104 protein-coding genes, 1 tRNA gene and 6 pseudogenes (1 of these 111 only partly in view) are annotated in these 115,343 nt (G+C 65.7%); 43 read left to right on the forward strand and 68 right to left on the reverse strand.

The window, feature by feature from the left end:
- Positions 1-257: 257 nt before the first annotated feature.
- The 3 genes from ACFXI3_RS02980 to ACFXI3_RS02990 all read left to right on the forward strand — a co-directional run bounded on the left by ACFXI3_RS02980 (position 258) and on the right by ACFXI3_RS02990 (position 4,044).
- Positions 258-1,622, forward strand: a complete 1,365-nt coding sequence (locus tag ACFXI3_RS02980) for an amino acid permease (RefSeq protein WP_378397668.1) — start codon at positions 258-260, stop codon at positions 1,620-1,622.
- A 708-nt stretch (positions 1,623-2,330) separates the two neighbouring features.
- A complete protein-coding gene (locus ACFXI3_RS02985) occupies positions 2,331-3,077 on the forward strand; it encodes a sulfite exporter TauE/SafE family protein (RefSeq protein WP_378397669.1) in 747 nt (248 codons plus the stop codon).
- A gap of 250 nt (positions 3,078-3,327) precedes the next feature.
- The gene (locus tag ACFXI3_RS02990; RefSeq protein ID WP_344273786.1) at positions 3,328-4,044 is read left to right on the forward strand and encodes a sulfite exporter TauE/SafE family protein; all 717 of its coding nucleotides are present in this window, start codon (positions 3,328-3,330) and stop codon (positions 4,042-4,044) included.
- 234 nt (positions 4,045-4,278) lie between these two features.
- Here the strand turns inward: ACFXI3_RS02990 and ACFXI3_RS02995 are convergent, their stop codons facing one another.
- The gene (locus tag ACFXI3_RS02995) at positions 4,279-4,539 is read right to left on the reverse strand and encodes a hypothetical protein (protein ID WP_378397670.1); all 261 of its coding nucleotides are present in this window, start codon (positions 4,537-4,539) and stop codon (positions 4,279-4,281) included.
- A gap of 1,007 nt (positions 4,540-5,546) precedes the next feature.
- Here ACFXI3_RS02995 and ACFXI3_RS03000 point away from each other — a divergent pair.
- On the forward strand, positions 5,547-6,218 hold the full coding sequence (locus ACFXI3_RS03000) for a response regulator transcription factor (RefSeq protein ID WP_378397671.1): 672 nt from the start codon (positions 5,547-5,549) through the stop codon (positions 6,216-6,218).
- A gap of 62 nt (positions 6,219-6,280) precedes the next feature.
- Here the strand turns inward: ACFXI3_RS03000 and ACFXI3_RS03005 are convergent, their stop codons facing one another.
- The 8 genes and pseudogenes from ACFXI3_RS03005 to ACFXI3_RS03040 form a co-directional block, all read right to left on the reverse strand.
- Positions 6,281-7,231: an NAD-dependent epimerase/dehydratase family protein gene (locus ACFXI3_RS03005; RefSeq protein ID WP_378397672.1), complete on the reverse strand. Its 951-nt coding sequence runs from the start codon at positions 7,229-7,231 to the stop codon at positions 6,281-6,283.
- Positions 7,228-7,887, reverse strand: coding sequence for a dTDP-4-dehydrorhamnose 3,5-epimerase family protein (locus ACFXI3_RS03010; RefSeq protein WP_378397673.1), 660 nt, complete (start codon positions 7,885-7,887; stop codon positions 7,228-7,230). The genes ACFXI3_RS03005 and ACFXI3_RS03010 overlap by 4 nt, the downstream gene beginning before the upstream one ends.
- Positions 7,888-7,900: 13 nt before the next feature.
- On the reverse strand, positions 7,901-9,235 hold the full coding sequence (locus ACFXI3_RS03015) for an NDP-hexose 2,3-dehydratase family protein (protein ID WP_378397674.1): 1,335 nt from the start codon (positions 9,233-9,235) through the stop codon (positions 7,901-7,903).
- A gap of 19 nt (positions 9,236-9,254) precedes the next feature.
- Positions 9,255-10,667 (reverse strand): aldo/keto reductase, encoded by a 1,413-nt coding sequence (locus tag ACFXI3_RS03020; protein ID WP_378397675.1) that lies wholly within the window; start codon positions 10,665-10,667, stop codon positions 9,255-9,257.
- A 766-nt stretch (positions 10,668-11,433) separates the two neighbouring features.
- The gene (locus ACFXI3_RS03025) at positions 11,434-12,690 is read right to left on the reverse strand and encodes a nucleotide disphospho-sugar-binding domain-containing protein (protein WP_378397676.1); all 1,257 of its coding nucleotides are present in this window, start codon (positions 12,688-12,690) and stop codon (positions 11,434-11,436) included.
- Entirely contained in the window at positions 12,690-13,592 is a 903-nt protein-coding gene (locus ACFXI3_RS03030; RefSeq protein ID WP_378397677.1) for a dTDP-glucose 4,6-dehydratase, read from the reverse strand. The genes ACFXI3_RS03025 and ACFXI3_RS03030 overlap by 1 nt, the downstream gene beginning before the upstream one ends.
- 236 nt (positions 13,593-13,828) lie before the next feature.
- Positions 13,829-14,053 (reverse strand): annotated as a pseudogene (locus ACFXI3_RS03035) (dNTP-hexose glycosyl transferase); the annotation flags it as partial.
- A gap of 13 nt (positions 14,054-14,066) precedes the next feature.
- Positions 14,067-14,624 (reverse strand): annotated as a pseudogene (locus ACFXI3_RS03040) (FAD-dependent monooxygenase); the annotation flags it as partial.
- Positions 14,625-15,007: 383 nt separating this feature from the next.
- Between ACFXI3_RS03040 and rfbA the strand changes: the two are divergent.
- Together rfbA and ACFXI3_RS03050 are read left to right on the forward strand one after the other, a co-directional pair.
- The gene (gene rfbA, locus ACFXI3_RS03045) at positions 15,008-15,907 is read left to right on the forward strand and encodes a glucose-1-phosphate thymidylyltransferase RfbA (protein ID WP_378397678.1); all 900 of its coding nucleotides are present in this window, start codon (positions 15,008-15,010) and stop codon (positions 15,905-15,907) included.
- A 217-nt stretch (positions 15,908-16,124) separates the two neighbouring features.
- Positions 16,125-16,418: pseudogene (locus ACFXI3_RS03050) on the forward strand (LLM class flavin-dependent oxidoreductase); the annotation flags it as partial.
- A 752-nt stretch (positions 16,419-17,170) separates the two neighbouring features.
- Here the strand turns inward: ACFXI3_RS03050 and ACFXI3_RS03055 are convergent.
- From ACFXI3_RS03055 to ACFXI3_RS03065, 3 genes are all read right to left on the reverse strand, one after another.
- Entirely contained in the window at positions 17,171-17,665 is a 495-nt protein-coding gene (locus ACFXI3_RS03055; RefSeq protein ID WP_378397825.1) for a hypothetical protein, read from the reverse strand.
- Positions 17,634-18,446, reverse strand: a complete 813-nt coding sequence (locus ACFXI3_RS03060; protein ID WP_378397680.1) for a hypothetical protein — start codon at positions 18,444-18,446, stop codon at positions 17,634-17,636. Before ACFXI3_RS03060 ends, ACFXI3_RS03055 begins: the two co-directional genes overlap by 32 nt.
- A gap of 346 nt (positions 18,447-18,792) precedes the next feature.
- Positions 18,793-19,200 carry a hypothetical protein gene (locus ACFXI3_RS03065; RefSeq protein ID WP_378397682.1) on the reverse strand — a complete coding sequence of 136 codons (408 nt, stop codon included), beginning with the start codon at positions 19,198-19,200 and terminating at the stop codon, positions 18,793-18,795.
- Between the two features lie 92 nt (positions 19,201-19,292).
- Between ACFXI3_RS03065 and ACFXI3_RS03070 the strand changes: the two genes are divergently transcribed.
- Positions 19,293-19,850: a TetR/AcrR family transcriptional regulator gene (locus tag ACFXI3_RS03070; protein ID WP_378397683.1), complete on the forward strand. Its 558-nt coding sequence runs from the start codon at positions 19,293-19,295 to the stop codon at positions 19,848-19,850.
- Between the two features lie 883 nt (positions 19,851-20,733).
- On the opposite strand, the gene ACFXI3_RS03075 is transcribed toward ACFXI3_RS03070, so the two are convergent.
- The 5 genes from ACFXI3_RS03075 to ACFXI3_RS03095 are packed head-to-tail and all read right to left on the reverse strand — an operon-like array spanning position 20,734 to position 25,637.
- On the reverse strand, positions 20,734-21,675 hold the full coding sequence (locus tag ACFXI3_RS03075; protein WP_378397684.1) for a phytanoyl-CoA dioxygenase family protein: 942 nt from the start codon (positions 21,673-21,675) through the stop codon (positions 20,734-20,736).
- A 21-nt stretch (positions 21,676-21,696) separates the two neighbouring features.
- Positions 21,697-22,836, reverse strand: coding sequence for an acyl-CoA dehydrogenase family protein (locus tag ACFXI3_RS03080; protein ID WP_378397685.1), 1,140 nt, complete (start codon positions 22,834-22,836; stop codon positions 21,697-21,699).
- The gene (locus ACFXI3_RS03085) at positions 22,833-23,306 is read right to left on the reverse strand and encodes a type II toxin-antitoxin system RatA family toxin (protein ID WP_378397686.1); all 474 of its coding nucleotides are present in this window, start codon (positions 23,304-23,306) and stop codon (positions 22,833-22,835) included. The genes ACFXI3_RS03080 and ACFXI3_RS03085 overlap by 4 nt, the downstream gene beginning before the upstream one ends.
- Before the next feature lie 25 nt (positions 23,307-23,331).
- Positions 23,332-24,582 (reverse strand): aspartate aminotransferase family protein, encoded by a 1,251-nt coding sequence (locus tag ACFXI3_RS03090; RefSeq protein WP_378397687.1) that lies wholly within the window; start codon positions 24,580-24,582, stop codon positions 23,332-23,334.
- On the reverse strand, positions 24,579-25,637 hold the full coding sequence (locus tag ACFXI3_RS03095) for an SDR family oxidoreductase (RefSeq protein WP_378397688.1): 1,059 nt from the start codon (positions 25,635-25,637) through the stop codon (positions 24,579-24,581). Before ACFXI3_RS03095 ends, ACFXI3_RS03090 begins: the two co-directional genes overlap by 4 nt.
- 193 nt (positions 25,638-25,830) lie before the next feature.
- On the opposite strand from ACFXI3_RS03095, the gene ACFXI3_RS03100 reads away from it, so the two are divergent.
- The 5 genes from ACFXI3_RS03100 to ACFXI3_RS03120 all read left to right on the forward strand — a co-directional run bounded on the left by ACFXI3_RS03100 (position 25,831) and on the right by ACFXI3_RS03120 (position 32,556).
- Entirely contained in the window at positions 25,831-27,246 is a 1,416-nt protein-coding gene (locus tag ACFXI3_RS03100; protein ID WP_378397690.1) for a flavin monoamine oxidase family protein, read from the forward strand.
- 27 nt (positions 27,247-27,273) lie between these two features.
- Positions 27,274-28,401, forward strand: a complete 1,128-nt coding sequence (locus ACFXI3_RS03105) for a Glu/Leu/Phe/Val dehydrogenase dimerization domain-containing protein (protein WP_378397691.1) — start codon at positions 27,274-27,276, stop codon at positions 28,399-28,401.
- A 21-nt stretch (positions 28,402-28,422) separates the two neighbouring features.
- Complete coding sequence (locus tag ACFXI3_RS03110; protein WP_378397692.1) at positions 28,423-29,595, forward strand: DUF3419 family protein; 1,173 nt, start codon at positions 28,423-28,425, stop codon at positions 29,593-29,595.
- A 4-nt stretch (positions 29,596-29,599) separates the two neighbouring features.
- Positions 29,600-30,853: a cytochrome P450 gene (locus tag ACFXI3_RS03115; RefSeq protein ID WP_378397694.1), complete on the forward strand. Its 1,254-nt coding sequence runs from the start codon at positions 29,600-29,602 to the stop codon at positions 30,851-30,853.
- A gap of 74 nt (positions 30,854-30,927) precedes the next feature.
- Positions 30,928-32,556, forward strand: a complete 1,629-nt coding sequence (locus ACFXI3_RS03120; RefSeq protein WP_378397695.1) for an FAD-binding dehydrogenase — start codon at positions 30,928-30,930, stop codon at positions 32,554-32,556.
- Here ACFXI3_RS03120 and ACFXI3_RS03125 read toward each other — a convergent pair.
- The 9 genes from ACFXI3_RS03125 to aroA all read right to left on the reverse strand — a co-directional run bounded on the left by ACFXI3_RS03125 (position 32,553) and on the right by aroA (position 46,697).
- A complete protein-coding gene (locus tag ACFXI3_RS03125) occupies positions 32,553-33,821 on the reverse strand; it encodes an activator-dependent family glycosyltransferase (protein ID WP_378397696.1) in 1,269 nt (422 codons plus the stop codon). The genes ACFXI3_RS03120 and ACFXI3_RS03125 overlap by 4 nt on opposite strands.
- A gap of 28 nt (positions 33,822-33,849) precedes the next feature.
- Positions 33,850-35,010 (reverse strand): P450-derived glycosyltransferase activator, encoded by a 1,161-nt coding sequence (locus ACFXI3_RS03130; protein WP_378397697.1) that lies wholly within the window; start codon positions 35,008-35,010, stop codon positions 33,850-33,852.
- 88 nt (positions 35,011-35,098) lie between these two features.
- Entirely contained in the window at positions 35,099-36,316 is a 1,218-nt protein-coding gene (locus tag ACFXI3_RS03135; protein WP_378397699.1) for a methyltransferase domain-containing protein, read from the reverse strand.
- 727 nt (positions 36,317-37,043) lie between these two features.
- The gene (locus ACFXI3_RS03140; protein WP_378397701.1) at positions 37,044-38,276 is read right to left on the reverse strand and encodes a beta-ketoacyl-[acyl-carrier-protein] synthase family protein; all 1,233 of its coding nucleotides are present in this window, start codon (positions 38,274-38,276) and stop codon (positions 37,044-37,046) included.
- On the reverse strand, positions 38,273-39,538 hold the full coding sequence (locus tag ACFXI3_RS03145; protein WP_378397702.1) for a 3-deoxy-7-phosphoheptulonate synthase: 1,266 nt from the start codon (positions 39,536-39,538) through the stop codon (positions 38,273-38,275). The genes ACFXI3_RS03140 and ACFXI3_RS03145 overlap by 4 nt, the downstream gene beginning before the upstream one ends.
- Positions 39,539-39,554: 16 nt before the next feature.
- Entirely contained in the window at positions 39,555-41,600 is a 2,046-nt protein-coding gene (locus tag ACFXI3_RS03150) for an FAD-dependent oxidoreductase (RefSeq protein WP_378397704.1), read from the reverse strand.
- Entirely contained in the window at positions 41,594-42,424 is an 831-nt protein-coding gene (locus ACFXI3_RS03155) for an SDR family oxidoreductase (RefSeq protein WP_378397706.1), read from the reverse strand. Before ACFXI3_RS03155 ends, ACFXI3_RS03150 begins: the two co-directional genes overlap by 7 nt.
- Positions 42,421-43,581, reverse strand: a complete 1,161-nt coding sequence (locus tag ACFXI3_RS03160) for an acyl-CoA dehydrogenase family protein (RefSeq protein WP_378397708.1) — start codon at positions 43,579-43,581, stop codon at positions 42,421-42,423. The genes ACFXI3_RS03155 and ACFXI3_RS03160 overlap by 4 nt, the downstream gene beginning before the upstream one ends.
- Positions 43,578-46,697, reverse strand: coding sequence for a 3-phosphoshikimate 1-carboxyvinyltransferase (gene aroA, locus ACFXI3_RS03165; protein ID WP_378397709.1), 3,120 nt, complete (start codon positions 46,695-46,697; stop codon positions 43,578-43,580). Before aroA ends, ACFXI3_RS03160 begins: the two co-directional genes overlap by 4 nt.
- A 48-nt stretch (positions 46,698-46,745) precedes the next feature.
- Here aroA and ACFXI3_RS03170 point away from each other — a divergent pair, with 48 nt between their 5' ends.
- Positions 46,746-47,675 (forward strand): TIGR03621 family F420-dependent LLM class oxidoreductase, encoded by a 930-nt coding sequence (locus ACFXI3_RS03170; RefSeq protein ID WP_378397711.1) that lies wholly within the window; start codon positions 46,746-46,748, stop codon positions 47,673-47,675.
- A gap of 21 nt (positions 47,676-47,696) precedes the next feature.
- On the opposite strand, the gene ACFXI3_RS03175 is transcribed toward ACFXI3_RS03170, so the two are convergent.
- Genes ACFXI3_RS03175 through ACFXI3_RS03200 form a run of 6 tightly spaced genes read right to left on the reverse strand, consistent with a single transcriptional unit; the run spans position 47,697 to position 55,068 of the window.
- Positions 47,697-49,025 (reverse strand): glycosyltransferase, encoded by a 1,329-nt coding sequence (locus tag ACFXI3_RS03175; protein ID WP_378397712.1) that lies wholly within the window; start codon positions 49,023-49,025, stop codon positions 47,697-47,699.
- A complete protein-coding gene (locus ACFXI3_RS03180; RefSeq protein ID WP_378397713.1) occupies positions 49,022-50,587 on the reverse strand; it encodes an aldehyde dehydrogenase family protein in 1,566 nt (521 codons plus the stop codon). The genes ACFXI3_RS03175 and ACFXI3_RS03180 overlap by 4 nt, the downstream gene beginning before the upstream one ends.
- Positions 50,584-51,936 (reverse strand): TrpB-like pyridoxal phosphate-dependent enzyme, encoded by a 1,353-nt coding sequence (locus tag ACFXI3_RS03185; protein ID WP_378397714.1) that lies wholly within the window; start codon positions 51,934-51,936, stop codon positions 50,584-50,586. The genes ACFXI3_RS03180 and ACFXI3_RS03185 overlap by 4 nt, the downstream gene beginning before the upstream one ends.
- Positions 51,933-52,439 carry a PaaI family thioesterase gene (locus tag ACFXI3_RS03190; protein ID WP_378397715.1) on the reverse strand — a complete coding sequence of 169 codons (507 nt, stop codon included), beginning with the start codon at positions 52,437-52,439 and terminating at the stop codon, positions 51,933-51,935. Before ACFXI3_RS03190 ends, ACFXI3_RS03185 begins: the two co-directional genes overlap by 4 nt.
- On the reverse strand, positions 52,436-52,921 hold the full coding sequence (locus ACFXI3_RS03195; protein WP_378397716.1) for a PPOX class F420-dependent oxidoreductase: 486 nt from the start codon (positions 52,919-52,921) through the stop codon (positions 52,436-52,438). The genes ACFXI3_RS03190 and ACFXI3_RS03195 overlap by 4 nt, the downstream gene beginning before the upstream one ends.
- On the reverse strand, positions 52,909-55,068 hold the full coding sequence (locus tag ACFXI3_RS03200) for a BTAD domain-containing putative transcriptional regulator (RefSeq protein WP_378397717.1): 2,160 nt from the start codon (positions 55,066-55,068) through the stop codon (positions 52,909-52,911). The genes ACFXI3_RS03195 and ACFXI3_RS03200 overlap by 13 nt, the downstream gene beginning before the upstream one ends.
- An 861-nt stretch (positions 55,069-55,929) precedes the next feature.
- On the opposite strand from ACFXI3_RS03200, the gene ACFXI3_RS03205 reads away from it, so the two are divergent.
- The 13 genes from ACFXI3_RS03205 (at position 55,930) to ACFXI3_RS03265 (ending at position 69,994) form a co-directional block, all read left to right on the forward strand.
- Entirely contained in the window at positions 55,930-58,827 is a 2,898-nt protein-coding gene (locus ACFXI3_RS03205) for a BTAD domain-containing putative transcriptional regulator (protein WP_378397719.1), read from the forward strand.
- Between the two features lie 745 nt (positions 58,828-59,572).
- Complete coding sequence (gene tvaA / locus ACFXI3_RS03210) at positions 59,573-59,815, forward strand: thioviridamide family RiPP peptide (RefSeq protein WP_378397720.1); 243 nt, start codon at positions 59,573-59,575, stop codon at positions 59,813-59,815.
- A 13-nt stretch (positions 59,816-59,828) separates the two neighbouring features.
- Complete coding sequence (locus tag ACFXI3_RS03215) at positions 59,829-60,935, forward strand: phosphotransferase family protein (protein WP_378397722.1); 1,107 nt, start codon at positions 59,829-59,831, stop codon at positions 60,933-60,935.
- Complete coding sequence (locus tag ACFXI3_RS03220) at positions 60,932-61,921, forward strand: T3SS effector HopA1 family protein (RefSeq protein WP_378397723.1); 990 nt, start codon at positions 60,932-60,934, stop codon at positions 61,919-61,921. Before ACFXI3_RS03215 ends, ACFXI3_RS03220 begins: the two co-directional genes overlap by 4 nt.
- 20 nt (positions 61,922-61,941) lie before the next feature.
- The gene (locus ACFXI3_RS03225) at positions 61,942-62,796 is read left to right on the forward strand and encodes a phosphotransferase (protein ID WP_378397724.1); all 855 of its coding nucleotides are present in this window, start codon (positions 61,942-61,944) and stop codon (positions 62,794-62,796) included.
- Positions 62,793-63,401 carry a flavoprotein gene (locus ACFXI3_RS03230; protein ID WP_378397725.1) on the forward strand — a complete coding sequence of 203 codons (609 nt, stop codon included), beginning with the start codon at positions 62,793-62,795 and terminating at the stop codon, positions 63,399-63,401. The genes ACFXI3_RS03225 and ACFXI3_RS03230 overlap by 4 nt, the downstream gene beginning before the upstream one ends.
- Positions 63,385-64,617, forward strand: coding sequence for a 50S ribosomal protein L11 methyltransferase (locus ACFXI3_RS03235; RefSeq protein ID WP_378397726.1), 1,233 nt, complete (start codon positions 63,385-63,387; stop codon positions 64,615-64,617). Before ACFXI3_RS03230 ends, ACFXI3_RS03235 begins: the two co-directional genes overlap by 17 nt.
- Positions 64,614-65,969 carry a YcaO-like family protein gene (locus ACFXI3_RS03240; protein WP_378397727.1) on the forward strand — a complete coding sequence of 452 codons (1,356 nt, stop codon included), beginning with the start codon at positions 64,614-64,616 and terminating at the stop codon, positions 65,967-65,969. The genes ACFXI3_RS03235 and ACFXI3_RS03240 overlap by 4 nt, the downstream gene beginning before the upstream one ends.
- A 1-nt stretch (position 65,970) precedes the next feature.
- Positions 65,971-66,630, forward strand: coding sequence for a TfuA-like protein (locus tag ACFXI3_RS03245; RefSeq protein WP_378397729.1), 660 nt, complete (start codon positions 65,971-65,973; stop codon positions 66,628-66,630).
- Positions 66,627-67,454 carry a phytanoyl-CoA dioxygenase family protein gene (locus ACFXI3_RS03250; protein ID WP_378397730.1) on the forward strand — a complete coding sequence of 276 codons (828 nt, stop codon included), beginning with the start codon at positions 66,627-66,629 and terminating at the stop codon, positions 67,452-67,454. The genes ACFXI3_RS03245 and ACFXI3_RS03250 overlap by 4 nt, the downstream gene beginning before the upstream one ends.
- On the forward strand, positions 67,451-68,197 hold the full coding sequence (locus ACFXI3_RS03255; protein WP_378397732.1) for a C1 family peptidase: 747 nt from the start codon (positions 67,451-67,453) through the stop codon (positions 68,195-68,197). Before ACFXI3_RS03250 ends, ACFXI3_RS03255 begins: the two co-directional genes overlap by 4 nt.
- The gene (locus ACFXI3_RS03260) at positions 68,194-69,039 is read left to right on the forward strand and encodes an SDR family NAD(P)-dependent oxidoreductase (protein ID WP_378397733.1); all 846 of its coding nucleotides are present in this window, start codon (positions 68,194-68,196) and stop codon (positions 69,037-69,039) included. Before ACFXI3_RS03255 ends, ACFXI3_RS03260 begins: the two co-directional genes overlap by 4 nt.
- A gap of 172 nt (positions 69,040-69,211) precedes the next feature.
- Entirely contained in the window at positions 69,212-69,994 is a 783-nt protein-coding gene (locus ACFXI3_RS03265) for a hypothetical protein (RefSeq protein ID WP_378397734.1), read from the forward strand.
- 47 nt (positions 69,995-70,041) lie between these two features.
- Here the strand turns inward: ACFXI3_RS03265 and ACFXI3_RS03270 are convergent, their stop codons facing one another.
- From ACFXI3_RS03270 to ACFXI3_RS03280, 3 genes are read right to left on the reverse strand one after another with little or no spacing between them, the layout of a single operon-like run.
- On the reverse strand, positions 70,042-70,371 hold the full coding sequence (locus ACFXI3_RS03270) for a transposase (protein WP_378397819.1): 330 nt from the start codon (positions 70,369-70,371) through the stop codon (positions 70,042-70,044).
- 21 nt (positions 70,372-70,392) lie between these two features.
- On the reverse strand, positions 70,393-70,896 hold the full coding sequence (locus ACFXI3_RS03275) for a transposase (RefSeq protein ID WP_378397735.1): 504 nt from the start codon (positions 70,894-70,896) through the stop codon (positions 70,393-70,395).
- Positions 70,897-70,904: 8 nt separating this feature from the next.
- On the reverse strand, positions 70,905-71,237 hold the full coding sequence (locus tag ACFXI3_RS03280; protein WP_378397736.1) for a hypothetical protein: 333 nt from the start codon (positions 71,235-71,237) through the stop codon (positions 70,905-70,907).
- A 66-nt stretch (positions 71,238-71,303) separates the two neighbouring features.
- Between ACFXI3_RS03280 and ACFXI3_RS03285 the strand changes: the two genes are divergently transcribed.
- Positions 71,304-72,509, forward strand: a complete 1,206-nt coding sequence (locus ACFXI3_RS03285) for a cytochrome P450 (protein ID WP_378397737.1) — start codon at positions 71,304-71,306, stop codon at positions 72,507-72,509.
- 246 nt (positions 72,510-72,755) lie between these two features.
- On the opposite strand, the gene ACFXI3_RS03290 is transcribed toward ACFXI3_RS03285, so the two are convergent.
- The 8 genes from ACFXI3_RS03290 to ACFXI3_RS03325 all read right to left on the reverse strand — a co-directional run bounded on the left by ACFXI3_RS03290 (position 72,756) and on the right by ACFXI3_RS03325 (position 79,964).
- Complete coding sequence (locus ACFXI3_RS03290; RefSeq protein ID WP_378397738.1) at positions 72,756-73,295, reverse strand: NUDIX hydrolase; 540 nt, start codon at positions 73,293-73,295, stop codon at positions 72,756-72,758.
- Positions 73,292-73,702 carry a dTDP-4-dehydrorhamnose 3,5-epimerase family protein gene (locus ACFXI3_RS03295; protein ID WP_378397739.1) on the reverse strand — a complete coding sequence of 137 codons (411 nt, stop codon included), beginning with the start codon at positions 73,700-73,702 and terminating at the stop codon, positions 73,292-73,294. The genes ACFXI3_RS03290 and ACFXI3_RS03295 overlap by 4 nt, the downstream gene beginning before the upstream one ends.
- A 62-nt stretch (positions 73,703-73,764) precedes the next feature.
- Positions 73,765-75,162, reverse strand: a complete 1,398-nt coding sequence (locus tag ACFXI3_RS03300) for an NDP-hexose 2,3-dehydratase family protein (RefSeq protein WP_378397820.1) — start codon at positions 75,160-75,162, stop codon at positions 73,765-73,767.
- On the reverse strand, positions 75,150-75,917 hold the full coding sequence (locus ACFXI3_RS03305; protein ID WP_378397740.1) for a class I SAM-dependent methyltransferase: 768 nt from the start codon (positions 75,915-75,917) through the stop codon (positions 75,150-75,152). Before ACFXI3_RS03305 ends, ACFXI3_RS03300 begins: the two co-directional genes overlap by 13 nt.
- A gap of 21 nt (positions 75,918-75,938) precedes the next feature.
- Positions 75,939-76,958 (reverse strand): aldo/keto reductase, encoded by a 1,020-nt coding sequence (locus ACFXI3_RS03310; RefSeq protein WP_378397741.1) that lies wholly within the window; start codon positions 76,956-76,958, stop codon positions 75,939-75,941.
- Positions 76,955-78,142 carry a macrolide family glycosyltransferase gene (locus ACFXI3_RS03315; protein ID WP_378397742.1) on the reverse strand — a complete coding sequence of 396 codons (1,188 nt, stop codon included), beginning with the start codon at positions 78,140-78,142 and terminating at the stop codon, positions 76,955-76,957. The genes ACFXI3_RS03310 and ACFXI3_RS03315 overlap by 4 nt, the downstream gene beginning before the upstream one ends.
- A 20-nt stretch (positions 78,143-78,162) precedes the next feature.
- Positions 78,163-79,530, reverse strand: a complete 1,368-nt coding sequence (locus tag ACFXI3_RS03320) for an aminotransferase class V-fold PLP-dependent enzyme (protein ID WP_378397744.1) — start codon at positions 79,528-79,530, stop codon at positions 78,163-78,165.
- Between the two features lie 38 nt (positions 79,531-79,568).
- On the reverse strand, positions 79,569-79,964 hold the full coding sequence (locus ACFXI3_RS03325) for a winged helix-turn-helix transcriptional regulator (protein WP_378397821.1): 396 nt from the start codon (positions 79,962-79,964) through the stop codon (positions 79,569-79,571).
- Between the two features lie 603 nt (positions 79,965-80,567).
- Here ACFXI3_RS03325 and ACFXI3_RS03330 point away from each other — a divergent pair.
- On the forward strand, positions 80,568-81,032 hold the full coding sequence (locus tag ACFXI3_RS03330) for a hypothetical protein (protein ID WP_378397746.1): 465 nt from the start codon (positions 80,568-80,570) through the stop codon (positions 81,030-81,032).
- Between the two features lie 7 nt (positions 81,033-81,039).
- Here the strand turns inward: ACFXI3_RS03330 and ACFXI3_RS03335 are convergent, their stop codons facing one another.
- Positions 81,040-82,149 carry an MAB_1171c family putative transporter gene (locus tag ACFXI3_RS03335; RefSeq protein ID WP_378397747.1) on the reverse strand — a complete coding sequence of 370 codons (1,110 nt, stop codon included), beginning with the start codon at positions 82,147-82,149 and terminating at the stop codon, positions 81,040-81,042.
- Positions 82,146-82,661, reverse strand: a complete 516-nt coding sequence (locus ACFXI3_RS03340) for a hypothetical protein (RefSeq protein ID WP_378397749.1) — start codon at positions 82,659-82,661, stop codon at positions 82,146-82,148. The genes ACFXI3_RS03335 and ACFXI3_RS03340 overlap by 4 nt, the downstream gene beginning before the upstream one ends.
- A 246-nt stretch (positions 82,662-82,907) precedes the next feature.
- On the opposite strand from ACFXI3_RS03340, the gene ACFXI3_RS03345 reads away from it, so the two are divergent.
- From ACFXI3_RS03345 to ACFXI3_RS03375, 7 genes and pseudogenes are all read left to right on the forward strand, one after another.
- Entirely contained in the window at positions 82,908-83,888 is a 981-nt protein-coding gene (locus ACFXI3_RS03345; protein WP_378397751.1) for an AMP-binding protein, read from the forward strand.
- Positions 83,804-84,523 carry a class I adenylate-forming enzyme family protein gene (locus ACFXI3_RS03350; RefSeq protein ID WP_378397823.1) on the forward strand — a complete coding sequence of 240 codons (720 nt, stop codon included), beginning with the start codon at positions 83,804-83,806 and terminating at the stop codon, positions 84,521-84,523. Before ACFXI3_RS03345 ends, ACFXI3_RS03350 begins: the two co-directional genes overlap by 85 nt.
- Positions 84,524-85,503: 980 nt before the next feature.
- Positions 85,504-85,848: a WD40 repeat domain-containing protein gene (locus ACFXI3_RS03355; RefSeq protein ID WP_378397753.1), complete on the forward strand. Its 345-nt coding sequence runs from the start codon at positions 85,504-85,506 to the stop codon at positions 85,846-85,848.
- Positions 85,773-86,036 (forward strand): hypothetical protein, encoded by a 264-nt coding sequence (locus ACFXI3_RS03360; protein WP_378397755.1) that lies wholly within the window; start codon positions 85,773-85,775, stop codon positions 86,034-86,036. Before ACFXI3_RS03355 ends, ACFXI3_RS03360 begins: the two co-directional genes overlap by 76 nt.
- Positions 86,000-86,959 carry a WD40 repeat domain-containing protein gene (locus ACFXI3_RS03365; protein WP_378397756.1) on the forward strand — a complete coding sequence of 320 codons (960 nt, stop codon included), beginning with the start codon at positions 86,000-86,002 and terminating at the stop codon, positions 86,957-86,959. Before ACFXI3_RS03360 ends, ACFXI3_RS03365 begins: the two co-directional genes overlap by 37 nt.
- 274 nt (positions 86,960-87,233) lie before the next feature.
- Positions 87,234-87,728: pseudogene (locus ACFXI3_RS03370) on the forward strand (cutinase family protein); the annotation flags it as partial.
- Positions 87,729-87,855: 127 nt separating this feature from the next.
- Positions 87,856-87,957, forward strand: a pseudogene (locus ACFXI3_RS03375) (hypothetical protein); the annotation flags it as partial.
- Here ACFXI3_RS03375 and ACFXI3_RS03380 read toward each other — a convergent pair.
- The 3 genes from ACFXI3_RS03380 to ACFXI3_RS03390 all read right to left on the reverse strand — a co-directional run bounded on the left by ACFXI3_RS03380 (position 87,941) and on the right by ACFXI3_RS03390 (position 88,726).
- The gene (locus ACFXI3_RS03380) at positions 87,941-88,075 is read right to left on the reverse strand and encodes a hypothetical protein (RefSeq protein WP_378397826.1); all 135 of its coding nucleotides are present in this window, start codon (positions 88,073-88,075) and stop codon (positions 87,941-87,943) included. The pseudogene ACFXI3_RS03375 and the gene ACFXI3_RS03380 sit on opposite strands and share 17 nt — an antisense overlap.
- Positions 88,065-88,445: a hypothetical protein gene (locus ACFXI3_RS03385; protein ID WP_378397827.1), complete on the reverse strand. Its 381-nt coding sequence runs from the start codon at positions 88,443-88,445 to the stop codon at positions 88,065-88,067. Before ACFXI3_RS03385 ends, ACFXI3_RS03380 begins: the two co-directional genes overlap by 11 nt.
- 194 nt (positions 88,446-88,639) lie before the next feature.
- A tRNA-Leu gene (locus ACFXI3_RS03390) sits at positions 88,640-88,726 on the reverse strand.
- Positions 88,727-89,144: 418 nt separating this feature from the next.
- On the opposite strand from ACFXI3_RS03390, the gene ACFXI3_RS03395 reads away from it, so the two are divergent.
- Complete coding sequence (locus ACFXI3_RS03395) at positions 89,145-89,525, forward strand: helix-turn-helix transcriptional regulator (protein WP_378397757.1); 381 nt, start codon at positions 89,145-89,147, stop codon at positions 89,523-89,525.
- Between the two features lie 417 nt (positions 89,526-89,942).
- Here ACFXI3_RS03395 and shbA read toward each other — a convergent pair whose 3' ends face one another.
- From shbA to ACFXI3_RS03410, 3 genes are all read right to left on the reverse strand, one after another.
- Positions 89,943-90,581: an RNA polymerase sigma factor ShbA gene (shbA, locus tag ACFXI3_RS03400; RefSeq protein ID WP_378397758.1), complete on the reverse strand. Its 639-nt coding sequence runs from the start codon at positions 90,579-90,581 to the stop codon at positions 89,943-89,945.
- Positions 90,582-90,719: 138 nt separating this feature from the next.
- Positions 90,720-91,571 (reverse strand): hypothetical protein, encoded by an 852-nt coding sequence (locus ACFXI3_RS03405; protein WP_378397759.1) that lies wholly within the window; start codon positions 91,569-91,571, stop codon positions 90,720-90,722.
- A gap of 134 nt (positions 91,572-91,705) precedes the next feature.
- On the reverse strand, positions 91,706-93,343 hold the full coding sequence (locus ACFXI3_RS03410) for a BTAD domain-containing putative transcriptional regulator (protein WP_378397824.1): 1,638 nt from the start codon (positions 93,341-93,343) through the stop codon (positions 91,706-91,708).
- A gap of 5 nt (positions 93,344-93,348) precedes the next feature.
- Here ACFXI3_RS03410 and ACFXI3_RS03415 point away from each other — a divergent pair, with 5 nt between their 5' ends.
- The 3 genes from ACFXI3_RS03415 (at position 93,349) to ACFXI3_RS03425 (ending at position 94,964) form a co-directional block, all read left to right on the forward strand.
- Positions 93,349-94,014: a WD40 repeat domain-containing protein gene (locus ACFXI3_RS03415; protein ID WP_378397760.1), complete on the forward strand. Its 666-nt coding sequence runs from the start codon at positions 93,349-93,351 to the stop codon at positions 94,012-94,014.
- Positions 94,011-94,337, forward strand: coding sequence for a WD40 repeat domain-containing protein (locus ACFXI3_RS03420; RefSeq protein WP_378397761.1), 327 nt, complete (start codon positions 94,011-94,013; stop codon positions 94,335-94,337). Before ACFXI3_RS03415 ends, ACFXI3_RS03420 begins: the two co-directional genes overlap by 4 nt.
- 90 nt (positions 94,338-94,427) lie before the next feature.
- The gene (locus tag ACFXI3_RS03425; protein ID WP_378397762.1) at positions 94,428-94,964 is read left to right on the forward strand and encodes a DUF2165 domain-containing protein; all 537 of its coding nucleotides are present in this window, start codon (positions 94,428-94,430) and stop codon (positions 94,962-94,964) included.
- Between the two features lie 59 nt (positions 94,965-95,023).
- On the opposite strand, the gene ACFXI3_RS03430 is transcribed toward ACFXI3_RS03425, so the two are convergent.
- From ACFXI3_RS03430 to ACFXI3_RS03440, 3 genes are all read right to left on the reverse strand, one after another.
- Positions 95,024-95,593 (reverse strand): glycosyltransferase family 2 protein, encoded by a 570-nt coding sequence (locus ACFXI3_RS03430; RefSeq protein ID WP_378397763.1) that lies wholly within the window; start codon positions 95,591-95,593, stop codon positions 95,024-95,026.
- A 29-nt stretch (positions 95,594-95,622) separates the two neighbouring features.
- The gene (locus ACFXI3_RS03435) at positions 95,623-95,886 is read right to left on the reverse strand and encodes a hypothetical protein (protein WP_378397764.1); all 264 of its coding nucleotides are present in this window, start codon (positions 95,884-95,886) and stop codon (positions 95,623-95,625) included.
- A gap of 915 nt (positions 95,887-96,801) precedes the next feature.
- Positions 96,802-97,098 (reverse strand): hypothetical protein, encoded by a 297-nt coding sequence (locus tag ACFXI3_RS03440; protein ID WP_378397765.1) that lies wholly within the window; start codon positions 97,096-97,098, stop codon positions 96,802-96,804.
- A gap of 747 nt (positions 97,099-97,845) precedes the next feature.
- On the opposite strand from ACFXI3_RS03440, the gene ACFXI3_RS03445 reads away from it, so the two are divergent.
- The gene (locus ACFXI3_RS03445; protein ID WP_378397767.1) at positions 97,846-99,045 is read left to right on the forward strand and encodes a hypothetical protein; all 1,200 of its coding nucleotides are present in this window, start codon (positions 97,846-97,848) and stop codon (positions 99,043-99,045) included.
- Between the two features lie 24 nt (positions 99,046-99,069).
- Here the strand turns inward: ACFXI3_RS03445 and ACFXI3_RS03450 are convergent.
- Positions 99,070-99,237, reverse strand: a pseudogene (locus ACFXI3_RS03450) (sigma factor-like helix-turn-helix DNA-binding protein); the annotation flags it as partial.
- Position 99,238: 1 nt separating this feature from the next.
- A complete protein-coding gene (locus tag ACFXI3_RS03455) occupies positions 99,239-99,769 on the reverse strand; it encodes an SLATT domain-containing protein (protein ID WP_378397768.1) in 531 nt (176 codons plus the stop codon).
- 151 nt (positions 99,770-99,920) lie between these two features.
- Between ACFXI3_RS03455 and ACFXI3_RS03460 the strand changes: the two genes are divergently transcribed.
- Entirely contained in the window at positions 99,921-100,223 is a 303-nt protein-coding gene (locus tag ACFXI3_RS03460) for an aldehyde dehydrogenase family protein (RefSeq protein WP_378397769.1), read from the forward strand.
- Positions 100,224-100,254: 31 nt separating this feature from the next.
- Here the strand turns inward: ACFXI3_RS03460 and ACFXI3_RS03465 are convergent, their stop codons facing one another.
- The 4 genes from ACFXI3_RS03465 to ACFXI3_RS03480 all read right to left on the reverse strand — a co-directional run bounded on the left by ACFXI3_RS03465 (position 100,255) and on the right by ACFXI3_RS03480 (position 103,392).
- Positions 100,255-100,866 (reverse strand): hypothetical protein, encoded by a 612-nt coding sequence (locus ACFXI3_RS03465; protein WP_378397770.1) that lies wholly within the window; start codon positions 100,864-100,866, stop codon positions 100,255-100,257.
- Positions 100,867-101,087: 221 nt separating this feature from the next.
- Entirely contained in the window at positions 101,088-101,726 is a 639-nt protein-coding gene (locus ACFXI3_RS03470) for a VanZ family protein (RefSeq protein ID WP_378397771.1), read from the reverse strand.
- A 747-nt stretch (positions 101,727-102,473) separates the two neighbouring features.
- Positions 102,474-102,818 carry a hypothetical protein gene (locus ACFXI3_RS03475; RefSeq protein WP_378397772.1) on the reverse strand — a complete coding sequence of 115 codons (345 nt, stop codon included), beginning with the start codon at positions 102,816-102,818 and terminating at the stop codon, positions 102,474-102,476.
- A gap of 130 nt (positions 102,819-102,948) precedes the next feature.
- Positions 102,949-103,392, reverse strand: coding sequence for a MarR family transcriptional regulator (locus tag ACFXI3_RS03480; protein WP_344273504.1), 444 nt, complete (start codon positions 103,390-103,392; stop codon positions 102,949-102,951).
- Positions 103,393-103,521: 129 nt separating this feature from the next.
- Between ACFXI3_RS03480 and ACFXI3_RS03485 the strand changes: the two genes are divergently transcribed.
- Positions 103,522-104,742: an MFS transporter gene (locus ACFXI3_RS03485; RefSeq protein ID WP_378397774.1), complete on the forward strand. Its 1,221-nt coding sequence runs from the start codon at positions 103,522-103,524 to the stop codon at positions 104,740-104,742.
- Between the two features lie 378 nt (positions 104,743-105,120).
- On the opposite strand, the gene ACFXI3_RS03490 is transcribed toward ACFXI3_RS03485, so the two are convergent.
- A complete protein-coding gene (locus ACFXI3_RS03490) occupies positions 105,121-105,534 on the reverse strand; it encodes a nuclear transport factor 2 family protein (RefSeq protein WP_378397776.1) in 414 nt (137 codons plus the stop codon).
- Between the two features lie 189 nt (positions 105,535-105,723).
- On the opposite strand from ACFXI3_RS03490, the gene ACFXI3_RS03495 reads away from it, so the two are divergent.
- Positions 105,724-106,950, forward strand: a complete 1,227-nt coding sequence (locus ACFXI3_RS03495) for a PucR family transcriptional regulator (RefSeq protein WP_378397778.1) — start codon at positions 105,724-105,726, stop codon at positions 106,948-106,950.
- Here ACFXI3_RS03495 and ACFXI3_RS03500 read toward each other — a convergent pair.
- The 7 genes from ACFXI3_RS03500 to ACFXI3_RS03530 all read right to left on the reverse strand — a co-directional run.
- Entirely contained in the window at positions 106,947-107,810 is an 864-nt protein-coding gene (locus ACFXI3_RS03500; RefSeq protein WP_378397780.1) for an NAD(P)-dependent oxidoreductase, read from the reverse strand. The two genes, ACFXI3_RS03495 and ACFXI3_RS03500, sit on opposite strands and share 4 nt — an antisense overlap.
- Positions 107,807-109,351: a long-chain fatty acid--CoA ligase gene (locus ACFXI3_RS03505; RefSeq protein ID WP_378397782.1), complete on the reverse strand. Its 1,545-nt coding sequence runs from the start codon at positions 109,349-109,351 to the stop codon at positions 107,807-107,809. The genes ACFXI3_RS03500 and ACFXI3_RS03505 overlap by 4 nt, the downstream gene beginning before the upstream one ends.
- Positions 109,352-109,433: 82 nt before the next feature.
- On the reverse strand, positions 109,434-110,471 hold the full coding sequence (locus tag ACFXI3_RS03510) for an alpha/beta hydrolase (protein WP_378397783.1): 1,038 nt from the start codon (positions 110,469-110,471) through the stop codon (positions 109,434-109,436).
- The gene (locus ACFXI3_RS03515) at positions 110,468-112,006 is read right to left on the reverse strand and encodes a flavin-containing monooxygenase (RefSeq protein WP_378397785.1); all 1,539 of its coding nucleotides are present in this window, start codon (positions 112,004-112,006) and stop codon (positions 110,468-110,470) included. Before ACFXI3_RS03515 ends, ACFXI3_RS03510 begins: the two co-directional genes overlap by 4 nt.
- Before the next feature lie 147 nt (positions 112,007-112,153).
- A complete protein-coding gene (locus ACFXI3_RS03520; protein WP_378397786.1) occupies positions 112,154-113,644 on the reverse strand; it encodes an aminobutyraldehyde dehydrogenase in 1,491 nt (496 codons plus the stop codon).
- Positions 113,641-114,084 carry a hypothetical protein gene (locus tag ACFXI3_RS03525; RefSeq protein WP_378397788.1) on the reverse strand — a complete coding sequence of 148 codons (444 nt, stop codon included), beginning with the start codon at positions 114,082-114,084 and terminating at the stop codon, positions 113,641-113,643. The genes ACFXI3_RS03520 and ACFXI3_RS03525 overlap by 4 nt, the downstream gene beginning before the upstream one ends.
- Positions 114,081-115,343, reverse strand: partial view of a GMC family oxidoreductase gene (locus ACFXI3_RS03530; RefSeq protein WP_378397790.1) — the 3' portion only. The gene runs 375 nt beyond the window's last position; the window shows 1,263 of its 1,638 coding nt (coding positions 376-1,638); the start codon falls outside the window, past its right edge; it ends in the stop codon at positions 114,081-114,083. Before ACFXI3_RS03530 ends, ACFXI3_RS03525 begins: the two co-directional genes overlap by 4 nt.

A 115,343-nucleotide genomic window follows, 5' to 3' on the forward strand; every position in this document is an offset into this window, starting at 1 on the left:
GAGGGTGCCCGGCGCCCGTCCTGCTGTCCGGGATCAGGCCGTTCTGGTACCGGAGCATGGCTAGCATCTGGCTCTCGCGGAGGGGCCTGTTCCTTCCTACGGTGACGGGAACCACACAGCAGCTCTCAGCGACATCGCGGCGGCAGTCGGCGCGGGGACATCGAGGTCCCCCGGCGCCGCCGGAAGGAGGAGACGTGGGTTCTGCACCGGAAACAGCCGCCCAGAGCGGTCTCAAACCGGGCCTCAAGCAACGCCACATGAATCTGATCGCACTGGGCGGCGTGATCGGCGCCGGCCTGTTCGTCGGAAGCGGCGTGGTCATCCAGTCGGCCGGGCCCGCGGCGGTGGTCTCGTTCTTCATCGCCGGCCTGATCACCGTGCTCATCATGCGGATGCTGGCCGAAATGACCGTCGCGCGGCCCGCGCTCGGCTCGTTCTACGTGTACGCCAGGGAGGCGATGGGCAACCGGGCGGGCTTCACCGTCGGCTGGATGTACTGGTACTTCTTCGTGATCGTGGTCGCCGTGGAAGCGGTGGCCGGCGGCCGGATCCTGCAGCTGTGGCTGCCGAATGTGCCCCTGTGGGTGCTGAGCCTGGGTCTGCTCCTGCTGCTGACCGCGACTAACCTGGTGTCGGCGCGGTCCTACGGCGAATTCGAGTACTGGTTCTCCTCCATCAAGGTCATCGCGATCCTGGTGTTCCTGGTGGTCGGAGCCCTGTACCTGTTCGGCGTCTGGCCCGGTTCCCACGGAGGCGTCAGCAATCTGGTCTCCCACGGCGGCTTCGCCCCGATGGGCATCGGCGCGGTGCTGGCGGCGGTCGTCCCCTGCGTCGGCTTCTACACCGGCGCCGAAATCGTCACCATCGCCGCCGCCGAATCCGCCGAACCGCGCCGCGCGATCGCGAAAGCCATGCGCTCCATCGTGTTCCGCGTCGTGCTGTTCTACGTCGGCTCGGTCTTCGTCGTGGTCGCGGTGAAGGCCTGGAACGCCCCCGACACCGCAGTGAGTCCGTACGCCGCGGTCCTGGACGTCCTGGGCATCCCCGCGGTGGCGACGATCATGAACGCGATTGTCCTGACGGCCGTGCTCTCCTGCCTGAACTCGGCCCTGTACACGTCCTCGCGGATGCTGTTCGCCCTGACCCGCAACGGCGACGCCCCGAAGATGTTCACGAAACTGTCCCGCAGCGGCGTCCCCCGCCGGGCCATCATCGCCGGCACGGTCATCGGCTACGTCTCGGTCATCGCGGCCTACACCTCGCCGAACCTGATCTTCCAGTTCCTGGTGAACTCTTACGGAGCGGTGGCGCTATTCGTGTACCTGGCCATCGCCCTGGCCGAGGTCCGGCTGCGGAAACGCCTGCAGAACACCGATCCGGGCGCACTCTCGCTGAAAATGTGGCTCTTCCCGTGGCTGAGCTACGCGACAATCGCCCTGATGGCGGCGGTCATTCTGGCCATGGCGTTCCTCCCGTCGACCCGCTCGCAGTTCTGGCTGAGCGCGGTGACCCTGGTGCTGATCCTGATCGCGTACCAGGTCCGCAAACGCCGCCCGGCCGGCCCCGCGGCGACGGCCGAGACCGATGCCTCACGCGGCGAGGCCGGGGTGGCTTCCACCTGAGCCGGCCAGCACCAGCCGGGCGTCTCGGTCTGCCGGTTCCCGGCTGGTGCCGCCTGCCGGACTCGGGGAGTCGGTCACGGGCGGTCCCAGGTCCGGGAGCCAGCGGTTCTCGCCTGGGTCGGACCAGGTTCTTCCGACCGCACCAGCCAGGTCCGGGCGGCCTCCACCCGCTCAACCCAGCTCCCCTGGCCTCGCCGGGCACGGGCCGCCGGAAAGCTGGCTCGAACACGGGTCCCCGGCGTCGCCGAGCGCATCCGGAGAACTAGTTCCGGGCATTCTTCCCCTGACCTCACCGACCAAGCCCTGGCCTGGTCGGTGAGGTCCGTTCCGGCGGCCCTCGCCCGGGTCAAACCTGGGCCTCGACCAGTTCGACGAACTGATTCCGAGCGCCCCGGCCGAACCAGACCTCTGACCGCACCGACCACGGGCCGCCCGGCAAGCCAGTTCCGGGCGGCCTGACCCCGCTCAACCCGGTTCCCCTTGCCCCGCTCAAACCAGCTCCCCCGACCTCGCCGGGTCCAGGCCGCGCGGCTTGGTCCCGACCCACCCTCACCCGATCAGCCCAGCCCGTCACTCGCTGGCGCCCCGCGATGCCACGATTCTGGACCTACCGCCACGACCAGGCGTGCCGCAAGGTAAACCGATCCGCCCGCGCCGTGGAGGTCTGATGCCGCACCCGTCCAGTGCCCTCGCTCCCCCGGCCCGCCGATGACGTTCTGGCAGCTGCCCCCGGCGGCGATGGCTTTCGCCGTAGCCGCTTTGCTGGCCGGAGGCCTGATCCGCGGCTACTCCGGCTTCGGCGCGTCCTTGGTCTGGGTGAGCTGCCTCTGCCTGGTGCTCCCGCCGTCCGCCGTCGTCCCGAGCACTCTCCTGCTCGAAATAGCCTCCAGCGTGACCCTGCTGCCGAAGGCTTGGCCCGACGCCCACCGCCCGTCCATCCGCTGGCTTCTCGCCGGCGCACTCGTCGGACTGCCGACCGGCATCTGGTTCCTCGCGGCGCTGCCCGAACGCGCGACAAGACTGACCGTCGGACTGGTAGTCGGAATCTCCGCGCTAGCCCTGGCTTTCAGCCACCGAACCCGACGCCTGCCCGGCCGCGCCGCGTGCGCCGGCATGGGAACAGCGTTCGGCGTCCTCAACGGAGCATGCGGAATGGGCGGCCCGCCAGTCGTCCTGATGTACCTGGCGTCCCCGCTGCCGATGGCAGTGAACCGCGCGAGCCTGGTCGTGTTCTTCCTGGCCGCCGACTCGATGACAGTCACCACCGCCGGCGCCGGCGGCCTGCTCACCGGCGACGTCCTCCTGCAAACCGCCCTCTTCCTCCCCATCGCCCTGGCCGGAATCGCCGCCGGAACCTGGCTGTACCACCACGGACGCGGCGATGTCCGCCGGATCGTGCTCGGAATCCTCGCCGTACTGTCCCTGGCTTTGGTAGGCCAAGCGGTGGTCACGTGACCCTGTCCCACACCCGCCAAGCGACATCCCTCGCCCCTCACCCCGCATCCTTACCCCTCACCTCTCCCCGACGCCCCGGCACCCACGGGACGGCGTCTCGCGCCCCTCACCGCTTTCCCTTATGCCCCAACGCAACCACCCGCCCTGCGGCAACCCCCTTCACTCGCCCAGCAACGTCCCCCGATCCTCACCCCGCCTCCCTCCCGGACACGACAGCCCCGCCCACTCACCGCGACCCCCAGGCGGCCCCATGATCCTCGGCGCACTGGCCGTCGCCTTCGCCGGCTTCATCGGCGGCCTGACCGGTTTCGGCGCGTCCTTGGTCGGCACTCCCCTGCTGCTGCTCATCGGACTCCCGCTGCCGCAGGTAGTCGTGATCAACCTGATCACCACCATGATCACCCGGCTAGCGGTGCTCCACCGAGAACGAGACCACATCGCCTGGCGCCGCGTAGCAATCCTCGGCGCAGCAAGCCTCCCCGGCGCCGCCGCCGGCGCCCTCACCCTGCACCTGCTGCCGCCCCACGCCCTCCGCATCCTGGCCGGCACCGTCGTCGTGCTCTCCGGCCTGCGCCTGCTGCTCCGCCCGACCCAAGAAGCCCACCCCGCAACCCCAATAAAGCAAACCGTCGCCGGCCTGCTGGGCGGCTACCTCTCCACGACGACTTCCCTGAACGGCGCACCCCCAGCCGTCCTGCTCGCCTCCGCGAAAGTCCCGCCAAGAACCTTCGTAGGCGACCTCGCTGGCTACTTCGTAGTGACCAACTGCCTGTCCCTGCTGCTCCTGGTCACCGCAGGCCAGTTCGACACCACCAACCTGGGTTGGCTGCCACCCCTAGTCCTGGCCGCCCTAGCCGGAAACCTCCTCGGCGGCCGCCTCATCGGCCGCGTCCCGCGCACAGTGTTCGACCGAGCCATCGTCGGCCTGATCGTGACGTCCGGCTTGGTGACAATGATCAGCGCCTGAACCAGGCTGCCTGTGTTTGGAGCCGGATACCCCGCCTAGGCGCGGTGGCTGTGAGCCAAGCGCGGCAGCACGCTCCCGACGTTGAAGCACCGACAGAACAGCTGAGCCACGCGAACGAAGACGCGATGCGGCGTCAGAAGGGCTAGCGAGGCCTTCATCGCTGGTGAACGCGGGCCGAAGCACCGGTCGACTCACTGGAGGACCCGGCGCGGCAAGTGACCAGCACGAAGCCCGCTAGTTGCACGACAAGATACACCTGAAATTGCCGTCTACCGGAAGCCCGCGGAGGCGGCCGGCTGCTTCGACGAACACCGCAGCGGCGAGCTGTAGCCACGCGGCGACCCCAGCGAACGCAAGCAGGGTCAGGAAAACCTGGCTGCTATCGCGCACGAGGAGCGCAGCCACCACCTCCGCGAAGGTGTCCACGCGGCTCGGGAGCAAGACGTCGCGGAAGGTCCAGAAGGCGATCGGCGGCCCGGCGAGAATCGCCGTCAAGGCGAGCAGCCCGCCCAGGAACCGGACGATGCTGGTGACGGGACGCCTGATCGACTCCTTCGTGGTCAGTCGGCGGAAATCAGATCCGCCGTGCCATCTCCGTGGACGGCGAGTTCGGAAACTCCGACAGCGCCGAGGAAAGCGGTGCGAAGGGTGCAGTTCGATGCGCCGGCAGCCGCCGGCATTGCTCGGAGCCTGTGCCCAGCAGTCATACGGTCGGTCTTCTGTATTTCGTTCACTGCTTCAGCCGTAACCCGCTGGGCAGCGTGCGTGTCACGACCAGCCTTCAGCCTCTTGTTGCGCGGCATCCTCGTCGAGTTGAAGCTTGGTCTCTGGCTCGTCTTCGACAGCACTGCATGGAGGAGGCGGGCGCTCTGGTAGATCGCTTCGGGTTCGCCGGACGTCAACGCAGCCGGACTGCTGGGTTCGCAGAGTTCGACCGTCGTCGAGCGTGTTCAGTGCCGAGTCGACGATGAGGGTTCTGACGCTGCCGCCACGCCCTGCCTACGCAGGATCCAGCCGTCTCGCTCATCCTGCAGTTCACTATTAGTCGGCAGCCTTTGCTCGATTCGCATTTTCAGATAATTCTCGACCGAAGAAGATCACCTTCTCCGAAAAAGGTCTGGATAAGGTTCAGCAGCGGACACCGCGAGCAACCTGAAACCATCCTGAAACCCCTATTTCATCCAAGACGACGCAGCCTCGGTCGACGGACGGGCTCACTGGCCCGGCAGCGAGCCCGACGATGTCCGCTCGTGTTAATCGCCTGATATCAGGCCACGCAGAGACCGCTCACCTCCCCTTGCAGACATCAACCCGTCCGGCATCACCCCGCTCCGACTCGATGCCAGCCCACAAGAAAGCAATACCGCATTCACATCCAGAAAACGACCTTGGTCAGTCGTGACCTATATCACACTCACTTGGTTTTCGCGAAATAGTCGAATACGCTAAAATGTTGCCAAGATCACTGGGCGGAAATCTCGAGTCAAAACCGGGGGGAGATTATGAATGTTTTGATTGTAGAAAACGACGCCACCGCCGCAGAGTCAGCAAAATTGCACCTGGAAAAGCACGGACACAGCGTACACAAGGTGAGCAGCGGACTCGCCGCACTGAAATTCCACCACGCCGCTAATCTCATTCTTACCGAGTTGGACCTGCACGATATCGACGGTATCGAACTATGCCGCCGGATACGAGCGACAAGCAACGCCCCGATCATCGTGATCACGAACCGGATGACCGAACTCGATCGCGTGCTCGGCTACTCTTCGGGGATCGACGACTACATCGGCAAGCCTTACGGACTCATCGAACTGATGGCGCGCATTAACGCGCTAATGCGCCGGGTCCACCCGATCCGAGCGGACAAGACTCCGATCGACTGCGGCGACCTGCGGATCGACCCCACCGCCCGCCTGGTGCAGGTCGCCAAGAAGCAGGTCGATCTCACCCGGAAAGAGTTCGATCTCCTCCAGTTGCTCGCCTCCCATTCCAACGAGGTAGTCTCCCGGGAAAATATCCTGCAATCAGTCTGGGGTCACAAACCTGTCGCCCCGGTTTCCACGCGAACTGTCGACACCCATATCAACAGTCTGCGAAGAAAGCTCGGCAGAAAATCGTGGATCGCCACGGTGCGCGGCGTGGGTTTTCGATTCAGCGCAACTGCGGAATAGATTTCCGCGGGCTGCCCTTCCTGACGTCAGACCGCTCGTACGGACGCCAGGCTACATAGCAGTCAGCTCACAGCCAGCACTGCTGATTCCTCTGAATTCCACATGTCCCGGAGCGAATCCATCACGTCGAATCGGGGTGACCAGCCGAATAGTTCGCCGGCAAGACCGATGTCGGCGGCCGTCCAGTTTCCTCCCTTGCTGTCCACTTCTTGTACCAGCATGCGTACCAGATCCGGCGGGAAGCCGACCGCGTCCACCAGGCTTCGGACCAGATGACTCATCTCAAGCGCAGCGCCGCGGCCGATGTTGATCACTCGTCCGGGGGCAGGCCGTTCGGCCGCACGGACCACGACCTCTGCGGCGTCGCGGACGTCGACGTAGTCCCGTGCCGCCTTGGCCACCGTCACGTCGACCTGCTCGCCTGGCTTGGCCAGCTTAAGTCGCTGGACCAACGAGCCGAGGAAGCTCTGCGCCGTCGTCGACGGGCCGTACACGTTCACCACCCGAAGCACGGTGCCGTCCACGATCCCGGTCCGGCAGGCCTCGAGCACCTCCTGCGAGCCGGCGAGTTTTGTCTTCCCGTACACTGTGTCCGGAGCGGGCTCCCACGATTCGGACACCCGGGTCCCCCAGGGAAGCGGACCGTACTCGTGTATCGAACCAATATGGACGAGGCGAACGGGTTTCGGCAGCAGCCCCAGCGCGGCAATCAGGTTGTGCACCAGCCCTACGTGGCTTCGGGCCAGCACTTCTTCGGTACGGCCCCAACCACCGGTGGCGTTCACGACGACGTCGGCACGGGCACCGAGGAGCACCCCCGCGATCCGTTCCGGATTCGCGCCCGCCACATCGAGAGCCACGAAACCGTGCCGGGCCGCCGGCACCGGGCCTGTGCGCGCGACAGCGAGCACCTGGTGCCCTGCGGCAGCGAACCCAGCGCACACTTGACGGCCGACCCCACCGGTGCCGCCGAGCACGACGACCCGCAGTCCGTTCTCCTCCATCGTGTTCATCCTTTGCTCGTCGGCGCGGTTTCGGAACGCCCAAGATCTTGCCGGAAACTCACTGAGCCACCACGGGACCGTTCGATCTCGCGGCACGCTCCGTAGGCAGGAAGCACTCCTCGGGCCTTCGCCTCCGCCAGCGTGGGCGCTGTGGCGTCGCGTGCCGACAAAATCATCTCGATGTCGCCGGGGATCGGCAGCCCGAGTTCGGGGTCGCGGATCGCGATCGCCAGTTCCTTCGCCGGGTCGTACCGCGCGGACAGCATGTACGACATGGTCGTGTCATCCTCCAGCGCCAGGAACGCGTGGCCGACTCCGACCGGGAAGTACATTGAGTTCGAATTCTCCTCGTCCAGCACAACAGCGTCCCAGGCTCCGAAAGTCGGCGAGCCGACCCTGATGTCGACGACGATGTCCAGGGCCCGCCCCCGGGCACAATAGACGTACTTCTCGTTTCCGTCCGGCACGACGGTGAAATGTATGCCGCGGCCGGTGTTGCGGCGCGAGACGCTGTGGTTGGTCTGCGCCACCGGGAACAGCTCGCGGCCGACCGCGTCGAGGAAAACCTGCTCCTGATAGGGCGAACAGAACACCCCCCGGCAGTCCGGATGGGTGTCCGGAATGAACTGGACGGCACCGGAAACCACGAGTTCCTTGAATTTCATCGCTGCCGCCCCCTCATGCCCTGGCCACGGCCAGCCTCGACAACGCACCCGGCAGACAGCTCAGCAGGCAGCGCGCAGCGACGTTCACGTAATTGCCGTACCGCACAAAGGCGGTGAGCTGCTCCACTGTCATCCAGCAGTAGTCGCGCGGGGTGTCGATGCCGAAATCCTCGCCGACGTCGATCACCGTGTAGCGGTCCTCCGCATGATAGAACCGGCCGCCTTCCTCGGAATGGACCACGTCGAACAGCACGCTCGACGGGTCAGCGTCCAGCACGGTGTCGAGGTACAGCGGCCACTGTTGTCTGGCCACGCCATCGTAGTTCCGCGGAATACAGCTGACAGTCGGCGCCATCTCGACGACATCGTGTGTTCCCGCCTCTGTGCGAGCGTGCACGAGAACGTGAAACGTGTCGTTGATGTGCTTGCCGAGGAACGCGATGACACCCCGGCCCACCGGCTGGAGCATCGGCTGCGACCACCGGGACACCTCCCGGTTGCTGGCTTCGATGTCGACGCCGAGCACGGTGAAGTACCGGCCGCTCTCGTGCTCGATCCTGCCGCTCAGCAGATGCCAGTCGGGCACCTCGTTCAGCGGCACCAGCCTGCGATCAAGGTAGTAGCGGGATTTGACGTCGGTGAACCAGCTGAGCAGATTCTCGAAAGTGTGCAGCGGGTCCTGCCGCACGGAGTGCCCCTCGCCCTCGGTGTAGGACTCCTGAACGAATGGCATTCCGGAAAGCACCGTCCGGGAATCCATGTTCACCAGGTTCGGCACCGCGAGCAGCTCGTTGAGCTGATTCAGCGTCAGCCAACAGAAATCGTCCAGCAGTGGCAGGTCCTCGGTCACCTCGACGATCATGTTCCGGTTGCGCTTGTTCAGGAACCATGAGCCTTGCTCGGACTGAAGCGCGTCGAACAGCGCGTTGTGCGGATCGACGAAGTGCTCCAGGTAGGGAACCGATCCGCCCTGGTGCACCCGGGTGTAGTTGCTCTTGGTCGCCTGTACCGTCGGGGACAGCTGCAGTGTATTGATGTTGCCCGGCTCCATTTTTGCCTGCATCAGGCATTGCACAACACCGTCGACCGCCCGCACGACGATGCCGAGAACTCCGATCTCGGGCTGCACGATGATGGGCTGCGACCACTGCTGTCGCGCCCGGTGGTCGGTGGTGATCCGCAAGCCCTGCACCGAAAAGAACTTCCCGGTGCGGTGGACGATGTTCTCAGTGCCCGGCTCGATGCGCCAGCCGTCCAGATCCGTGAGCGGACTCGGCGTCACCCGGTAGTCGTTGGCCTGGGACCGTTCCTCGTACCAAGCGTGGAATTCGTTGATGTGCTGAAACATGACAACCTCCCGGATCGGCTCAGCGAGCCCAGGCTTCGGGCGCGGGCTTCCCGTTCCCCGCCGGCGGAAAGATCTCCTCGAGGATCTTGCCGACGTCGGCAGGCAGCGGCGTTTCCCAGGCACGGAACGCTCCGGCCAGATGATCCGACGTACGTGGGCCGATCACAATCCCGGTTATGTGCGGACGGCCGAGTACCCACGACAACGCCACCTCCGCGGGCGCGACACCGTTCTCGCGGCAGCAGGTCTCGAACTCAGCGATCGCCTGCCGTTGCTCTTCCACGGCCGCTGCCGCCCTGCCTTGCGCGGACTTCACCGCCGTGCCCTCGGCCAGCTTGCGCAGCACACCGCCCAGCAGTCCGCCGTGCAGCGGCGACCAGGCGAACACGCCGATCCCATACGCGGCCGCGGCGGGCAGCAGCTCCAGTTCCACATGTCTGGCCACCAAGTTATAGACGCACTGCTCGGCCACGATCCCGAGCGAATTGCGGCGGCGGGCGGCTTCCTGGGCAGCGACCAGGTGCCATCCGGCGAAGTTCGACGTGCCGACGTACCGGATCTTGCCCTGGGCGACGAGCACGTCCATCGCCTGCCACACCTCGTCCCAGTGCGCGGACCGGTCGATGTGGTGCATCTGGAACAGGTCGATCCATCCGGGGCTCAGGCGAAGCCGGACCACCGAGGAGCAGCCGGGGGAAAGCGGCAGCGAACCCAGCGCGGCCGAGGTGAAAGGGCCGTTGGGCGGCGGCTGAGGGGAATCTCCCGTGGCGTCGAAGTACGCCTGCAGATCAGCCTCGGTGGCCCCAGGCTTCAGCTGCACGAACAGCATCTCGTTGCGCTGACCCGGCAGCAGGTTCGTGAACCGGACCGGCCGGTCGGCCAGCAGCGGATCCTCGACCGAGTAGCGTGGCCTGGCACCGGGCATCGACGGCGACGTGACGTGCACGTCGGCGGCGGGCTCAGTTCCGCAGGCCGGACCCCCTACCTGCACGCTGTGCCACTGCGGCTGCGGGCTGTGCAGCGAGAACGCGTCGAAAAGCTGGTACTCGCCGGGCTCGAGGCGCTGGGTGAACGTCGCGGGCTGGCCCGGGTGGATCACTACGCCGCCGAGCAAGTATGCGACGGCGTTCAGGTCAGAGCCGTCGACCAGAGTTCTGCGGAACTCGTCCTGGGACACCCCCGTACGCAGTTTGGCGAGCACGATCCGGCCCTTGCCTTCGACGGTCGCGCTGGCCCGGAAGGCGGCGAACCCGGTCCGCGCGGAGTCCGGAGTGGACAGCTGGTCGGCTGTCGAGCCGATCTCCAGCACCTTCGCGCGGCTTGTCGCTGCGGCAGCGGTTGCCGGCACGGCAACGGCCGGTGCGAGCGGCACGGTCGCGACGACTGCGATCAGAATCGCCGCGCTGGCCCGCATTCTGCGGAATCCGTTCATCTTCATTGTCCGCCCCAGTCGTCCATAGTCGATTCCGAACAAGAGTCCGCATAGGCATCAAGCGCTCTCCAGCAGCAGGCCTCGCCGACCCGATTTCGGTGATTTCCGGCACCAGTTTTCCCAGCTTCTCGATCGAAATGTCGTGCCCGCCTTTGCTCGGGTAGTGGTCGCGGGTGAAGTCCGGCCCCAGCAGGTCGCAGAGATGGTCGACGACGCGCTCGACCGGCACTGCCGTTCCGGAGGCGACGTTGACGGTCTCCCCGCTGCCTCTGCTCCGAGCAGCAGGTCGATGATGCCCACCACGTCCGCGACATCGATCAGGTCCCGCGCCGCGCCGAGATGGATGCGCACAGCACCCGCGCGGATCTGCCGTACGAGGGTGGGGACCACCTGATGCGCCGGCTGCCAGCGTCCCCCAGAGGCCCGAGCCGGAGGATGAGGCAATCGGCCACCGGACAAGATGTCCGAGGCCGAACTTGTGTTCCCCGGACGGGGTGCGGGAGCTGATCGGGCTGTCCTCTCTGCCCGGACCTTCGAGGAGGCCGTACACGCCGGTCGATGCGGTCGCGAAGATGACGTGCCGGTCGCCGGTCCTGGTGCAGTCCGCCGAAGTGCGCTCGACCAGCTCGGCTTCCCTGGCGAAATCCGACGCCGAAGTGCCGCTGGCCCACGACACCCCGGCCGTGAGCACTACTGTCCCGGTGCGCAGCTCGGAGATGGGAGCAAGGTTGGCCGGCAGAAAGCCTTTCCCGGTGATCTTCATGCCTCAGCCCGCAACGCATTTCTCGACGCCGCCGGCGGCAATGCCTTCCAATGTCGACGCCAGCTCGAAATGCGACGGATTGGTCTCCAATTCCGCCGCGAGCCGGACGGCAGCCGACGTGGCGGCAGGGTCGCCCATCAACGCTGCGTAGCCCGAGCGGATCGATTCGACGGTCGCGGTGGCGTTGGCGACGGCGATCCCTGCCTCGGTTCTTGCCAGCCGGCCCGACATGATTTCCTGGTCGAACCCGTTGTAGAGCACCAGCTGAGGTACCCCGGCGGCCACTGCGGTCATCACGCATCCGGCACCGCCGTGATGAATGATCGCGCTGGCACCGGAAAGAAGTGTCCGCAGCGGAACGTAGTCGACAAGCCGGGTGCTGGAAGGCAGCGGACCGATCCGCTGCCTGTCCGGCCCGCCTACTGCGAGCACGACTTCGGCTCCGGTGCCAGCGAGCGCGTCGACGATCTTCGGCACCGTGAAGCTCGCCGGACCGAACAGCGAACTCACTTCGGAGCCCCAGATGAGCACCACGCGAGGCCGTCCGGGCAGCGGGGCCGGAAGCTCGGTGGTGAGCTGGGCACAACCGTTGTAGGCCTGGTACCGGACCCGCAACCGCTCCTGCTGCAATGGCGGAGCCATGCTTGGCGGGCAGGGGTCGATGACGTACCGGTAAATGTCCGCGGTCATCTCCCCGACGCCGAACCGGGCGAAGGCGTTGCTGTGGTCGACCGGCAACATTCGGCCGAAGATCCGGGACACCTTGTCGTCCGGGCCGGACGGGCCCCAGAGATGCAGCACCGCGGGCACGTCCAGCACCCTGCCGACCAACGGCCCCTCTATGCTCAGCTGATCGTGCACCACCAGATCGGGATGCCAGCGCCGGGCATAGGCAGCCGCGGCGTCAGTGCTGACGGTGGCGGCGGCCACTACCCGTTCCCGCTGACCGAAATACCACTCGAGCGGGTCGAAGTCCTCGATGTCTTCCACCGGCTGGCCGGTAGTAGGATGCGGAGGCAGGTCGGAGAACGGCCAATGCCCTTCCTTCGCCATCATGTGGTGATGCATCCGCGCGAAGGCTCGCAGGTTCATGTCCGGCAGAACGGGGACCGGCAGCGCCCCTGAGCGGGCCACCACGTCGCCCTGCACCGGGGAGCAGAGCACTTGTACCTCATGCCCGAGGCTTTGCATCGTCCAGGCCAGCGGAGCCAGCGGGTACCAATGCGTCGACCAGCTCGACAGGGCGAAGAGCACGCGCATCACGAACCTCCTGACAGGTGCTTGACCGGAGCCGACCACGCGGCGTCGCACCGGTGCCGCCCGACAGGCTCGGCGAGCCCTCGTTCGAACGGCACCAGCGGCTCGCAGCCGAGTTCACTGCGGATCTTCGTATCGTCGAACGCGTACCGCGGATCGTGGCCCTTACGGTCGGCGCCGCCTCCGACGTTGCAGACCTCCCCCGCCAGTCCTTTCGCCAGCACCAGCCGGATCGCCCTGCAGTAGTCGGAGACATGCAGCCATTCCCGCACGCTCCGGCCTTCGCCGTACAGCGGGACCTTCTTGTCTTCCGTCAGGTTCATCACGAATAGCGGGATCAACTTCTCCGGGTGCTGGCGGGGCCTGTAATTGTTCGAGCACCGGGTGCTCGAGACCGACAGCCCGTGCGTGCGCCAACAGGCGCGGCCGATCAGGTCGGAACCAGCTTCCGACGCGGCATACGAGGAGTTCGGGGCAAGCGACCAGGTTTCAGTCCGCCCACCCCCGCCGAGCGAGCCGTACACCTCGTCGGTCGATACGTGCACAAAGCGTTGCACACCGGTCGTCGCGCAGGCATCCAGAAGCATCTGCGTACCGAGGACATTCGTCCGCACGAAGGCGCCCGCGCCCTGCACGGATCGGTCCACATGGGACTCTGCGGCGAAATGCACCACGGCGTCATGGCCGGGCAGCACTTTCCGCAGCAGTGCCGGATCGCGGATGTCCCCCTTGACGAACCTCAGTCGCGGGTATTCAGCGGGCAGGTTGTCGACGTTCCGGACATAGGTCAGGTTGTCGAGCACGGTCACCTGCGACTGTTCGGCTCCCGGAAATTCGCCGGACAGCACCGTCCGGACGTAATGGGATCCGATGAAACCCGCACCGCCGGTTACGAGCAATCGCACAGGGCCACCTCGCTGTCGGACATCGCACTCTCCTTCTCTTCCAACGAAAACGGACGTTCCTGCGCGAGGATCAGATGTTCTCCAGAACAGTCACCAGCTCGGCGGGCGCGGGCATGCCGCTGATCTCCTCGGCGATCTTCAGCGCGGCGCGGGCATAGGACCGGTCGGCGAGGATCTCGGGCACAGGCTGGCGCGATCACGTCAGGCGATTCGGCGCCGACGGGCAGGACGATCGCCGCGCCCGCTCCCGCGAGCCGTTCAGCCGCGGGCATCAGCAAAGATCCCTTGGGCGTGAGCACTTGCGGCATGCCCGCGTTCACGCCGGAGAGTGTGGTGACCCCGCCGTAGTAGCGCACCAGCAGGGCACAGCTCAGCGCCAGCACGTCCAGCGGGAACCGGCCCGCCCGGAGGCCGTCGAAGCGCGACCGGATTCCTTCGGCGACCGGTTCCGACGCGGCCACTACTGACCGCCGCGGCGAGCTTCCATCCGAGGTTCACCGCGTCCTGGATTCCGGTGTTCATGCCCTGCCCGCCGGCGGGCAGGTGGCTGTGCGCGGCGTCTCCGGCAAGGAGCACATTGGCCCGCTGGTATTCGGTCACCTGGCGGGTCGCGTCGCCGTGCGACCAGACTTCGGTGTTTACTCGGTCCCAGCGGTCGGCGAGCTCCCATCCGAGCCGGACGTCAACGCCAAGGTCAGTCACCCATTCAGCGAGCATCCGCTCGGTACGAGCCTGCGGGATGCTCTTCCCGCCGAAATGCGCGCCGGGCAGCAAGCCGAACTGCCCCTCGTTGCTGGTTTCGGACGGCTCGATCCGGTCCAGGAGGCCACTCCGGTCCAGCACCTCCATCGTACGGGCGGGGAAACCAAGCCCGCGCGATTCGCCCGCAGGCTCGGTCAATCGCTCCAGCAAGATGACGTCCACGCCAGCCATGCGCAATTCCCACGCCAGCATGAGGCCAGCGCCTATCACAATGAGCGAGGCGTCCATATACCGCTCCTCAAGAATTAAAAGGGAACCAGGACTCACCATGACCGCAAACGATCCGACGTCCGCTGAAGCTTATTTCACCGACCGCGGCAGCCTCAAGAGCGCGAAGGACAAATCCCAGTCAGGGATCGGTGAAAAATGTTGGTCGATCCCAGCCCGGAAGAGACAAGAGGTGACGCGGGACGCAGCTGCGGCGCGCAGCGCAAGCCGGAACTCCGGCGAATGTCAAATCAGCGCGCAACCCCTCCCGTCGATCTTGTCCGCCGTCCTAGCCCCCTCTAATATCCTGCCCGGCAACGGTGGTCAGCCCTGGGGACGAACGCCTGCCGGCGTTCCGCACCAGCCGGGAGCTGGCCGCTGCTCGAATCAGCTCGGCTCTCGCAGGTCTCTCCGCGAGCGGTCAGTGTTACCGGGAGAAGGAGCTTATGAAAGGCATCATCCTGGCCGGCGGAAACGGGACCCGGCTGCACCCGATCACCATCGGGGTTTCGAAGCAGTTGCTGCCCGTCTACGACAAGCCGATGATCTACTACCCGCTGTCCGTGCTGATGCTGGCCGGAATCCAGGAGGTGCTGGTCATCGCGACTCCTGAGCACATGGACGGATTCCGCAGCCTCCTCGGCGACGGCGCCGATCTCGGCCTGACGATCAGTTACGCCGCCCAGGACGCGCCGCGCGGGCTGGCGGACGCGTTCCTCGTCGGTGCCGAACACGTTGGCACCGACGACGTGGCGCTGGCGCTCGGGGACAACATCTTCCACGGGTTCGGGTTCTCGGCTTTGCTCCAGCGCAGCGCGGAAAACCTCGACGGATGCGTCCTGTTCGGATACCAGGTCCCGGATCCCGAGCGCTACGGCGTCGGCGAAGTCGACCAGCGAGGACGGCTCATCTCGCTCGAGGAAAAGCCGGCCGTTCCCCGGTCCGATCTGGCCATCACCGGCCTCTATCTGTACGACAACGACGTCGTCGAGATCGCGGCGGGCTTGCGGCCGTCGCCGCGAGGCGAGCTGGAGATCACCGACGTGAACAAGGTGTATCTCGAACGCGGCAAGGCAAAGCTGGTCAACCTGGGCCGCGGGTTCGCCTGGCTGGACACCGGGACGCACGATTCGCTGACCGAAGCGAGTCAGTACGTGCAGGTTTTGGAACACCGACAGGGCGTGCGCATCGCCTGCATCGAGGAGATCGCACTGCGAATGGGGTTCATCGGCCCGGAACAATGCTTCCGGCTCGGCGAGAAACTGGCCAAATCGCAGTACGGCCGCTACGTGATGGGTGTGGCGACGCGAGCCGCCGGCACACCGCTTGCCCTCGCTGCGCTCTGATCAGAAGAAATCGCCGGCGTGGTCGTTGGCCCGCTGTTGTTGTCATGTGTCGTTCCCTCCCCTGTTCCGGTGGACCATCGTCCCGTGATCACGGGAGAACTTGAACCTCTGTTGAGGTCAACCGCTGACACGCGTTGACCTCAACAGAGGTTCAAGTTTCAGGCTGGCGCACGGATCGGCGCGGACAGTGCCGGCGTGGACGAGCGAGGAGCCGAGCATGAACCTGGACGTGGGCATCTACTTGTCGCAAGCGAGCGCGGACAGAGCGGCCAGGACCGAAGCCGCCGGGTTGGACGCGGTCTGGGTGGGAGATCACCTCACCGGCGGACAGTTCCTCGACGCGGGTATGGCGCTGGCCAGCGCAGCTGCCGCAACCAGCTCCATCGCGGCCGGGTTCGGTGTTTTCCTCCCGGCGCTGCGCCCGCTGGCGTGGTCGGCGAAGCAGGTGGCGACCCTGCAACTGTTGTCTGCGGGCTGGCCGCAACTCGACATTGGAATCGGCGGCGCGTGCCCGGACGAATGGCGCGCGGCCCGACGCCCCGTTCGAGTCGAGGGCAGCCCGCACCGACGAGTTCCTCGAAGCCTTGCCGTCGCTGTTGTCCGGCGATACGACCGAATTGGCATATGGAGCGGGCGGCACGGTCGTCAAGCTCGAGCCGCCGGCAGCCGTTCCCGAGATCTGGGTCGGCGGCGGTCGCGCCGCGCTGGCAGGCACGGTGACTGCTGGTTCACGGGGCCGCTGGCGCTCTCCGTGCGGGTGCCGCCGAGTACGCTGAGGCCTGTGGCCGGCCTGCTCCCGGTCAACACGAAGGGAACGCACGAGAACTGGCCGCGAAATACCACCTGGACATCGATCTTGCCCGGCGGTCAGTCGTCACCGGCACGCCCCGGGAGTTCGCCGAGCGGCCGACCGAACACGTCGAGGCTGGGGTGCACAGCTTCGCCGTTATTCCCAAGCAGGATCGGAACCGCACGTGCGACCTGCTGGCGGAGGTGCGCTCGCTGCTGGTTGCGGATCATTGGCTGTTTCGTTCCCGGCGGTCGACACCTCGGCGGAGGGTCTCGGCCGGGTTCGCAGGCGCCTGGTTCCGCGCGCTCGATCTCTTCGGACCACAAGAATCGCGTCCCGGTAAGCTGTGCCGGTGTTCGAATCGGCGGGAATAGAGGCTTTGACCGCAGACTCCGAACCCGAGCCGTCCTGCCGAAAGCTTTGTCCGGATCCGCTCGCACGGTCGGTGCCGCTACCCGCGGGGGGGCGTCGGCTCACGTCCTCGGCCGGGTGCCGTCGGCCGCGGCAAGCGCACGCGGCGCAGCCGACATCACCATTGTCGGCAGCGATGCGACCGACGATTCGGCTGCGTATCCACTGCCCGCACAGGTAGGCCAGCTCAGCTCAACACCCTGCGCACCCGCGACGCCCTCGGCCGCGTCAGGCATCCGGCTGGTCGTCGAACAATCGTTGTGCCGGATCGCCAGCGGACGGGGCGCGTAATTCTTGGCCGGTCGACGAAGTCCGCGCTTTCGTCCGAAAGCCGTGTTCCAGACATCGGACGTGCCGTTGCCCGGACACTCGACGTCCTCGCGCCGACGCACGGAATACCGCAGGCAGCCGCGAAACTTGCACACACTGGCCTGGGCGCGGCCAGTTTCGATCTCAGGCCTGACTGCTTCGCCCACCACGTTCCGCCCGGGGATGTGCTGGCGCACGCCGGCCCCATGATGCACATCAGAAAGATGGAATGCGATCGAAAAACCCATAGACCCTGCTGATTCTACCGCCTTGAACAACAATTACGGTCGACCCGGTGGCCACCAATTCAACAGATAGCGGCTCACCAATTCCCCAGCAAAAACGCGCGGTATCATGATGTGAATCAATACCACTGGTCAGACCGAAATTCATGCCGCCGAAGTTGCCCTGCACGCGGCATATCATTTCGTCAATCGCGCTCCAGCCTGTCGCGGATCCAAGCGGATCACGAACCAGCGCATCAGCCGAGTAAAGCTCCTTGATCAACGCGCGCCGCGACGCAGCCGACCTCTCATTGCACACACTCAGGTATCGCGATACAATTTCCTCAAATTCCGAACCGGCAGGCATCTCACCGAAATTTTCCACAAAAGAGTAAAACGCGGTGTCCAAAACCAGGGAAGCGGTTGCCGTGGCATAAATTTTGCCAGCATCGTCGGCGATCGCCGCCCTCGCAGCGACGATCGGCTGACCCTTGTGCGAAATATCGGCATAAACACGGTAAGACTTGCCAGCGAGAAGCCGCTCGACAAACTCCACGTCGAGCTTCAAGCAGTTCGCCGGAAAGTAGCGAGTGCCGGAGATCGCTGCCGCACTCTTGCACGCATGACCTAGAACAAGAGCCGCGAACCCTTCGTCGACACCCCCGGTCGAGACACTTACCGCACCCGCCGGATCCCAGGAAAGTTCAACAAAATCAGGCCGGACCTCGACAAAACGCATCCCGGCCTGGTTGATGATACGCGGATGATGAATTCTGCCGTCGACCACCGCGCGCATAATTTCCACAGCCGTTTCCTTACCCCAAAGCAATTTTACCGCTGCGCAGAAGTCAGCAGAAGTTTTTACCATACTTCGACTCCGACAATTTGAACGGTTTATGATTCAAGATTCAGCAACCACCGTGCGAGCAATATTTCCAAGAGAGAAACCGAATAATAGAGCCGATCCGGCACACCGCCCCGCCGTCCACGCACACGCCAAACATTGACGAACACCGCACGGCAACTCTGGCAACCCGGAAATATCAGAGATAGCGGCAATACCGCGCGCGCCCAGCCCAACGTCGCCAACTAGCGAAAGTTAACCAAGATGCCCCTCCCAGCCGACGGTTAGGCACAACGCAGCATTCACCTCACGCCTTTTTGATACCAGCCCATTCAAGCACTGCGAATACCGCACACCCGGCCCCGGCAACCCCCAGCAGCAATGCCCATCCGGAGCCGAGGGTGCCCACCAGTGCCAACAGAACAATGACAGCGACGACCGCCGCCGTGTTTGCGATCGCGGCCGCCCGGCAGACCTCGGCCGTGCCGGTTCCCAGCGCGCCGCGGACCAGCAGTCCGGAGAAGGCGAAACTGCCAACGCCAAGGACCACGAACACGGGCCACGGCCGTGCCGCAGACAACCCGAGAAGGTTGGCGAGAGAGCGCCAGGGTGACAGCACGAGCACCACGCCGAGCAGCACGTCCCAAATCGCATCCGCGAGCAGGATCCTCGGCAGATACGTGCGGATCCCCCGCCCGGCGGAATACGCGTCCACAGCACTTCCCCTCGTCACCGAGTTTATGACACACTCGTATCATAAACAGTGACACACATCGGAGCGAATGTCGACCGCGAAAGCGAGGCAAGGTGGGCAGACCGCCGGAGACCGGTCGACGGGCGAAGACGCTGGAGTCCGCCACTGACTACGTCCTCGAACACGGCATGGCGAACTTGAGCCTTCGCCCCTTGGCCGCCGCGCTCGGCACCAGCACCCGGATGCTGCTCTACGATTTCGGCAGCAAGGAACAACTGGTCGCCGCGGTTCTGGCAGAAGTCCGCCTGCGGGAAGCTTCTTTGCTCGCCGACGCACTTCGCGACGCACTCTCCTCTCCCGCAGATCTGATCAGGGGGATCTGGGCCTGGATCAGCGACGGCGAACGCAAGCCGTTCCTCCGCCTGTTCTTCGAGGTGTACATGGACGCCATGACTCACCCTGATGCGTACGAGGACGGCGGGAGGGCCATGGTGTCCGACTGGCTCGAGCGTTTCAGCGCCGCCTTCCGCGTCGTCGCGGCCGGTCATGACGACATCGACGTCACCCTGGTCATCGCGGCCGTGCGAGGACTGCTCCTCGACCGGCTCGTCACCGGAGACTTCCAGCGCACAGACAAAGCGCTCGAGCATTTCGCCGCGCTCTTCGAGTAGCTCTGGTACAAGGCGGCATGCAAGCGCTGACGAAGCGGCGGCCGTTTCGACACCTCCGCGCAGATGCCAGACCCCAGCGAGTCGACCGTCGCCACATCCCCACGCACTCGGCGATCTTCACAAGATCCCCGAATCCGTTCGTCTTGAAAGTTCGGCGGCCGCACCTGCGGCGCCGACGTGCAACCAGAAGACAAGGAGCGGCGACGCTGATTGACCAAGCAGGCACCGAAGCCACACCCCCGGGCAGGCCATCCGCGTCCGAACGAGGCCGGGACCGAGCGATGTCGCGATGGTCCCAGGCAACGTCGGCAAATGTGACGACGGCGGGAAGGCCGGTCGAACAGTCGAATACCGTGCGCCTGCTCAGCCGCGGCCGGAGGCGTGCGGCGACAAGGGCACCGCCGAAGCCCGAGCCGGACCAGCCGATCATCCGGGCATCGGCTCTGCATACGCCCCCTCCGGGACCCCGACTCGCCGCACCGCCTCCGCTGCCGGGGCGGCCAGGAGCACCCGGGCTACCGCTCGTCGCGCCGGACGGGCGCCGGTGCGGCGAGCAACGACCGCAACCGGCCCCTGAACCGGGCCAGAATTGACCCCGGGCATCCGTTGAGCAGAGGCTGGCGGCCGCTCCAGCGGACGACCATCCGCACCGCGCCCGATGTACACCGCGGTCGCGCCAGCGCCTGTCGCACGACCACAAGCCCATCGGGTCGCAAGCAGGGCGCGTCGATTGCCACGACGCCGGCATTTCACAGACCGCAGACCACGTCGGCGAACGTCGGGCCCTTGCCGCCGCAACCACTCCTGACTTGCCGATCCGCCTGCCGCCGCGAGAGCCGTGAACTTCACGGACACATTCACACGGCTCGTCACCGGTCAGCTTTCAGTCGCGAGAGCCCGACCGACGCAGCTCACCGATCCGGGGAAATTGAACTTCTCCGATATTGGCACGTCCAAGAGCAGGGTCAATGCGTCCGATGTCGCCGAAACCGAAACCGACCAGCATTTTGATTTTCTCCGACATCGCAGCATACGCATCGTCGTTGATGCTCATGCAAAACTGGTCCAGCTGACGAATCGTGCGCAGGCAGAACGCCATGGACACGGCGACCCTTTCCTGTCCGGATATATTCGCGCCACCAGCGTGGATTGTCCGCGCATCGAACAGAAGTGCCGTACCGGCCGGCGCTTCGGGCGACACCCACTCAAAGGTCCGATCCTCCACCATGTCAGCGGCGCCTTGCTCGTTTTTAACCACCTGATAGGTCATCTGGTAGTCCCATAAATGACTGCCGGGAACAAACCTGGTGCCACCGCGCCCCTCATCGAAATCACTGATCATGAAAAAAGCATTGGCTATCAGGGGAATCGGCGTGGTGAAGGGGAACATAATCTGATCGCTGTGCATCTGCTGCGCCTGACTCCCTTGGCGCATGATGATCGCAGATAAGGTATAAAGAATGAACCCTGACCCGAGAAGATGCTCCATTACCTCCAGCACACCGTCGTGCCCAACAAGCTCCTGGAACACCGCACCCTTGTTGAGCAGACTGCGAATCCCCTGCCACGGCTCATCGCCCTTGGCATGGACGTTGTACTTCCTGCTGAGAAACCGGCCGTCCCCGATTATCGCATAGCCGAGCTCACCCTCCATCTCGGCCTGCTCCTTGAGCCGGTCCTTGACACGAAGCACCTGATTCCGGGAAAGCGCGTCTCGCAGCAAGGCGTAACCGTGTTCAGCGAGGTCGCTCTTGACCCGGTCGAGATCGCGCGTCGGCTCCGGCAGGCGCGCGCTCTCGACCCGATGGTCGTTTTCAGTCGGCACGTTTGTCTCCTTTCTTCGTCGTCAGGGCACTTCCAGTTGCTTGCCGCGCAGGTAGCTGATGAGCGGGGCCGCCATCGACGACCTACTCGGCGGATGGAACGCCAATGCTCGGATCGCCGTGCTCAGATACCCCACCCTCGAGTCCTTGATGAACGCACCGCCGCCGAGCAGCTCGGTCGCCGTCTGGACGGCTTGACAGATACTGTCCTGGATCGCGTAGCGTGCCATCAGTGCTGCCGCCAGACCGCGTTCCAGCTCAGGCTCGTCTGCACCGGCACCCGAGTCGTACCAGCCTGCTACTCCGGCAAGGCTGAGCGCGGCCGCTTCGACGGCGCATGCCGCGCTGCCGATCTCCCCGGCGCCGCCCCTGTTCTGCTCGACGCACAGGTCGACCAGGCGAGTCGCCATCCCGAGGTAGGCGGCCGAAATCAGAGTCTCGAACCAGATAAAGCCCACTTTCTGGGTGAAATCGAGGTTCTTGCTGTCCAGCTCAACCACCAGGTTCTCAGGAACTCGGACCGATTCCAGCACGACTTCCTCGCTCTGAGCTCCCGCCAGCACCGGCGCTCTCCAGAATTTCCGCACAGACACGCCTGGCGAGTCGGCGGGGACGAGCACGACCGCCAAACCCGTCTGGCGGCCGCCGGAGTCGACCGTCCGGGCGCTCGCGCTCAGCATGCTCATCGATTTCGCCAGACTGCACGGCTTCTTCGATCCTGTGACCAGGTAGTCGGTGCCATCGCGCGTCGCTGTCACGGTTGCGCTGAGAATGCTTGCTCCCGTTCGGCCTTCGGCAAATCCAGATGCCATCAACAGCCGGTCGGTAGCGATCGCCTGCAGCAGCAGGTTCTCCAACCCCTGTCCCCGCGCCGCCAGGGCATTCAATGTCGCGATCGAAAAGTGGTGCATCGTCGAGGCAACCGCCAACGACGGGCAGAGCGCGCCGATAGCGCGCTGGACCCGGACGCCGGTCGCGAGGGTGGCGCCGCGCCCGCCGAGCCCTCGCTCGATGAACAAACCCGCACCACCAGCCGCCCGGAATGCCTCGATAGCGCCCGAGCCGGCATTCTCCGCATCGTCCCAAGAAGACTCTGCCAGTTGCTTCGCCAGCCCCGGAAGCACGGCTTCGAGCTCGGCCAATTCCTTCCGCAGGAGAATCATGCCGTCGGCTCCGCGGTGGACGTCGTCCGTGCGGCCAGACGACCAGGCTGGACAAGCTGCTCGATGATCGTCCTGGTGTTCTCCATCAACGTGCGCTCGGCGATCGGATCGACGATCGATGCGATGGTCGGCATTCCCAAATCGAACCGCGCGTCGAAGGTTACGGTGACTCCGCCGGAGGGCCGCGGGACGACGCGCCAGTGACCTGAGAACGAGGTGAGATCGCCCTCGGTCTGCACGAACGAGATCACGCGCTCGTCGAGATCGAAGTCGTCACGTTCGACCCACTTCAGGATACCCTTCCGGAAATTCACCTCCCAGGAAGAGATCGGCCCGCCGTCCGCCTCCCCGATCGTCACCGCACGGACCGCATCAGTCGCCTGAGGGTACGCGCTGAAGTCGGACAATACGCCGAATACCTCAAGATCGCCGACGCCCGGAACATCGACCGAGACCTTCACATCACCCATGACCTGACACCATTCTTGATTCGCGTCAACTGTGCACTTCCTTCGCGGTCGCGGCCACCGCTTCGATCAGCCAATCCTCGTCGGCGGCATCGATGATCGCGGGTGGAGTCAGCCGGACCACGCTGCCGGCATTCATGGAGTGGCAGCTGATGACACCGTGTTCGAGAAGTCCGAACATGAATTCCCCTGCTTGATCAGCGTTGGCAAACTCGATCGCCAGCAGCAAGCCCAGACCACGGATCTCCCGCACGCTCGGCGTGAACGGTTCCACGAGCAGCGTTCCCCGCAGGCGGCTCAAGAGCCGCTCGCCCAGCACGCCCGCCTTGGGCACCAGATTGTCACGCTCGATCACGCGCAATGCCGCGCAAGCGGCCGCCATGGCGAGCTGATTGCCGCCGAACGTGGACGAATGCAGGTAGGGATCCCGGCTGAGGGCAGCAAAAATGTGTTCGCTGGTCACGACAGCGCCGATCGGGAGGACACCGCCGCCGAGTGCCTTGCCCGCCAGCAAGACGTCTGGAACGACCCCCTCCCGCTCAATGCCCCACCAGGTCCCCAGCCTGCCCAGCCCGGTCTGGATCTCGTCGACAATCAGCATCGCATCGTGAACCGCGCACAACCGGGCCACGTCAGCGAGGTAACCGTCAGGCGGGACGATCACGCCGTTCTCGGCTTGCACCGGCTCCAGGATGACCGCGCAGCTGCCCGGCTCGTGACGGGCAAGTTCTGCCGCCAACGCACCCGAGTTGCCGTATTCGGCAAAGACGACACCGCCCAGCAATGGTTCGAACGGAGTCCGGTACACAGCACGTCCGGTGACGCTGAGCGCACCCGTTGTCTTGCCGTGAAAGCCACCGGCCATCGACACAACGGTTCGGCGGCCCCGCCCGCGCGCGAGCTTCAGCGCCAGCTCCACAGCCTCGCTGCCGGAATTGGTGAAGTACACCGATTTCAACGGTTTCGGGCAAACAGCCGCGAGCTCGGCGGCGGCGTCCGCCAACCGGTCGTTGACAAGGAACTTCGTCGCCAGCGGATGCCGGTCCAGCTGGTCCCGCACGGCCCTGATTACCTCGGGATGCCTGTGCCCAAGGGTGAACACGCCGTAACCACCGCAGTTGAGGAACGTTCGGCCGGTGTCGTCGACTACGTGCGCACCGTCCGACTGTCGCTCGATGCCCATGCCGGCGACCTCGGCAAGGTTGGCGAGGCCACTGCTCAGATGCGCACGGTAGGTATCCAGCACCCAGCGGCGCCGGGCCTCCGGCGCGGGCGTCATCGGGTCTCCCGCGCCGCGGACGCGAGCTCGCGAGCCTGTTTCCAGGCCAGGTCGGCAGACGCCAGCTTGCTGCGGACCGCCCAGTAAGCGGCGTTGCTGAGCAAAATGTCCGCAGCAAGGGGCCGCGCCGGAAGCAGCGAGGACACCGTGTGCGGAAACGCCTCGTCAAGAGTCATCAGCCCAGCGATCTGCAGCGCGCCCTCGAAGGTGCGCGCCATGCTCGGCGGAAGTTCGTCGAGCATCAGCGGCCGGATGAGCCGATCCACCATCTCCGGGTCCACCACGCGGAGCCCTTCCACTGCCATGCCGATGCTCCGTCCGAAGGCGAACCAGACGTCGAGCACGCGGCTCACCGACGTCACTTCGGGGCCCGCGGTGAGCCACACGATGTCCGGCGTCGACGGCCCCCGGGCATCAACCAATAACCAGATGGCGTCAGCTACCCAGTCTCCGGCGACGAAATCGATCACTCCGTCCGGATCCGCCGGCAGCATCGGGATACGTCCGCGCAGGATCGCCGCCATCATCTGATGGAAGACCTGGTATCGCCGGATATAGCCGGTTTTCGAGTGGCCCAGCATGACCGAAGGGCGCAGCACCGTGCTGTCGACCTCGGACGACAGCACCAGCTCCTCCGCGCGTTTCTTGCTTTGAACATACGTCGAATGAACTGTCCCGTCCGCACGCCGTCCGAGCGCGGTGAAGGCGGTGCTGACGTACAGCAGCGGCACGCCGGCATCCCGGGCGAGTTGCAGCGCAGTCACGGTGCCATCGACGTTGACCCGCTCTATTTCTTCCGCTGGTTCGGAAAAACCCGTGAGCGCAGCCGAGTGCACGACGGCGCTGATGCCGTCGCACAATGCGTGGTAATCGGCAGTGGACATGCCGAGACACTTCCTCGTCACGTCACCCCGAGCAGTCGCCACGGCGACACCTGGCCGGGTCCGGCGTACGAGACCTAGCACGTCGTCGCCTGGCCGGCGGTCAAGCAGTGCCTCTCCCACCACTCCGCTGCACCCCGTCAACAGAACTCTCTTCGAGTCGCCTGCACACATTCTCAAACTCCTAGCCGACGAATAACGCCGACCTTATCAGCAAATCTCAGAACCACACGGACAGCACGCAAACGATTTACTGACAACTTTCTTTCAGTGCGCTTTCAAACAGCTTTCACATATCTTCATTGACAATTACTTCCGCGACTAGCGAAACTACGTTCATCGTTTCCGGGTCACGAAGGGAAGAGCCGTGTCGCAAAGATCCGGTGCCGCGGTCCGAGCCGACGTCGTAGTGATCGGCGCCGGGCTCGCCGGGCTGGCCGCAGCACGCACCCTGGAAACCGCGGGCTGCCGGGTCTGCGTGGTGGAGGCCCGCCATCGGGTCGGTGGCCGGACGCTGAGCGCCCGGTTCGGCGACGGTGCCGTAGCCGAACTGGGCGGGCAGTTCGTCGGTCCCGGGCAGGAAGCGATCCTTTCGCTTTCCGCCGAACTCGGGTTAAGAACCTTCCGCACCTTTGATTCCGGTCAGCATCTGGTCGAACTGGTCCGAGGAAACGGGAAGCCGAAGCTGGGGGTTTTTCCCGGAGTGTTCGCGACGGCAGGTTTCCTGCGCGCGCAGGCGGCACTGGACCGGATGGCCCGCACGGTCCCGCTTGGCCAGCCGTGGCTCGCCGCGCGCGCGAAAACATGGGACGGCATCACGATGCAGACCTGGATCCGCCGCAGCGCGCTGTCCCGCCGTGCGCGGGCTCTTGTCACCGTCGCCGTGCGGGGAGTCCTGGCGACCGAGCCCGCAGAGATCTCGCTGCTGCACATGCTGGAGCAAATCCGCAGCGCGGGCGGGCTTCGGCGGCTGGTGACAACGTCCGGCGGCGCGCAACAAGACCGGTTCTCAGGCGGCGCCTACGAGCTGGCCGAAGCGGTGGCGGCGGCGCTGACCGACTCGCCGATGCTCGGCCACCCCGTCCGGAAAGTCACGCAGGACGACCAAGGCGTGCAGGTGATGGCGGACGGGCTGACCGTGCACGCAGATCAGGCGATTGTCGCGGTCCCCGCCATGCCCGCGGCGCGGATCGAGTACTCGCCGCGCTTGCCCGCAGGACGCGAACAGCTTCTCGCTCGGTTGCCGCACGGCACCGCGATCAAATGTCTCGCCAGGTATGATGCGCCGTTCTGGCGGGCAGCCGGGCTGTCGGGGCAAGTCGCGAGCGCCATCGGCCCGGTGACATCCACGTTCGACTCCTCGCCGCCTGAGGGAAGCAGCGGCGTCCTGCTCGGTTTCGTGGTAGGTGACAGCGCCCGTGCGCTGTGGGAACTCGACAAGGACACAGCACGAGACCGAGTCTTGGACTGTTTCGTTCGGTGGTTCGGCGATCGCGCCCGCACGCCACGCGAGTTCATCCTGCAGTCATGGACCGCAGAGGAGTGGACTGGCGGCTGCTATGGGCCGCACCCGACGCCCGGGGCATTGACTTCGTTCGGCCGCTGGCTGCGCGAGCCCCACGGCCGGATCTCCTGGGCAGGATCGGAAACAGCGGAGAAATGGGTCGGCTGCATGGACGGCGCGGTCACCAGTGGTTATCGCGCTGCGCGAGAGGTGCTCGCTCGACAAGCTGGAACGAACCAGGCCAGGCGACCGCCGGACAGCAGCGACAAGCGAGCCTGAAGCCCGATCGGATTCCGAGGAGGACTCATGTTCCGGTATACGTTCCGTTCCGACGAGGTCGACGTGCATCTCGCAGGGGAATCGGTGATCGACGGGCTGTGCCTGGGCGGTATCCGCGTGGCATCTGGCATTTCGGAAGCAACGCTGACCACCCTGGCTCGGCTGATGTCGCTCAAGTTCGCCGTCGCGGGCATTCCGCTCGGCGGTGCCAAATCCGCCGTCGTGGTCCGTCCGGGTTTCAGCCGCAAGGTCGCGATCGAGCGGGCAGCTCGAGCGCTCGAACCGTTTCTGCGCAGCCAATACCTAGTCGGCGTCGACAGCGGGAGCAGTCCGGACGACGTGATATCGATCTACCGGACGGCCGGGGTGGACCCAACCGAGTTGGTGGCCGAAAAGACCCGTGCGCGCGGTAAAACACTCGCGTTGCCCGACGGGCTCCGGTTCGAGCAGCTGATGGACAACGACTTCTCCGGGGCGCTCACCGGCGTGGGACTCTCCCACGCGCTCGACACCGCCGCGTCCCTCGTCCAGTACACGCTCGCGGGTCGCCGGGCCAGTGTCCAGGGCTTCGGCAATGTCGGTCACGCGGCCGCAGTAGCACTCACCGCCAAGGGAATCAAGGTAGTCGCCCTGTCCGACGTGCACGGAGTCGTCTACCGTCCGAAGGGTTTTTCCGCCGAGTTCCTCGCTGGCGCTCGCGCGGGCCAGGGGGATATCGACCGAACCGCACTGCCCGAAGGCACCCGGCTGCTGCCCTCCCAGTCCTGGTGCGAACTGCCCGCGGAGATCCTGGTCCCGGCTGCCACCGCGAGGTGCCTCACCGAGCGCAACGCCAAGACGGTGCATCAGGACGTACGGTTCGTGGTCGAAGGAGCGAACGATCCGGTTACCGTCGGCGCGGAACGTCTCTTCGAAGGCCGCGGCATCACCGTGCTCCCCGACTTCGTCGCCAACTCTGGCCTGGCGATTGCCTTCGGTCTCCTCGTCACCGGCGAATCCACTGTAGAGAGCGTCGGGGACGAGTATCTCCGGCGCATCGAGACCTCGGTCCGTGCCTGCGTCCCGAGTGAGGCCACCGCGGCGACTTACGTCCGTGACCGAGCAGAGTCGCACGCGCGCCGATACCTCGCGTCGATCCGCGACCGGACTTTCTGAAGCGACGGGAGCACATCGAAGATGACCATCCGTTTCTCTTGGAATCCGCTCATGCTCGGCGAGTACCGGGTCCGGCCTGACGAACGGCACTGGCTTGCCCGGGGCGCCATCCTGTACAGCACTTGCGACGAAGACTCGTGGTCGGAGATCACCGGCCTTGAGCTGAGTTCCGACGACATCGTGCTGTCGGTGACCGGGAGCGGATGCCGCACGCTCAACTTGCTGATCGGCAATCCGGGAGCCGTCGTGTCGGTCGACGCCAACCCGCTGCAGAACCATCTGCTGGAGCTGAAGATCGCGGCTATCCGACAACTCGACCGGCTCGAGTTCACCGGGTTCATAGGACTGCGGCCGAGAGAAGATCGCCCCGCGACCTATCAGCGGATCCGCTCGACACTGAGCGAGGACGCCCGCGAATTCTGGGACCGGAACGTGCATGTGATCGATCGCGGCGTCCTCTACAGCGGTGCCCACGAGCAGTTCTACGCACGCTACATCGGTCCGCTGATCCGCGTCCTGCGTCCAGGAAAAAGGCGACGGATGTTCGAATTCACCTCGATCGACGAACAAATGCGGTTCTTCGACCGCGAGTGGGACACGCCGCGCTGGCGTGCCGCGCTGCGCCTGCTGGCCCGGCCCTCGCTGGTCAGAAGGCTCCTGCCCGACCCGAGCTACTACGCCTTCATCGAACGGGAGAGTTCGGTGGCCGACTACCTCAACAGCCGTCTGCGCGACGCACTCGGCCGGCATCTCGCGGCCGACAACCACTTGCTCGCACTCCTGCTGCTTGGCCGGTACCGCGACGATCGGGCCGTCCCGCCCTACCTTTCGCCCGAGCACTATGAAACGGTCCGCAAGAACCTCGACGCGATCCGAACGGTCACCCGGAGGCTAGACGCCGAACTGGCAGAGACTCCGGCAGGGACGTACTCGAAATTCTCCCTCTCCGACATCGCGGGGTGGACGACGCCGGACGACTTCGACCGCATCCTCGAAGAAGTAGTCCGGACAGCGAAACCCGGCGGGCGGCTCTGCTACCGGAATTTCCTCAGTGACCGCCGTATCCCTGCCCGGATCAAGGATCTCGCGGTAGAACGCGCCGACATCGCGGAGCGGCTTCGCCGTTCGGACATCTCCATCGCGTTCTCGTTCGTCGTAGCCGACCTGCCGCACATCGTCGGAACCAGGAGCTGACACAATGGCCGACCCCTTCGAGCAGACAGACTTCTCGCTTTCGGACATGGAATTCTGGGAGAAACCGCTGCCCGAACGAGCCGAAGCGTTCGCTCGGCTTCGAGCTCTTCCGGAACCTGCCTTCTTCGCGGAGGCGAGCTACGGGCTCATCCCGCCGGGGCCGGGCTACTACGCGTTCGTCCGGCACGCCGACGTCGCCGCGGCCAGCCGGAACTCGTCGGTGTTCGCTTCCACGCCGAGCGCGATTTCCCGAGAAGACCTGCCCGCGGAGTTCAACGAGTACTTCGGCTCGATGATCAACATGGACGACCCGCAACACGCGAACATCCGGCGCATCGTCTCTCGTGCGTTCGCGCCCCGCGTGCTCGAGCGGATCCGGCATCAGGTGGAGAAAGCATGCCGGAAAATCGTTGACGACCTGCAGGACACCGGACCGTGCGACTTCGTCAGCACCGTCGCCGCGCCCCTCCCGTTGCGGGCCATCTGCGACATGCTGGGCGTCCCCGAACAGGACCGCCCTACGGTGCTGGAGCTGACCAGCACCATAGTCGGCGGCCTCGATCCGGAACTTCTCGGCGAGGATGCCGAGGAGAAGGCGAAGCGGTTGCTCGCCGCGGGCAAGGCCATGCACGACCTCGCCGCAGACCTCGCCGCAGCGCGGCGCCGCTTCCCCGCTGACGACCTCACCTCGGCGCTGGTCAACGCGAACGTCGACGGCGAAGCGCTCACGGATCAGCAGCTCGGTGCCTTCTTCACACTGCTGGCCATCGCCGGCAACGAGACAACCAGGAACGCGCTTTCCCATGCGCTGCTCCTGCTGACCGACAACCCCGCGCAGCGCGACCTGCTGTGCTCCGACCTGGACCTGCATCTCCCCGGCGCGGCGGAGGAGGTGGTCCGCCTCGCCACGCCGGTGACCTGGATGCGCCGCACTCTCGCTTCCGACTACCGGATGGGCGAACGGGAGTACCGGCGCGGCGACAAGGTGCTTCTGTTCTACTGGGCCGCGAACCGGGACGAGCGTGTATTCGACGAGCCCGAGCGGTTCGACATCACACGGCGGCCGAACCACCATGTCGGCTACGGCGGGGCTGGAGCACACTTCTGCCTGGGCGCCCAGCTTGCCCGAACCGAGATCACCCTGCTGATGCGGGAATTGCTCTCCCGGGTACCGGACATCCACGCCGACGGCGAGCCGGACCGGCTGCGGTCGAGCTTTCTCAACGGGGTGAAGCGGCTACCCTGTAGCTTCGGATAGCTGCGATTGTCTCGCTTGGCGGTCTCCCTGCGGTCCGCTGTCGATCCCAGCAGCTGGCCCGCTCGGAGGTGCGGATGGCCGCGGAAACAGCAGACGTGATCGTGGTGGGAGCGGGACTCGCTGGCCTGGTCGCCGCCGCTGAGCTGGCCGACGCCGGCAAAGAGGTCCTGCTCGTCGAGCAGGAGTCGTCCCTAGGCGGGCAGGCGTTCTGGTCTTTCGGCGGCCTGTTCCTCGTCGGCAGCCCCGAGCAGCGACGACTCGGCGTGCGCGACTCAGTGGACCTCGCCTGGGACGACTGGCAGGCTTTTGCCGGATTCGACCGGCCTGAGGACAACTGGCCGAGGCAGTGGGCACGCGCGTATGTCGAGTTCGCGGCCGGGGAAAAACGCGCTTGGCTGAAAGAGCATGGGCTGCGTTTCTTCCCGATCGTCGGCTGGGCCGAGCGCGCCGGAAACTCAGTACCCCGGTTTCATGTCACCTGGGGCACCGGGCCGGCGGTTGTCGAACCGTTCGTGCGACGTGTGCGCGAGGCCGCCGAACGCGGCCGGATCAACCTGCGATTTCGGCACAGAGTCGACGAACTCGTCACGACAGACCATTCGGTCACGGGGGTTCGAGGCGTCCTGCTCGAGCCCAGCACGGCACCCTGTGGCCAAAGCAGTTCGCGCACCCCGGTCGGCGAGTTCGAACTGTCGGCGCAAGCAGTGCTGGTGGCCGCGGGCGGCATCGGCGGCAACCACGACCTCGTCCGCGCGAACTGGCCCTCCCGTCTCGGCGATCCGCCCGCCACGATCCTGTCCGGAGTGCCCGCGCACGTCGACGGCCGCATGCTGGGAATCAGCGAGGCCGCCGGCGCGAACCTCGTCAACCGCGACCGGATGTGGCACTACGTCGAAGGCGTGACCAACTGGAGTCCTGTCTGGCCTGCGCACGGCGTCCGGATCCTGCCGGGTCCGTCGTCGCTCTGGCTGGACGCCAAAGGGCGCAGGCTGCCCGCGCCGCTCTACCCCGGCTTCGACACGCTCGCCACCCTGGAGCACCTGCGCCGCACGGGCTACGACTACTCCTGGTTCGTGCTCGACGGGAAGATCATCGAGCGCGAATTCTCGCTGTCAGGCTCCGAGCAGAACCCCGACCTGACCAACAAGGACGTGAAGCTGACCCTGCGGCGCGCCTTGCCCGGGCCTCCAGGACCCGTGGCGGAGTTCATGCGCCACGGCGAGGACTTCGTCGTGGCCGACAATCTCGACGACCTGGTGGCGGGCATGAACCGCGTCACCGGGTCGGCACTGCTGTCAGCCGCGGACATCCGGACCGAGATCGTCGCGCGCGACCAGCAGATCGACTCCAGGTACGGGCGCGACCCCCAGATCACCGCGATCCGAAACGCCCGCCGGTACCTGGGAGACAGGCTGATCCGGGTCGCCGCACCGCACCGCTTCGCCGGTCGCGGGTCTGGGCCGTTCATCGCGGTCCGGCTGAGCATCGTCAGCCGGAAGACACTCGGCGGTCTCGAAACCGATCTGCGGTGCCGTGTCCTGCGGCCCGGCGGTACGGCCCTGCCCGGCCTGTACGCCGCGGGCGAGGCGACCGGATTCGGCGGCGGCGGCATGCACGGCTATCGGTCGCTGGAAGGAACGTTCCTAGGCGGATGCCTGTTCACCGGTCGCCAGGCCGGCCGGGCGATCGCCAGTGTGCTCTAGCGGACTCGGCTGACCCGCTTCTCCAGCTCCGGGACGATCTCGGCCGGGCTCGGCGCCGACAGCACGTCCTTCCGCAGGTCTCCAGCGCACCTGCCGAACGAGGGCTCGGCCAGCAGCCGGTCCATGCAGGCAGCGAGACCGTCGGCTGTGAGTTCTTCGGGCGGCGCGGCGAGCCCGGCGCCCTGGTTCTCAATCAGAGTGGCGAGATCAGCTTCCTGCCACGTCCGGCTGGGAATGATCAGCTGTGGCACCCCGTGAAGGAGTGCGTTGTTCGTGGTGCCGGACCCCCCGTGGTGGATCAACGCGGCGCAACTGGGCAGCACGTCGTTGAGCGGCACGTAGTCTACGATCCGCACGTTGCCGGGAAGGCCCGGCAGCGGGCCGAGTTGATCAACGCTGAGGGTCGCGACGAGTTCGACCTCGCGGGAGGCAAGCGCGGTCAGGATGTCAGCGGTCGCGACGCCGCTGTCGCCGATGACTTCCCGCCCGGACAACCCCAGCGTAAAACAGATACGCGGGCGTTCTGGCGCGCGCCTGAGCCAGTCCGGGATCGCCACAGAGCCGTTGTACGCGACGGGCCGCATCCGCAGATAGTCCACCTCCAGCGGAAACCTCATCCACTCCGGAAACACATCGATTGTCCACTGGCCGGTGAACACATCCTCGCTGAACTCGCAGTCGTAACGGGAGAGCTTCGCCGACATCCACTCAGCCATCGGATCCTCTTGCCACTCGGAAGGCTGTTCCGGGAGCAAGCGCAGGAAGTCGTGTCTCATCCGGGTGATGTAGTCGAGTGCGAACGACATGCGAGCGTGAGCCGCTCCGCAGGCTTTCGCGGCGACTGGTCCCGCGAAACTCAGCCCGTCCCACACCACGAGGTCCGGACGCCAGTAGCGGGCGTACCGCACCAGGTCATCGGTCATCGCGAAATTCCCGAAATACTCGTACTGCGCCCGGGCAACGGTGAACTCTCCCAGCGCATGTTCCCAGGTCACCTTCTCCGGGTACTCGGCTGCCATCCCGCGGGACAGGCTCTGGAACTGCCCGCTCTTGAACTTCGCGCTGCCCGCTTGGTCAATCGCCTGTGCCAGGTTGAGCGGCTCGCCGACCGCGACCGCCGGGAGCCCGGCGCCGACGATGTCCGGCACCAGGTCGGGATGGCTGGCTATGTGGACCTCGTGTCCCGCGGCCCGCAGCCCCCAGGCCAGGGGCACCATGTTGTACAGGTGAGCTTTGACGGCCAGAACCACAAAGAGCACACGCACAGGTTTCTCCGTTCCCGATGGTTCGGTTTCACGTCAGTACAACAGGGAAACTCGCAAATCCGCGCATGACGACCGCCCGGTTCCTGCGCACTGCGTCCCCCGCCGCCCGCAAACCCGGAAAGCGTTCGGTCAGCATTCCCACCGCGACGCTCGCCTGGAGCCGTGCCAGCGGCGCGACGAATGTTGCGTGCAGGCCGCCGGCGAGCGAAAGGTGCTCCTGGCTCCGGGCGAGCGAGAAACGGTCCGGCTCCCGGTACACGTCAGGGTCCCGGTTCGCCGCGCCGATGAGGACGACGACCTGGTCTCCTGCCTCGACTCGCCGGCCGGCAAGATCGACGTCCTCGCCTGCGATGCGGCTCTCGACCGCGATCGGCGGCCGCATCCGCAACGCTTCTTCCACAGCGGTGCCCACGGCAGCAGAGCCGTTGCGGAGCAGCGCATGCTCGTCAGGGTGATCGAGCAGGCATCGGACCGTCTCGCAGATCATCGTCGCGGCGACCTCGACCCCGAGGACGGCTGTGAGCATCGTAGCCGCTTCAAAGTTGTCCACTGCGGACAGAAGTTGCCGAAGCCCGTTGATCGATGCCACGAGCCGCCGCGTGGCATCGAGCGTCGGCGGGCAAAGCATGGCGTCCAGAACCGGTGCCGCGTCTGCGCAGAATTCGGTGAGCTGTGCCTGGCCGGACTCCGGCAGACCCGTGAGGACACGCAGGGTTCCGCTCGTTACCGGCCGGGCGAAATCGGTTATCAGGTCGAACCCGCCGTCGAGCCCGGCGAGCACCTCCCCGGTCACCCGCTCCACTGTGGCCCGGTGCTTGTTGACCGCGCCTTCGCCGAATGCAGGCGCCGCACGCGAACGCAGCCGATCGTGTTCATCATGACCGAGTCCGAGAAAGGCGTTGTCGAACCGGAAAACGTGCTGCAGCGGAAGAGGCGAGCCGAGCACGTAGATCCGGTCCTCATCGCAGGGCTCCGGACAGCCGCTCCCGAAACGGCGATCGCCGAGAACCGCACGTCCGACAACGTGGTCCCCTGTCACCCAAGCGCCGGTCAGGCTCTGCCACAACGAACCGCGCTCGCGCACGGCGGAGAACAGCGCTGCGGGGTCGCCCGGCCGGCCGCGCAGCAATACCGCGTACGGGTCGCCGGCGGCGCCACGTGCCCATTGAACACTGCGGACATTGACCAAGTGCTGAATCAGGTCGCTGCCGGAACGGGAGTTCGGTTCAATCTGATGAGTGGGCATGGCCTCGTCTCTGCTCCTGCCTGGGATTCAGTCACACGACACGGACTTCGGGAACGTATAAAATCCACTTACCTCCGGAATCATGAAATCCCTTCTCCTTGCTCATGATTTCTTCGGCATGATTCCACGCGAACAGCAGCGCGTAGTCCGGGTACGGCTCGGCGAATGCGGACGGAGGGCGCACGGGGACGCGGGAGCCGGGCATCAGAAGGCCCTGCTTGGCGGGGGTGGAATCGCAGGTGTAGGCCACCAGGTCGCTGGTGATCTCGCAGTAGCTCGTCACGGTCGCGCTCTTGGCGGTCGCGCCGTACCCGACGACAGTCTTCCCTTCGTCGCGCAGCCGGTGCAGCAATGCCATCAAGTCGGCGCGGATCTTCCGTACTCGCGCCGCGAACGCGCGGAAGGTCTCCAGATCGGCAAGCCCGGCCGCGGCCTCCCGCTCGAGGAACGCCGCGACCGAGGGGGCTAGCCGGCGCTTGCCGGGCCTGGCGACGACGTAGCGAAGCGTGCCGCCGTGCACCGGCAGGTGCGTCACGTCGACAAGTTCGAAGCCGAATCTGCAAGCCATAGCCTGCACGGACCTGACCGAGAACAAGTAAAAGTGCTCGTCGTAGACCTGGTCGAACGCGCTGTTGCCGATGATGTCGGCCAGGTACCGCTCTTCGAAGACGAAGACGCCGTTCTCGGCGAGCAGCTTGTCGATCCCACAGAAGATCGAGTCGAGGTATGTGATGTGACTGAACGTGTTGGCAGCGAAGATCACGTCGGCGGGACCGTCCTCGGCCAGAATGGCGGCGCCAAGGGCTTCGTCGAAGAAGTCCACTCTCACCCGTACGCCGACCTTTTCTGCCACAGCTGCCGCCGCACCCGTCGGGTCGACGCCCAGATGCCGGATGCCGGATTCGCCGACAGTCCTCAGCATCACGCCGTCATTGCTGCCGATCTCCACTATGAACGGGTCTTCGGCGGTGAGTTCCGTCGCGATCAGCTGCCGGGCGACCCCCTCGAAATGCCTCGACATAAAAGCCGACTCAGACGAACGGTAGGGATACTCCTGGTGAAACATCTTCTCTCGCGGAACCTCGTCGCGCTGCTGCACCATCGCGCAAGTCCCGCAGATTCCGACGACGAGATGGAACGTGAATGTTTCACCTGCTTGATGAGGAGGCAGGAACGCATCCGATATCGGCTGACGGCCGAAATCGAGAAACTCGGCGACCACGCCGCCGCAAATCCGACAGTCGTACATTTCCGTTGTCCTTCCTTGAAAAGCAATCAGCCAGGCAGCATGGACGGGCAGGGCGCGGCACGATTCCGGCGGCGGGCGGGCGAGCGGGCAAAGGGCTCCTGAGCGTTGCGGCAGTCCGGTGTCTCACCAGCCGAATCAGGCCCGCCAGCGTGCCCCAACAGCAACCTGGCGGGGTTCAGGCGAAGGACTCGCCGCCTGCGATGGACTACGACCGCACCTCGCACCGGTATGCCATGTGCCCTCGTCTCGTAAGCAGACGCCAGCGGTGACGGCTCGGCCAGGCACCGGCCGGAAGACGCCCGCGGGCTTTCCAGCCCGGAGACGAAGGACCGGCCGACGCGGCGGATCGAGTGCCCGCGCCCGCTGAAGCAACCGGCCGTCCAGCTCGGCTGGGGCGGCCCACGACTGTACGCGGTCGATTGCGCATAGCGGGCAAACCGGAATGCCGGCCTGCTCGCAATGTCACGCAGCTATCTGCGCACGCGGGTTGCCCGCCCTGCCCCGCGGACCTGTGGTGACGCGGTTTCCGCGCGATACGGTCCGGCGGCAGGCCGGGCAGCCGGCCTGCCGTGACACGAAGGGCTCGTCGAAGTACGCGGCGATCTCGCTGACCGAAGCGACTCGCAGGGGATCCGCGTTCGTCCACGGGCTGCCTTTGACCCGAACACGAAGACTCCGAGCGTCGCGGGCTCACTGACTCCACGTTCTCTGTCCCTTCCAAGCCGTTTCACACGGCGCGGAGCGCCACCACACAGTTCTGTCCGCCGAAGCCGAAGGCGTTGGCCACCGAGGCGCGAACCGCAGTGACACGAGGCTTGCCTCGAACATGTTCCAGCTCGCATTCGAGGTCCGGCGTGTCGAGGTTGATCGTCGGAGGGATGACGCCGTCCCGCATTGCCAGCGCGCACACGAGCACTGACAACGCCCCGGCAGCAGCGATCATGTGTCCCACCATCGACTTGGGCGAGCTGACCGGAACCGAGCCCGCGGCCGGGCCGAGAACCTCTCGGAGGACGCGAGCCTCGATCCGGTCGTTGGCCAAGGTGGAAGTCCCGTGCGCGCACACGTACCCGAGGTCTGCTGGTTCGAGTTCGCTTCGGCGCAGGCACCGGCGAAGCGCCTCCGCGGCGTACCTCCCGGAAGGCTCGGGCGCGCAGACATGGAACGCGTCGCTGGTCAACGCGCCACCCGCGATTTCCGCATACGGCACGGCACCACGCGCGGCAGCATGACATTCGCTCTCAACGACGAAGACCACTGCTCCTTCGCCGTAAACGAATCCGTCGCGGTCACGATCGAAGGGGCGGCTCGCCGCCTCCGGCTCGTCGTTACGCCGGGAAAGCGCGCCCATCGTAGACAGTCCGGCGAACATGACCTCGCTGATCGCTGCGTCCGTGCCGCCTGCGAGAACGATGTCGGCCTCGCCTTCCCGGATGAGGCGGCCTGCCTCGAGCACCGCGTGGTTGCCGCTGGCACAAGCCAGCGAACCAGCGATGACCGGGCCGTGCACGCCCAGGTCGATCGCCACTTCGCAGGCGGGCATGTTCGGGATCATGCCCGGCACGAACATAGGGCTCACCGCCCGCGCGCCGCGTGCGCCGAGCAGCCGGACGTTCTGCTCTGCCGGCACGATTCCGGCGACCGCGGTGTTGATCGCCACACCGACCCGGTCAGCGTTCCCTTCGCCGATCTCCAACCGGGCGTCGGCGACCGCCTCCCTGGCAGCGGCGACCGCGAGTTGCGAGAACCGCGCACTGCGCCGGGAAACCTTGTGCCGCAAAAGCGAGCCCGGGTCGAAACCTGATATCTCGCCCGCGATCCGGACCGGCGAGTCCGCGGCGTCGAACAATGTGACCGGGCCGATTCCGGACCGGCCCTCCAGCAGGGCGCGCCAGGTGGTCCGGACGTCCCGCCCGACCGGGGTGAGCGCGCCCATCCCGGTGATCACTGTCCGTTTCACCACGTCTCCTTTCCGGAGCCGAAGGGCGCCAGCCGGTCCGCGGCGTGCTCGGCGAACAACAGGGACTGCGACCCGTTGAGCCGCGGATCGCAGAGCGACTCATAGCGCCTCTCCAGTCCTTCGCCGTCCGCCGGGCCTGACCGGCCCAAGCACTCCGTGACGTCCTGCCCGGTGACCTCCAGATGCACTCCGCCCGGCCACTGGCCTTCGGCGCCCACCGCTTCGACGAAGCCGTCCAGTTCCGCGAGGATGTCCGCCCAATGCCGCGTCTTCCGTCCGCTCACGGTCTTCCGGGTGTTGCCGTGCATGGGATCGCACACCCAGATCACCGGGTGGCCCGCTCGGCGCACCGCGCGCACCAGCGGCGAGAGCCGGCGGCGTACCTCGCTGGAACCCATCCGGCAGATGAAGGTCAACCGGCCAGGACGCGCGTCCGGGTCGAGTCGGTCACACAGGTCTTCCACCTCGGCCGGCTCCGCGCTGGGCCCGAGCTTGACGGCGACTGGATTGGCGATCCTGGTCAGCAGTGCGACATGCGCACCCTCCGGTTGCCGGGTGCGGTCACCGATCCACGGCAGGTGCGTCGACAGGAGAACCTGCTCCCCGGTAGCCGGGTCGACGCGGACCAAGGGCCGCTCGTAATCCAGGACAAGCGCCTCGTGGCTGATCCACAGCCCACGATGGGCCCACCCGCCGCCGGCTGCCCGGAACGTCCTGCCGAACATCTTCGGCGTCGCGCGGCTCAGCTGCGCCAGCCGGTCTAGCTCGGCCAGAATCATCGCCGCTGTGCGATATCCGGTGAGCAGGCGCGCCGGATCCGCGGCTCGCGCCGCCGGATCGGGTTCCGGGGAGTTGACCAGCAGACCGCGGAACACCGGCAGCTCGCGACCGTTCACGATCTCGGTCGGTCGCGACCGGGGCTTGGCGAACTGACCGCCGATCCGGCCGAGAGTGATCACCGGCAGGCCGACCTTGGTACTGATCGTCGTGGCCATCCGCGCGAGGAGCCGGTACTTCTCCCCCGCCGCCCGAACGGCTTCTCTCCCGAACGGCTCGGCGCAGTCGCCCGCATGCAAGATGAACCCCTGCCGCGCCTGTACCCCTCGCAGTGCCTCAGCGAGACGGCCGACCTGCGTCGGCGTGGTCAACGCGGGCAAGCGCGCGAGCGACAAGCGGGCACTGGCCGCCTCCTTGGGGTCCGGCCACGCCGGTTGTTGCGCGGCGAGCCGTCCCGCCGCGGTGCCCGCCATTGTTTCGATCATCGTGTCGTGCTCCTCGTCACACCGGGGACAGGGCGGCCGGCGGGCGGAATCCGGCCAGCTCGTATGCGGCGCGCAGACCGTCCTCGATGGCGCTGGCGGCGTCGGACGTGCCTGTGCCGCGCGCGCCGCCGACGATCCGATGGGGTATCGCACAGCTGTCCAGCACCGGTGCCAGCGAGTTCTCGGGTTCCTGACCAGCAGCGAGGACGATCGAATCCGCCGCGATCAGGCGGGAAGGAAGCGCACCGCCCGACACGCGCACGCCGCCGGGATCGATCCGCTCGCACTCGACGTCCGCGATCAAGGCGACACCCGCTCGCCGGATCGTGTCCAGCAACGCCCACCGGGTAGTGGGACCGAGCCGTGCGCCGAACTTCGGTCCCCGGGTCAGCAGGCTCACCTCGGGTCCGGAACAAGGCAGAGCCGGCAGCGCGGCACGCAAGCCGTGATCAGCGAGAAACCTGTCGTGACCGTCGCCCGAGCCGGGACGGGCGGTCAGCAAGTGTGCGAGGTCGAGGGCTATCCCGCCTCCCCCGATCACGGCGATCCGCTCACCGGCCACACCGGACAGGAATGCTTCGGGATAGTCGAGGACGCGCGGATGCCCGGAGTTTCGCACCGGGTTCCGCCGCGGCCGGGATCCGGTGGCGAGGACAACCCCGTCGAAGACGCCGAGAGCGGCCACGGCACGTGGTTCGACGCGGACGCCCAGCCTCACCTGGACGCCCAGCCTGGCCAGCTCGGCTTTGAAGTAGTCGACAGTGCTGCCGTAATCGGCTTTGCCCGGCACCAGCCGGGCCAGCCTGAACTGGCCGCCCAGTTCCCCGGCGGCTTCGAACAACATCACGTCGTGCCCGAACGAGGCGAGGGCAAGTGCCGCTTCGCATCCGGCGGGGCCGCCGCCGACGACGGCGAACCGGCGCGCGACTGTGACGGTCTTGTCCGGGAGCCCGTCGAACTCCGCCTCGCGTGCGGCCCTGGGATTCACCAAGCACGACACCCGGCGGCCTCGCAGTGACCTGTCGATACACATCTGATTGCAGGCGATGCAGACGTTGACCGAATTCGCCTTGCCCGCTTCGGCCTTGCGCATCAGGTGCGGATCCGCGAGGAATGCGCGCGCCATCGAGACAAAGTCCACCCTGCCGGTGCGCAGGATCCGGTCCGCGAGCTCGACCCGGTTGATCCGGTTGCTCGCGATCACCGGCACGTCCCCCAGAGCCGCTTTGAGCCGCACGGCGCAGCGTACCCAGACTCCCGCGGGGACGACCGACTGCACTGTCGGCACCCTGGACTCGTGCCAGCCGACCGAGACGTTCAATGCGTCCGCGCCCGCCGCGACAAACCTGCGGGCATAGTCGACTGTGTCCGGCCAAGTGCTGGAGCCGGCCATCAGATCGTCAGCCGAAAACCGGAATACGATCGGAAAACCTGGGCCAAGAACACGTCGGACCGCCCGGACGACCTCGACCCCGAACCGGCCACGCCGATAGCTGTCGCCTCCCCAGCGGTCAGTCCGGTGGTTGGTCAGCGGGGACGTGAACTGGTTGAGCAGATAGCCTTCCGCGCCCATGATCTCGACCGCGTTGAAACCAACGGCCCGCGCGTGCTTCGCGGCAGCCGCGAAATCGTCGATGGCGGACCAGATCTCGGCTTCGGTCAGTTCTCGGGGAGGCGCCGCGGAGAACCGGCTCGGCACCGCGGACGGAGCGACGGCATTTTCGCCGTAGCGGTTCGGCGACGCGTACCGCCCCGCGTGGAAGAGCTGCAGCGCGATCGCTCCGCCGGCCCGCCCGACCGCAGTCGTGACAGCGTCGAGCGCATGCAGCCCAGCGTCCGTACCGATCAATCCGTAGTCTGGACCGCCAAGCCCTGCCGGGTTGACCGCCCATCCCCCGGTGACCATCAGACCGGCGCCGCCGCGGGCCCGCTCGGCATAGAAGGCGGCGAGCGCAGTGCCGTCGTCGTCGGCCTCTAGGCCGAGGTGCATGGAACCCATGATGATTCGGTTCGGCAGCTCCAGATCACCGATCCGCCCGCGACGGAAAACCGCGTTCAGCATGCGGTGTCCGCAGCGTCCGCAGCGGACGTGAGCGCGAGCGGCGGCCGCGCATCCGAGTAGAACGGCGGTGCCGTCACGCTGAGGCCTCCGTCCACTACAAGGCTCTGCCCAGTGATGTACTCCGACTGTGGCGACAGCAAGAACGCAACAGCGTCGGCGACCTCGTGCGCTGTCCCCGCCCGTGCCTTCGGTACCTTCGCCAGCACGTCGGCCAGCGGAGGCATCCCGGGAACCCGGTAGAAGAAGTCCGCTGATTCGGTGTCGATGATGCCGCCGTTCACCGCGTTCACATTGATTTTCCGGTGCGCGAATTCGACAGCCATGTACCGGACCCAAGTCTCCAGCGCGGCCTTCGCCGCACCTAGCGCGGCGTAGGTCGGATAAGCCCGGATGCTGCCGTAGCTGCTCAGTGCGACGATCCGCCCGCCGGCCGGCATGAGCTGCACCGCACGCTGTGCGCCGAGCACGAAAGCCCGGACGTTCATCGCGTGTGTCCGGTCCACGTGGTGGGGCTTCAGATCCTCGATCTTCTTGAACGCGCTCGCGGCCGCGTTCGACACGAAATAGTCGAGCTGCCCGTATTCTCGCGCGACCCGGTCGAAGAGCCGGTCGATGTGCTCCGGATCCTCGACATCGGCCTGGACAGCGATGCCCTTGCCGCCCAGGCGTTCCACCTCGCGCAGTGTTTTCGCCGCACGCGCTTCGTCGCGTTTGTAGTTGACGACGACAACGCCGGCTTCGGAGGCCAACGTCCATGCCACTGCTTGCCCGATCCCCCGGGAACTTCCGGTGATCAATGCGACCTTGCCTGCGAATCTGTTCATGCCTGCCGTCCTCCTTCCAGTGTCGCGCGTGCGATCACCGTCTTCTGGATCTCGTTGGTGCCTTCTTCGAACCGTTGGGCGCGGGCGTCACGGTAAACACGTTCGATGGGGCTCGATTGCCAGTAGCCGAGGCCGCCGTGGACCTGCAACGAGCGGTCGCTCACCCGGGTCAGAGCGTCGACCGCGTTGAGTTTGGCCATTGACGAGAGAACCGGCGCGTCCGCGTCGCCGGCCTGCCATCGCCGCCCTGCGTGCAGAACGAGCTGGCGGGCAGCCTCGATGTCAGTGGCGTTCTCGGCAAGCATGAACCGGATGGCCTGCCTGTCGGCGAGCTTCCTGCCGAAGGTCTTCCGCTCGCGGGCATAACCGACGGCGAGCTCGTGTGCACGCCGTGCCAGTCCGACACAGCTCATCGCGACGGAGATGCGGCTCGGGACCAGGAATCCGCCCAGCGCGACGTCGAGCCCACGTCCTTCCTCGCCGATCCGGTTCGAGACCGGCACCCGTGCCCGGTCGAACACGAGCTGCGCGTGGTCGGTCCCCCGTACCCCCATGGTCGGCGCCATCTCGGTCACGAGCACACCGGGCGTGTCCCGCGCGACCAAGAGGGCCACGGTGCCCGTCTTTCCTTTCGTGCCGGCGATCCTGGCGAAAACAAGCCAGTAGTCGCAGCTCACGCCGAAGGTGATCAGATGCTTTTCGCCGGTCAGCAGATAGTGCTCCCCCTCTCGGGCCACCACCGAACGCAAATCCGCCCCAGTCCCCGCAGCGGGTTCGGTCAGCGCGAAAGAAAGCCGGAGATCCCCGCGCACTGCCGGAACGACGAACCGCTCCCGCTGTTCGGGAGTGGCGACTTGATCGACAGCACGCCAGATCCCGTTGGCGACGTGCACGAGCATGCGGATCGACCCGTGCGATCGCGAGAAGATCTCGAGGAGCCGCAGATACCTCTGGAACGGGACGCCCCGTCCGCCGAGTTCGACCGGTGCGGCCAGGCCCAGATACCCCCGCGTGCGCAGTTCCCCGTACAGGTCGGCAGGCACTTCGCCGGACCGTTCGATGCGCTCGGCGTAGCTCTCGCCAAGGCCGGTCACGAACTCTTCTATCTCAGCCTCGAGCGCGAGGAAAGCCAGCTCTTGCAAAGGCGCGTCGCTCACAGAACGGCCTCCTTTCCGGTGCGGAGGATCGCCTTGATCCGTGCCCGCAGCTCTGCCTTCTGGACCTTGCCGACGGCGTTGCGAGGAAGTGCGTCAAGGAGCTCCAGCCGTTCGGGCCAGTAGTTGACCGTCAGCCCGCGGGCGGCAAGGAACGTCTGCATCGCCGCGAAGCCGAACTCGGCGTCTGGTCGCGGAGCCACGAACGCACAGCCACGCTCGCCTAGCCGGTCGTCCGGCATAGCCACCACTGCGGCCTCCGCGACCGCGGGGTGTTCGTGCAGCAGCTGTTCGACCTCGGCGACCGGTACTTTCTCGCCGCCGCGGTTGATGATGTCCTTGGCGCGGCCGGTGAGCCGAAGGTGCCCGTCGTCGTCGAGCACCGCGAGATCGCCGGTGCGGTACCAGCCGTCGGCGGTGAACGCGGCCTCCGTCAGGTCAGGCCGCTCGAAGTAGCCTTCGAACATGGTTTCGCTGCGCACTTCGAGGTTCCCCTCGCAGCCGGGCCCGAGCCTGGCACTCTCGTCGTCGACAATGCGCAGCTCCACCTTCTCCAGCGCTTTGCCGTCAGTCCCCCACTGTTTGTGCGGGGGGTCGCCCGCCCCAAATGAGGTGCCAAGGCATGTCTCGGTGGTGCCGAAGGCGCCGCCCACCGCGGTGTGCCACAGCTCGTGGGCCTCTACGGCCAGTTTTCTCGGGACCGCCGCTCCGGTGGCCACGAACGTTCGCGGCCCAGTCCGCCGGACCCGCCGCGACTCGGCGACGAGGTCAGACAGAAACGGCGTCGCCGCCTGCACGAAGGTCACCCCGCGCCGCTCGATGGCATCGGCCGCCGAACCGGCGTCCCACTCAGCCTGCAACACTTGCGGCACGCCCAACGTCACTGCCAGCCACATGCCGTAAAGAAACCCCGTCTGATGCGCCATCGGGGAAGGCACATACACCACGTCGTCCGGACCTAAGCCGAGCCTGCGAATCTGGGCCTCGGCAGCGAGGTCCAGCGACCGGTGCCGATGCAGCACTCCCTTCGGCTCGCCAGTCGTGCCGGAGGTGAACAACAATTGCGCGCTGAGCTCTCCTGAGGCAGCGACCGGGACATCGCGAACCGGCGCCTGCAGAAGATCGCCCAAGCAGTGCCAAGCCTGCGCGGCGCCGTCCTCAGGCGCATCGCCGACTTCCCCCGCAACGATCACGTGCTCCAGAGGAACCGTATCGGGCAGCTCGCGGATTTCGGCGCGGTAGTCCCTGCCACGAAACCGGTCCGGGATGAACAGAACCTTCGCACGCGCCTGTCGCAGGGTCAGCTCCTGCTCCCGCCGCCGGAAGATCGGCATGAGGGGGACGCAGATCCCGCCGACGCGCAACGTGGCCAGCGTGACCGCCACGAACTCGCTCGTGTTCGGCAATTGATAGGCTACCCGGTCGCCGACGCCCACCCCCGCCGACCGAAGAAACGCGGCGATCCGCCGGGCCTGGCTGTCGAGCTCCGCCCAGTCCGTCCGGCGGTCCGTGGCCCCTTGCACCTCGAAAATCGCCGGTCCGTGCGGATTCCGAGCGGCCAGCTCGGCCACTCGCCCCACGATGGTCGCCCCTCGGACGGGAGCGCTCGGCTTAGCCGGCTCCGCGGAGGGAGGACCGAGTGAAATCGGCATGCCGATGCCGCTGAGATCTGTCACAAAGCCTGGGTAGGAAAGGCGATGCGCCTCGGCGTTCTTGATCGAGCTCCTGCCCCGAGCACGGCTGGCGGCCACCGCGAGCGCCATCACGATCCGGTGGTCGTTGAACGAAGACAGCTCGGCACCGTACAGCCGGCCGGCGCCGCGCACCGTGAGCCGATCACCGTCCAGCCCCAGCCTGGCCCCCATCTTGTTCAGTTGGGTCATGGCCGCGACACGATCGGACTCCTTGAGCCGCGCGTGCGCGACGTTCGCCAGCGTCGAAGTCCCGGAAGCGAAAGTCGCGAGCGCCGCCAGGACCGGCACCATGTCGGGGATGTCCCGGCAGTCCAGGGTGAATGGATCCAATGGACTCCCGTCGTGCTGGACCCGGATGCCGCCGGCTCCGTGATCCAGCCGCATGTCCAATCCCATGAGCTCCAGTGCGGAGAGGAAATCCGACTCTGGATGGTCGATTTCGGCCGGGTCGACAGAATGCAGTCCCCGGAACAGCACCGACGACTCGTGCAGCGCCGCGGCGCCGAGCCCGAACGCCGCTGAGCCGAGGTCAGGCGGCAGCTCGACCTCCGCGGGCCGTGCCGATTGCCCGGGTTCGATCTCGAACCGGCGCGCATCCGCGGATGCGTGCACTGTCAACCCGAACTCAGCCATCAGCGCGATAGTCAGATCGACGTAAGGCTTCTCGTTCAGCACTCCTTCGACCTCGACCACCGTCGTGGAGGTCGCGAAGGGAGCCAACAGCAGCAATCCCGACACCCATTGGGACAACGTGCCAGCGATCCGGATCCTGCCACCCGTGGGCCGACCGGGATAGACGGTGATGGGAAGCAATCCTCCGGCGGAGTCGAACCGGACACCCATCGAGTGCAGCGCGCTCAGCAGCGGCCGGATCGGGCGACGCCGGAAGTACTTCTGGCCGATGAACGTCACCGGGCGGTCGGCGAGCGAGGCCAGACCGAGCATGAAGTACAGCGTGGTGCCGGAACTTCCGACCGACACCCGCGTCCGGCGGACGCGATACGCCCCTCCGGTGACCTCGACCCCGTCCGCGGTGGGCGCGACGCGTGTGCCGAGCGCACCCAGCACCGCCCGGGTAAACGCGGTGTGACGGGCGTTGCTGAGCCCAGTCACGCGACTGACGCCGTCGGCAAGCGAGGCAAGTACAAGTGCGCGATGCTCGTGGTATTTCGAGCCGGGAACCCAAATGTCACCAGACAGCGGACGAGGCGGAGAAGAGACGAACAGCCGCATTGCACCTGACCCCCTGATCGAGGTTTCTTCAACCACCGGCGTATTTGCGAACGATTTCTTCTGAGCACCAGCTGGAAATGCCCGCGAACACCGTCCACCATGCCCATCGCCCTCCTCTTTGTCAACACGAATAAATATGCACGCGATGCAACCGCATCGTAAGGACGATGCGAGCGCCGCGTCAGTCGGCACCCTAAACTCGCCAGCGCCGCGGCCAGGCCGATCTGATAGCATTTCCCAATGCACCCAATACGATTCGCCGCGCAAGTCAGGAATGCGAAGTCCGGAAGCGAGTGGCGTAACATTGCACGCCGCGCGGAACGACTTGGTTATTCCAGCATCCTCATACCGGATCATCTAAATGATCACTTTCCGCCACTCGTTGGCATGACGCTCGCCGCCGAGGCGACAACCTCGCTCAAAGTCGGCACGCTTGTGTGCAACAACGACTTTCGCGAGCCGACAATGCTCGCAAAGGAGATCGCCGCACTGAATTCGGCCAGCGGCGATCGAATCGAGTTCGGCCTCGGCGCCGGGTGGCAGCAGGAAGAATACGACCGCCTTGGCATCAAGTTCGACCGGCCCGGTGTACGCATCGAGCGGCTCACCGAAAGTGTGCAGCTCATGAAGGAACTATGGACGACCGGTCAGGTCCGAATGAACGGAAAGCACTATACGGTCGAAGCCAGCGTGGGCATACCCGCGACAAACGAGTTCCGGTGCCCGTCGCTGACGATCGGCGGCGGCGGGCGAAAGGTGCTGTCCCTGGCAGCCGAAAAAGCGGACATCGTCGGTTTCAACGCCAGCATGCGGTCAGGCACGCGGGACAATGAAACCGCGAGGTCGATCACTGCGGAATCGTTCGAACAACGGGTCGCCTGGGTCAGGGACGCGGCAGGCGACCGGTTGGCGAAGCTGGAGTTCCAGTGCCTTCTGGCAGTGTGTCAAATCGTGCCCGACCGGCAGGAAATGATCGAGACCCTGACCCGGCACACGCCCCTCAATGCCGAGGAGATCGCAACCTCTCCCGCGTTGCTGTTCGGCTCGGCCGAAGAGATCTGCGCACAGCTTGAGCAATGGAGGGATCAGTTCGGTTTCACCTATTGGGTCGTGCCAGCCGCGTCGATGGAGTCCTTCGCTCCTGTCGTCGAGCACATGACGGGACGATGACGGCGTCCGGCGCGCCGGCCGTTACCCAGCAGAGCTCGCTCTCCTGAACTCGCGCTCGACCGATTCCAGTGCCAGCACTGCCTTGCCAGTGCCGTCCTCCGCCCGCACCGCCTCGCCCATCTGCTCGGCCCTGGCCCGCATAGCCGGATCCGCCAGTGCCCTGCGGATGGAGGCGGCCAGGTCGTCTGCGGTCAAGTGTTCGGCGCGCAGGGGTGCCGGTGCGACACCGATCTCGTGCAACCGAGTACCCCACATCAACTGCTCGTTGCTCACTGGGCAACTCACCTGCGGCACGCCTTCCCGAAGCGCCTCATTGCTCGTGCCGAGGCCAGCCGCGTGCACCACCAGGCATGTCTTCGGGAACAGCCACCGATAAGGAACCTCGTCGACCACGAAAGCACGTGTGCCGCCGTCCGTCACTTCCAGGCTTCCGCTGGCGCGAACGACCACTGCCCGGACATCGGCCAGCCGGATCGCGTCGACGACGATCTGCCCAGCCGCAACCGGGTCCATCCCCCTCACCGACCCCAGGCTCACGCACACCGGAGGCTCTCCCCCGGCCACAAACCGCGCGAGGTCCTCGCTGATGGCGACACCGGGCGTTGCCTGCGTAAACCAGAAACCGGTTGTGACCACCGATTCCGGCCAGTCCGGGGCAGGCGGCAGCACGTTCGCGCTGAAGCCCTGGATCACCGGTGCCGGCCCCCCGTCGGGCCGCCGAAGCCGGTTGTGCCTGCCACGCCGCGGCGGAAGTCCCAGCGTGTCCGCTCGCCACCGGTCGACAGTCTGCCTGCCGGCCAGCTGCTGCGCGGTTGGCGGCACGTGACTGAGCCTCCGGACAAGCGGGGGATACCTCCTGCCTGAAGGAACGAACTTCGCCGGGTAGTGCCACGACGGCAGGTAACTGGGATCGAGCGTGCCCAGCACCGCGGGAACGCCGAGGCGCTCAGCGACGTGGTGGCCCTGTTCGTAGGGCCAGGCCCCGTAAGCCTGAACCACCAGGTCAACGTCTCCCGCCGCGGCGTCGACCAGCTCGCGGAGCATGATCGGCAGACAGCGCCGGAGCTCAGCGGCCAGCCTGCCGTGCACGGTCTTGCGCAGCTTGCGCGCCTCCGGACCCCGCCGGTTCGCCATGCTCATCCAGGTGATGATGTCCGGATCGTTGAGGAACAGATCAATCAAATCCTCGTTACGGGGAAAGAACTCCACGTCGTACTCCCCGGCCAGCGCCTCGAACTTGGCCGGCGCGGCGAGCATCGCATGATGCCCCGCTTTGTTCAGCGCGGCCGCGAGCGCGATATAGGGCTGGATGTCGCCGCGGGAACCGTAGGCGTAGATCAGTGTTTTCATGACAGGCTCCTCGTGCGGCGAATGCTGACGCCCTGCAGGTGCGAGGTCCGCAAGAGCGGGTAGTGCAGTTCTCCGTGCGGCCCTCCGGTCTTGCCGGTGCCGCCGTGCGTGGCGAGCACGGGCGCGAACCCGATGTGCGAGTCGTTGATCTTCAGCAGGCCGCCATTGGTGACCTGCTCCGCGAACGCGGACACCACCGCTTCGCTGCCCGACCACAGCGAGTTCCGCAATCCGTAGTCGTTGCTGTTGACGAACTCGAGCACCGCGTTCAGCAGCTCGGCATCCGCGCTTGGTTCAGGCACGACCACCGGCAGCATCGGGAAGAACGTCTCCTCGGTGACGCAGCGAAAGCGTCGCGCGACAGCGAGTCCGTCGATCCTCAGGACCGTGGGCTCCAGGAAGAGTCCGGTGTCCGAGGGCTGGCTGTGGACGTCCATCCGCCTGCCGCCGCACAGCACATCCGCGCCTGACTGTCGCGCCTCAGCAAGGAAATCGAAATAGCGGTCCTGTTTGAGGACCGGAGAAAGAAGAACCTCGGGATCGTCCGGGTAGCCGGGCTTGATCCCACTCGCACGCGCCACGAGCCGACGCAACACCTCGTCGGCGACGTCCGGGTGAACCACCGCGTATTTGGGCACCATGCAGATCTGGCTCGACCCGTAGAAGCATTCGGCGAGCGCGTCTACTGCGGCGTCGAGATCGGCGTCGCGCCATACCACCACGCCGTCGTTGCCGGACAGCTCGAGCACCGTCTTTTTTCCCTTGGCGAGCCAGTCCTGGCCGATCCGGAGCCCAGCAGCGCTGTCGCCGAAGAACATCAAGTCGTCCGTGAGCGGACTGTTGAGCCACTGCCGCAGGATCCGCTTGGTGTCCCCGCTGACCAGGTTGACCGCGCCCGAAGGAAAACCGTACCGGGCCAGGATCGGAGCGAGAATATCCTGGTAAAGGAACATCACTCCCAACGGCGCGGATCTCGGCGCCTTCACCACCAGCGAGTTCCCTGCCAGCAAGGCCATCACGCCAAGTCCCGAGTTGGACCCGGCCGCGTTCTGCGGCGGATTTACGCAGACGACCCCGTCCGGCTTCCGTGTGAGCAGCACGGTTCGCCCGTCCGCTTCGGATTCCTGGCGAAGCTGACCGAACTGCCAGTCGAGGCTGTCGGCGCTGGTACCGCGCAGCACACCGCTGATCTCCCATTCGGCGAGCCGGCGTGGATGACTCTCAGCCACCAGGATGTCCAGGAACTCGTCCGCGCGAGCCCGGAACGCCCGGTGAAAGTCGTCTGCTGCCTTCCGCCGGATGTCAATGGGGACCGCTGCCATCAGCGGCTTGGCCCGTGCGGCGGCGGCGAGCGCGGCTTCCACGTCCTCGTCGCCGCTGACCGCACACCGGCCGGCAAGCTTCGCCCCGGCATCGGCGACCGACGCGGCGCCCAGCTCCAGCTTCCGCTTCAGCGTGAACGCCGCGACCGGATCGTCGAGAAACGCCGAACCCCGGAGGACATAGGTCCATCCGGTGCCGTCCGTCAGGAGTCCGTCTATGAGTTGACGGTAGCTTCTCACGCCCTGCCCCTGACGTGCGCATCCGTTGCCGCCGCGAATGTTTCGGCGTCGGCGAGCGTGCCCGTGTTGTACCGCCCGTATGCTTCTAGGTCGAGCGTGCCCAGACCGCTCCAGCAGAACACGATCGTTGCCCGCCTCCTGCTCTCGCGGCACTGCCGCGCGATGTCGATCACCGCGCGTATCGCGTGCGCCGTCTCAGGTGCGGGCAGCAGGCCAGTGGCCCGTGCCGCGCTGCGGGCCGCGTCGAAGACCTCCAGCTGCGGGTAAGCCCTGGCGTCCAGAATGCCTTCCGCGCGGAGCAGCCCGATCAGCGGGGCAGCTCCGTGGTAACGCAAACCTCCGGCGTGAATCGGCGGAGGGAGGAATTCGTGGCCGAGCGTGTACGTACGCACCATCGGCCCGGAGCCGCCAGCATCCGGAAAATCGTACCGGTAGCTTCCGCGCGTCAGCGTCGCGCAGGCGTCCGGCTCGGCAGCGACGATCTCCACGTCGAGAGCGCCCCGGAGCTTGTCAGCCACCCAAGGCAGCGCGAACCCGCCCATGTTGGAACCGCAACCGACGGAAGCGACCAGGAAGTCCGGCTCGCGGCCCAGCTCGTCCAGCTGTTCCCTGGCCTCCAGCCCGATCACCGTCTGATGCAGCAGCACGTGGTTGGCGAAGGCGCCCATGGAGAACCGGGCTCCGCGATCGGCGCGGACGACTTCCAGCGCCTCCGACACCGCGGTCCCTTCGCTGCCAGGATGGTCCGGATCCTGGGCGAGCAGCGACCTTCCGAACTCCGTAGCAGGGCCTGGGCTCGGCTCAACCGTGGCACCGTATGTCTCCATCAAATGCCGTCGGTAGGGCTTTTGATAGTAGGACGACCGGGCCATGAAAACATGCACGTCTATCCCGAAGAGCGCACCGGCCAGTGCGAGCGCGCTGCCCCATTGACCGGCGCCGGTGTCGGTCACAAGCCGATCGACCCCCTGGTTCCGCGCGAAGTATGCCTGGGCGATCGCCGAGTTCAGTTTGTGGCTGCCGGAGGGACTTCCGCCTTCGTACTTGAAGTAGATCTCCGCCGGGGTGTCGAGCGCAGCCTCGAGCGCGTGCGCGCGCATCAGCGGAGTCGGTCGCCAGCTTCGGTAAGCCGCACGCACCGCGTCCGGGATCGCGATCCAGCGTTCCGTCGAGCGGTCCTGCGCCACAAGGGAACTCGGGAGCAGACGCTCGAGGTAGGCGACGCTCGCCGGTGCCATCGTATCGGGGTCGAGAAGGTCGTCCGGCGCTCTCGGCAAGTCCGGGATCACGTTGTACCAGCGGTCCGGCAAGCGGTCTCCGGACTGGTCGAAGCGTTCGAGGGCGATCATCGCACCTCCTCTATGCCGGCTCGCTCAGCGCTCGAGCCACTGTCGACTCTCCGGACACCGAGGACGACCCGCAACGTCGCGACGACAGTGCCATCGACGTCGCACACAGAACTCACCGCTCTGGCCCGAGCATGCCCGCGACGCTCAATTTCCGCGATGATCTCGGGGAGTTCGGACTCAAGCCGACCGTTCGCCACAACCCGGCCGCGCGCTGCTTTCGGGTAGTCGATCTCCGCCTTGCGCGCAGCGAAGAAGACCTGACCCATAAACGGCGCGAAAGCACCTACAAATGCGATCGCCGCAGCAAACTCCGCGACCTGGTACAGAGCAGCGCCGTGCATGGTTCCCAGATGGTTTTTCACCTCGTCATTCAGATCTAGTTCCGCGGTCGCCCAGCCGTCGCCGACGCCCGTCAACAAGACACCAACGTGTCGATTGAACGGAACGGCACCGTCGACCAGCTTTCTGACCTGCTCATAGTCTAGATTCAGCGTAGGCTTCACGTACCCACCCTATCCGGCTTAGAAACTGCGATATAAACTGCATCACGAGCTCCGAATAATATTTCAAACACACGCCTACTGAGGCCATATCTGCCTTGGAGTGCTGCTTCCGCCGCCATTGCCTCATCTTCGCAGAGTATCTCGGAGATACCCACCATAAACGGAGCCATTTGCTTTCCTCCGATACTGCACGGAGCGACCCAGACCTCGGGTTCCGATCGGACGCGACGCACTTTACCCGTGTCGCCGGCGGTGCGGAAACACAATCGGCCGCCGACCTCCGCGAACCATACGGGAGTAGCGACCATATCCCCTGCCCTACGCCGAGTCATCACCAAACAGAATCGATATCCATCGAAGCACCCGGTGTCCCAATCGATCAACGTGACATTACGCGCAGCCCGACGTGCATTGCGTTGAATCGATGCGTAACAACGATACTCCAGCTTTCGTCTCCTGGACACGCCGATCACCTCTCCCACAATGACAAATCGTCCGCGGAAGCAGGATCTTCCAGCAATGTGCCGCCGGCTGACCGCAGGTATATCTCCGACATCGACTTTGGCGCGGCAGCTACGACATCGATCAGCTTCTCCGCCTCGGCTCGCCAACCGAAGTCTCGTGCCTGCCGGATCGCATGCCAGAACAAATCGCCGTGGTCAAGCACCCACTCCGCTGGATCGCTGAGGGCGTCGAGAGCGTATCCGTTCGTTCGCGTTGCGGCGGACCCGTATACCGGCACGGTTTTGTCCGTCCACAATGCCATGCAGCGCACTTCGGTTCCTCTTGCGACGAGTGCGTCCACAAGCCGCCGTACCGCAGCCCGCGCAGCCTCCGCCTGCTCAACCGCCGCTAACTCCCGCGAGTACAGCGCGACCAGCGACGGCATCCGATACTGCGGCTCGCCTTCCTCGTCCACGCCGGCAGGCTCCGCCAAGTCCGCTGCCATCAGCCGCCGGACAAGCTCGGCTCCGTTCTGGTTCGCCAGCACACCGAGGCTCCACGCACCGAACCTCCCAGGGGGAAGCAGACCGCTCAGCCGCAACGCAAGCTGGGTGCGGCTATCGACAAGGTGATACCGCGCCGCGAGCCCCGCCCTCACGTCGTTGTCTTCGTTCGCGAGTTCGGACAGGCGAGTCCTCGGGTCGCGCAAGCGGTCGCAGAGCGCCGCGACTGGCTCGTCAGGATTCGAGACCAACCAGGCACGGACGACCTCGAGCGCGCGCGGCAGGCCGTCACACCACCGCACCAGCTGCCGGACAGCGCCTGCTTCCGCAGCCAGACGACTCCTGTCCACGGCCTGTGCGAGGAACTCGACCGAGGTCTCCGCGTCGAAAGGCCTGACCTGAAGCTCCCATCCGCCCTGGGTCTTCGAACCGGCGTCCGCTGGGACGATTACCACGCCGAACCCGGGAACCCGAGGCAACAGCTCGGCGAGTGCGGCCGAATCGACTACTGAATCAGCAACCAACAAGATACGACGCCCTCTGACGAGGCCCCGGAGCATCTCGCCGCGGGCGCGAGGTCCCGCTGGAATCCGGTCCGCTGGCACGCCATCGGCGAGGAGCGCTTCAAGAAGCACCGTCGCCGGATCGCCCGGACGTCCAGACTCGAATCGAAGAAACCAATGCCCGTCGTCGAAATCGTGCCGAACCTGGCGGGCCGCCTCCACGGCAATCCGGCTCTTGCCCACCCCGGGGAGGCCCGCTATTGCGATAATTGACGCCGGGCCACCCGCAGTAAGCCGCCTGGAGAGATCAGCGACTTCCCGGCTACGGCCGACAAGAGCGTCCTCCGGCTCCGGTATCGGCCAGCGTTCCGGGCGGCCGCCGGCTCTCGCCAGGCCATCTTTCACGCCAGAGGAGGCCAGGAACTCCTCGTGCAGTGCGGTCACCGCCGCGCCCGGTTCGATCCCAGCCTTGTCAACCAGATCCCGACGCAAGCTGCGATAAACCGAAAGGGCCTCCGCGCGTCGAGAACAGCGAGCGAGCGCTAACATCAATTGAGCGGCGAATCCCTCGTGCAATGGATACTTGGCCACTAGAGCGTGCAATTCACCGATGACCACCGCACTGGCGCCAGCCGAAATATCGAGGTCGATCCGCCTGCTCAACGCGCCGAGCCGCTGCTCGTCCAGCATCGTCGCGTGCTCCTTGCGCAAGCGTACCGAAGGCACTCCGCCCAGCGCCGGGCCTTTCCACAGGGACAGGGCACGCGCCAACTGCCGTCGCTCCCCCGCAGAGTCGCCCTCGAGCGCGGCCGCGTCGGCAACCGCGAGTGCCTCGGCAAATTCGTGAAGATCGAGCTCTCCCTGAGCGATCTCCATCAGGTAGCCGTTCTCCACAGTGCGTATGGGAAGATGGTCGCCCAACGTCTGGCGCACGCGAGAGATCAAGGTATGCAGCGCGGTTCGGTTGCCGCCGGACGGCCTGCCCCACACGATCTCCGTCAGTTCTTGCACACTCACCCGTTTATTCGCGTTCAGCAGAAGCCCAGCGACCATCGAATTTCCCTTGCCAGTCAACTGGATATCCCGCCGACCCAAGCGGACTTGCAACGGACCCAGCAGGGAAAACCGTCGAAAGAGCCGGTCGGCTGAGCTTGCCGCTCTTTCCGCAGGTTTATCCACAACAACCCTCCCGAACCTTCCCTAGGCGACCACATATATCCCGAAACACCGCACAAAGGCTCTCGATCTCGCCAATGAAATCACTCCGAGCAGTTGCACTCAAACATGCCAGCTCAGCAAAACTCCCGAGCAAATCGAACTTCAGCAGTTTCGGGCCTCCGATCTTCAACGCGGGGTCAGGTTCGGCTTCCGCGCACCTTGTTCATCCGGAACATACGGCGATTGCCATACTCCCGCCGAACTCGCAGACCAAGGGCTTTACGCGTCCCGAATCATCCACGTCATGAACGATCATTCCACCGCCGAAAATTATCCGCCGCCGAAGCCGACCGCCCGGCCAGCAACTCGACGTGCCCGGGGTACGTCCCGCTCAATCGTGGAGAATGCACTGGCGACAACGCCTCCAGCCGGACGGCTCTCTGCTTCTCGCCGCGCAGTCCGTACGTCTCCTGACGAACCGTCTCCCGCACTTTTATTTCGTCAGGTTCCTCGTTGACTAATTTCACAGTTTCCCCAAACAGACTAGGACCGAGCGGTCGAGCAGCTCGCGGATCCCCACCCCAGTTGCCGCGCGACAGTGCGCGGAGAAGTTGGCACACGACGTGAACGCCGATCGAAGGGGCACAGCTGCCCTTCGCCGGCCAGGTTGCTCCGCCCAGCCTGGGATGTTGCCGCGGCGCGGCCGACGCATCCTAGGCGCCAAAGCCAGCATCGAGCTGATCCGACTATTAGCGCAACTCTCTTTCCTTCCTATGCGAGTACTCGCCGGATCGGCCACGGCCCCGCCCGGCAGGGCTTCATGCTGTCGTATGCCGTCCTCGTTTCGTCCTCGCTGCCGCTCAATTCTTTGGTAACCTCGTCATGGGCGGCTGCGTCTTCGAGGGGGCGATGGTGAGATTCGGCGTGCTGGGGCCGCTGGTCGCACTAGACGACGATCGGCAACTGGCGCTCGGAGGAGCGAAACAGCAGAAAGTTCTCGCCGCACTCCTGATGGCCCGCGGCCGGGTGGTTCCGCTCGAGCACCTTGTCGACGCGGTGTGGGAGGCCGAACCGCCCGCCAGCGCCGAAAAGCAAGTGCGCAATGCGGTTTCCAACCTGCGCCAGGTCCTCTCGCGACACGAACGCACCATCGAGTCGGCGACCGGCGGCTACGCACTAGCGGTCGGTCAACAACTGGACGCCGCCGCCTTCGAGTCGAAATTGAGCCGTGCCAGAAGTCTCGCCACAGCAGGCAACACCAACGACGCGGTCGCGGAATACCGTGCTGCATTGGGCTTCTGGCGCGGCCCGGCGCTTGCCGGACTCGACTGCCCCGCTCTCGCCCCTCAGGTGGCCGGGTTGGAAGAGCAGCGGTTAATCACGTACGAAGAGTGCGTGGAACTCACACTCAGCCTGGGCCGGCATCGTCAGCTTGTCGAGGAACTGCGACGGTGGGCTGAAGCAAACCCCCTTCGGGAACGGCTCACCGCGCAACTCATGGTGGCGTTGCATCGATCGGGTTCCAGTGCGCAGGCCGCGCTCGCATACGAACGCCTCGAAAACACTCTGCGCGGAGAGCTCGGAATCGAGCCGCGACGCGAGCTGCGGCAGCTGTATGAGCGCATCACCGGGAACTCCTCCGGCCCGCGTCCGAGCCGCTGGATCCCTCGCAACGACCTGCCGCGCGATGTCAGTTGCTTCACCGGACGACATCTCGAATTCGAACGGCTCGTGTCGCATTCGTCGGCGCTCCGGAGCAGCGCCAGCACGATCTTCGCCATTAACGGCATGGCTGGCGTCGGCAAGACGACGCTCGCCGTGCATGCGGCGCACCGGCTTGCCGGCATGTTTCCCGACGCGCAGCTATTCCTCGACCTGCATGCACATACACCCGGTCGCGCTCCGATGTCGCCGTCGTCCGCGCTTGAAAAGCTATTCGAGGCCATCGGTTTGGGCAACGAGCGAATCCCGGACGATCTCGAAGCCCGGGCGGCGCGCTGGCGGGCTCAGCTGGCACGCCGGCGTGTTCTGCTCGTACTCGACAACGCCGCCGCCACAGCGCAGATACGCCCGCTCCTGCCAGGCTCACCCCGCTGCTTGGTCCTGGTGACGAGCAGGCGACGGCTCACCGATCTGGACGCGGGCCTTGTACCGCTCGACGTCATGCCCGTCACCGATGCGTGGAACCTCTTTGCGAACATCGTGGGAACGGAGCGCGCGCTAGCCGAGCCCGAAGAGACGGAACAAGTGCTGCGGCTGTGCGGTTTTTTGCCGTTGGCTATCCAGATCGCCGGGGCACGCCTTCGCCACCGGAGGTCATGGTCGGTCTCGCATTTGGCTTCACGCCTGAGCGATGAGCATCAACGGCTCCAGGAGCTCGAAACTGACAATTTCAGCGTCGCAGCGGCCTTCTCCTTGTCGTATGAACACCTAGCCGCCGACGAGAAAGTCGCGTTCCGCAGGCTCGGCCTGGTTCCCGGAGCGGATATCGAGCCACGAACGGCAGGCGCTTTGCTCGGGTGCGCACCCGAAGACGCGGAGAACAAGCTCGAGAACTTGGTTGACGGGCATCTTGTGCAGCAGCATGCGCCCAGCCGGTACAGCTTACACGACTTGCTCAGGACGTACGCGGCTGAAATGGCGGCCAGAACCGACACCGAGACAGTCCGCCGTGCGGCCCTCACCAGGCTGTTCGATCATTGTCTTTCAACGGCCTCGGAAGCGATGGACGTGATCGCGCCGGCGGAACAGGCACACCGCCCCCGACGTGCCGACAGCACATCAGCGACTGCGAACTTTTCAAACTACGAGCACGCGCTCGGCTGGCTCAACGCCGAACGGGCGAACCTGGTCGCGATGTCTCGGCACGCCGTCTCGCACGACTGGTTGACGCACGCGTCGCACCTTTCGTCGACGCTATCGCGATACTTCCACATCAGCGGCAACCACAGCGATGCGCTGGTCCTGCATACGAATGCACTCGCCGCCGCCTCAGCCACCGGCAACGCCTCGTTTGAGGCCGACGCCCTCGCCAGCCGCGGTTACATCAACTGGCGGCTCGGGCGGTACCAGTTCGCGCTCGCCGACTGCCGATCCGCCGTGCGCATCGCGGCCGAACTGGGCAATCGCAATCTTGAGGGCCGTGCCCTGCACGCACTCGGTTTGGTCTACAGCCGGCTCGGTTCCGCCAACGAAGCGCTGGAGGTCCTGCGGCGCACTCTGGCCGCAGGCCGGGAGACCGGTGACAAGATCCTTGAGGGCTATGCATTACGCACTCTCGGCGAGGTCAATCTCCGTCTGGGCAAGCAGGAAGACGCGATCGTCAGCTACGAGAAGGCTCTGGCCGTCGCGCGCGCCTCGGACAACGGAACGGTCGAGTGCTGCGCGCTCCGTGCCCTCGGGGAAATATACACCCGCGCAAACCGGCTCGGAGAAGCCATGACGCACTCCATGCGTGCGCTGGACCTTGCTCGGCGGAGCCGCAACCGGAACGTCGAAAACCGTGCGCTTCGCACGCTCGGCGAGATCTACCGGAGGCTTGGTGAACGCGACGAGTCGTCCCGGCGATTCGAGGAAGCCCTTCGTGTCTCGAAGGAAACTTCGAACCCTTTCGAAGAAGCCTGCGCGCACGAGGGCGCCGCTCAGACCCGGTACGAGCAAGGCGACCCCCGCTCGGCCGCTGTCCACTGGCGACGGGCAATGGAGCTTTTCGACGACCTAGGCGTCCCAGAAGGCGACCGAGTGCGGGTTCGCCTGCGAATCTCGCCGTCCGCGCTCTGACGCGTCCAGGAGCATGATCTAGGCGAGGCAGCTATCCGGCGAAAGAGGTTGCACCGCCGTGATACGAGCAGCGACGGCAGATACGGAAAGATCAGGACCAATGTTCTCCACACATGTTTCCGCTTTGATTGACCGGACGGAAAACCTGAAACCTGATGAGCGCCGGTTCCGGCCCAGACAGCCGGCGGATCTCGCGAACCCAGCCGAACACAGTCGCTCAACGTCACGGTAATGGCCTCCTCCTCCTCCTCCTCCGCACCGAATCCGACCGCCGCTCGATCGAACGCCATCTCATGGCGACCTGCCCAACGAGAGCAGCGGATGCGCTGGGAAGTGCGGGTTTTCGTCGTCGCCCGGACCCTCCGGCCGACGTCAGATCGTGAATCCCAGGATCGTTACGAGGCGATTCAGCGAACTTCGCGCGATGCGGCCGGCGTCCCGTCTCACAGCCACGCCCCGCGCTCGCCCTGGTCGGTTCAAGGCTGCCCGGGCCGAGTCCGAGCTGTCAATGGTGATGTCCACAGATTGCCGCGACGGCTTACGGGAGGATCACCGTACCCGAGCCGGCGGCGCTTGGCCGACGGATGCCCCGACCTGGGAAACGGCAGACACAGCAAAGTCCTTGTCCCAATCATGGCAAAAATGCCAGCAAACAGCACTGGCATCGATGCCCTTGCTTGCCACCCTGCACTCCTCTTTGATGATGGCGGGGAGTTCACCCCACTGCGAAGAAGGAGACAAGAAAATGGATTCGCACGACGTGAACGTATCGGCGTCAATTTCGGACGAAGATATCGAGAACCTGGTCCAGCAGATCAAGTCGGAGGAAAGCAACGAGGCAGTGGACGGACTGTCCCTCGCCGAGATCTCCGGCTTCAGCGAGGAAGAGTTGCAGCGTTTCCTCGAAGAGAAGGCTGGGCTGACGGCCGCCAGCGGCGTGCAGCAGAGCATCGCCGGGTTCGCTGTCACCGTCGCCGTGCACTGCTGAGCCAGTCACACCCATGATTCCTTCCATCGAACCCGATGAGAAGCTGCGCGTCCGGACGCTGGGGTTCCACCTCCCGCGTCCGGGCTCGCGGGCTTCCGCCCGCTATCAGCACGAGTCCGGACCGACCAGGGAAGAAGTCGACCGGCAACTCGGCTCGGTGCCGGGACTGGCTCCCCTGCGCGATTTCTCGGTCTGTGTTTCGCGGAGGCGAGTCGTGCTCGCCGCACTGACCGACGGCAGGCACGTCCTGCTCAAATGGCCGGACGAAGGCTTCGATCAAGACACCGGACGCGAGCTGCGGATACTCGAGATGATGGCTGGCATGCCGCTGCCCGTGTTCACCCGCGACACGGTGCCCAGGGTACTTGCGGTCGATCCGGACAGCATGATTTCGGTCTACGACGCGGTCGAACCCTGCGCAAGCCTGCGCGAGCTGTCCGACCGCGGGGAGCTCGAGACTTCGCACGTGGTCGCGCTCGCCGGCGCGCTCGCCGGGCTGCACCGAGTCTCCGTCGCTGATCTGCTCGCGGCGGACCCCGGCCTGCTTATGCCCTTGCCCGCGGCGAAAACGACTCTGCTCACGGTGCGCGAGTACGCGTACGGCCTCGGCCTGCAGTACGACGAGTGGATCCGTGTGGTCCAGCGCCTGTCGGGACATTTGGCGGAGTTGCATCGAAAATGGGCCCCTCGCAGTCTTGTCCATTTCGACTTGCGCGACGACAACGTGCTGTTCGCGACGAACGGCTTGAGAATCATCGACTGGGAGTTCGCTTGCGTCGGCGACCCTGCTTACGACGTCGGATACCTGATCGCCCAGTTCGTCCTGCACGCCGTCCGGCACTGGCGTGAACAGGACTTTCTGCTGCCTCCTGCAGTCCTCGACAGAATCGACGTTTTCTTGACGTCCTACCTCCGGTTCTCCCGGTTCGACGAGAGCTCCGCGACCACCGCGGTGCAACACGCCGGTCTGGTGTTGCTGCAGCACGCCGGTGCCCAGCTGGAGCAATTCGGTTCGCTCGACCGCGTCGGCCACCTTGCGCTCGTCTTGGCCGAAGCGCTGGTCAGCAACCCGGGTTCCTTGCTCCGGAAGGCCGGCCGATCAGGATCGGAGAGGTCATGACGAGCCACGAGCAACTGCTCCGCCGCATCGCATCGGAAATCGAAGTACTCGACGAGCTGAAGTTCCGGCACCGCACGCTCGGCACTCTCACCCCGCCGCGCGATGTCCAAACCGACCTCGACCGCCCCTTGCTTGTGCTGCTGTGCCGGACGATCTACCTGGCTTACCACGTCGGAGATCTCGCCGCCGCACAGCTCTTCCTGAACGGCGGAAAGCCTACCGGCGCGCTCTACGACATCGAAGACTACGACTACACGGAACGCCTGCACACAGCGAACCGGGGCAAGGGGTTCTGGGATGGCGGGTGGGCTGTCGTCGACATCATCGGTTCGAACAGGGTCGTCTCGAAGAAGTCGATTTCGCTGATCGCCGCCCCGGACGAACTGCGCCCGCCTTCGCCGGCAGCCGGGACCCAGGTCTCCGTGTTGTTCCCGCCCGAAGCCCGTTACCAGGTCACCGGCTGGTACAGCGTCCGCGGCGACTGCGGCCGGCCGCTCGGCGACGACCTGGTCCGGATCTACTTCACCCTGGATCATCCAGATGCGGCTCCTTCACTGCTCAGCGCACTCGCCTCCGAGCTGAACCGGACGGACACCCCGTTCGGGCTCAAGACCGTGAACGACCCGGCAGGCCTGCTGCGCCGGGATTCATTCGTCGTCTACCTCGATCGCGAATCCTGGCTGATTCACCAGCATCTCTTCGCCAGGCTCGGCGAGGAGCACGGGGAGCTGCTGCGCGACGACCCGCCACGGTTCGCGCTCCGGATCGCGCACGGCATTTCCTTCGCGCACGAGCCCCGCCGGTACGCGCCCGCGATGAGCTTTGGAGAACACCGCAGCATGCTCGTCGCCGACGGTCTGCTCGACGCTTGGGAAGCTGGTTCAAGCACGTCTCGTGCCAAGGTCGCCTCGATCGAGGCGCGCTTCACCGCTGCCGGGCTCGACGCGCGCAGGCCGTACCTGAACCCAGAACAGCTCAGCGCGTGATCGCGGCAGGCGCACACCAGGTGCGACGGATCGCCGGCCCGTTCGTCATTCGCACGTGCCTGCACGACGAAGCCGGACACCACTGGGTTGAAAGACTCCGCCAGAGCCCCGAGGGCTACCTCGACGCGGACGGAGTCCGGACAGTCGCGGCGGCGCTCGGCGAGACGCACGGCTGCCTCATGCCCATCGTGGTTTCTCCGGATCTCGCGCTCTGGCCCGGCGTCGCGAACGCCGAGCTGCTGAGCGACCGCCTGCTCTCCGGCGGTCTAGCTCGGGATAACGGATATTGGCGGGAATCGCTGTACCACCTCGGTGCTCTCGCCGGCCGGATCCATTCGGCGCCGATCAGCGAAGACGCCCGGCGTACCCTGCCTGCCCGAGGGACCGGCCCCGCATGGCTCACAGCGCCCGTCGCGGCCGCAGGAGTCCGCGAAGCGAGGGCGCGACTTCCACAGCAGCTAGCCCCTTCCCTAGCCTCGGCAGCCGCTCAAACCGACGAGCCGGCAAGCACGACCCTCGTCCACGGCAGGTTCTCTGCAGGCGCCTGTACCGCGGACCGCCCGCCCTGTTTGCTCGGCTGGCGAGAAGCCGGGCTCGGCGATCCATTGCACGACCTGGCTTTTCTCATCGCTGACCTGATCGAGACCGGCTCAGCCACAGGGTGCCCGCCGACGGTCCTGCGCGAACACGTCGCCACCTTTGTGTCCGCCTATCCCCTCGACTTCGACGAGAACGGGTTGTGGTCCGCCGTCGCACGACGGATCCTCGATCACTACGCGCTCGGCATCTGGGCGACACGGGATTCCGCCGGAGTCGACGACCTGCTGCCAGCAGTCGAGGCATCGTGGCTCGCGGTCCAGGAGCGGGTCCGATGACTGTCCCGGACTTCTCCTCGACCAAACTGCTGATCGGAGTCTGCGGCTCTGTGTCCGCGCTGGGCACACCCCACATGCTGATGTGGCTCCGTACCACCTTCGGGCTGATTGACGTCCGGGTGATCCTCTCGGACATGGCTCAGCGATTCGTGACGAAGGCATCCATCCAAGCCGTAGCCGACTACGAGGTCATGACCGGCTGGAACGACCTGCCGGTCGGCACTAAGTCGCACGTCGGGGTGGCAACCGAGGCCGACGTCCTGGCAGTCGTCCCGGCGACAGCGCACCTGGTCGCCCAAGTGGCGCATGGCCTGTGCGGCAGTTTGCTGACCTCGACGGTGGCCGCCGCCACTTGCCCGACCTTGATCGTGCCCTCGATGAGCGCCGCTTCCTGGCACAAACCCGCCAACCAACGGAACATCGCGCAGCTGCGCGCGGACGGGCACGAGGTCACTGAGCCCCAGGTGGGGTTCTCGACCAGCGGATCGGTCGCCGAGTTCGGCTCGCTCGGAGACTTCCGCGCCCCGTTGATCCGTGCGCTCACCCGCGCTTGCCGCGATTCGCCGGGCAGCAAGAAAGGAAAAGATCATGGGAATCGCCTTTGACACGGTGCTCGCCAGGACACCCGAGCTCGTCGTCGAACTTGACAGCGCAAACGATGTGCGGATCCATCATCGTCAGGCGGTGTGGAAGTTCGGCCACCACGCACTCGGCCTGCTCGACGTGTTCCACAGCCCGGTCCCGGTAGCGGACGGCCTCCGTCGGCTCAGGCAGCGGTTGCCGGGCGAACGCGCGCTGTCCGAGGCTGTAGCCACCCTCGGCGAGCTGGTCGACGCGGAGATCCTGACCACCGCGCAACCTCCCGGATTCACTGAGCTGATGTTTCCGATGGGAGGCTACGGCCTGGCCTACGCCAACATCCGGATGCTGGACGACCCGATGCGCAAGAGCATGTTCCTGAAGGCCGTGCGGGCCGTGGTGAAGCCCGGCGACACAGTCCTCGATCTCGGGACCGGTTCCGGGATTCTCGCTGTCGCGGCGGCCGCGGCAGGCGCTGCCCGCGTCTACGCCGTCGAGCCGGCGCGGACCGCCGGCGTCGCCCGGCTGCTCGCCGAAAGCAACGGCGTCGCCGAGCAGATCACCTTCGTCCAAGATTGGTCGACCTCGCTGACATTGCCGGAGAAAGCGAACGTGCTGACGACCGACATCGTCGGAAACGACGCTCTGGACATGGTGATCTGGGAAACAATCCAGGACGCGCGGCGGAGGCTGCTCACCCCGGACGCCCGGCTCATCCCGGGCGCGCTGCGCGCCTACGCCTATCTGACGGAGATGCCTGCCGAGCGCGTCGCCGAGCATCGGATCGTGCCGGCGCACATCGACAGGTGGAACGCTCGGTACGGCATGGATTTCACGTCGTTCTTCGAAATCGACCGCGAGCGGGTAGCGGGCTTCTACGAGCCGCCGGCTCTTGTCCGACAGTGGACCCGGCTTTCCGAGCCGACCCGGCTGTACCAGGCGGACCTGCGGCAAGACGCCAGGACCTTCCGGGGCGAAGCGACGTTGACCGCGCAGACGCACGGTGTGGCAACGGGAGTGATCGTGTACTTCGAAGCCGACCTGGCTCCCGGCACGGTACTGAGCACCCACCCGGAGAACGGAGATTCGCAGAGCCACTGGTTCACCGCGGGCTGGGCCTTCCCTGAAGCGGTCAAGGTCGCCGAAGGCGACAAGGTCACAGTCGCCTACCACTACGAGGGCGACGGCCGCGCACAGGTCCAGCTCGTCAACTCGCGAACCGCACGGGAAGGCCAGCCATGAAAATCCGCGAAAGCGCACCGAAGTTCCTGGGACCGGGGGTGCACCGTGAGATCGCAGCCGAGGACACGCTGGCCAGGGTGGCACCGTATCTGCGCAGCGCCGGGATCACCAGGATCGGCAACATCACCTGGCTGGACCGTGTAGGGATCCCGGTCTACAACGCCATTGTCCCGCGGTCGCGAGACTTGATCTCGGTGTACAACGGCAAAGGAATACGGCCGGTCGACGCCAAGACCTCCGCGGTCATGGAGGCCATCGAACGGTTTTCCGCCTGGCTGCCGAGGACGCCCGCCGCGGTGGCGTCCTACTCGGACCTCGTCCGACGCGGCCGGCGGGTGATGCATCCGAGTGCCTACAACATGAAGCTGACGAAGCACTACCACGACGACCAGCCGATCTCCTGGCTCGAAGGCTTCGACTTGATCGGCGAAGAAGCCGTGCTCGTGCCCATGCACGGTGCCGCCTATATCGATCGCTACCACGAAGTCCCTTGCTATCAAATAGTCTCCACCAACGGGCTCGCATCCGGGAACACTCTCGAAGAGGCAGTGCTCCACGCACTGTGCGAGCTTGTCGAACGGGACGCGATGACCTTGGCGGAACTGGTCACCACCCACCTCACCGAACTGCTGCGCAGCGATCTGGTCACGATGAGCACGCCGCCTGCCGTCATCGAGGAACTGAAGTCCAGGCATGCGCACTTCGACATGACCGCCCTGCCGTCGAAAGCGCGTGATCTTGTCGCCCGTTTCGCCGCCGCCGACGTCGAGGTGCGAATGGCCGATATCACCTCCGACATCGGTATTCCCAGCGTGTGGTGCGCGACCGTCGACAGGTTCGGCATGGCCGAGGGACAGCAGGGACACGGCGGCTTCGGGACTCATCCCGACATCGAGGTCGCCATGGTCCGGGCACTCACCGAATGCGCGCAGAGCCGTTGCGTTGACATTCAGGCGATGCGCGAGGACATCAGCATGCCCGACGAGGAGGTGCCCGTGCATTTGCGCCATGTACAGCGGGTCAAAACCATCAACAAGGCCGCCTGGTGGTGGACGCCGACCGAGTTCCGGCGCAATGCCGCCGATCTGTCCAACTTCTCGTCAGACGACGTGGCAACGGATCTGCGATTCGTTCTCGGCCGGCTCAGGAGCAGCGGTCTCGAGCAGGCGATCGTCGTCGACCTCTCGCCTCCCGAGATTCCAGCCAAGGTGGCCAGGGTCATCGTGCCGGGCATGGAGTCCTGGGCGGTAGACCAGAGCAAACTCGGCCCGCGCGGCACCAAGGTGTGGAACGAGACCGTCCGGAAGCTCGCGGACCCGGCCGCCGTCGCCGGCGCGAACGGAGGAGCCTGACATGACAGCTGTGGTCTTTTGCGGTCCCAGCATTGCTCACACCGCGGCTTCGAAGGTCTTGGAAGCGGAGTACTTGCCGCCTGTGGGCAAAGGCGACATCGACCGGCTGCTCGACCGGCCGCAGCGTCCGACCATGATCGGCATCGTCGACGGGCGATTCTTGCATTCGCTGTCGATCTCCCCTAAAGAGATCCTGCGTGCCATGGATGCCGACATCGCCGTATACGGCTCGTCGAGCATGGGCGCGCTGCGAGGCGCTGAATGCGCGCCGTACGGGATGATCGGCGTCGGCAAAATCTTCGAGGAGTTCGTGTCCGGGCGTACCGACGAGGACGACGAAGTCGCGATCACCTACAGCGAAGACACCCTGCGGCCCCTGAGCGAACCGCTCGTCAACCTTCGGTTCGCCATCGCGGAGGCGTCGCGATCGGGCGTCGTCTCCGCCGAACTGGCAGATCGGTTCTTGCAGACAGGCAAGAAGATCTACTTCCCCGAACGTTCGGTCGCGGCGGTGCTGTATGCACTTCGTGATGAGGTCCCGCGATCTGAGTTGGATGTTCTGGCCGAGTTTCTACGCGACAAGGCACCCGACACCAAACGGGAGGACGCTGTGGCGCTGCTCGAACGCATGCGCGACGACCTGACGGTGGCCCGCGCATGACCGGCAGAATTGCCGAGGCCTTCAGACGCGACGGCTTTTACTTCCCGGTGCCGTTGATCACCGAGACAGAAGCCTCCGCTCTGGCAGCCGAAGTCCGCCGGTACGAAGCCATCACACGCAAAGCAGGCGGGCGGCTGGGGCGGCGGTGGAACTCCCCGAAGATCCATTTGCTGGCACCCTGGGCGGACAAGCTGGTCCGGGACGAAAGGATCCTCGCCGTCGTAGAAGACCTGATCGGCCCGGATCTCCTGGTCTGGTCGACCCATCTGTTCTGGCGTCGGGGCCGCAGCTCCGACGAACTCGCGTGGCACCAGGACGCGCTGCACTACGGCTGGGAGGGATTCCAGCACCGAACTGTGCGCATCTGGCTGGCACTGACCGAAACCACCCGGGTCAACGGCACCATGAGGTTCGCCCGCGGGCCGCACAACCAGACGCTGGTGCCGCACCGCCGAAGCAGCAGCGCGAAGGGAATTTTCCGCGGCCTTGAGGTGGACCTCGACATCGACCACGACACCGTCGTCGATGTCCTGCTGCGTCCGGGAGAAGGCTCGCTCCACCACGGTTCGGCCGTCCACTCGTCCGGTCCGAGCAGCACGGATGCCGACCGGATCTGTTTCGCGGTCGATTACATAACACCCGAGGTGAAGCCGAAACCAGGTCCCGACACCGCGATGCTCGTCCGAGGACGGGACACCACCGGCTTCTACCTCCTCGATGAACCTCCGTCGCAGGAATTCGCTCCCGAAGCGATCCGGCGCTTTAACTGGTCGGTCGAGGTCAGAGACCGGCGTTTCCTCGCGGTCATGGGCCGAGAAGCGTGAGCGGCCGTGCCGCGGTCCTGCCTCGCGCCTGGTTCCCCCCGGTACTGGAGCACAGCGACCATCCGACCTGCACTGCCGCGGTGGTGACCGCCATGGCCGGCTACCACCTGCGTCGGCGGACCGGTCTTGCCTGGACACCGTCGGTGCTGTTCAACTACTTCACGTCGCGGGCGGTGGGAAAGCACGGCCTGCTGCGCGGGTCGCGACTGGACTGGGCGTTCGCCGCCTGGCACCGCTTCGGCCTGCCCTCGGAAGAGGACTGGCCGTTCGACCGGTCCCGGATCGACCAGATCCCGTCAAAAGCGAGTTTCCTTCGAGCCAAGGCTTTTCGCGGTATCGGCTATCGCCGGCTCGACGACCACGACTCCAAGCGAGGAGATCTGCTCGGCGAAATCCGCGGTGTCGTCTCCCAGGGCGCACCAGTGAGCTTGGAATTCCCGCTGAACCCGGCACAACAGTCCTCATGGGAATCGTCGCTCCTGCCGATGCTGCCGCGCGGTGCCGAGCGCTTCGCCCGGCACGTGGTCCTCGTCGTCGGCTACGAAGACGACACACCAGCCGGGGTCGATCCAGATACTGGAGAAGAACTCACGGGTGCGCTCATCGTGCGCAACAGCTGGGGCACAGATTGGGGAGACGGCGGTTACGGACGGCTGCCCTACCAGTACTGCCGCAAAGGTCTGACCCGGCACCACTGGACCGTTGAATTAAGCCCAGTCCGGGCGGAAAGGAAAGAGCGATGAGCGGCGAACAACCAATTGTCGCCGTCACCGGTGCCAGCTCTGGCGTCGGCGCGCGCACAGCCGTGAAGATCGCCGAGCGCGGCGCCACGGTCGTGCTGGTCGGACGCGACGAGGCACGCCTTGCGTACGTGGCAGAGGAGATAGCACGAACAGGTCAAACGCGCCCGGACACTTTCCCGGCCGATTTTTCGGTGCTGGCTGAAGTGCGCGCCCTGGCCTCGCGACTGGCCAGAAGCTACAGCCGCTTGGACGTCCTGATCAACAACGCCGGCATCCATACCTCGACCAGGCAAGTCACCACGGATGGCAACGAGCTGACCAACCAGGTCAACCACCTCGCGCCGTTCTTGCTGACGAGGCTGCTCCGCGATATGCTGGCAGCGCGACCTGCGGGCCGAGTCGTCATGACGGGTTCTTTGCTCGCCGAGGGCGTACGTCCCGACGACTTGAATCGCGACCGGCTGCGGTGGAGCGGATGGGGAGCATACAAGGCCTCCAAACAGGCGAACGCGCTCTTTGCGGTTGAATTCTCGAAGCGAGCAGGAACGGGTGGCCCCATTGCCACCTGTTGTCACCCCGGCATGCTTAAAACTTCATTTGGCAATGAATCGACATTCTATCGTCGATTCCGGGCTCTCGTGCCACGCGCGTTCAAACCACCCGAGCACGGCGCTCAGTCCTTGACCAAACTGGCGCTGGAAGATGCTGGGATCGCTCACCCCGGCGCATTCTTCGTCGAAGGCGAGCTGCGCCGAGTCTCCCGTCGGCTGAGCGATCCCGAACTGGCCGCCACGCTTTGGGAGCGCACCGAGGAACTACTGGCCGAAAGTGCGAAGCGGTAGATCATGATAGTATTTTTTTATGGGCGAAAGGGACACGGTAACCGGAAGATCGAGCGATCCGAAGGGGACGGGCACGTCGGCGACGACCGCGCCGGAAAGTCCAGGTCCCGCTCCGAGGGCGTTTCAGAGGGCCGCGAAATACTTGCGCTGGGTCTTGCCTGCCGTCCTGCTCGTGGAGATAGCGCTGTTCTCCACCGGAGTGATCAGTCTCAGCAACGGGGTGCTGGCCGCGGCCGTGATCGAAGGTTCCGCCTTGGTGGTCGTGCTGTTCGAACTGCTCGCGTTGCGCACCGCCGTCAAGCGGGCGCGTGCCGAGGGGCTCAGCTTCTTCGAAGCTGTTTCAGCCTCGCTGAACAAGGTCATGCCGGACCGGGCCGCCGCGATCGTCAAGCACGACCTGAAGATGATGCGTGCCCTGTGGCTGGCTGCCGCTCGGCGACGCGACGTGCCGGCCGACGGCGACGCCATCGGCTACAGCGCGCAGATGCGGCCGCTGTTCTGGGTGTTCTTCGTGATCAATCCGCTGGAGATAGCCCTCGTCGAACTCATCGTGCCGTGGCCGGTCGTGCGCATCGTACTGCTGATCCTCGGCATCGCCGGTACGATCTGGTTCCTGGCGATGATCTCGTCGCTGTACAAGTATCCGCACACGGTCGATCCGGAAACACTGCGCCTGCGCTACATCTCGTTCCTCGACTTCCGCATACCCATGGCGAAGATCGAGTCGGCGGGCTTGCGCACCCAGTCCCGCGAACTCAAGAAGGTCAACGACGTGGTCGGCGGAGTACTGGTCATGGAGATCACCAAATCGACCAATGTGACGGTGGCCTTGCGCGAACCGCACCAGGCCGATTTCGGCCTGAGCCGTGGGGTCAAAGAGTTCGACCGCATCGACTTCTGGGCCGACGATCCGCGTACGGCCGTCGAGCTGATCAAAAAGCATCTGGAAGGTTGAACCGCAGGGGAATGCCTCGCCAAAGAGGAGGCTGCCTAATGTTTTCGTCAAGCAGCTATGACTCGTGCGCGGTCCGGCCGGCAGAAGGCTTTGCCGGCCGGGTCCGTGCGGATGGCGCAGAGCCCGGATTGGCTGGAGACGACCTTGAGGGTCTTGCCGCGGGCGGCGGCACGGCGCAGGCGACGCGTTTTGCCGGACGGCTGCAGCACGGGGGCGGGTCCGACGGCCGAGGCGAGCTGGTCGGCCCTGGTGAAACGGCTCAGATCTCCTGTGGCCGCGATGAATTCCGCAGTGGGAGTGGCCCGCGTTCCGGGCAGGCTGCGGATGAGGGCCGCGTCAGGGCAGCGGTCGAAGTCCTCGGCGATCTCGCGGTCCAGCTCGGATCCGGCTGTCCGGTCTCAGCCGGGCGCGACCGTCCGCTGAGATCGGGCAGCGGTGGTCGCCTTGTCCGCCAACGCTTCGGCGTAGCCGCGGCGGACCCCGGCATAGAGCAGGTATTCGGTCAGGCTACGCTGACCGGCCCGGCGGATCTTGGCCGACGTGACGCAGCTGGACGGCAGCCGCGGGTCAATGAGAACGGTGACGTCCACGGCGCGTTCCAGACCCGTAAAGAAGCCAGCGAGGGTCCCGCACAGCCGCGCGGGACGGCGGGTCTGATCGACCAGGATTTCCTGGCGACTGAAGACCAGCACGCACAGGTCCAGCGCGGTCTCGTCGCTGGTGGTGATCTCATTCCAGTCGCCGCGCAGCCGCAATTGGTCGGCGATGGTCTTAGCGTCGTGCGGGTCGGACTTGGCCTCGCCGCCCTTGGCAGCGCGGCGGACTCGGGTGACGACCAGGCCGGGCACGTGAGCCAGGCGGATCCCGGCGTCGAGAAGCATCACGGTCAGCAGGCTGACCACGCCGCCGATCAGCTCGAGCTCGACGGTAGGCTCGCCGTGATCGACCTCGGCTCGGTGCAGCCAGGAGATCTGTTGCCGGGATCATCGTCAATGCGTTGGGCGGCAACAATGTTCCCGGTTCCGTCGATGACGATCGCAACCCGGTGAAACTCCTTGGCGATGTCGATTCCCGCCGTTGCCGTCATCGGCCCTCCGGTCGATCCGTCAATGCGATGCGTCCCTGTTCCGTCCTCAACGCCCTGCACAGCGATCGTTTGAGTGCTCTTCAGCGACCAGAACAAGGGTGCGAGACAGACGGCCGAGCCTCCTGAGCGATCAAGGACAGCCAACATGAAAGCCATACCCGCGCCGCCTGCACGCCGCGATCATCCCGGACGACCAGAGGCACGCCTGAAAGGCGGGACCGCATGACAGGCCTGCCAGCTCAGCGCCCGGTCGACGAGTTCCTCGCCGCAGGCCCGCTGTACCAGGACATCCATCCATTGCTCGCCAGGGCCCGCGAAACCGGCCCGATCGCTGAAGTAGTCGCGGCGGACCCTGAGACCGGCGCGCCCGTCCACCAGTACTACGTCTTCAGCTACGACCTGGTACGCGAAGTGCTGAGCAATACCGGGCACTTCTCGAACCTCGCGTACGCGCCCCAGTTGCGCCTGCTGGCTGGCCGAAGCATGTTGGAGCTTGATCCGCCCGAACACCAGCACTACCGGTCGACGATAGCTCCGTTGTTCCGCAAGACTTTGATCGCACGGCGGCACGTGAACAAGATCCACCAGATTTTGGACGATCTCTTCGCACGATTCCGTGCCCGGGGGCGAGCCGAGCTGATCGCCGACCTCACTTTGCCGTTCCCGGTCCGGGTGATCGCCGCGGTGATCGGTGTTCCCCAGAGCGATTTCGCGTTCTTCAGCGGTCGCGCCCTCCGGATGATCGACGCCGCGTTGCAGTGGCCGGAAGTCTCGGCAGCCAAAGACGACATGACGGACTACTTCACCCGGATGATCGCCGCGCGCCGTACCGCTCCGGCCGACGATCTTGTCAGCGAGCTCGTTGTCCTCGAACGGGATGGCCGCTGCCTCACCGACGAAGAGATACTGTCCTTTTTGCTGTTGCTCATCCCCGCCGGCATCGAAACTACCCATCGAGCCTCGAGCACCCTGATCCTCGCGCTGCTCCGTCATCCCGCCCAGCACGCGCGGGTACGCGCGGATCGTTCGCTCCTCCCGGCCGCCTTCGAAGAGGCAATCCGCTGGGAACCCGCCGTCGCCGGCGGGATGAGGCTCGCCAAGACGAACGTCAGGCTCGGCGGCGTCCGGATTCGCGCGGGCTCCTTCGTGTACGCCTCCCTCGTCGCGGCGAACCGGGACCCCGCCCGCTACCCCGACCCCGATTCCTTCGACATCACCCGCGGCGGTCCGCCACATGTGACCTTCGGCCACGGCCCGCACAGCTGCATCGGGATGCATCTCGCCCGCGTCGAAGTCGAGGCGGTGATGAACCGGCTGTTCGACGAGCTGCCCCTGCTGCACCTGGATCCCGATGCTCCGTCCCCCTATATGCACGGCAAGATCTATCGCGTTCCCAGCGCTCTTCCCGTCGTGTTCGCGCGGCGGTGACCAGTTCGGTCCGCTTCGGCCGCATGGCACATCGCCCGAAGGAAACCGAAAGGCGTCCGCTCGCGCCGAGGAAGAAGCACAACCAGGCCTCCACGCCCGGCATTCGTCCAGGCCGGCCTGGACGAATTGGCCGTCGGCCGGCCACGGTGCCGGATGACGTGCGACGGCCGGCATCTCTTCGCTCCGCTGGACGAATGCAGCGCACGCAGTTCCCTCCACCCCCGCTGTCGCCGTGCAGACGGCCGCCTACCCCCGTGAGTGGAGCGCGAGCCTCAAAACGGCCGCCACGCTCGCGGCGGAGACAATCTGACGTGCCGCGACGAGTTCGACCGCGTGAGCGACGGGAATCCAGGCGATCTCGTCTGCTTCGACCTGATCAGCAGGCGGCCCGGCGTAAGCAGCCCCCTCGGCGCGAAAGACGTACTGCGCCGCGTCTGCGATATTGGCAAGAGGCTCCAGGTAACACAGTTCGGTGAGAACGTCAGGCCGCCATCCGGTCTCTTCCTCAGTCTCCCTAGCGGCCGCCTGTGCAGGGGTTTCACCCGGCTCCACCATCCCGCCCGGCAGTTCCCACCCCCAAGTCCTGGTGGTAAACCGGTGCCGCCAGAGCATGAGCACGCGGCTGTCGTCGACGACGGCCGCCGCGGCCGACGAAGGCAGCCGAAGGACGTGGTGCTCGCAACGATCTCCCGTCGGCAGTTCCACGTCAGCCAGCGACAGGCTCACCCACCTGCTGTCGTAGACCGGACGCTCGCCGTGCACGGCCCATTCGGCGCCTGAATTCACGATCTGCCCTCCGCTTTGGGACGAGCGGCAAAGCCGGGCAGCAGTTCGAGTCGGCGCGCCTCGCCGAGTGTCGGAGCCTCGATGTCCTGGGCGGACAGGATCGGAGCCTCTCCCATCGGCAAGCCCAGCGCCGGATCTCGCGAGGACGCGGCTAGTTCGCGCTCGGGCGAGCAGGTCTCGGTCAGCAGAGAGGACATCACCGACTCGTCCTCGAGAGCGACGAACGCGCGGCCCACGCCTGTCAGCGGACAGGTTGCCCGGAGCGGGACCGGGTCCAGCCGCACCGGACCCCGGCGACCGAATGTCGGCAACCCCGGCCGCGGGTCCACCACGAGATCCAGCACTCGCCCCCGCGCGCAGCAGCCGTACCTCGCCGCCGTCGACGTGTTCCCCGCGTACGGTGCCACGGACAGACCGTGCCGACAGAAGAGCACGCGGTGTGCTCCTTTGACCGCGAGTTCGCGCGCTCTCATAGTTCTACCGCTCGTGTCGTGAGCGCGGACAAGAGGGTCCTCGCCTGCACATTGACATACCGGCTGTGCCTGAGCAAAGTGTTCAACTGCCCGAGGGTGAACCAGCGGAAACCAGGCGGCGGCTCGTCTGGCACCGACGAGCCCGCATCGACGATCAAGTATCGCACCTGAGCATTGAGAAAGCGGCCTCCCTCTTCCGCATGGACCACTTCGTAGCGGATCTGCGCCGGATCAGCTCTCAGGACGCTGTCGAGGAACGCTGGTCCACCATGGCTCTGCGGGTGACTGCCCCGCCGAGGCGTGAATTGGATGGTCGGCCCCAGTTCGATCGCGTCGAGGAACCCCGCTTCGACCCGGATTTGCACAAGCAAGTGCGGCACGCCGCCGAAGCGCCGCGAGAGGAAGGCACACAGCGCCTGTTCGCGGGGTTCGAAGAGGGGCTGTGTCCACGCGTCCACTTCACGGCTGCTGGCCTGCGCCCGCACCGCCACCACCCGGAAGTACAGCCCGTCCTCGTGTTCGATCGACGACGGGCTTCGCGACCAGCCCCGCACCGAGGCCAGCGGCATCTGCTGAACCCGCACGAGGCGACGGGACCGCTCGGCGGCGTGCCAGGACAAAAGCTCCCGGTCGGTGTGAAGAGCACCCGCTCCGTCGTCCGGGACGGGAACACACGACAGGACCGTCCGGGAGTCCATGTTGACGAGGTTGTCCATCCGCAGCAGCTCACCGAGCTGACCCAGCGTAAGCCAGCAAAAGTCTTCGTGAGTTTCGACGTCCTCGGCCGTCTCGACGATCATGTTCCTGTTGAACTTCCGGTAGAACCACGCTCCGTGCTCCGATTGCAGCACGTCGACCAATGTCTCGACGGGCCTTCCTCCGGTGAAGTGATCCAGGTACCGGACGCTATCCCCCTCGTGAGCCCTCGTGTAGTTGCTGTAGGTGGCTTGTACCGTGGGCGACAGCTGGAGCAGGTTCGGGTTTCCCGGCTCCATCTTGGCCTGCATCAGAAAGTGCAGGACACCGTCGAACTCCTTGACCAGCAGACCGAGGATGCCGACCTCCGGCTGGTTGATGATCGGCTGCTGCCATTGGAGAATCGGTCCTTCGCCGATGCGGACGTCCAACCCCTCGACCCGGAAGAACCGGCCGCTTCGGTGGCCGAGGTTGCCCGTCTCGCAGTCGAAAGACCAGTGGTCAAGTTCCGCGAACGGAATCCGGGTCACGTGGAAATTCCCGGTCTTCCGTCGTGCCGTGAGCCAGTCGGCTATGTCTGAGGTGGGCATCCCGTGCCCCCGCGCGGTCACGAGCGCAGACCGGCGGAGCCGCCTGGGGAAGTCGATGTCGTCCCGCGGGCCGAGCACCAATCCCGAGGACACGCTCACTCCCCCCATTTCATGTAGATGACCGGAGGTTCGCGTCCTGGCAGCTGGTGCAACGCGGCCTGGCCAGAACCGATGAACTCGCGGAACGCCAGGGTCTCGCCAGGCCATTTCGGATGAGCGAGCTCATCGAACGCGATGATGCTGCCTTTCACAAGGTGGGGCTTGACGACCTCGAGCAGTTCACGGGTCGGGTCGTAGAGATCCAGGTCGAAGTAAGCAAGCGCGATGACCGTCTCGGGATTCTCGGAGAGGTAGCGCGGCACCGTCTCTCGCACGTCTCCTTGGATCACGGAGCTGCGCTGGACATGGCCGAGCGGTTCGCAGGCTTCGTGGGCAGCCAGAACTTCGCGCAAATGGCTTACTTCGTGCGCAGGCACTGCGAAGCGGCCGGGCACGGCACTGGGACTGACCCGATCGACCTCAGCCACATCGGGGAAACCGGTAAAGGTATCGAAACCGATAATGCGGCGAAGTGAATTGTACGGTTCGTAGATGCTGCGCAGTGCGGTGAAGGCCGCCAGATGCCGCCCGTGCAGCACCCCGAACTCCATGATCACCCCAGGCACCTCCGGCAGCATGCGGTACAGCGCATCCATCGAGAGAAGGTCCGCGAGCTGATGACGGCGCAGATAGACCGGCAGGTTGTCGATCAGGTATTCCGGCGGGATGGGAGTCTCCACGAGCAACTTCGTCAACCGTTCTCGTGCCTCGGCATCCCGATCCGATTCGTGCGGCACAGTCCTGGAGTCTTTGAAGGCGGTCATGCAGAATCCTCTCTTCAGTTGCTAGGAAAGCCAGGCGTCGGGCGCAGCACCGCCGCGCCCGACCGGGGGAAACAGTGTCTCGAGCGCGGCCGACTCCGAGTCCGAAAGGGAAAGCCGAGCACCAGCCAGCGCATCGTCAACGTGCCGCGCTGTCCGCGGCCCGATCAAGACCGTGGTGATTCCCGGACGGTGCACCAACCACGACAAGGCCACCTGCGCCGGGTCGTGACCGAAGTCCACGCAAAGATTTTCGAATGCCGCGATGGTGTCGCGGTGAGTTGCCAGCGCGGCGAGAGCACGTCCTTGAGCACTCTTGACCGCATCGTTTTCTCTCATCTTGCGCACCACCCCGCCGAGCAGTCCGCCGTGCAGAGGCGACCAGACGACGACGCCGAGCCCGTATGCTCGCGCGGCCGGAATCACCTCGAGCTCGGCATGCCTGGTGAAGAGGTTGTACAAGCACTGCTCGGCGACCAACCCTAAGCTGTTCCGGCGCAGTGCCGCTTCCTGCGCCGAAGCGATGTCCCAGCCGGCGAAGTTAGACGAGCCGACATAGCGGACTTTCCCCTGTCGCACCAGGAGGTCCAACGCCTGCCAAATCTCGTCCCAGCTCAGCATTCGATCCACGTGGTGCAGCTGGAAGAGATCTATCCAGTCGGTCCGGAGTCTCCGCAGCGAAGCCTCACAGGACGCGATCAGGTGTCGCGCCGAAAGTCCACCGTCGTTGGGGTCCGTCCCCATCGGCTTCCCCGCTTTGGTGGCAAGGATCACGCGTTCGCGCCTGGCCGGATCTCTCGCCAACCAGCGGCCGAGCGTTTCTTCGGTGTATCCCTTGTGCACACGCCAGCCGTAGATGTTCGCGGTGTCCAGCAAATTGATGCCTTGTGCCAGCGCATGGTCCAGCAACCGCTCCGTATCCGCACCGTCCACTCTGCCGCCGAAGTTGACGGTCCCGAGTCCGAGCTTGGCGACCATGAGCCCAGTTCTGCCGAGACGGGTGTACAACGTGTCCAGCGCGACCGGGAATTCAGAGCCGCTCACCGGGGCAGGCTCGCGAGACGGCCTTCCAGCACGTCAGCTGCGCGGACCACGCCGCCCGCTTCTTCGATCTCCCTGCGCATCGCGGCAAGCCTTGCGTGGACATCTTGGTCGCCCGCCAAGGCCACGACATGTTCGCGCACCAGTTCCGCGGTCGCATCGGCCGGATCCAGCATCCGGCCTAGTCCTAGGTCCGCGACTCTCGTCGCTACCGGCCGCTGCGGCGGTCGCGGGATCGCCAGCACCGGAACGCCCGCAGACAGCGAATCCATCACAGTGCCGGTCCCGGAGTGCGTCACCACGACGGCCGCGTGCCGCAGAACCTCGCGATGCGAAACCCACCTGTGCAATTCGACATTCTCCGGAAGATCACCCACCTCGTCCGCAGCCACTCGTGGTCCGATCGCTAGCACGACATGCCAGTCGAGCCCGGTGAACGCCTCTACGCACATCCGAAAGAGTCCCGCGCTCACCGTGGACGTCCCCATCGAAACAAGCACAAGCGGCCGCCCGTCGTCAGGCGGAGACCACGTACCCGCGAGATTGTCCTCGTGAGTGCACGGACCGACGAAGACATACCGGTCGTCGAAGGTCTTGCCGGCAACTTGGAAGGCCCGCGGCACCATCACGAGGTTGAGCTCTTCGCTGGGGGGAACCATGAACTCTGCCACGGGCAGGTCAATGTTCAGATCGGCGAGAGCCGTTGCCAAGCCAGCTTGGAACCTCAGCACCGCCCTGATATCCGCCGCGGAGCTGTCGAAAGCCTCGCTCGCCGCGGAATAGTGCTCGTTCTCCGCGAAGATCGTCATCAACCGCACGCCCGGAACGGACCATTTCCTCGCCAGGCGATGCGCCGGATGCGATACGGTTTCGTCGTACACGACGGCGTCGGGAAGTTGCCCGGCCAACGCGTCTTCCGCGGCATCGACAATCGAAACCATGTCCTCGACAAAAGGCCGGTAGCCCGTGGCGAGGAACCATTCGTACTCACCCGACGCAGGCAATCCCTCCGATCGAGCCTGGTACAGCACTGGAGTGGCACCGGCTTTGCGCACCGTCTCAGCAAGCTCCGCTGTGGTCACGTACGTCACCCGATGCCGCCGGCGCACCAGCTCCGCCGCAATTGCCAGCGATGGGAAGACATGCCCACGATAGTTTCCATTGAGGAAAAGGAAATGGTGGATCATCGACTACTCCGTTCGTTCCTTCACCGCAAAGCCGCAGCGCGCTCCGCCATCCGGCCGTGAGCGATCCCTATCGGCGGGCGTGGATCCGGCACCGGGAACCACGCTCCGTCGACGGCCTCGAACTTGCGCTGCGGACCGGTCCTGACGATCGATCCGATCGCGGCGATCAGCCGATCGACGTGCGCCGGCGTAGTGCCCAGCCCGATGCTGGCGCGCAGTGCGTTTCCTTCCGGTCCCGCACCGGCAGCTCGCACCAGCGCACGAGTCGCCGGTCGCGCGCAGAACGCGCCGGCGCGCACGCCGATGCCGTGCTCAGCCGAAAGCACCGCAGCGAGCAGCGCCGCGTCTGTGCCGTCGACGATGAGCGACGTGGCACCCACCGACCGCCCGGCCGGGCCCCACATGCTCAGCAATCGAACCCCCGGAATAGCGTCAAGCCCGGAGCGCAACCGCTTCAGCAAGGCTTCCTCGTGCGCGGCGACCTCGGCCCACCCGCACCCCGACAGCACCTCGCATGCCACTGCCAACGCGTGTACCCCGACGACGTTCGGCGTCCCTGCCTCATGCCGCTCCGGCACGTTGTGCCAGTCGACCGCAAGCCGCCCGGCAACCTCCCCTACCTGGCTGGCCGCACCGCCGCCAGCCAGGTAGGGGTCCGCCTTCTGCAGCCAATCGCCCCTGCCGACGAGGGCTCCGGCTCCGAAAGGCGCGTAAATCTTGTGTCCGGACAAAGCAGCCCAGTCGATCCCCCACTCCGCCATCCGAAGCGGCAGGTGCGCGGCCAGTTGCGCGGCGTCCAGCACCGTCCGTGCGCCGTGCCTGCGTGCTGCGGCCGCCAACTCGGCAACGGGCCAGACCTCGCCAGTCACGTTCGACACCCCGGTAAGCACTACCAGCCGATGCCCGGCTGGACAGCCGCTCAAGGCATCGTCCAAAAGGACCAACGCGTCTTCCGGAGATTCGGGCATTGGCAGCAGCCGCGCATCGCGCCACGGCAGCAGCGCCGCGTGGTGATCGCTGCCGAAACACAGCACAGCCGTGCCGGCCGGTACGGCGTGCGCGAGGAGATTCATCGCGTCCGTAGTGTTCCGCGTGTAAACCACGGCCGCATCGGTCTCCGCGCCGGCAAAGCGGCGGACTACGTCCCTGGAGTCCTCGTAGATGCCCGTGCACACGGTCGAGGCCAGTCCAGCCCCCCGGTGAACACTCGCATACCAGGGAAGCAGTTCGTTCACTGCCAGCGCGACTTTTTCCAAGCAGGGCGCGCTGGCCGCATGATCAAGATTCGCGTACGCGGCCGTTCCGCCGGTGATCAGCGGCACTTCCAGGTCTGCACCTACAACTCGCGGCGGCAACCAATACCGACGCACCTCCGACGAGGTTTGCATAACCAAATCCCCCTCCCTGACCTATCAAGAAATCGACATCATTGCGTGCCACAGTCCGCCGTATCGCTGAAGAAGTTCTTTCGCCCAGTGGATTCAGCCCACGCTGCAGCGATCTCCCCCGTGCGCACAAGAACCTCGCTTCCAATTTCACTCAGTCGGTACCGCGGCCGCCAAGACGAATTCACCGAAGGAACAAAGCGCTCCACCAAGCCGAATTGTCGAAGCCTCTCCAGCACTCGAACCATCTGCTTCGGTTCCATTTCCGTTTCGGCAAGAAGCTCCGAAAATCCTATCTCGCGCCTATGCAAAGCGGCCATGACAGTAAATGTCCACTTGCCCGATATCGCCTGAATCAGATCCGTTCGACTCTCCACCGCATTCATCAATCTCCCCGCGAATAATTCATGACCACCATGATATATATTCAGCAGCACGCCCAATCGAGTTATCGCTGACGATTATTAGGCCTCACCGAAGGTGAGCTACCAGAAAAGATGAGAATCGCCGACAGCTGCCGCACTTTATTTTCGAATCACGGAAGAAAGCCGGCTCCCCGAGGCCGTATTCCAGATGAATCTCACACCTCGACCATCAATAAAGCCGAACAGTCAGGAGATCCACTACACTAAAAAGGCAGGGAATATGTCTCCCGATCACCTGAAGCATCCGCACAGTCGCCCGCAATCATCATCTTGCACACTATCAAGCCGAGCAAGATGTTTCTCCATGCGCGCGAACATCAAATCTTCAGTCAATCAATTTTAATAAATTAATCAAAAGTCGGCTTCGCCTCATCACAGCAATGCTTCCTCCCCTTTGCCCCTTGGGACCCCGCCCCCGCGAAGCCCCGCGCAAGACCCCACCTGAGCCCTCGCCCTCTCAGGCTACCATAGTGGCGTGACCCGAACTATAGTTTCTGGGCCTGATTTGAGCCTCCCGTGCCGCTCTGTCACACTCGATGGCGCAGAAGGCAACTATTGGTGCACCACAGCCCTCAGTCCGCCCGCAAGCAAGCCGGACCACCTGGAGGACGCTACGTGAACGGCCGCCGCACGCTCGCCGCCAAACTCACGCACCTTTTCGAGATGGTTCAACGGCCGGAAGGCGGCAAGTACACCGACCAAGAAGTAGCGGACTGGCTCACCGAGCATTGGGACGAGTTCGCAGAACTCGACGATGACAGGCAGCGTCGCGGTGCCTCGAGCACTTATATCGGCTACCTCAGGCGAGGAATTCGACGGCAAGCGTCGGCAAGCATCATTGCGGGTATCGGAAAGTTCTTCGGCGTTGATCCAAGCTACCTCTTGCCCGGAAATGACCGAGAAGACTCAATTCACGATCAGCTGAGCATGCTTGGCGAGGTCCGCCAAATCGGCCCGACAAGCTTTCATAACAGAGGATCCGCCACAAACAACGCTGCCCGCTTGAAGATTATCCAGGCGCTTCTGGCTGATGTATCGACAGAAATCAAATCGCTTGAAGAGGAAGAAAAGCCCGAGTAGCGGCCAGTCAGAGGGCTCGCGCCAGCGCGACGAGCTGATCGACATCAGCGTCGAAATCCGGCCGCAGCGGAGACGCCACCAGAATCGCGGACGTGGAAGTCGGCGACTCGCCGGAACTCTGGCGACGCAACGCTTCGGCCAGCATGGCAGCCGACGGCAGCGCGGTTGAGTCGTCTGCGGAATATCCGCAGTCGACAAGGTACGGGCTGAGCTGAACAAGGCCATCCCGGATCTCGACGACCCGTCGCCAGTACATCCGATGCACTCGCCACAGGAACAGCCGATTAATATGACGGCTTTTGGGACGCGCGTAGAGCGCGTCTCCCGGAAATGCTTCATGGAGAACTTCCCAGAGCGGCTTGAGAAGCCGGTAACGACGACGATGACGCAGCCAAACGCGGAAAGCGACGCAGACAGCCAGGAAGCCGATTATAGAAACCCCGGCGATAAATATCGGAATTCCAATGTCAGCAAATCGGTCCGCGGCGGCGACCATAGTCGGAGAGACAGCACCACCAGCCCACCGAATGATCATCGCGATCGCTCGCACTGTGACCGTCAAGGCCATTGCGGCGAGACCGAAAGCCGTGATCCGCAAACCCCATCGAACACGATGAGCGGCACCATTCGCGCCACGCAAGGCCCAGATCATTGCCTGAATGATCGCGTACGCCGCATATCCGTTATTGACGATATAGAAGACAGCCACTTCGGGACTGTGGACGACCTCCGGCAGGGCCGACCCTGCCCCGTAGCCATGTTCACGAATATTTGGTGTCGACACCGTCACGGCCACCACGGTTACCGCGACTACAACGAAAAGGGCAATGATCTCTATCCGAACACGATAACGCGCAGCCCGACCTGATAACATAAAGAACAAGAGAAGAGCGAACCAGGAGACATCTATCAGAATATTCTGAATCAGCTTTAGATAACCTCTTCCATCAGCCCCTCCGAAAACTCCTTGCAATGCGAGAATCGTGGAAGGCGCACTCAGAAGCTTGAGCACAACACAAGAGAAGACTGCCCATAACGCAGGATTCCGCGGAGCCCTTGATAATCGACACAAGAACCAGAGCAGGGCGATCCAGAGGAATGCCTTGGCGAAAGTCACAGCCAGCCCCTGGATCCCTCGAGGAAGCGCTGCATTCGTCGCGCATCAGGGGAACGCGCCGGCTCGGCGACCAGTTCCGCAACAGCAGCACGTTCCAGCAGCACGGTCGCTACCGTCTCAGCCTCACGCTCCTGCGCAGTTTCATAGTTAGTGCGGCGCAGAAATTTCCGAATTGTCTCAGCGGAGATATCGGGCATCAGCTGCTGCCAAATGTCATCGTTATTTCCGTCAGTCCTGTGGCCAGCAAACATATGCCCGAATTCGTGCGCAATGATGTGCTGCTGATGCACCGCCGTCGTCTCGGCTTGATATACGATGTAATCAAAATTTCGCGCGCCGATCCACATTCCAAATGGCCCTGGAACATCCAATGAAAAAGGGAGAAGCTTGATCGGCCGCCCTCTTCGCTGCCCAAAACGAGCGCACAAGTCTGCCATACTGGTCGGACCGTCGAGATCCAACACAGCCAGCTCACGTCTCAGGCGTCGAATAATCGAACGTTCGTCGCGCACGGATTCGAGGAAAGTTCGAAATGACACTGACTACCGCCCCCTCCCCGGTTCGGTATATTACAGTGAATAAAATTCACTATTTTTTTGTGTACTTTATCTCCGTAAAGCAAGCTGGCGAGCAACCTATCATGCGTCCGGTTCGAACACCACAGCGCCACCCGAAAAGAGTAGTCCCGCAAGGCCACTGCAAGCCTGCGCGCGAACGCCGATCTGACAATCCGTCCCCCAGCGCGCTACCGTAGCTCGATGCAGACCCAGCCGGGCCAGTCGGCCACAATGCTCGAGGCTACGCTCGCAAACTTCGAATTCCGCGGCGAACAGACGGCACTCACTCATGAATCGAGTGTTTGGACTTACCGCGAGCTTTGCGATCAGGTGTACCGCATGGCGCGAGCGCTGGCCAAACTTGGCGTCACCCGCGGAGACATCGTCGCACTCCTCACTGGCAACCGCGTCGAAACACTGGTCTTGCGTTACGCGGTAAATGTCATCGGGGGCTGCGTCGTCACACTGTACGATGGCCAGTCCGCCTCGCTCCTTGCCGCAACAGTGCGCCAGACTGGCGCAGATTACCTAATATTCGATGCCGCCCGATACGATTCTCTCACCTCAGCTTTGCCAACAAAACTCCGGAACTTGACAATGATAGCAGTGGGAGAACATTCCAGCGCTCCCGATTTGGCCGACTTGGCCGAAAATGAACCAACCGATCGAATAATTCCGGATATCAGACCAGGTGACCTGACCTCACTCCGACTTACCGGCGGCAGCACCGGATTTCCGAAATGCGTACCTCGCTACGCCGGAACTCCGCAAACTTCTTCAGTACCACCCTTGCCGTGGCAAGCGGCGGTCCAGTTGCTCTGCACGCCAATGGCACACCTCGGCGGCACCCTGGCGGAATTAGTCCTCTCTTCCGGCGGCCGAGTGGTCGTCCACAGCGAATTCAACTCGGCTAGAGTGCTCGAGAAGATCGAGTCCGAACGCATCACGCACTTGTGGCTGCCACCTCAATTTCTTTATCGGCTGCTAGACGACCCCGCTTCTCCAGGAACGGACACGTCGAGCCTGCGCTGGCTGTCTTACGGCGGTGCCACAGCACACCGCGCAGGATCACCGAGGCCCTGGAACGTTTCGGACCGATCCTTGTTCAGGGTTACGGCACTCTCGAGGCAACGCAGATCAGCTGGCTGTCACGCGAGGATCACCTGCTTCCCCAACTTCTGACGACCGTCGGCCGACCAGTCTCCGGAGTGGACGTAAGAATCCGGAAGGAGGACGGAACCGCGGCGGACTTCGGCGCTTCCGGCGAAATCTGGGTTCGCGGTCCGGCGGTGATGAACAACTATTACAACCAGCCCGAAGAGACCGCGAAAGTCATGGCAGATGGCTGGTTTCGAACCGGCGACGTCGGCGTCCTGGACGCTGCGGGATACCTCAGCATAGTGGGTCGCACCAAGGACCTCATCGTCACCACCGACGGGCATGTCTACTCAGCCGCGATCGAAGACGTTCTGCTCGATCACTCCGATATCCGGGAAGCAACTGTGTTCAGCGTTGTCGACTCAGACGCCTGCGAGCACGTATGCGCGGCTGTCGTCCCGGTGCCGTCGAGTGACCTGACTTCTGCTGATGCCAGGAGCTGGGTCAGCGAACGGAGAGGGAGCGCCTATACGCCTGAGCTCCTCTTCTTCTTGGATGAAATCCCCACTGTGGGGAGCCAGAAGCCCAACTATTCGGCGCTTCGCCGGCTCGGCGCAGAGCTGCTTCGTTCGGCAGCCGACGAACCCTCTGCGGGTCAGCGGAGGCAGTTCAGGTCAGGCCCTCGCGGCGCGGGTTGCATTGAAGGCGCGAACCGATGACGAACACGAGGTTGGGTCACGCGGCCGCGCTCTCGTAACGGAGTCAAGTCGATGCCCAGCTTCCTCCCGGATGCCGCGTCACCGCGTGCGCTGGCTGGCCGGCGAAGCCGTCTGGTGGCGCGCTCCGAATTTCCCCACTTGCGCTCTGTGAAATTCCCCGTCGGGGTGCCTTGCCGGCGCATCGTTCGCCCTGATCAACGGCCTTCTGGCGACGGTCGCGGTGTTGATTCCCGCGGTTCGTCGCCGGAAGCTGGAGGCTCTCGCGGGAGGAAGACGTGGCGACGCAGGCGCTGCGCGCTCAAGGCTGGTCGGGTCTCGGCGATCACCCGGCATCTCGGGTGTGACCGCAAGCTGCTGAACGCCTATCGAAGCCGATTGTCAGCCGACCGTACTACCGACGACGGAACCGGAACCGGCGAGAAGACGGCTTGATGGGAACTGCCTGCGGGGAAGCACTATCTGTGGGAACACCTCTGGCATCATCTCCAACAGCCCAACCTTCCTGAAGAGCTGAACTCGGCCGCTTGCGAATTCCGGTGGATCATAGCCGACTTAAAGAACAGCGGACCCGGCTCAACGGATGTATTCCTTAATTCCGCGACAGGGCCGCTCGCGGCCACCCTGAAGCGTGCACCACAGCAGAGTTCACACATGTTTTCCGCGTTCGTTCAATCCCGAGCCAGATATAGGGTCGGCAGTACCATCCAGACTGTCTTCAAATGCGAAACTTGTTGAGTATTCTAAAAATTGCCACGAACACTTGAAACCTCCGCACTTAATTCAAGGTTTGTCATTTCCCGACTTTCCAAGCTTGGCTCATCGACAAGCAATTTTTCACGCTAAAAAAATTTTTTTCCGTCTCCACAAGGCAGGACGGCGCCTGGTTTGCGGCATCGTGTGGCGACAACAGCATTCGACTGATCGGCATCGACGGGACCGAACGCCGCATCATCAAGGGAAGCGGCTGGAACGACATCGGTTTGGCGATCAGCCCGGACGACACGTGGCTCGCCTTCGCCGACGCCGACGGAACGACCCGGCTCTGGGCGACCGACGGCACACAGCTCGGCGCGCTGAAGGGGCACACGGACACGGTGCGTGCTGTCACGATCAGCCCGGACGGCACCTGGCTCACGACCGGAGGCCACGACAACCTGGTCCGATTATGGGAAGTGGACGGCCGGGAACGCGCAGTCCTTACCGGCCACAATAGTTTTATCTACAGCGTCGTGATCAGCCCCGACGGGGAATGTATTGCTTCGAGCGGCAACGATTGCTCGGTCAGACTGCGGGAGGGAGATCCGGATCCAGTCTTTGCGTCCTGAAGGGACATGCGGAACTGGTACGAGAAGTACCTATTATCCCGGATGGCAACGAAATAGTCTCCGTCGGCGACGACAACACCATTCGATTCTGGCAATCTTACGAAGAAGAACCGACTTGCGACTTTTACGAACCATACCCGAAGCAGTCGTCATGTGGAACGCCGATGGCAGCTTTCGCGACGCTGTGACCGTCGACGACGAATGTGCCCTATATGTCGCAATCAGTCCCGACTCTTCATGGCTGGCCGTGGCGTGCGCAGATTCCGCAATACGCCTTGTCTCTGTCGACGACACGCCGTACGCCAGCCTCGTCGGACACGGGGAAGGCTCGTGGATCAGCGCGATCACGATCAGTCCGGACGGCGGCTGGCTCGCGTCGTGCGGCGAGGACAGGACAGTGCGCCCCTGGAGGGCGGAGGGCGCCCCGCAGGCGTGTCTCATTGGCCATACCGGCTATATCACTTCGGTCTCGATCAGTCCCAGCGGCGGTTGGCTTGCCAGCGGCGACGGCGATGCTGTCGTTCGCATATGGAACTATGAAGACTTCGAGAGGTGCGTGCTGCACGGCCACGGAGACTGGGTCCACGCCGTAGCGATCAGCCCGGACGGTACCCGGCTCGCCAGCGCGAGCCGCGACCGCACAGCCAGGCTGTGGAGCGCCGACGGAGACGACCTCGGCTCACTAGATGGCCATACCTGGCGGTCTCCTCCGGAACGACCTCGGGACCGATCGCGCAGCGCACCCCGAAGTCCGGCACCGGCACCGGCACCACGGCGGGCAGGACCGCCCACGGCTCCGGGGCGCGCGAATCGCACAGCGCGTCCTTGGTGTTTCTCGGCTCGCCGGCGTCGAAAGCCACCGCGACGACGGTGTTCGGCAAGGTCCAGCCCGCCTCTCGGGCAAGGGCGTCGAGTGCTGCCGGGCGGGGCTTGCCGAGTTCAGCAAGCAGTCGTGCTCTGGCCCGTCCGCGATCGCCGGGCGCTGCGGCGCGGCTGCCTTCGGTTGCCAGGCGGGCGAGCATGTCCACGGCCGCGAGCAAGCTGTCGACGGCTCTGGCGAAGCCCGGCGAACGGTTCAGGAGGGGCAGTGCCCGCCGGGCGCCCGCGGTGAGCGCGCTGTGCAACCAATCGAGATCGCCGACGGCTCGAAACTCGGCGGTGCCGCGAGGCGCGGGAGCTTCCGTCGCCGCGCGCAGCACGAACGCGCGAAACCGCGTCGCCCTGAGGTCGAGACGCCAGGCGGATTCCGGCAGCTGCCGGCGGACCTCGTCCAGCAATGCGGCCGCGACCGGCTCTTCGGCGAGCATGACCGGATGGTGGCCCGCGGGGCAGGCCGGAAGCGTCGTCGGGAATGCGTAAATTGCCGGACATGCGCAGAATCACCGATGCGTGCCGGGTGCCGCCGCGGCCAGACTCCGTTCGCTCGCACCGTCGCGATCTTGAGAAAAGGTGATCCGGACGCGCTTTGCCCGTCCCGCCGGCTTCGCAGCAGCCCTGCTGATGAGCACCGGGCTCCCGATGCTCGCCGCTCCGCCTGCCGGAGCCGCCAGCTGTCCGACGTCGACGTCGTGGTCGCGCGGGGCACCGGCGAACCCGGCACGCTCGGGGTGATCGTCGGCGATCCGGTCTTCTCCGCCTTGAAGAAGGACCTGCCCGGGAAATCGGTGAGCTCCTACGCCGTCCGCTGCCCGGCCGGCCTGCAGCCCGATTCCGCGTCACACGGAAACCAGGATCTCGTCGACCATGTCGCACATCAGGCCGAGGCGTGCGGCAACCAGCAATTCGGGCTCGTCGGCTACTTGCGGGGAGCGAATGTCATCGGGAATTCCGTGGGCGTCAGCAGCGAAGGGGCTCTCGTCGGCGGGCCGATCGTCGCGACCATCCCGGCGGAGGTGGCGCCCCGGGTGTCGGCGCTGCTGACCTTCGGGCCGCCGATCGCCAAGCTCGGCAAGCACATCACCGGCGACTACCCGGACCAAGGAGTTCTGCGCGGTCGGCGACACCGTCTGCCGCCCGGACGGGACCAACATCTTCGCCCACCTCGGCTACACCCGGAACGCGGGCGAAGCGGCCGCGTTCGCCGCAGCCCGGATCACCGGCGGGCAGTAGACGGAAACGTCGGCATCTCGACCGCAGGTCCCGGCTCGTTGAGCAGGTCGGCCGGGGTAAGGCCCATCTTCGAGAGCAGCAGCCGGGCTGCGTCGAGTTCGGCCTGGCTAGTCGTCATCGCCAGTGCCTCCGATCAGGGATGCGTGCCGCGAGAGCACGATCTTCTCCAGAGCAGGCGTCGGGTGGACCGCCAGGAGGTTCTCCCGGGTGTCCGCGACGAGCAGCGCCTGGTCGCCGGTGCGCAGGCGGCACGGGCCGCGGAGCAGGAGCGGGACGACGACTTTCCGTTTGGGATCCAGGGCGAACACCCCGTGCCGATCCGGACGGAACACTACGGATGTCCCGACGACGGTGGCGGCGAGCCGGATCGGGGTCCGCCACCGGAGCCGTGCCAGCACCGTGGTCGCGGACAACCGTCCGGAAGCGTCGAGGCGGGACAGCGCGTAGACCAACTCCGCCTGGCGAGCCGGAGCCGGTGCGGCGGGCAAAGGGAGCCGTTCAGCGTCCGGAGTTAACGTCGCGAGAGACCCAGCTGACCCAGCTCCGGGGATGAGCGGCGGCACCACAGCGGCCACGCTGACCACTGCCCGAAGGCTGCGGCAAGGCTGATCAACGAGCAAAGCCGACCACCCTTGTGCTGGGTGATCGGCTGCTGCGAGACCTGCGGAAATCTCACCAGTTTTGGTGTCCGAGGGGGGACTTGAACCCCCACGTCCGTTAAGGACACTAGCACCTCAAGCTAGCGCGTCTGCCATTCCGCCACTCGGACTTGCTGATGAAGAGAGTATACGACGGTCGGAGCCCCATTTTCAGGGGGGTCCGAAACGACGACAAGGTCGTGCATGGTAGTCTCATATGTTATCGACATTTGATGTCTACGCTGCGTATCCGCAGGTACCCGGGTCTGGTTCGAACCCGAACTCTGCCAAGCCCCTCCAAAGCGCCGCGAGAGCTCCCGCTTTACCGGGGCGTCCCTCTGGCCAGCAGGTCCTTCGGAGGATCCTTTCTGCGCTGACAACTCCCCTCCCCCGGGGCACCCAACAAGGCATCGCATCCGGAATCAAGACCGTCCAACCAGACCTGACCGACACAGGTATCCGACGCGCCGCGGCACACCCCGCTACGCGGCGCGAGAAAAGCGCAATGACGCGCTAATCTCGGCGCTGAGGCGGAGCGCGGAGGAATAGGTGTCGGAGGATTGGGCGGCGGTCGCGAAGGCGATCGACATGCGCGTGCACGAACTCGGCTGGCGACAGCGCGAGCTGGCGGAGCGGTCGCACGTGTCGCAGGCGATCGTGCGCGAGCTGCAGCACCACACGGTCGAGCGCCGACGGAGCGCGCGCACGCTCGAAGCTCTGTCGACCACGCTCGGCTGGCACCCGCAGCATCTGCAGGCCGTGCTGCAGAACCGCACGCCGCCGCACCCCGACGAACCGGCCGACGACGGCGGCGAACTCTCGTCCCGTCTCGACGCGCTGGAGCAGCGCTTGGACGAGATCTTCGACCGGCTGGACGACGTCCAGACCAGCCTGGCGACCGTCGTCGACCACGTGCAGAAGAAGCGCTGACGGCGTGCGCTCCGGGCTGATGAACCAGGTGATTTCCATACCCCGAATTCAAAGCCGAGACGACGACCGTTCCCATGCATCGCCAGTGCAGCTACGAATTAGCAAATCACACGCGCATAAATCCGCCGACGATATGGACATGCGGAACCGCGTCGGACCGCAAGCGGTCTCCCGATGAGCAACGACGGGTCGCCGTACACCTCGGTGCAGGCTCGCGTCCTGACACCAAGAACCGGATCGACGCTCGTGCCCGGAGACGCAACAGACGCACGCTCGCGCGTACGAACGAGAGATGACGTCGAGTGCACCCGCCCGCCGAGCTGACCAGCACCACACTCGCCGCGCCGTCCGCACATCCTCCGGCCGTTCAAGGCTAAACACCCTGCGCCGCCGAGAGAGCGACGGCACTTGTTGGCTCTACAAGCCTTCGCCATGGACCAGTTCGCGCAGCTTGGCCAACGCCCGGTGCTGGGTGACACGAACATTGCCCGCCGAGATCCCGAGCGTTTCGGCGGTCTCGTTGGCGCTCATGCCGACGACGATGCGCAGCGCTAGGATCTCCTGCTGGAGCGGAGCGAGGCGGGCGATCAGCTTCTGCAGGCGCGAGGCGAGGTCAAGCCGCAGCACCTCCGACTCCGGCTCGTTGGAGCCGGTGCCGTGCCTGTCGGGAAGCTCAGACACGGGTTCGGACTGGTCCCGCATAACCACGCGCTGGGCGTCGGCGATTTTGCTGGCTGCGATGGCGTGCACGAGGTAAAGGAACGAACCACCGCGGTCTCGGTAGGCCGGCAATGCCTTCAGCACCGACATGAGCGCGTCTTGGGCCACGTCGTCGGCCGAAAGGTAAGACAGGTCGCGCCTTCCCATGCGCGCCCGGCAGTAGCGGACCACCATGGGCCGCAGCACGTGCAGCAGATCGGCGACCGCGCACGGGTCGCCTTGGCTGGCAGCCGCCACGAGCGGGTCGAGATCGTCTTTCGTGAACCCGCTGCGAGATCCGGCTGAGCGATCGGCCGGCGGATAGGTCGGCTCGCTGCTGTGCACGCGTTCAAGCACGGTGTTCACCGCGCGCCGGTCCGCACGTGCGGCGAGAGCGCGGACTCCGGGCGTCCCGACAGAGGATCGGCTGATCAGCGTCGCAGCCGTGGTGGGGTCAGTGAGGACAGCGCACTCAGTCATTTCTGCGTCCCAGGGTCAGTCGTCGCGGGTGGTGCGTGCGTCGCGGAGGATCTTGCGGATTTTGGCGGCGGAGTATGTGACCAGCTCGGTGCTGACCAGATCGGCGATCTCGGCCGGTTTGTAGCCGTACACGTGGTACATGGTCACAAGGCTGACGACGTCGCCGGGCACGCCATTGCGGAGGACTTCACGCAGCTCGAGCTGTCCGAGAGCGGTTCGTTCCGCGGACGGGGAGGTCCCGAGGGACTCGAACTCGTCGGCTGATGAGAAAATGTCGAGTTCGGTCCTCTTGCGAGCAGTGGCTTGCCGCCGGCATACGTTCGCGAAGCAGAGCACGCAGGAACCGATGAAGTAAGTCGACAGACGCGCGCCCTTCGAAGGATCCCAGTCCCCGTCGACGATGCCCTTCTGCCGGAACAGGCGTGTGCCCTCCTCGACAGTGTCCATCGCGACAATCGTCCGCTCGTCCTGGTCAAAAGGGCGGCTCGGCGGCTTCACTGGCCTTCCTTTGCGTGTCGAGCGGTCGTAGATCTCGCCGCTGATCAGCCATGCCTGGAGCACGCTGAAGCCATAGCTGACGAGGCGGTGGGAGAGCTCGGACCAGACGAAACCGTCGAGGCCCTCTTCTCGGAGAGCCTCGAGCAGTTCGACGTCGGCGCGGAGAGGTGTCGGGCTCGGCTCGTCCTCGAGCAACACGTGGAGGTCTGAGGCGTGGGCGCGCGGAATGACGGCCGCGACAAGATAGTGCAACTCTCTCTTTCGTCGTCTGATGTCCGCGACAGCGGACTGCGACGGGCGCGGGGTCTGAAAGGCGGCGGACCGCAGTGCGGCTCCGGCGGACACCGGCCGCGTCGGGTCGTTGGACATGGGCAGTTCCCTTGGGGCGTCGGAACGGTGCTTCGAGCGGGCCATCGTCGGCGACGTGGACATCTTCCTTGTAGGTCGCTCGGTCGCAAAGTTGTCCTGGCGAAGGCACCCGATCATTTTCGGTGCAACGCCACCTAGGACCAAGTCGTCCACGCCCGTCGTGCCGAAATAACGCCGACAGAACTCATCGAGAGAAAGACCGACCGCATGCCGAAGCGCTCGTCCGCACCCCCTCCCCTGCTCGATCTCCGCGCGGCCGTCGTCCTGCTGCTCGGCCTGGTCTGCGGCCTTGTCGCGGGCGGATTGACCTTTCTGGCAGGGAGAAACCTCGCCGCTGCTGTCCTCGCCGGTATGTCCGCGGCGGGAGGTTCAGTCGTCTTCCTGCACAAGGCCATTGGCTGATATTCAACAAGTGCCGCACCGACGAGCGCCGCCGCGACCCGCGCGTCGAATTCCCCGGCGGGAAGCAAACCGAGCCAGCGGTACATCGCGGCAGCGTGCGGGGTCAAGGCGCAGTACGACCAGGAAAAGGCGGTGCGCACACCGACGTCCGGGGTGTCGCCGCCGGTCTGCAAGCTGTCCAACCGGCTCTCCGCGGCCCCGAGGGCCGACACAACCTCCGGCAGCGAGCCCGCGCGCTGCGCCAGTTCGGCAGCGATCGCGAGCGCCAACGGCAACCGGCCACACAGCTCGACGAACTCGGCGGGTTCGGCGCCGACCCACTCGTCGCCCAGCTTGGCCCTGAGCATGTCGATCGATTCCTTCTGGGGCACCGGACGCGGGACAACCGGGTGCGCGTCGTCCCGGACCGACAGTCCGCGCAACTGGTCGCGGCTGGTCACGACCACCACGGCACGCCGGCCGGGCACCAACGGCCGGACGTGCTCGGCGTCCCGGGCGTTGTCGAGCACCACCAGCGCTTCGCACATGTACAACTGGCTGCGCAACAACGCGGATCGCGCGTCCAGACCCGCCGGTATGTCGTCGCGGTCCACCCCGAGGGCGCACAGCAAGATCTCCACCGCAGCCGCAGGAGCCAGCGGTTCGCCTGGCCCGTATCCGCGAAGGTCGAGGTAGAGCTGCTTTTCCGGGTAGCGGTGGGAGATTCGGTGCGCCCAGTGCACTGCCAGCGTCGTTTCGCCGACGCCCGGCGCACCGGTGATCGAGACGATGACCGGCGCGGGCGTACGGCCGGTGTCCGCGCGCAACGCGTCGAGCGCGGCCAGCTCGGCTTCCCTTCCGACAAAGGTCTGGATGTCGTGCGGGAGCTGACGCAATGTCGGCGTGCCGGTGCGGCCGCTGCCGTCGAGCAGGATCTGCTGCCGCGGAGCCGCGAGCTGCTCACCTGGCTCGATGCCCAGCTCGTCTCGCAGGATGGCGCGAACCCGCTGGTACGCATCCAGCGCCTCGGCCCGGCGGCCTGCCCGGAGCATCGTCGTGGTCAGCAGCCTCCACAGCTGCTCGCGAGTCGGGTGCGAGCTGACGAGATCGTGCAGCTCGCCGATGAGCTTCTCGGAAAACTCGGCGGCGAGTTCCAGCTCTATCCGGCGCAAGGTCGCCGCGAACCGCTCCTCGGTCAGCCGAGGCACCACCTCCCGGTCGAGCCAGGACGAATGCAGGTCGGCGAACGGCGTGCCGCGCCAGAGAGCGAGGGCCGCCCGCAGCAGCCGCAGCTGCTCGTCGGCCGAGGCGGCTGTCTTTGCCTGCTGCGTCAGTTCCCGGAAGTGGTGGAGGTCGACCGTCTCGGCTGTGACCGACAGCCGATAGCCGATAGCCGATGTTCACCCCCGACGGGCGCACGCTCGCGGTCGGCAGCGGGGATGGCGTCGCACGGCTGTGGTCGATACCCGGTCTCCTGCTGCTGGGGCACAAATCAGCCGTCACGTCCTTGGCTTTCAGCCCGAACGGACGCCTCCTCGCGACAGGTTCCGAAGACAACGCCTGTCAGCTCTGGGACGTCAGCGACGTAGCGCACCCACGTCCCCTTTGGCTCTCGAAGACGGGACACAGCGGGTCTGTCAGCGCGATGGCGTTCAGCCCCGACAACCGCATTCTCGCCACCAGCGGAATCGACAGCAAGGTCCAGCTCTGGGACGTCACTGCTCCCACGAGCCCGGCTCCGCTCGGACACCCCCTCCAGCTGGCGACAAAATACGGGAGCCCGGTTCTGTTCAGCCCGGACGGCCGCAAACTCGTCACCGCCAACGACGATCGCACTCTGCAACTCTGGGACATCCGCAACCCGGCGAATCCCGTGCGCATCGGCCAGCCGATTCCCGGAAACCCTTCGAACGGGAACTCCGCGGCGTTCAGTCCTGACAGTCGCGTCCTCGCCGTCAGCAACGACGACAGCACAGTACAACTCTGGAATATCACCGCCCCGCGCACGCGTCCCGCCTCGGGCCGCCTCTTGCCGGTCACACCAAGCCGGTGCTGTCCGTGACATTCAGCCTCGACGGCCACCTGCTCGCCACCGGCAGCGACGATCGAACATTCCAGCTATGGGCCGTCTCGGCAGCGTCCGCAACGCCCATAGGCGAACCCATCGGCGCTGATGCGGACGCCGCCCACATCAGTTCCTTCTACCCCTTCGATCCGCACGGAAAACTTCTGGCAACCGGCGGAGAGGACGGCGCAGTCCGGCTCTGGAACCTCGACGAACAGCAGGCCATCCGCCGAATATGCGCGTCGACCACCAACGTGCTGACTCCAGAGCAATCACAGCTGCGCATCCCGAAAATCTCCCACGACACCCCCTGTCAATAACACTTCCGACTCACCAGGCCGAGCGCCGCCGTCAATAGTTTCATTTCCCCAACCCCTACCACATTCACGCAGAACAGGTAGACTCCACGCATGCGCATTTTCAGCAGACTCGGCGCCCTTCCCGCCGCCGCCACAGTTCTCACCGGAATGACAGCCATCCAAATGACGCTTGTCGTTGTCGGCAACATCACGGACTTCGGAACGAATCAAGCTTTCGTCCACCACGTCCTGGCAATGGACACCACGTTCCAGTCCCCCAGCACGATGTGGCGCGCCGTAACCAGCCCCGGACTGGCCGACGCCGCTTACGTCGCCATCATCGCGTGGGAGTTGGTCACCGCACTGGCGCTCATTGCCGGGTTCGTCGCATGGATACGGTCCCACTTGACCGGCCGCACGCCGTCGACAGCGAAACAGCTTTCCAACCTTGGCTGGGTGATGCAGTTGACACTTTTCGGTGTCGGCTTCATCGCGATAGGCGGAGAATGGTTTCAAATGTGGCAATCCAGCAAGTGGAACGGCCTGCAGACAGCCCTTCAGAACCTCATCGTCGCCTCGTTCGGCCTCGTGCTCGCGCACCTCGCCACGAAAGATTCAAGGCACACAGCGGATACCAGTCCCACCTGACGCGCTGATTCGACTGGCACCGCTCCACAGTGCCGCAGCGGGTCTAGACAGCTCAACGTTCACTGCATCGCGCCCGTCACTTGCCTCCGAACTTCGCGAATCGACATTTCAAGGAGATTCCGCTCATAACCCATAGGGTCGGGATTGGACTCGTCATAGCCGTCGATCATGGCCTCGACCAAGGAGAACCACACCGCAAGATTCGGCTTCACCTCGGCCGGAATGCGTCCGCGGTCAATCGCGTGCTCCACGAGCAGCTGGAAGTCCTGCGCAAGCAGTTCCGGCTTGGGCCGAAGGGGGTTGAACCAGTCATCGGCGAGCACCGAGCGCAGCCTGCTGGCATGCTGATTCCAGTGGAGCGTGATCGCCAGGTCCGACGTGAATCCCGCAGGCAGGACCTGAGGCCAAAGCTCGCGACGCGCAGCGCGCTGACCCGACCACGGCGTAGAACCGACCTTGGGGAGGATCTTCGGCAGCACAAGCCCGGCCAGGGGAACGAAAAACCCGTTAAGCCATTGATCAGGATAAATGGGCCGCCAGTCGAGATTCGAGATCGTCGCGTCGGCAATTCCCTGCAGTACAGGCTCGACCAGCGGCGTTTCGGCGTAGTACTCCAGGTCCGCATCCATCAGGCAGACAATGTCACCCCTCGCGGACTTCACCACTGAACAACAGCTTCGCCTTTGCCCTTCTCGGCAATCACCACGCGCGCACCGGCGTCCTTGGCGACCCGCGCCGTCTGGTCAGCGCACCCGCTCGCACTGACAATCACTTCACCCTCGACCCCCAGCGCCGAAATTCCTTGCCGAGCAGCAGCCACCGCGGCCGCGACAGTCGATTCCTCATTGTGCGCAGGCAGCACAACAGAAATAGTGGACGACTCGGTTACGAGCGTACGCGATCGAGGCTTGTCTGAAATCACTTGCCAGTGCTCCTTCTTGCGGCCAAACAGGGGACAGCCGTCGAGTCACGCCCGGCGACGAGGCCATCCACATCGACTAGGCCGTATCTAACGACCAGCGTCCCGGCTTCGCGCACCACAGGCCGACGGGCGGCAAACTCAGCCAGATGCGACACCAGGCATGCCAGGTGTGCGGCCACGGCGACGTTTGACGAACGCGAAGCGGACCGCCCGCCGCCGGGACCCAACAGCGTGCTGGTCCGGCTGACCCACGCCGGAGTCAACCACGCCGGAGTCAACCCTGGCGACGCCCGCATCCGGAAGGGCCAGTTCACGCCCCGTGCGCGGCATACTCGTCGCAGCCCTTTCCCCTTGGCCGGGGCAGACTTCGCGGGCGCACTGCCTTGTTGTTGCCGTCGTCGATGCGCTTCTCGCCCATGGCACGGGTGAGCGGGGCCGACGGGGTTCTGCCCTTGACGCCGGGCAAGCCCTTCGCCTGCGCTCGCTTGACGTGCCGGGCCGGTCAGGGGTAGTGCCCGTTGAGTTCGGAGAACATCTCCGGTGTCGCCTCCTACCCCGCGCGACCGGCCGCCTCCTGCTTCCACGGGATGTTGTCGCAGCGGCCGTTCGGCGTCCCCCGGCGTTGCTGATCTGGAGGTTCGCCCACTCCGGGTCGCTCAGCGTCGTCTGGCCGCCGAGGACGCCCTCGCCGATCTGACCGGCTTGGGTATTTGTTGGACACGCCGACCACGTACCCTTCTCAGGGTTCTTCGCCGGGCAGTCTCTGTTCCGCGATCTGCGTGGGCAAAGACTGGTTCTCCACCAAGCGATTTTCCGGACCGACATTCCGCGGACCTCGAACCGCGTTGAGATGATCGCGTCGTTCGCGCACCACGACGGAACCGGAATTGTTCCGCCGGCGGGCAACGCGCTCTTCTAGCCTGCCGTTGCCCGCTCAATGCAGGCGACCTGGCCCTGCGAGCCGAACGCATGAGCCTTGATCTTGACCTCGACGGTCCGGCAGTCGTCGTTCGTATGGAAAGTGAAGGACGGCCCGACCTGCGGCGCCTGAGGTGTGTCAGTGACCGGGACCGGCGGAGCTGTGTTGCCGGCGGGCGCGGCGTCGGCGGCGCCGAAGCACAACCAGGACGATGCCAGAAGGGACGCGGCGCCGACCGTTGCCTTCCGCGCGAAAGCCAGCCGTCTTGGCCCCGGTTGATAGGTTTTCCGCACCGAACATATCCTTTCGTTGCTGTTTCCATATTGAGCCGGACATTCCGTGCCGACAATTCATGCGGGACCGGCATGGCCTGACTTGGCCCGGTGCCCTCGCCGCGCACGTCGCCGACAATTTCCGTCAACAGGCCCCCTGCCGACGGGCGCGATCAAATTACCGGCACGCGCCGACGGTGTCCAATCTCCTCGGACGCCGTTCGCCTGACATGCCCAACCTCCTCGACTGTGCATCAGCACGACAATGAGACCGTTGGAGTCAATCGGTCAGAATATGCGAAATCCGTCAATACACTCGACGAGTGCTACGCATTTCGGCGCCGCCCGCGCGCTGTCGAACTTTTCGAATGAACATGTCGCGGCCGCGATTCTCGCCATCTCGTCAAACCTGGAGGCGTTGCGGTCTTTAGCCGAACAGTTCCCGTCGCGTCGGGATGCGCGAGGTCGATCGCCGTACGCGTGCGGCGCAAGAGGCTGTTGGTCACCGGTGTGCGGTAATTCCGGCACCTGCACGCGATCCCGAGCATGCGGGAACATGGACACCGGAAGGCACGCGCCGACCGGTTCCCCGCGCGCTAGGGGCGGCCGGGCGACGAACGCTCGATCGTGGCCGATGCGGCTCTGAATCGGCAGGCCGCCACGCGGGCACCGGAGGAGGCGCATTTCGTGCGAGGAGCCCGAAGACCCACGGAAACCAGCGAGGGACGCCCGCTTCGCCGCGCACTCGGTCGCCTGGTGGCGTGCGGCGTGCTCGCCGCCGCGGCGTCGGCCGCGACAGTGGGGCCCGCGCAGGCGGCTTTCCCCGGCGACAACGGCAAGATTTTCTTCGAACAGTCCGGCGCCATTCTCTCGATGAGCCCGGACGGCACCGGGGTCGCCGCGGTTACCAGCGGGCAAGACTCCACCCTCCCGCGCGTATCCGCGGACGGGACGAAGGTCGCGTTCGAGCGGCGCGTCGGCCCCGATGTCCAAGTGTTCACCATGAACCCGGACGGCACCGAGGTCACCCAGATCACGTCCGGAGCCTATGCTGACGGCCAGACGCTGACCTGGTCCCCGGACGGCGCCGAACTCGCCTTCAATGACCGCGGCAGGCTGACAGTGATGAACGCGGACGGATCCGCCCCGGTGACGCTCGGCATCGGCGGCCTCGACGCCGCCTGGTCCCCCGACGGCGCCAGGATCGCCTACAGCTCCTCCGACGGACTGATCTCGACCGTCCGGCCCGACGGCACCGGGAACACCCCTCTGGCACGCATACCGGGCCAGACCCTGCACCACCCGCGCTGGTCCCCGGACGGCACGAGGATCGCCTTCTCGGCATTCAGCTTCTCGGCAGTCACCTCCGATCCACAGGGCGCGCACGTCTACACGGCCAACGCCGACGGCACCAACCCCGCCAACATCTCCGGCACCAACAACAACGACGTATTCCCCGTATGGTCCCCGGACAGCGCCCTGATCCTGTTCATGGTCGACACCCAAGGTCTGCTGGTGATGAACGCCGACGGCACCAACCGGACCCGGATCTTCGACAACGGCACCGGCATGCCCCCTCGGCCCGACGACTGGGCCGCCGTCCCCGAGCAAAGCCCGCGGCCGCCCCAGCCCGACAACCGGCGCGCCGTCGTGAACTCCGGCACCGCACTGGCGACCGCCTTCACCGCGAATAGCCCGCGCGGCCCTGACTCTGAGACTGTGCTTCCCGCGCAGCGTGGCAGCCCTCTAGCGCCGACGTGCCGTCGACCGCGCACTCCATCACGAATTCTCCCCTCGCACCCCCGCCTGGCTCGCCACGGCAAGATCCGGACTTCGATCGCGGCGCGCAATTGCAGGGAAGGACCTTCGCGCCGCACCCGGCATTCGGGTGCGACGCGGCCGGACAGACCACCAAATGGATCTGGCGTGTTCGCAGACAGGTGCGATACGGCAGGTCAGAAACTCTAAGTTCTTGACCACCTCCCGGAGCCTGCTGAGGGCGCGGTGCTGGGTGACCCGTACGTTGCCCACGGAAATGCCCAGCGTCTCGGCGGTCTCGCTCACGCTCAGCCTGACGACGATGCGCACGGCGAGGATTTCCTGCTGCAGCAACGAGAGCCAGCTGAGCACCTCGCCGAGGCGGCTGCCGAGATCGACCACGTCACGCAGGCGGCAAGGGGCGAGCGAGCTTGCCCTCGGCAAACCTTTTGCCCCGACGAATCGCGATCGAAGACGGAGGGCTGGAGCTTCGGTTGATCTCTTCCTGCCGCATCGCGATCTCATCCAGCCGCCGCCTTGCCTGATCGTACGAGAGATTGCGAAGGTCCAATTCGGCGAGCCTGCGCGCTGAATTGCGAACTTCAAGATATGAATTCCCCGATCTTTCCGACTCCATCTGACGCCGTTGAGCGCCAAGCACCGTTTGAAACGACCCGACCACTGCCGACGTCAGCGCCAGAATGCCCACTGCCTGAGCGTGACTGGGACCGGACAGGGCCAGGCCGCCGGCGATGGCCGCGACGCCCGCCGCGGGCAGGCCGAGCAGCATGTTCACCACCCGCCAAACTTTCGCCTGCATGAACTGCATGGACGCGATGTCGTTGGCCTGGATCTGGATCAACGCCAACTCCTGCAGGACGGCACGACGGTTCTCCTCGTCAGATTCGGCTGGCGATGCACCCTGCTTGCTCACTGCCACCCCTGAGCGTTCGTGTGACGGTCACCGCCTGTATCGCGTCACGACTCCAGGTCATTAGCCGACCGACGCAATGGGTCGGCAACTTGCGTCGACAATGCGACGGACTCGGCCCCAGACAGTCGCGCCAGGCGGGTGTCCCGGTCCGATGAGGCGACGCTCTCGTACCGCCGCGAATTCGCGCGCGACAGCGGGAACCAATAGCTGCGCCTCTGCAGGCCAAGCGCCCGAGCATCCCGGCTACCGGCTGGCCGGCGGGATATGGACGACCGATCTGGCTCGCTCCCACACCATGGACGCCGAACTGAAGGCGGGCACAATCTGGATCAACTCCTCCAACGTCCTCGACCCGCCCTGCCGTTCGGCGGTTTCCGGGCGCTCACCGGCTGCGCGCCCACCCGGGTTCCTTTGCCTCGCCAACCAGGAGACCTCATCCCCCTGCAGGCGGTGATCCAGCCGTTTGGCCGTGTGCCTTCCAAACCCTAGGCCCGGCGGTGCAACTCCCCCGCGTAGGTGTTGATCGCACGCCGAATCCGCACCGGATCGCGAAAGTTCCAATTGTCCAGCATCTGCACGCGACCCGGGGTTCCATTAATGCTGCTCGACTCGCCCTTCCAGTTGAACTCCGGCGCGTCGGCATTTGCCTTCACCCAGAGCCCGCCCGAGTCTTCGGACCAAATGTTCGCCAGGTGCGCCCACGGAATGGTGAGGTGCTCGCGTTCGGTGTGCCTGTTCTCCCGGAATGAGATTTCCAGATACGCGGGAGCGAACTCCGCCCAGCAGTAGAACGTCCACCAGGAGTTCACGGAGATACCGACGCAGAACACGGCCACCAGGAGCATGCCGACTGCAGCCGGAATCGAATACCAGCGGTCATTCGAAACCCAGAACAGGGCTATCCCGGTGGTGCCGAGGAACACTCCCATCGTCATCCAGATTCTCGAGCCGCCGCCGTCGCCGTCAGGCCGAATTCGCACTTTCTGCGAACCGCCAGCAACACCGCTCTGCGCCAACTGGATCGCGGTCAAGACCGCTGCCACGCCAAGTCCCGCGGCGACCGTCCCCACGCTGTTGCGGTCGCTGGCCAGGTTCACCAGGTAGGCCGCGCCGACGGCGCAGACGGCACTGCACAGGATCCGACCGATCATGAGACTCCCCACGCGGCGTCAAAAGACACCTCAGCTTGCCCACCGTGCATTCATCCGCGGGCAGGCCTGCCCGCCACAATCTCTGGTCGGCCGCGCTTTTGCTGGTGTTACGCCCGGCGCTGGCCGTGGTCACCGTTGCGGTCCTGGAACACGACCCGGTCTACGCGCTAACGCTGATCACGGGCGCGCGTGTCCGCGTTCCCCGAGCGAGCCTTAGCGCGAAGATCCTCCAGCCCACCGGGAGTCGTAGCGCTGGCGGCCACGGTCTCGGTCCCTTCGCGCGGGCGAGGGATCGTCGGGGACAGCGCACACCAGAGACTTCGAGTCAGGCGCGCGCTGGCGGTGGCACCGATGGTGTTCAACAGGACGTCGTCGGTGGCACTGACCCGGCCAGCGTCCAACAGGTACTGCACGGCTTCGATTCCGATCGAGACGAGCGCCGCCGCCGCTGCTACTCGGGTGAGCGACTGCAGCCACTGCAACCGAAACGGGACTAGCGCGGCAAGCGGTGCCAGCAGCACCAGGTTGCCCGCGATCTGCCAACCCGCGTCTTCTCCCAGCGTGGCGACATCCTGGCCCGGGATCAGATGCAAGGTGCTGCCTTCGGCGTCCCCGGCGGGCGCCGTGACCAGGACGACGACCAGTCCGCCGCAGAGCAGGATCGCGGTGTCGATCGCGGCGGTGAACGTCGCGACGGAGGCCGGCCAGCGCCGACTTCGGCGCACCGCCAGCACGACCCAGAGGATCTGCGACAGCGGCAGCGCGACGACCGTGACCGGAATGAGGCGTTCGACCACCGAGTCCACCCAGCACCCCTCCCCTGACCACCCCTGGCAAGATCACCTTCGCATCGGCCGGGGAGGGTGTCTCGTCGTCACGATCACCCAACCTGGTGGAGGCCGCGCCTCGGCCGTTGCACCGAATGCCGTGTCTTGCAGCGGGATCGGCCAGCCCACGGCTCGGTGACCGGTTAACGCAATTACGCCGGTCGTGTAGCCGAAGGGAGCACGAATCCCGGGACGAACGCGACATTGCCGCCGCACCCTCCGCCACCCGGGTGCGAACTGCTCGCGGATCGCCCCGGAACTGTCGGTGGCGCGTGCGACGCTGGTGGCGTGGAAGTGCACTTCGACGCTGAACTGTGGATCTGGCACGCGCGGCGGACCGAAACGTGGACCTCCGTCGCCCTGTCCGGGGACATCTCGGGCGAGACAGCACGCGCGGCTACGTGCTCCCGGTGAAACGAGCCGTGCGCAAAGGCCGAGAAGCTCGATCCCGGCGACGCTGCCCGGGTGACCGTGCCGGTCCTCGGCCTCTGACGTCGGCGGAGGCGGTCCGCCTGCAGGAGGCCGTGAGTTCGTCCGGGCATCCAGTCGGTCTGCTCGCCCGGAGATCCGTGATCGCGACAGTCTCTGGCTCCGGTCCGCTGAATGAGTCCCGACGGTGCGCAGTTCGCGATAAGCCCCGATCCAACTGGAGGACAACCTTGGCCATGGTGATGCCTGCGATCACAACAAGCGACTCTGCCTGATGCTCAGCACACCTCATCGGTGCTAGCCGACGGTGGCGGCGGACAGCTTCGCTGACGAAACCTCGTATCCAGCGCACGACAATCTGATCGGCGAGCCAAAGCTTTCCAGAATGAGGCACCGGATGTTCGCGGCGCCTGGGGCGCCGGGGGCTACGGCTCGCTGCTGCGCGAGCTCGGCGGCGGTGTCGGGGAAATGGCGGCGGATGGCGGTGTTGGCCAGACAGAGCCGCCCGGCCAGCGCGACAACGGCCTGGGCTTTGCCGGTCGTTTCGGCGAGTTCGTCGTGGGCCGGGCGGACGTCGTCGGCGGCAGACAGGCGGTGCGGCGGTTCACGTGCTCTCTGGGCGTGGCAGGCGTTCAGTCGCATCCACGCGTCTCAATGAACTGCGATCCGTGCGCTTTCGCCGACCTCAAGGGCAAGACCAGGGCATGGACACTGCTCCGCCGCGATCTCTGCAGAGTCCTGCCGCAGCAGCCCTGCGCCCCAAGTCTCCAGTTCAGGCCGAGTCTTCCAGGGCTTTGACGAGAAGAAGAGACAGCCGTCGGAACTCCTCGGCATCGGCCCGGCCGAACTTCTCCAGTGCCGGAGCCAGCCGGGCCTCGATCTGGACGAAGGTCTCGTCCATCAGCTTGTGCCCCTTGGCCGTGAGATTGTTGTCCACCACCCGGCCCCGGGCCGGGGAGCGCTCCACCAGCCCCTCCTCTTGCAGGCTCCGGACGAGACGGCTGACCGCCTGCGGCGTGTGGACCGCGGCGCGTGCGAGTTCCGAGGCGGAGGCACCGGGCGCCCGCTTCAGCTCCCGCAGCACCGTCCATTGCCCGAGGGTGAGCCCCAGAGGGTGGATGACCTGCTCGATCCGGTCGGCGAAGTGTTGCCGGATGATCCTGGACAGAGCACCGATTTCGATCCCCTGAGGCAGCGGGTCGCCCGGGTTCTTCATGGTTGACATCGTACCTGCCGGGTTCTATATTGAACCTGAGTTCAATGTTGAATCTAGATTCTATGCCAGCGGGCTGATCGCTACCGACTCGCCTGCAGCCCTCCCCGCGTCCGCATCCGGAGATAGATCATGCCCGCAGCCACCCAGCCGAATACGCACCAGCGAGCAGTGCCTGGCCGGCTGGTCGTCCTGCTCGCCGTTTCCTGCGGGCTGACCGTGGCCAACCTCTACTACGCCCAGCCGCTGCTGGAGATGCTGCGCCGGACCTTCCAGCTCCAGGACTCGACCGCCGGCCTGCTGATCACGCTGACCCAGCTCGGCTACGCCGCCGGCATGGTGTTCCTGGTCCCCCTCGGCGACCGCATCGAGAACTCCCGCCTGGTCTCCGTCCTGCTCACCGTCACCGCCCTGGCCATGGCCGCCGGCGGCCTCGCCCCCACTTTCACCGTCCTGCTCGCCGCCGCGCTCGTCGCGGGCGCCACCTCCGTCGTCGCGCAGGTCCTGGTCCCCTACGCCGCCGACCTCGCCCCCGATCACCTGCGCGGCGCCGTGGTGGGCAAGGTCATGAGCGGACTGCTCGCCGGGATCCTGCTCTCCCGCACCATCGGCAGCCTGCTCGCGGACGTCGCGGGCTGGCGCGCCGTCTACCTGGTCTCCGCCGCGCTGATGGCGGTCCTGTCCCTGGTCCTGCGCCGCGCACTGCCCCGCCGGGCCCCCACCAGCACCCATACCTACGGCGCGCTGCTGCGTTCCACGACCAGCCTGGTCCGCGTGCATCCTCGACTGCGCCGCCGGTCCTTCTACCACGCCTGCATGTTCGCCGCCTTCAGCGCGTTCTGGACGACGATCTCCTACGTCCTGGCCGCCGCGCCGTACAACTACTCCCAGCTCCAGATCGGCCTGTTCGCTTTCGTCGGCGCCGCCGGCGCGCTCGTCGCACCTCTCGCCGGCCGCCTCGCCGACCGAGGACTCGCCCACCGGCTCACTCCCGTGACCTGCCTGCTCGCCTCAGCCGCCCTCGCCTGGGCCGGTCTGGCCGCCCACCAGATCGTCGCCCTCGCCGCCGCCGCGGTCCTCCTGGACTGCGCCGTGCAGTGCTCCCTGATCTTCGGACAGCACATCATCTACCAACTCGACGCGGCCGCCCGCGCCCGAATCACCAGCGTCTACATCGCCACTTTCTTCATCGGCGGCGCCATCGGCTCCCAACTCGGCACCCTTGCCTACCACTGGGGCAGCTGGCACGCGGTCACCCTCACCGCAGCGGCCTTCCCCGTCGTCGCCGTGCTCGCCTGGACCACCGACCGCACCCACACCAACAGGAAGCGCCGGGCGGCAGGCACCGTGTGACGCCGCCTTCGCCATCTTCGAGGACAGCTCCGCGGTCGCAAGTTCGCTTCCTGGCGAGAGCACTTGTCCGAGGAACCACCCTCTTGATGAGGTCAGCCCAGCCACCAAGCGGTGACCCGCCCGCACCTATTCGCGAACATCCGACTCTGCCGCTGATCGTGGATCGTTAGGTCGTCTGTTCTCAGGCCAATAGCAGTGGCCGGCCAACCATCACTCTCAATCGGCTAGCTGAACGAACTGGCATGGCTGGCCGGACGACCGCGAGCAATCGCCGCGGCGCGATGCCAGATTTCTCGTTGCCGCGCAACAAATCCCGAGCGCGGTCAGCCCCGGCGCGGGGTGCGAAGAATCCGACAAAGAGCACGACCGCGAGGCCCCTCACTCGGCCGACACGACGTCGTTGATCTTCTGTTCGAGTGCTGCCTCGTCCATGAAGTAGACGTCGCGGACGATCTTCAGCGTTTCCGGGTCGAAGGTGGAGTAGCCGGTGCCGATCCAGGTCACCTTCGGGCCGGTGCCGCCGACGGTTCCGGTTACCTCGAAAAGGACGCCGATCGTGTCACCCTCCAGGAAGGACGCCGCCACGCGCGGGGTCCAGTCGGGGAACGTCGCGAACATTTCCTCGAATCCGGGGACCAGGGCCGCTTTGTCGCCCACCGTTCCGCCCGCGCCGTTGACTACCACGCATTCGTCGTCGAAATACTTGAGCACCTTGTCGAGGTCGTGGGCGGCGACGGCGGCACAGATTTCGTCCATCGTCCGGGTGTAGAGCGCGAGTTTGGCATTGGACACAGGATTCTCCTTCGCGGGCGCGTACCGCACCGGACCGAACCGGTGGCGCGCCCCACCTTCCTCGGGGCCGGGGGTGGCGACCTACACCAAGGAACACCGCGCTGGCCGACGGTTCGGTGCACTCTGCACTCGTGACGGCCACCGCGTCTGCGCCTAGGCTGTTCGTCCAGCGCGGGTTTGGAGGCAACGGTGGACACGGAGAACGAGCGGTCTTCGCAGCGGGTGCGCGAGCTGTTCCGTGCCGCCGCGGCGAAGATGCAGGTGCACCAGGCCGAGATCGCGCAGGAGATGTGGGCTGCGGGCCAGGACAGCCTGCGCGAGCGCGCCCTCGCCCAGGATCCGGTCCTGTCCGAAATGGACCGCGTCTACTGTGCGTCCACTTTGGCGCATTGGCTCATCGCCAACATCGACGATCCCGGCTGCCGGGTCGAGACGACGATGATCCCCGACACCCGGCATTACGCGCGCGACCTCGCGTTGCGCGGGATGGACACGAACGACGTCGAAGCATGGCGGGCGTCGCAGCGGGTCGGCTGGTCCGCGTGGTTGCGGTTCTGCTTCGAGGCGACCGACGACAAGGAAGAGCTTCGCGAGCTGGTCGACATCTCCGGCGATTCCCTGGTGACCTATGTGGACGACTCGATGGCCGCGGTCGCGACCTATATCGACGAGGCGCGGGCCGAACTGGCCGAGGGGCCGGAAAGCGAGCGATTGGCGACTGTGCAGCTGCTGCTGCGCGGCGCACCGATCACGCGGCCTCGGGCGGAAGCCCAGCTCGGCTACGCACTCACCGGGCATCACGTCGCGGCGATCCTCTGGGGCGGCTCCCCCGACCAGTTCGCTTTCCTCGAAGACGCGGCCGAGCGGGTCATGCGCGCCGCTGGCGCCGCGCGCCGTCTGACCCTGGTCGCGGGGACGACGACGCTCTGGATGTGGCTTCCGGCGAGTTCGGCGCCCTCCCGAGCCGAACTCGACCGGATCACGGCGGACGTTCCCCAGGTGCGGATCGCCTTGGGGCGGCCGGCCTCCGACGTGCACGGCTTCCGGCGCAGCCACCTCGACGCGGCCGCGGCGCAGGGGCTGCTCACGCGCCTTCGGTCCGGGTGCCGCGCCGTCCACTTCGAGGACGTTCAGCTTGTTTCGCTGCTCACCAACGACCTCGCCGAGGCGCGGCAGTTCGTCACTGACACGCTCGGCGAGCTGGCGACCGCCGACCCGGTGCTGCGCGAGACCGTCCGGGTCTTCATCGCCGAGCAGTTCAACACCTCGAAGGCGGCAGAACGGCTGTTCGCGCATCGCAACACGATCGATCGCCGCCTGGTGCGGGTGGACGAGTTGCTCCCGCGCCCGCTCGCGCAGAACCCGGCCGCGGTGGACACCGCATTGGCGCTGGTGGAGCTGCAGGCCACCGACTAGAGCAGGGCCTGCGCGGAGTATCCGAGGTGCCCGAGGCCGGCGTCCTCCGCCGCGTCGAGCTTGCTCGTCACCGCTGCCATCACCGACGCGTCGATGCCCGTGTTCTGCAGCTCGCTGAGGACCTTCCGGGTGCCCTCGGCGAAGACGTGAATGGTCGCTTGGTCGGTTTCGTGGCGCCCGGACTCGATCGCGACGGCCGCTTCTTCGGTGGCGTGGCGCAGCAGTTCAAGGCCGTACAGCGTGGTGTCCCGGATCTCCTCGAGCGTGTGGCCGCGCCGCAGCAGGCAGGCTGTCGACTCGACGAAGCCGGTCAGCGCGGTCACGAAGAAGGCTCCGCTGCCCAGGTACAGCCGCTTCGCTCCGCCGACGTCCTCGGATACGTGTCGCGCGCGCCCGCCGAGCAGCCGGAGGGCGGGCTCGTGCTCCGCCCAAACCTGAGCGGGGCCGGAAAAGACAAGCATCGCGTTCGGCTCGCCGATCTGTTCGGGGTAGCAGAACGTCGCCCCGTCCAGGAAGGAGGCACCGCGCTCGTCCAGCCGTCGCGCCAGCGTTTCGACGTCGTCGTGGGTTCCGTCGCTGAGGTTGACGACAGTGCGCCCGGCCAGACTCGGCGCTGATTCGAGTGCGGCGCGGGCCCCGTCGATGTCCGACAGGCAGACGACCGCCAGCCCGGCCTCCCCCACGGCCTCCGCGACGGACGCGGCAGGCCGGATGCCGTCCGAGGCGAGCGCTTCGGCCCGTTGCGACGTCCGGTTCCACGCTGTCACAGCCAGCCCGCTGGCCGCGAACCTTCGCGCCAGCGCCGATCCCATCATCCCGCAGCCGAGCACGGCCACGTCGTACCGAGGCTGCTGAGTCATCGCAGCTGCCTCTTGAGGATCTTGCCGGTGGCGGTCGTCGGCAGGGAATCGACGATCTCCACTATCCGCGGGTATTTGTAGCCGGCCATTTGTTCCTTGCTCCATTCCACCAGTTCGCGCGGGGTCGCCTCGGTTCCGCCGCGGAGGATTACGAATGCCTTGACCTCTTCGCCGTGGCTCTCGTGCGGAACGCCCACGACAGCCGCGAGGGAAACCGCCGGGTGGGTCAGCAGAACCTCCTCGATCTCCCGGGGGTACACGTTGTACCCGCCGCGGATGATCATGTCCTTGGACCGGTCGACGATGTAGTACCAGCCGTCCTCGTCCCGGCGGGCGAGATCTCCGGTGCGCAGCCATCCGCCGCGGATCGCTTCGGCGGTCGCCTCGGGCCGTCCGTGGTAGCCCTTCATCACATTGTGCCCGCGGACGGCGATCTCGCCGATCTCGCCCGGGCCGGTGACCTCGGTCCAATCCGATTTGATCAGCTTCACCTCGACACCCCAGACGGGCTTGCCGATGGAGCCGGGGCGGGACGGCGCGTCCGGGTCGCCGATCGTCGCCAGCGGCGAAGTCTCCGACAGCCCGTAGGCCTCGAGGATCCGCACGCCGAGGCGGGTGTCGATTTCCTTGATCAGTTCGACGGGGAGGGAGGCTCCGCCGGACATCCCGATGCGCAGGTTCTTGGCGATCCGGGCCACGTCGACGTCAGGGGTCAGCTCTCGCAGCAGTCCCCACCACATCGTGGGCACGCCTGCGAAGAAGGTGATGTCCTCTTCGGCCATCAGGCGGACGACGTGGCCGGCGTCGAAGCGCGGCACCAGGTGGAGCGTGGCCGCGGTCGAGAAACCGACGTGCAGCTGAACGGTGGCGCCGAACGTGTGGAAAAGCGGCAGGCACACCACGTGGCTGTCGCTGGCCGGCCGATTCCGGAGGATCCGGTTCGCCGTGAGCACGTTGAGCATCGTGTTTCCGTGCGACAGCTCGGCGCCCTTCGGCTGACCTGTGGTTCCGGAGGTGTACAAGATGACCGCGGTGTCGGTTGCCTCGGTGACCACGGATTCGAACGCTTCCGGTTGTCCCGCAAGGGCATCCGTCAAGGTCTCCGCCGCGATCGAGGCAGGCGCGTCCGGATCGGCAGGGATCAGGAAGAAATGCTCGACGGAATCGACGTCGTCGAAGGCCTGCTGTCCCTCCTGGCCGATCGGAAGCTCCGCCGTGCCTTCGAAGCAGAAATACGCGACCGCGCCGGCGTCCGCGAGGTGGTAGGCGATCTCGCGCCGCTTGAGCAGCACGTTCAGCGGTACGACGACCGCGCCCGCCTTGAGGATGCCGTAGTAGACGATCGCGAACTCCGGCACGTTCGGGCAGCTGAGCGCGACCTTGTCGCCCGGCCTGACGCCGCGTTCGGACAGGAGGTTCGCCACTTGGTCGGCCGCGGCGTCGACTTCGCGGTAGGTCAGGCGTTTCTCGCCCAGCACCAGCGCGGTTCTGGCTGGGTGATTGCGGGCGGAGTCCTCCAGGAGGACGGAAAGGTTCAGCATGGCGGCTCCTGTCGGCGGCGTGGTGGCCGGGCCGGGCGCCGGGTGCAGTCCCGACGCCCGGCCCGGTGCTCATCGGGTGCGTTCACGCCATGGCCGACGCGATGGCAGACGCGGCGCGTTTGACCGCGTCCCGGCTGGTCGTGCTGAGCGCGGTGAGCGAGAGGTAGCCGTGCACCAGGCCCGGCTCCCTGATCAGTTCGGTGGGGACACCGCTTTCGGTCAGCCTGGCGGCATAGGCGAGGCCGTCGTCGCGGAGCGGATCGAAGCCCGCGACCGTCACGAGCGCCGGCGGCAAGCCGGTCAGGTCGTCGGCGAACAACGGCGACACGCGCGGGTCGGCGCGGTCGACGGACGGCGGCAGGTAGTGGTCGGTGAACCACGCGATCTGCTTGGCGGTCAATGCGGGCGAGTCAGCGAACTCCCGGTTCGAGGACCGGGAACCGGCCAGATCGGTGACCGGGTACATCAGCACCTGAAGCACTGGCTTTTGCCGGGCGTCGCGCAGCTTGTGGGCGAGCACCGCGACGATGTTCCCTCCTGCGCTGTCTCCCGCCACGGCGATGCGGTCCTGCGGGACGCCCCACGCGGCGGCCTGTGCGAGGGCGTACTGCCAGGCGACCATCGCGTCGTTATGTGCTGCGGGGTAAGGGCTTTCCGGGGCGAGGCGGTACTCGACTGACAGGACGTCCATTCCCGTGTGGTGTGCGAGCAACCGGACCGGACCGTCGTAAGCGGCCCGGCTGCCCAGCACGAACCCGCCGCCGTGGAAGAACACGATCAGTCCTGAGGAGGACGCCCCCGGGCGGTATCGGGTCGCGGCGAGGCCGTTCGGCAGCCGGAGTTCCTCCACTCTGCGCATCGGAAGCGGGCGCTCGCCATAGATCGCCGCGTCCTTCAGCTCGGCGGCACGCGCCTGCGCGGGAGTGAGGTCGCTGAAGTCCGGGGCTTTCGCGACAGTGGACATCAGCATCGCGATCTCGGGAGCCATCTGCTCCCCGTCCGCGTTCACCGGCGCTTTCGCGAGGCGCTTCAACAGCGCCGCAGGAAGCCTGCCGATACCGACGCCTAGCTGCCGCTGTACCCAGTCCCCGGCCGAGATGCGGGTGGCCGCGGCGTTCATCGGACCTGCTCCTCGCGCACGGACGCGGCGCGGACCGCCGACTGGCGGCCGGCGGAGCTGAACTGCAGATGGTCGTCGTAGAGCGGGCCCTTGAGCAGCCGTTTGTCGGCTTGGTACGACGTGAGCATCCGCCACGGCAGGCTGGTGCCCTGTTTGGGCGTGGTGTCCGCGGCGCGCGTCACGTAACCCGCGTTGAGGTCGAGCAGCGGTTCGGTCGCCATCCCGGATTCGGCCACCGGCACGGCCTTGGTGTAGCCGTGCTCGTCCAGGTGCCGGATCAGCCGGATCACGTACTGCGCGGTCAGGCCGACCTTGAGCGTCCACGACGAGTATTTCGTGTAGCCGAACGCGAAGGACCAGTTCGGCAGGCCGGACAACAGCATTCCGCGGTAGGTCACGCAGGAGCCGAGGTCCAGCTTCTCCCCGTCGACCGTCTGCGGGATGCCGCCGAACATGCGCATGGCGAGCCCGGTCGCGGTGACGATCACGTCCGCGGGGATCTCCTCGCCCGAGGCCAGCAGGACGCCGGTTTTGGTGAAGCGGTCGATCGTGTCCGTCGCGACGGAGGCCTTGCCCGCGGAGATCGCCTTGAAGAAGTCTCCGTCCGGCGTCATGCACAGCCGCTGTTCCCAGGGTTTGTACGGCGGGTTGAAATGCGTGTCGACGGCATAGCCCTTGGGCAACGCTTTTCGGGTGAGGTTGCGCATCAGTTTCCGCCCGGAGTTCGGGAACTTAAGCAGGTACCCGACAAAGAAGAAGTCCCGCCACACGTTCTTGAGCCGAGTGAGGGCGTAGCCGCGCCGCAGGCCGAGAACGCGGTAGAGCAGCTGGGAAATCTTGTCGATGCGCGGCAGCGTCATGACGTACGTCGGGGTGCGCTGCAGCATCGTCACGTGGTCGGCCGCGCCGGGGCCGGTCGTCATGGCCGGAACCATGGTGATGGCGGTCGCGCCGCTGCCGATCACGACGACCTTCTTGCCCGCGTAGTCGTAGTCCTCGGGCCAGAACTGCGGGTGCAGGATGTCGCCTTCGAAGTCTTCGCGGCCTTCGAAGCCGGGCGTGAAGCCTTGGTCGTACCGGTAATAGCCGGTGGCGCCGTAGACCCATTTGGTCTTGATGGCCACGGTTTTCGCCTTCTGGCCGGGAACCGCGACCCGGACCTGCAGCGTCCAGGCCCCCTCGGCGCTGGACCAGTCGGCCGACACGACCTGGTGGTGGTAGCGGATCAGGTCGTCGATGCGGTGCTCGGCGGCGGTCTCTTCGAGGTACTCGCGGATCAGGTGCCCGTCCGCGATCGCGTGCTCGTGGCTCCACGGTTTGAACTGGTAGCCGTAAGTGTGCAGCTCGGAATCGGACCGCACGCCCGGGTACCGGAAAAGGTCCCAGGTGCCGCCGATCCGGCCGCGGCCTTCGAGCACGACGATCTTCTTGCCGGGAAAGGCGTCCCGGAGGTAGCACGCCGATCCCACGCCGGAGACCCCGGCTCCGATGATGACGATGTCGGCGGCCTCGGGGCGGGCGTCGTTGCCGGCCATGGTGAGCTCCTCGTCTCGATCTGCTCAGGCCGGTCGTCCGGCCTGGAAGTCATGCTGTGCCAACGGGTGCGGCGGACGCCACGCACATCCGTGGCACCCTCGGACGGGGCCTGGTGCAGAGTGCACCAGGCCCCGCCGGCGTCGTGCTCAGGCGTCCGGCGGCGTCCCGATCGGGAGCATCACGTGCTTGGTGCGGGTGTAGTCCTCGAGGGCGTAGGCGGAGTTGTCGCGGCCGTAACCCGATTTCCCGAAGCCGGTCCACGGCATCTCGTTGGCGAAGGCGAGGTGGGTGTTGACCCAGACGGAGCCGAACGCCAGGTCCTCGGTGAACCGGAGCGCCCGGGCCTGGTCGCTGGTCCACACCGAAGCCGCGAGGCCGTATTCGACGTCGTTGGCCTTGGCCAGCGCCTCCGCGTCGGCGGCGAAGGTCTCCACCGAGATCACCGGGCCGAACACTTCCTCGCGCGCCATCTCCGATCCGGCGGCCACGTCGGCGAGAATCGTTGCCGGGTAGAAGAATCCGGGGCCTTCGGGGATTTCGCCGCCGAGGACGACCTTGGCGCCGTCCTGGCGCGCCCGGTCCACCATGTCCGCGACCCGGGCGCGATGGGCCGCGCTGATCAACGGACCGAGTTCGTACTCCTCGCCCGACGCGGCGTTTCCGCTGCGAAGTTCCCGTGCGGCCGCCGCGAGCGCTTCCAGGAGCTGGTCCCGCACGTCCTCGTGGCAGATCACCCTCGTCGCCGCGCCGCAGTCCTGGCCCGCGTTGCCGTACCCCACGGCGATCAGCGTCTGCACGAGGAGATCCAGGTCCGCGTCCGGGAACACCACCACCGGAGCCTTGCCGCCGAGTTCGAGGTGCACCCGTTTGACCGTGGTCGCCGCGCCCTCCGCGACCTGTTGGCCGGAGCCGACGCTGCCGGTCAGCGCCATCATGTCGATGCCGTCGTGGTGGCTCATCGCGTGCCCGACCGTCGCGCCCGCGCCGGTCACGATGTTGAGCACGCCGTCTGGGAGGACACCCGTGGCGAGATCGGCCAGGACCAAGGTACTGAGCGGTGTCAGCACGGACGGTTTGAGCACGACGGTATTCCCCGCCGCGAGCGCTGGCGCGATTTTCCAGGCGGCCATCAGCAACGGGAAATTCCACGGCGTGATCGCGCCGATCACTCCGACGGGTTCGCGCCGGATGTAGGACAGGTTGCCCTCGACGTACTGGCCGGCCGCTGGCGTCTGCGTGGTCCGCGCGGCTCCGGCCATGAACCGGAAACAGTCGGAGACAAGGGGAATCTCGTAGGCCGCGTAGGCGTAGGACTTGCCGACGTTGAGCGCTTCGAGCGCGGCCAGCAGTTCGGCGTGTTCGTCGATGAGGTCCGCGAATCGGAACAGCGCCTCGGCTCGGGCACCGGGCGTCCTCCGCGCCCAGGCTGGCAACGCGGTGCGCGCCGCCGAGACCGCAGCGTCGACGTCGGCCGCAGTGCCGTTCGCCGCGACCCCCAGGCGCGTGCCGGTGCCGGGACTGGTCACCTCGATCGTCTCGGCGCTCGTGCTCGCGATGAAGCCGCCGCCGATGTACTGGGCCGGTGCCAGGTCGTCGATGCGCCGCTGGGCGGCGGCCAGGATTTTCTCGGGGGTCATCTCAGGCTCCTTCGATCGGCGGAGGGGGTGGGGACGTAGGTGGGGCCTAGCGCGAGCACCGGGGCCAGCAGGGCGTCATCGAGCACCTGGTCGGGCGTGGCCTCTGCCGAGGGCGTCCGGACCTGGCCCGGATAACCGACTGCCTGCCGCGCCTCGGGCGCCATGTAGTAGGTGCTGCTGAGGAAGTAGAAGGCCGCTTCGGCGAGTTCGGGCGGCCAGCCCGCGACCGTCTCCGCCGAGAGTTCGTCAGTCGCGGCAGCCATCTCGGCGACCTGGACGAAAGCCGCGGAAAGCTCGGGATTGGCCTGGAGCGCCCGGCGCAGGAGCGCGTCGTAGCCGGGCAGGGCGGTCAATCTGGGCGATCGTCCGGTCCCGGGAAACCACAGGTCGGCGAGGCGCGCCGCGCCGGAACGTGCCTTGTCGTCAGGGAAATCGATCACAGCGGAGTCCTTTGGCCGGCGGCGGTTTCGATCAGGTGCTCGGCGGCGCGCAGCGCGAAGGCGGTGATCGTCGGGGTCGGGTTGACCGCGGAGGACGTCACGAAGACGCTGCCGTCGAAGACATACAGGTTGGGGACATCGTGCGAGCGCCCGTAGCCGTCGACCACCGACGTCGCCGGATCCGTGCCGCAGCGGGCGGTGCCGAGCAGGTGCCAGCCGGTGTCGCCCCCGAAATCCACGCGCTTGGTGGAGACGGCGCCGGCCGCCTCATGGACCTCGACGATCCGGTCCAGATTCCAGTCGAGCGCGCGTTTGCTCTCGTCCGACATCGTGTACTGGATCTTCGGCGCCGGAATGCCGTCGCTGTCAACGAGATCCGGGTCGAGCGTCACCCGGTTTCCGAAGTCGGGCAGGTCCTCGATCGAAGCCGAGATCTCGAACGCCCGGCCGTACAGCCGCTCGACCAGCTCGTGCCCGGCCACTCCGGTCCGCTCGGCGAGCGGCAACTCCGCGAACCGTTGCAGCAGGCCCACCGGGCCTTGAAGCACGACCGCCGTCCACTTGGCGCCGCGGTGAAAGCCGCGGCTGGCATCGGTCTCCGCGAAGTGCATCGACCAGATCGGGTGGCTCTCCGGCCCGAGCCAGGGCTCAACGTCCTTTTCGTACTCGCCCAGCACCGTCGCCACCGGATGCATCATCAGGTTGCGCCCGACGTAGCCAGAGGAATTCGCGAGCCCGTCCGGGAACAACGGCGACGTGGACAGCTGCAGCAGCCGAGGGGTGCCGATCCCGTTGGCGCACACGATCACCACCGGCGCGGACGTGTGCCGCTCGGTCCCGGCTCGGTCGATCCACGTGGCACCAGTCGCGAGGCCCTGGCCGGAGACCGTGATCTCCCGGACCCGCGCCCCGGTCACCAGAGTGACTCCCGCCGCCAGCGCGCCGGGCCACATCGCGACGTCGAAGGAGGCCTTCGCTCCCTCCGGACAGCCGCTGCCGCAGGTCCCCCATCGTGCGCACGGGCCGCGAGAACCGACGCCCTGCGACAGGATCGCCGACGTGCCCGGCCACCAGCCGATGCCGAGCTTGTTCATGCCCTCGGCCGCGATCCGGCCGAGGCGGCCGATCGGCAGCGGCGGCTGGGGCAGCTCGTAGCCGGGCGGGTAAGCGATGTTGCCGCCCAGCCCCGAAACGCCGATCATCTCGTCGACCGCTTCGTAGTACGGCAGCAGCTCCTCGTATGTGAGAGGCCAGTCGTC

The sequence above is a fragment of the Amycolatopsis sp. NPDC059235 genome, assembly GCF_042754125.1.
Taxonomy (GTDB): Bacteria; Actinomycetota; Actinomycetes; order Mycobacteriales; family Pseudonocardiaceae; genus Amycolatopsis; species Amycolatopsis albidoflava.

Coding starts and splice junctions, on each gene's coding strand:
- ACFXI3_RS02980 (WP_378397668.1), top strand. CDS start 258: ATGAATCTGATCGCACTGGGCGGCGTGATCGGCGCCGGCCTGTTCGTC.
- ACFXI3_RS02985 (WP_378397669.1), top strand. CDS start 2,331: ATGACGTTCTGGCAGCTGCCCCCGGCGGCGATGGCTTTCGCCGTAGCC.
- ACFXI3_RS02990 (WP_344273786.1), top strand. CDS start 3,328: ATGATCCTCGGCGCACTGGCCGTCGCCTTCGCCGGCTTCATCGGCGGC.
- ACFXI3_RS03000 (WP_378397671.1), top strand. CDS start 5,547: ATGAATGTTTTGATTGTAGAAAACGACGCCACCGCCGCAGAGTCAGCA.
- ACFXI3_RS03005 (WP_378397672.1), bottom strand. CDS start 7,231: ATGAACACGATGGAGGAGAACGGACTGCGGGTCGTCGTGCTCGGCGGC.
- ACFXI3_RS03010 (WP_378397673.1), bottom strand. CDS start 7,887: ATGAAATTCAAGGAACTCGTGGTTTCCGGTGCCGTCCAGTTCATTCCG.
- ACFXI3_RS03015 (WP_378397674.1), bottom strand. CDS start 9,235: ATGTTTCAGCACATCAACGAATTCCACGCTTGGTACGAGGAACGGTCC.
- ACFXI3_RS03020 (WP_378397675.1), bottom strand. CDS start 10,667: ATGAACGGATTCCGCAGAATGCGGGCCAGCGCGGCGATTCTGATCGCA.
- ACFXI3_RS03025 (WP_378397676.1), bottom strand. CDS start 12,690: ATGCGCGTGCTCTTCGCCCTGTCGAGCTGGTCGACGCATTGGTACCCG.
- rfbA (WP_378397678.1), top strand. CDS start 15,008: ATGAAAGGCATCATCCTGGCCGGCGGAAACGGGACCCGGCTGCACCCG.
- ACFXI3_RS03055 (WP_378397825.1), bottom strand. CDS start 17,665: ATGGGTTTTTCGATCGCATTCCATCTTTCTGATGTGCATCATGGGGCC.
- ACFXI3_RS03080 (WP_378397685.1), bottom strand. CDS start 22,836: ATGATTCTCCTGCGGAAGGAATTGGCCGAGCTCGAAGCCGTGCTTCCG.
- ACFXI3_RS03085 (WP_378397686.1), bottom strand. CDS start 23,306: ATGGGTGATGTGAAGGTCTCGGTCGATGTTCCGGGCGTCGGCGATCTT.
- ACFXI3_RS03090 (WP_378397687.1), bottom strand. CDS start 24,582: ATGACGCCCGCGCCGGAGGCCCGGCGCCGCTGGGTGCTGGATACCTAC.
- ACFXI3_RS03095 (WP_378397688.1), bottom strand. CDS start 25,637: ATGTGTGCAGGCGACTCGAAGAGAGTTCTGTTGACGGGGTGCAGCGGA.
- ACFXI3_RS03105 (WP_378397691.1), top strand. CDS start 27,274: ATGTTCCGGTATACGTTCCGTTCCGACGAGGTCGACGTGCATCTCGCA.
- ACFXI3_RS03110 (WP_378397692.1), top strand. CDS start 28,423: ATGACCATCCGTTTCTCTTGGAATCCGCTCATGCTCGGCGAGTACCGG.
- ACFXI3_RS03115 (WP_378397694.1), top strand. CDS start 29,600: ATGGCCGACCCCTTCGAGCAGACAGACTTCTCGCTTTCGGACATGGAA.
- ACFXI3_RS03120 (WP_378397695.1), top strand. CDS start 30,928: ATGGCCGCGGAAACAGCAGACGTGATCGTGGTGGGAGCGGGACTCGCT.
- ACFXI3_RS03135 (WP_378397699.1), bottom strand. CDS start 36,316: ATGTACGACTGTCGGATTTGCGGCGGCGTGGTCGCCGAGTTTCTCGAT.
- ACFXI3_RS03145 (WP_378397702.1), bottom strand. CDS start 39,538: ATGATCGAAACAATGGCGGGCACCGCGGCGGGACGGCTCGCCGCGCAA.
- ACFXI3_RS03150 (WP_378397704.1), bottom strand. CDS start 41,600: ATGCTGAACGCGGTTTTCCGTCGCGGGCGGATCGGTGATCTGGAGCTG.
- ACFXI3_RS03155 (WP_378397706.1), bottom strand. CDS start 42,424: ATGAACAGATTCGCAGGCAAGGTCGCATTGATCACCGGAAGTTCCCGG.
- ACFXI3_RS03170 (WP_378397711.1), top strand. CDS start 46,746: ATGCACCCAATACGATTCGCCGCGCAAGTCAGGAATGCGAAGTCCGGA.
- ACFXI3_RS03175 (WP_378397712.1), bottom strand. CDS start 49,025: ATGAAAACACTGATCTACGCCTACGGTTCCCGCGGCGACATCCAGCCC.
- ACFXI3_RS03185 (WP_378397714.1), bottom strand. CDS start 51,936: ATGATCGCCCTCGAACGCTTCGACCAGTCCGGAGACCGCTTGCCGGAC.
- ACFXI3_RS03205 (WP_378397719.1), top strand. CDS start 55,930: ATGGGCGGCTGCGTCTTCGAGGGGGCGATGGTGAGATTCGGCGTGCTG.
- tvaA (WP_378397720.1), top strand. CDS start 59,573: ATGGATTCGCACGACGTGAACGTATCGGCGTCAATTTCGGACGAAGAT.
- ACFXI3_RS03215 (WP_378397722.1), top strand. CDS start 59,829: ATGATTCCTTCCATCGAACCCGATGAGAAGCTGCGCGTCCGGACGCTG.
- ACFXI3_RS03220 (WP_378397723.1), top strand. CDS start 60,932: ATGACGAGCCACGAGCAACTGCTCCGCCGCATCGCATCGGAAATCGAA.
- ACFXI3_RS03230 (WP_378397725.1), top strand. CDS start 62,793: ATGACTGTCCCGGACTTCTCCTCGACCAAACTGCTGATCGGAGTCTGC.
- ACFXI3_RS03235 (WP_378397726.1), top strand. CDS start 63,385: ATGGGAATCGCCTTTGACACGGTGCTCGCCAGGACACCCGAGCTCGTC.
- ACFXI3_RS03240 (WP_378397727.1), top strand. CDS start 64,614: ATGAAAATCCGCGAAAGCGCACCGAAGTTCCTGGGACCGGGGGTGCAC.
- ACFXI3_RS03245 (WP_378397729.1), top strand. CDS start 65,971: ATGACAGCTGTGGTCTTTTGCGGTCCCAGCATTGCTCACACCGCGGCT.
- ACFXI3_RS03250 (WP_378397730.1), top strand. CDS start 66,627: ATGACCGGCAGAATTGCCGAGGCCTTCAGACGCGACGGCTTTTACTTC.
- ACFXI3_RS03260 (WP_378397733.1), top strand. CDS start 68,194: ATGAGCGGCGAACAACCAATTGTCGCCGTCACCGGTGCCAGCTCTGGC.
- ACFXI3_RS03280 (WP_378397736.1), bottom strand. CDS start 71,237: ATGGCTTTCATGTTGGCTGTCCTTGATCGCTCAGGAGGCTCGGCCGTC.
- ACFXI3_RS03285 (WP_378397737.1), top strand. CDS start 71,304: ATGACAGGCCTGCCAGCTCAGCGCCCGGTCGACGAGTTCCTCGCCGCA.
- ACFXI3_RS03300 (WP_378397820.1), bottom strand. CDS start 75,162: ATGGGGGGAGTGAGCGTGTCCTCGGGATTGGTGCTCGGCCCGCGGGAC.
- ACFXI3_RS03305 (WP_378397740.1), bottom strand. CDS start 75,917: ATGACCGCCTTCAAAGACTCCAGGACTGTGCCGCACGAATCGGATCGG.
- ACFXI3_RS03315 (WP_378397742.1), bottom strand. CDS start 78,142: ATGATCCACCATTTCCTTTTCCTCAATGGAAACTATCGTGGGCATGTC.
- ACFXI3_RS03320 (WP_378397744.1), bottom strand. CDS start 79,530: ATGCAAACCTCGTCGGAGGTGCGTCGGTATTGGTTGCCGCCGCGAGTT.
- ACFXI3_RS03345 (WP_378397751.1), top strand. CDS start 82,908: ATGCAGACCCAGCCGGGCCAGTCGGCCACAATGCTCGAGGCTACGCTC.
- ACFXI3_RS03360 (WP_378397755.1), top strand. CDS start 85,773: ATGTATTGCTTCGAGCGGCAACGATTGCTCGGTCAGACTGCGGGAGGG.
- ACFXI3_RS03365 (WP_378397756.1), top strand. CDS start 86,000: ATGTGGAACGCCGATGGCAGCTTTCGCGACGCTGTGACCGTCGACGAC.
- ACFXI3_RS03380 (WP_378397826.1), bottom strand. CDS start 88,075: ATGACGACTAGCCAGGCCGAACTCGACGCAGCCCGGCTGCTGCTCTCG.
- ACFXI3_RS03405 (WP_378397759.1), bottom strand. CDS start 91,571: ATGTCCAACGACCCGACGCGGCCGGTGTCCGCCGGAGCCGCACTGCGG.
- ACFXI3_RS03415 (WP_378397760.1), top strand. CDS start 93,349: ATGTTCACCCCCGACGGGCGCACGCTCGCGGTCGGCAGCGGGGATGGC.
- ACFXI3_RS03425 (WP_378397762.1), top strand. CDS start 94,428: ATGCGCATTTTCAGCAGACTCGGCGCCCTTCCCGCCGCCGCCACAGTT.
- ACFXI3_RS03430 (WP_378397763.1), bottom strand. CDS start 95,593: ATGGATGCGGACCTGGAGTACTACGCCGAAACGCCGCTGGTCGAGCCT.
- ACFXI3_RS03460 (WP_378397769.1), top strand. CDS start 99,921: ATGAGGCGACGCTCTCGTACCGCCGCGAATTCGCGCGCGACAGCGGGA.
- ACFXI3_RS03475 (WP_378397772.1), bottom strand. CDS start 102,818: ATGCGACTGAACGCCTGCCACGCCCAGAGAGCACGTGAACCGCCGCAC.
- ACFXI3_RS03480 (WP_344273504.1), bottom strand. CDS start 103,392: ATGAAGAACCCGGGCGACCCGCTGCCTCAGGGGATCGAAATCGGTGCT.
- ACFXI3_RS03485 (WP_378397774.1), top strand. CDS start 103,522: ATGCCCGCAGCCACCCAGCCGAATACGCACCAGCGAGCAGTGCCTGGC.
- ACFXI3_RS03500 (WP_378397780.1), bottom strand. CDS start 107,810: ATGACTCAGCAGCCTCGGTACGACGTGGCCGTGCTCGGCTGCGGGATG.
- ACFXI3_RS03505 (WP_378397782.1), bottom strand. CDS start 109,351: ATGCTGAACCTTTCCGTCCTCCTGGAGGACTCCGCCCGCAATCACCCA.
- ACFXI3_RS03510 (WP_378397783.1), bottom strand. CDS start 110,471: ATGAACGCCGCGGCCACCCGCATCTCGGCCGGGGACTGGGTACAGCGG.
- ACFXI3_RS03515 (WP_378397785.1), bottom strand. CDS start 112,006: ATGGCCGGCAACGACGCCCGCCCCGAGGCCGCCGACATCGTCATCATC.
- ACFXI3_RS03520 (WP_378397786.1), bottom strand. CDS start 113,644: ATGACCCCCGAGAAAATCCTGGCCGCCGCCCAGCGGCGCATCGACGAC.